At 52.8% G+C, this 115,343-nt stretch carries 98 protein-coding genes, 1 tRNA gene, 1 other RNA gene and 1 pseudogene (2 of these 101 only partly in view); 56 read left to right on the top strand and 45 right to left on the bottom strand.

Features of this window, described 5'->3' with window-relative positions; genetic code table 11:
- The 7 genes from FE845_RS05025 to ubiE all read right to left on the bottom strand — a co-directional run.
- A protein-coding gene (locus tag FE845_RS05025; RefSeq protein ID WP_200362105.1) for a GFA family protein crosses the window boundary here: on the bottom strand, positions 1 to 57 show its 5' end (the start). The gene continues 345 nt to the left of window position 1, outside the view; the window shows 57 of its 402 coding nt (coding positions 1-57); the start codon lies at positions 55 to 57; its stop codon lies off the left edge, out of view.
- 100 nt (positions 58 to 157) lie between these two features.
- On the bottom strand, positions 158 to 442 hold the full coding sequence (locus FE845_RS05020) for a hypothetical protein (protein ID WP_200362104.1): 285 nt from the start codon (positions 440 to 442) through the stop codon (positions 158 to 160).
- 91 nt (positions 443 to 533) lie between these two features.
- Positions 534 to 893 carry a VOC family protein gene (locus FE845_RS05015; RefSeq protein WP_200362103.1) on the bottom strand — a complete coding sequence of 120 codons (360 nt, stop codon included), beginning with the start codon at positions 891 to 893 and terminating at the stop codon, positions 534 to 536.
- A 44-nt stretch (positions 894 to 937) separates the two neighbouring features.
- Entirely contained in the window at positions 938 to 1,324 is a 387-nt protein-coding gene (locus FE845_RS05010; protein WP_200362102.1) for a tautomerase family protein, read from the bottom strand.
- A 76-nt stretch (positions 1,325 to 1,400) separates the two neighbouring features.
- Positions 1,401 to 3,044 (bottom strand): ubiquinone biosynthesis regulatory protein kinase UbiB, encoded by a 1,644-nt coding sequence (gene ubiB, locus FE845_RS05005; RefSeq protein ID WP_200362101.1) that lies wholly within the window; start codon positions 3,042 to 3,044, stop codon positions 1,401 to 1,403.
- Positions 3,041 to 3,682: an SCP2 domain-containing protein gene (locus FE845_RS05000; RefSeq protein WP_200362100.1), complete on the bottom strand. Its 642-nt coding sequence runs from the start codon at positions 3,680 to 3,682 to the stop codon at positions 3,041 to 3,043. The genes ubiB and FE845_RS05000 overlap by 4 nt, the downstream gene beginning before the upstream one ends.
- Complete coding sequence (gene ubiE, locus FE845_RS04995; protein ID WP_200362099.1) at positions 3,682 to 4,464, bottom strand: bifunctional demethylmenaquinone methyltransferase/2-methoxy-6-polyprenyl-1,4-benzoquinol methylase UbiE; 783 nt, start codon at positions 4,462 to 4,464, stop codon at positions 3,682 to 3,684. The genes FE845_RS05000 and ubiE overlap by 1 nt, the downstream gene beginning before the upstream one ends.
- A gap of 126 nt (positions 4,465 to 4,590) precedes the next feature.
- Between ubiE and FE845_RS04990 the strand changes: the two genes are divergently transcribed.
- Positions 4,591 to 4,869, top strand: a complete 279-nt coding sequence (locus FE845_RS04990) for a polyhydroxyalkanoic acid system family protein (RefSeq protein WP_200362098.1) — start codon at positions 4,591 to 4,593, stop codon at positions 4,867 to 4,869.
- A gap of 16 nt (positions 4,870 to 4,885) precedes the next feature.
- On the opposite strand, the gene FE845_RS04985 is transcribed toward FE845_RS04990, so the two are convergent.
- Complete coding sequence (locus tag FE845_RS04985) at positions 4,886 to 5,635, bottom strand: FFLEELY motif protein (protein ID WP_200362097.1); 750 nt, start codon at positions 5,633 to 5,635, stop codon at positions 4,886 to 4,888.
- Positions 5,636 to 5,744: 109 nt separating this feature from the next.
- A complete protein-coding gene (locus tag FE845_RS04980) occupies positions 5,745 to 6,668 on the bottom strand; it encodes an alpha/beta hydrolase (protein ID WP_200362096.1) in 924 nt (307 codons plus the stop codon).
- A 322-nt stretch (positions 6,669 to 6,990) separates the two neighbouring features.
- Between FE845_RS04980 and FE845_RS04975 the strand changes: the two genes are divergently transcribed.
- The 6 genes from FE845_RS04975 (at position 6,991) to FE845_RS04950 (ending at position 14,419) form a co-directional block, all read left to right on the top strand.
- On the top strand, positions 6,991 to 8,385 hold the full coding sequence (locus tag FE845_RS04975; protein ID WP_227714091.1) for a WS/DGAT domain-containing protein: 1,395 nt from the start codon (positions 6,991 to 6,993) through the stop codon (positions 8,383 to 8,385).
- A 117-nt stretch (positions 8,386 to 8,502) separates the two neighbouring features.
- A complete protein-coding gene (locus FE845_RS04970; RefSeq protein ID WP_200362095.1) occupies positions 8,503 to 10,023 on the top strand; it encodes an aldehyde dehydrogenase family protein in 1,521 nt (506 codons plus the stop codon).
- Positions 10,024 to 10,197: 174 nt separating this feature from the next.
- Positions 10,198 to 11,982: a CotH kinase family protein gene (locus FE845_RS04965; RefSeq protein WP_200362094.1), complete on the top strand. Its 1,785-nt coding sequence runs from the start codon at positions 10,198 to 10,200 to the stop codon at positions 11,980 to 11,982.
- Between the two features lie 2 nt (positions 11,983 to 11,984).
- The gene (locus FE845_RS04960; RefSeq protein WP_227714090.1) at positions 11,985 to 12,737 is read left to right on the top strand and encodes a polyphosphate polymerase domain-containing protein; all 753 of its coding nucleotides are present in this window, start codon (positions 11,985 to 11,987) and stop codon (positions 12,735 to 12,737) included.
- Positions 12,721 to 13,302: a DUF4956 domain-containing protein gene (locus FE845_RS04955; RefSeq protein ID WP_200362092.1), complete on the top strand. Its 582-nt coding sequence runs from the start codon at positions 12,721 to 12,723 to the stop codon at positions 13,300 to 13,302. The genes FE845_RS04960 and FE845_RS04955 overlap by 17 nt, the downstream gene beginning before the upstream one ends.
- A complete protein-coding gene (locus FE845_RS04950) occupies positions 13,295 to 14,419 on the top strand; it encodes an OprO/OprP family phosphate-selective porin (RefSeq protein ID WP_200362091.1) in 1,125 nt (374 codons plus the stop codon). Before FE845_RS04955 ends, FE845_RS04950 begins: the two co-directional genes overlap by 8 nt.
- On the opposite strand, the gene FE845_RS04945 is transcribed toward FE845_RS04950, so the two are convergent.
- Genes FE845_RS04945 through FE845_RS04935 form a run of 3 tightly spaced genes read right to left on the bottom strand, consistent with a single transcriptional unit; the run spans position 14,416 to position 17,935 of the window.
- Positions 14,416 to 15,780 carry a sensor histidine kinase gene (locus FE845_RS04945; protein ID WP_200362090.1) on the bottom strand — a complete coding sequence of 455 codons (1,365 nt, stop codon included), beginning with the start codon at positions 15,778 to 15,780 and terminating at the stop codon, positions 14,416 to 14,418. The two genes, FE845_RS04950 and FE845_RS04945, sit on opposite strands and share 4 nt — an antisense overlap.
- On the bottom strand, positions 15,777 to 16,424 hold the full coding sequence (locus tag FE845_RS04940) for a response regulator transcription factor (protein WP_200362089.1): 648 nt from the start codon (positions 16,422 to 16,424) through the stop codon (positions 15,777 to 15,779). Before FE845_RS04940 ends, FE845_RS04945 begins: the two co-directional genes overlap by 4 nt.
- A complete protein-coding gene (locus FE845_RS04935; RefSeq protein ID WP_200362088.1) occupies positions 16,424 to 17,935 on the bottom strand; it encodes a response regulator in 1,512 nt (503 codons plus the stop codon). The genes FE845_RS04940 and FE845_RS04935 overlap by 1 nt, the downstream gene beginning before the upstream one ends.
- Positions 17,936 to 18,162: 227 nt before the next feature.
- Here FE845_RS04935 and FE845_RS04930 point away from each other — a divergent pair, with 227 nt between their 5' ends.
- The 3 genes from FE845_RS04930 (at position 18,163) to msrB (ending at position 20,712) form a co-directional block, all read left to right on the top strand.
- Entirely contained in the window at positions 18,163 to 19,539 is a 1,377-nt protein-coding gene (locus tag FE845_RS04930; protein ID WP_200362087.1) for a class II fumarate hydratase, read from the top strand.
- An 83-nt stretch (positions 19,540 to 19,622) separates the two neighbouring features.
- Positions 19,623 to 20,273 (top strand): peptide-methionine (S)-S-oxide reductase MsrA, encoded by a 651-nt coding sequence (msrA, locus tag FE845_RS04925; RefSeq protein WP_200362086.1) that lies wholly within the window; start codon positions 19,623 to 19,625, stop codon positions 20,271 to 20,273.
- A gap of 13 nt (positions 20,274 to 20,286) precedes the next feature.
- Positions 20,287 to 20,712 carry a peptide-methionine (R)-S-oxide reductase MsrB gene (gene msrB, locus FE845_RS04920; protein WP_200362085.1) on the top strand — a complete coding sequence of 142 codons (426 nt, stop codon included), beginning with the start codon at positions 20,287 to 20,289 and terminating at the stop codon, positions 20,710 to 20,712.
- Between the two features lie 41 nt (positions 20,713 to 20,753).
- On the opposite strand, the gene FE845_RS04915 is transcribed toward msrB, so the two are convergent.
- On the bottom strand, positions 20,754 to 21,737 hold the full coding sequence (locus FE845_RS04915; protein WP_200362084.1) for a calcium/sodium antiporter: 984 nt from the start codon (positions 21,735 to 21,737) through the stop codon (positions 20,754 to 20,756).
- Between the two features lie 486 nt (positions 21,738 to 22,223).
- Between FE845_RS04915 and mqo the strand changes: the two genes are divergently transcribed.
- The 3 genes from mqo (at position 22,224) to FE845_RS04900 (ending at position 27,079) form a co-directional block, all read left to right on the top strand.
- Positions 22,224 to 23,705 (top strand): malate dehydrogenase (quinone), encoded by a 1,482-nt coding sequence (gene mqo / locus FE845_RS04910; protein ID WP_200362083.1) that lies wholly within the window; start codon positions 22,224 to 22,226, stop codon positions 23,703 to 23,705.
- Positions 23,706 to 23,767: 62 nt separating this feature from the next.
- Positions 23,768 to 25,000 carry an ATP-grasp domain-containing protein gene (locus FE845_RS04905; RefSeq protein ID WP_200362082.1) on the top strand — a complete coding sequence of 411 codons (1,233 nt, stop codon included), beginning with the start codon at positions 23,768 to 23,770 and terminating at the stop codon, positions 24,998 to 25,000.
- Positions 25,001 to 25,054: 54 nt separating this feature from the next.
- The gene (locus FE845_RS04900) at positions 25,055 to 27,079 is read left to right on the top strand and encodes a hypothetical protein (protein WP_200362081.1); all 2,025 of its coding nucleotides are present in this window, start codon (positions 25,055 to 25,057) and stop codon (positions 27,077 to 27,079) included.
- Between the two features lie 14 nt (positions 27,080 to 27,093).
- Here FE845_RS04900 and FE845_RS04895 read toward each other — a convergent pair whose 3' ends face one another.
- Both FE845_RS04895 and FE845_RS04890 read right to left on the bottom strand, forming a co-directional pair.
- Positions 27,094 to 27,984, bottom strand: a complete 891-nt coding sequence (locus tag FE845_RS04895) for a chemotaxis protein (RefSeq protein ID WP_200362080.1) — start codon at positions 27,982 to 27,984, stop codon at positions 27,094 to 27,096.
- 320 nt (positions 27,985 to 28,304) lie between these two features.
- Complete coding sequence (locus FE845_RS04890) at positions 28,305 to 29,864, bottom strand: BCCT family transporter (RefSeq protein WP_200362079.1); 1,560 nt, start codon at positions 29,862 to 29,864, stop codon at positions 28,305 to 28,307.
- Between the two features lie 315 nt (positions 29,865 to 30,179).
- On the opposite strand from FE845_RS04890, the gene FE845_RS04885 reads away from it, so the two are divergent.
- Positions 30,180 to 30,797 carry an AraC family transcriptional regulator gene (locus FE845_RS04885; RefSeq protein WP_320159671.1) on the top strand — a complete coding sequence of 206 codons (618 nt, stop codon included), beginning with the start codon at positions 30,180 to 30,182 and terminating at the stop codon, positions 30,795 to 30,797.
- 86 nt (positions 30,798 to 30,883) lie between these two features.
- Complete coding sequence (locus FE845_RS04880; protein ID WP_200362077.1) at positions 30,884 to 31,789, top strand: DMT family transporter; 906 nt, start codon at positions 30,884 to 30,886, stop codon at positions 31,787 to 31,789.
- A 5-nt stretch (positions 31,790 to 31,794) separates the two neighbouring features.
- Here the strand turns inward: FE845_RS04880 and FE845_RS18955 are convergent.
- From FE845_RS18955 to smpB, 7 genes and pseudogenes are all read right to left on the bottom strand, one after another.
- Positions 31,795 to 32,312 (bottom strand): annotated as a pseudogene (locus tag FE845_RS18955) (phytanoyl-CoA dioxygenase family protein).
- 835 nt (positions 32,313 to 33,147) lie between these two features.
- Positions 33,148 to 34,086, bottom strand: coding sequence for an ADP-ribosylglycohydrolase family protein (locus FE845_RS04870; RefSeq protein ID WP_200362076.1), 939 nt, complete (start codon positions 34,084 to 34,086; stop codon positions 33,148 to 33,150).
- Positions 34,077 to 35,525 carry a 5-methylcytosine restriction system specificity protein McrC gene (locus FE845_RS04865; protein WP_200362075.1) on the bottom strand — a complete coding sequence of 483 codons (1,449 nt, stop codon included), beginning with the start codon at positions 35,523 to 35,525 and terminating at the stop codon, positions 34,077 to 34,079. The genes FE845_RS04870 and FE845_RS04865 overlap by 10 nt, the downstream gene beginning before the upstream one ends.
- Before the next feature lie 3 nt (positions 35,526 to 35,528).
- Positions 35,529 to 37,172, bottom strand: a complete 1,644-nt coding sequence (locus FE845_RS04860; protein WP_200362074.1) for an McrB family protein — start codon at positions 37,170 to 37,172, stop codon at positions 35,529 to 35,531.
- Positions 37,173 to 37,441: 269 nt separating this feature from the next.
- Positions 37,442 to 37,804: a transfer-messenger RNA gene (ssrA, locus tag FE845_RS04855) on the bottom strand.
- A 100-nt stretch (positions 37,805 to 37,904) separates the two neighbouring features.
- A complete protein-coding gene (locus FE845_RS04850) occupies positions 37,905 to 39,323 on the bottom strand; it encodes a WS/DGAT/MGAT family O-acyltransferase (protein ID WP_200362073.1) in 1,419 nt (472 codons plus the stop codon).
- 134 nt (positions 39,324 to 39,457) lie between these two features.
- Positions 39,458 to 39,937, bottom strand: coding sequence for an SsrA-binding protein SmpB (gene smpB / locus FE845_RS04845; RefSeq protein WP_200362072.1), 480 nt, complete (start codon positions 39,935 to 39,937; stop codon positions 39,458 to 39,460).
- A gap of 178 nt (positions 39,938 to 40,115) precedes the next feature.
- Here smpB and FE845_RS04840 point away from each other — a divergent pair, with 178 nt between their 5' ends.
- The 3 genes from FE845_RS04840 (at position 40,116) to FE845_RS04830 (ending at position 42,540) form a co-directional block, all read left to right on the top strand.
- A complete protein-coding gene (locus tag FE845_RS04840; RefSeq protein ID WP_200362071.1) occupies positions 40,116 to 41,741 on the top strand; it encodes a sodium-dependent transporter in 1,626 nt (541 codons plus the stop codon).
- A gap of 74 nt (positions 41,742 to 41,815) precedes the next feature.
- Positions 41,816 to 42,259 carry a type II toxin-antitoxin system RatA family toxin gene (locus tag FE845_RS04835; protein ID WP_200362070.1) on the top strand — a complete coding sequence of 148 codons (444 nt, stop codon included), beginning with the start codon at positions 41,816 to 41,818 and terminating at the stop codon, positions 42,257 to 42,259.
- Positions 42,259 to 42,540 carry an RnfH family protein gene (locus FE845_RS04830; RefSeq protein ID WP_200362069.1) on the top strand — a complete coding sequence of 94 codons (282 nt, stop codon included), beginning with the start codon at positions 42,259 to 42,261 and terminating at the stop codon, positions 42,538 to 42,540. Before FE845_RS04835 ends, FE845_RS04830 begins: the two co-directional genes overlap by 1 nt.
- A 5-nt stretch (positions 42,541 to 42,545) precedes the next feature.
- Here the strand turns inward: FE845_RS04830 and FE845_RS04825 are convergent, their stop codons facing one another.
- A complete protein-coding gene (locus FE845_RS04825) occupies positions 42,546 to 42,872 on the bottom strand; it encodes an outer membrane protein assembly factor BamE (RefSeq protein ID WP_200362068.1) in 327 nt (108 codons plus the stop codon).
- 122 nt (positions 42,873 to 42,994) lie between these two features.
- Between FE845_RS04825 and fur the strand changes: the two genes are divergently transcribed.
- Positions 42,995 to 43,402 carry a ferric iron uptake transcriptional regulator gene (gene fur / locus FE845_RS04820; RefSeq protein ID WP_200362067.1) on the top strand — a complete coding sequence of 136 codons (408 nt, stop codon included), beginning with the start codon at positions 42,995 to 42,997 and terminating at the stop codon, positions 43,400 to 43,402.
- Between the two features lie 109 nt (positions 43,403 to 43,511).
- Here the strand turns inward: fur and recN are convergent, their stop codons facing one another.
- Positions 43,512 to 45,191 (bottom strand): DNA repair protein RecN, encoded by a 1,680-nt coding sequence (gene recN, locus FE845_RS04815; RefSeq protein ID WP_200362066.1) that lies wholly within the window; start codon positions 45,189 to 45,191, stop codon positions 43,512 to 43,514.
- A 246-nt stretch (positions 45,192 to 45,437) separates the two neighbouring features.
- Here recN and grpE point away from each other — a divergent pair, with 246 nt between their 5' ends.
- The 7 genes from grpE (at position 45,438) to greA (ending at position 55,377) form a co-directional block, all read left to right on the top strand.
- Positions 45,438 to 46,037 (top strand): nucleotide exchange factor GrpE, encoded by a 600-nt coding sequence (gene grpE / locus FE845_RS04810; RefSeq protein ID WP_200362065.1) that lies wholly within the window; start codon positions 45,438 to 45,440, stop codon positions 46,035 to 46,037.
- 103 nt (positions 46,038 to 46,140) lie between these two features.
- Positions 46,141 to 48,060 (top strand): molecular chaperone DnaK, encoded by a 1,920-nt coding sequence (gene dnaK / locus FE845_RS04805; protein ID WP_200362064.1) that lies wholly within the window; start codon positions 46,141 to 46,143, stop codon positions 48,058 to 48,060.
- A gap of 77 nt (positions 48,061 to 48,137) precedes the next feature.
- Positions 48,138 to 49,268: a molecular chaperone DnaJ gene (gene dnaJ / locus FE845_RS04800; RefSeq protein ID WP_200362063.1), complete on the top strand. Its 1,131-nt coding sequence runs from the start codon at positions 48,138 to 48,140 to the stop codon at positions 49,266 to 49,268.
- Positions 49,269 to 49,292: 24 nt separating this feature from the next.
- Positions 49,293 to 50,093, top strand: a complete 801-nt coding sequence (dapB, locus tag FE845_RS04795) for a 4-hydroxy-tetrahydrodipicolinate reductase (RefSeq protein ID WP_200362062.1) — start codon at positions 49,293 to 49,295, stop codon at positions 50,091 to 50,093.
- Between the two features lie 361 nt (positions 50,094 to 50,454).
- Positions 50,455 to 51,585, top strand: coding sequence for a glutamine-hydrolyzing carbamoyl-phosphate synthase small subunit (gene carA, locus FE845_RS04790; RefSeq protein WP_227714088.1), 1,131 nt, complete (start codon positions 50,455 to 50,457; stop codon positions 51,583 to 51,585).
- An 89-nt stretch (positions 51,586 to 51,674) separates the two neighbouring features.
- Positions 51,675 to 54,893: a carbamoyl-phosphate synthase large subunit gene (carB, locus tag FE845_RS04785; RefSeq protein WP_200362060.1), complete on the top strand. Its 3,219-nt coding sequence runs from the start codon at positions 51,675 to 51,677 to the stop codon at positions 54,891 to 54,893.
- A 4-nt stretch (positions 54,894 to 54,897) separates the two neighbouring features.
- A complete protein-coding gene (gene greA, locus FE845_RS04780) occupies positions 54,898 to 55,377 on the top strand; it encodes a transcription elongation factor GreA (protein ID WP_200362059.1) in 480 nt (159 codons plus the stop codon).
- Between the two features lie 92 nt (positions 55,378 to 55,469).
- On the opposite strand, the gene yhbY is transcribed toward greA, so the two are convergent.
- Positions 55,470 to 55,781, bottom strand: a complete 312-nt coding sequence (gene yhbY / locus FE845_RS04775) for a ribosome assembly RNA-binding protein YhbY (protein WP_200362058.1) — start codon at positions 55,779 to 55,781, stop codon at positions 55,470 to 55,472.
- A gap of 320 nt (positions 55,782 to 56,101) precedes the next feature.
- Between yhbY and ftsH the strand changes: the two genes are divergently transcribed.
- From ftsH to pnp, 13 genes are all read left to right on the top strand, one after another.
- Entirely contained in the window at positions 56,102 to 58,045 is a 1,944-nt protein-coding gene (ftsH, locus tag FE845_RS04770) for an ATP-dependent zinc metalloprotease FtsH (RefSeq protein ID WP_265091980.1), read from the top strand.
- A 113-nt stretch (positions 58,046 to 58,158) separates the two neighbouring features.
- Entirely contained in the window at positions 58,159 to 58,989 is an 831-nt protein-coding gene (gene folP, locus FE845_RS04765) for a dihydropteroate synthase (RefSeq protein WP_200362057.1), read from the top strand.
- The gene (gene glmM, locus FE845_RS04760) at positions 58,989 to 60,332 is read left to right on the top strand and encodes a phosphoglucosamine mutase (protein ID WP_200362056.1); all 1,344 of its coding nucleotides are present in this window, start codon (positions 58,989 to 58,991) and stop codon (positions 60,330 to 60,332) included. The genes folP and glmM overlap by 1 nt, the downstream gene beginning before the upstream one ends.
- 76 nt (positions 60,333 to 60,408) lie before the next feature.
- Positions 60,409 to 61,167: a triose-phosphate isomerase gene (gene tpiA / locus FE845_RS04755; RefSeq protein ID WP_200362055.1), complete on the top strand. Its 759-nt coding sequence runs from the start codon at positions 60,409 to 60,411 to the stop codon at positions 61,165 to 61,167.
- Between the two features lie 24 nt (positions 61,168 to 61,191).
- Entirely contained in the window at positions 61,192 to 61,566 is a 375-nt protein-coding gene (gene secG / locus FE845_RS04750) for a preprotein translocase subunit SecG (RefSeq protein ID WP_200362054.1), read from the top strand.
- Between the two features lie 6 nt (positions 61,567 to 61,572).
- Positions 61,573 to 61,657 (top strand) — tRNA-Leu (locus FE845_RS04745).
- A 319-nt stretch (positions 61,658 to 61,976) separates the two neighbouring features.
- Positions 61,977 to 62,438, top strand: coding sequence for a ribosome maturation factor RimP (gene rimP / locus FE845_RS04740; RefSeq protein ID WP_200362053.1), 462 nt, complete (start codon positions 61,977 to 61,979; stop codon positions 62,436 to 62,438).
- 54 nt (positions 62,439 to 62,492) lie between these two features.
- Positions 62,493 to 63,986, top strand: a complete 1,494-nt coding sequence (gene nusA, locus FE845_RS04735) for a transcription termination factor NusA (RefSeq protein ID WP_200362052.1) — start codon at positions 62,493 to 62,495, stop codon at positions 63,984 to 63,986.
- A gap of 17 nt (positions 63,987 to 64,003) precedes the next feature.
- Positions 64,004 to 66,559, top strand: coding sequence for a translation initiation factor IF-2 (gene infB, locus FE845_RS04730; RefSeq protein ID WP_200362051.1), 2,556 nt, complete (start codon positions 64,004 to 64,006; stop codon positions 66,557 to 66,559).
- Entirely contained in the window at positions 66,559 to 66,993 is a 435-nt protein-coding gene (gene rbfA / locus FE845_RS04725; RefSeq protein ID WP_200362050.1) for a 30S ribosome-binding factor RbfA, read from the top strand. The genes infB and rbfA overlap by 1 nt, the downstream gene beginning before the upstream one ends.
- Positions 66,990 to 67,919 carry a tRNA pseudouridine(55) synthase TruB gene (truB, locus tag FE845_RS04720; protein WP_200362049.1) on the top strand — a complete coding sequence of 310 codons (930 nt, stop codon included), beginning with the start codon at positions 66,990 to 66,992 and terminating at the stop codon, positions 67,917 to 67,919. Before rbfA ends, truB begins: the two co-directional genes overlap by 4 nt.
- 78 nt (positions 67,920 to 67,997) lie before the next feature.
- Entirely contained in the window at positions 67,998 to 68,267 is a 270-nt protein-coding gene (rpsO, locus tag FE845_RS04715; protein ID WP_200362048.1) for a 30S ribosomal protein S15, read from the top strand.
- Between the two features lie 307 nt (positions 68,268 to 68,574).
- Positions 68,575 to 70,689, top strand: a complete 2,115-nt coding sequence (pnp, locus tag FE845_RS04710; protein WP_227714139.1) for a polyribonucleotide nucleotidyltransferase — start codon at positions 68,575 to 68,577, stop codon at positions 70,687 to 70,689.
- 252 nt (positions 70,690 to 70,941) lie between these two features.
- Here the strand turns inward: pnp and FE845_RS04705 are convergent, their stop codons facing one another.
- The 8 genes from FE845_RS04705 to FE845_RS04670 form a co-directional block, all read right to left on the bottom strand.
- Positions 70,942 to 71,820: an alpha/beta hydrolase gene (locus tag FE845_RS04705; protein WP_200362046.1), complete on the bottom strand. Its 879-nt coding sequence runs from the start codon at positions 71,818 to 71,820 to the stop codon at positions 70,942 to 70,944.
- Positions 71,790 to 73,655 carry a DUF4105 domain-containing protein gene (locus FE845_RS04700; protein WP_200362045.1) on the bottom strand — a complete coding sequence of 622 codons (1,866 nt, stop codon included), beginning with the start codon at positions 73,653 to 73,655 and terminating at the stop codon, positions 71,790 to 71,792. Before FE845_RS04700 ends, FE845_RS04705 begins: the two co-directional genes overlap by 31 nt.
- An 85-nt stretch (positions 73,656 to 73,740) precedes the next feature.
- Positions 73,741 to 74,205: a DUF3015 domain-containing protein gene (locus tag FE845_RS04695; RefSeq protein ID WP_200362044.1), complete on the bottom strand. Its 465-nt coding sequence runs from the start codon at positions 74,203 to 74,205 to the stop codon at positions 73,741 to 73,743.
- 267 nt (positions 74,206 to 74,472) lie between these two features.
- The gene (locus FE845_RS04690; protein WP_200362795.1) at positions 74,473 to 75,174 is read right to left on the bottom strand and encodes an ABC transporter ATP-binding protein; all 702 of its coding nucleotides are present in this window, start codon (positions 75,172 to 75,174) and stop codon (positions 74,473 to 74,475) included.
- A gap of 8 nt (positions 75,175 to 75,182) precedes the next feature.
- Positions 75,183 to 75,938 carry a high-affinity branched-chain amino acid ABC transporter ATP-binding protein LivG gene (livG, locus tag FE845_RS04685; protein WP_200362043.1) on the bottom strand — a complete coding sequence of 252 codons (756 nt, stop codon included), beginning with the start codon at positions 75,936 to 75,938 and terminating at the stop codon, positions 75,183 to 75,185.
- 6 nt (positions 75,939 to 75,944) lie between these two features.
- On the bottom strand, positions 75,945 to 77,216 hold the full coding sequence (gene livM, locus FE845_RS04680) for a high-affinity branched-chain amino acid ABC transporter permease LivM (protein ID WP_200362042.1): 1,272 nt from the start codon (positions 77,214 to 77,216) through the stop codon (positions 75,945 to 75,947).
- Positions 77,216 to 78,139 carry a high-affinity branched-chain amino acid ABC transporter permease LivH gene (gene livH / locus FE845_RS04675; protein ID WP_200362041.1) on the bottom strand — a complete coding sequence of 308 codons (924 nt, stop codon included), beginning with the start codon at positions 78,137 to 78,139 and terminating at the stop codon, positions 77,216 to 77,218. The genes livM and livH overlap by 1 nt, the downstream gene beginning before the upstream one ends.
- Positions 78,140 to 78,298: 159 nt before the next feature.
- Positions 78,299 to 79,411, bottom strand: coding sequence for a branched-chain amino acid ABC transporter substrate-binding protein (locus tag FE845_RS04670; protein WP_200362040.1), 1,113 nt, complete (start codon positions 79,409 to 79,411; stop codon positions 78,299 to 78,301).
- Positions 79,412 to 79,746: 335 nt separating this feature from the next.
- Here FE845_RS04670 and FE845_RS04665 point away from each other — a divergent pair, with 335 nt between their 5' ends.
- A complete protein-coding gene (locus tag FE845_RS04665; protein ID WP_200362039.1) occupies positions 79,747 to 80,241 on the top strand; it encodes a MarR family winged helix-turn-helix transcriptional regulator in 495 nt (164 codons plus the stop codon).
- A 19-nt stretch (positions 80,242 to 80,260) separates the two neighbouring features.
- Here FE845_RS04665 and lon read toward each other — a convergent pair whose 3' ends face one another.
- Positions 80,261 to 82,711: an endopeptidase La gene (gene lon, locus FE845_RS04660; RefSeq protein ID WP_200362038.1), complete on the bottom strand. Its 2,451-nt coding sequence runs from the start codon at positions 82,709 to 82,711 to the stop codon at positions 80,261 to 80,263.
- Positions 82,712 to 82,875: 164 nt separating this feature from the next.
- Here lon and trxA point away from each other — a divergent pair, with 164 nt between their 5' ends.
- Complete coding sequence (gene trxA, locus FE845_RS04655; RefSeq protein WP_200362037.1) at positions 82,876 to 83,739, top strand: thioredoxin; 864 nt, start codon at positions 82,876 to 82,878, stop codon at positions 83,737 to 83,739.
- 79 nt (positions 83,740 to 83,818) lie between these two features.
- Here the strand turns inward: trxA and FE845_RS04650 are convergent, their stop codons facing one another.
- The 3 genes from FE845_RS04650 to FE845_RS04640 form a co-directional block, all read right to left on the bottom strand.
- A complete protein-coding gene (locus FE845_RS04650; protein ID WP_200362036.1) occupies positions 83,819 to 83,980 on the bottom strand; it encodes a hypothetical protein in 162 nt (53 codons plus the stop codon).
- A gap of 560 nt (positions 83,981 to 84,540) precedes the next feature.
- Positions 84,541 to 85,203 (bottom strand): hypothetical protein, encoded by a 663-nt coding sequence (locus FE845_RS04645; protein WP_200362035.1) that lies wholly within the window; start codon positions 85,201 to 85,203, stop codon positions 84,541 to 84,543.
- Between the two features lie 216 nt (positions 85,204 to 85,419).
- A complete protein-coding gene (locus FE845_RS04640) occupies positions 85,420 to 86,784 on the bottom strand; it encodes a KamA family radical SAM protein (RefSeq protein WP_200362034.1) in 1,365 nt (454 codons plus the stop codon).
- 680 nt (positions 86,785 to 87,464) lie between these two features.
- On the opposite strand from FE845_RS04640, the gene aceE reads away from it, so the two are divergent.
- From aceE to astB, 9 genes are all read left to right on the top strand, one after another.
- Positions 87,465 to 90,128: a pyruvate dehydrogenase (acetyl-transferring), homodimeric type gene (gene aceE, locus FE845_RS04635; protein WP_200362033.1), complete on the top strand. Its 2,664-nt coding sequence runs from the start codon at positions 87,465 to 87,467 to the stop codon at positions 90,126 to 90,128.
- A gap of 10 nt (positions 90,129 to 90,138) precedes the next feature.
- Positions 90,139 to 91,806 (top strand): dihydrolipoyllysine-residue acetyltransferase, encoded by a 1,668-nt coding sequence (gene aceF / locus FE845_RS04630; protein WP_200362032.1) that lies wholly within the window; start codon positions 90,139 to 90,141, stop codon positions 91,804 to 91,806.
- Positions 91,807 to 92,103: 297 nt separating this feature from the next.
- Positions 92,104 to 92,622 carry a DUF2478 domain-containing protein gene (locus FE845_RS04625; protein WP_200362031.1) on the top strand — a complete coding sequence of 173 codons (519 nt, stop codon included), beginning with the start codon at positions 92,104 to 92,106 and terminating at the stop codon, positions 92,620 to 92,622.
- Between the two features lie 61 nt (positions 92,623 to 92,683).
- The gene (locus FE845_RS04620; protein ID WP_200362030.1) at positions 92,684 to 94,147 is read left to right on the top strand and encodes an exonuclease domain-containing protein; all 1,464 of its coding nucleotides are present in this window, start codon (positions 92,684 to 92,686) and stop codon (positions 94,145 to 94,147) included.
- 99 nt (positions 94,148 to 94,246) lie between these two features.
- Positions 94,247 to 95,461 (top strand): aspartate aminotransferase family protein, encoded by a 1,215-nt coding sequence (locus FE845_RS04615; RefSeq protein ID WP_200362029.1) that lies wholly within the window; start codon positions 94,247 to 94,249, stop codon positions 95,459 to 95,461.
- 8 nt (positions 95,462 to 95,469) lie between these two features.
- Positions 95,470 to 96,522 carry an arginine N-succinyltransferase gene (locus tag FE845_RS04610; protein ID WP_200362028.1) on the top strand — a complete coding sequence of 351 codons (1,053 nt, stop codon included), beginning with the start codon at positions 95,470 to 95,472 and terminating at the stop codon, positions 96,520 to 96,522.
- Positions 96,516 to 97,580 (top strand): arginine N-succinyltransferase, encoded by a 1,065-nt coding sequence (gene astA / locus FE845_RS04605; protein ID WP_200362027.1) that lies wholly within the window; start codon positions 96,516 to 96,518, stop codon positions 97,578 to 97,580. Before FE845_RS04610 ends, astA begins: the two co-directional genes overlap by 7 nt.
- A gap of 36 nt (positions 97,581 to 97,616) precedes the next feature.
- On the top strand, positions 97,617 to 99,095 hold the full coding sequence (astD, locus tag FE845_RS04600) for a succinylglutamate-semialdehyde dehydrogenase (protein ID WP_200362026.1): 1,479 nt from the start codon (positions 97,617 to 97,619) through the stop codon (positions 99,093 to 99,095).
- Between the two features lie 52 nt (positions 99,096 to 99,147).
- Positions 99,148 to 100,488: an N-succinylarginine dihydrolase gene (gene astB / locus FE845_RS04595; RefSeq protein WP_200362025.1), complete on the top strand. Its 1,341-nt coding sequence runs from the start codon at positions 99,148 to 99,150 to the stop codon at positions 100,486 to 100,488.
- Between the two features lie 15 nt (positions 100,489 to 100,503).
- On the opposite strand, the gene FE845_RS04590 is transcribed toward astB, so the two are convergent.
- Complete coding sequence (locus tag FE845_RS04590) at positions 100,504 to 101,145, bottom strand: TetR/AcrR family transcriptional regulator (RefSeq protein ID WP_200362024.1); 642 nt, start codon at positions 101,143 to 101,145, stop codon at positions 100,504 to 100,506.
- 181 nt (positions 101,146 to 101,326) lie between these two features.
- On the opposite strand from FE845_RS04590, the gene FE845_RS04585 reads away from it, so the two are divergent.
- The 4 genes from FE845_RS04585 to FE845_RS04570 all read left to right on the top strand — a co-directional run bounded on the left by FE845_RS04585 (position 101,327) and on the right by FE845_RS04570 (position 107,100).
- Positions 101,327 to 102,415 (top strand): efflux RND transporter periplasmic adaptor subunit, encoded by a 1,089-nt coding sequence (locus FE845_RS04585; RefSeq protein WP_200362023.1) that lies wholly within the window; start codon positions 101,327 to 101,329, stop codon positions 102,413 to 102,415.
- A complete protein-coding gene (locus FE845_RS04580; protein WP_200362022.1) occupies positions 102,412 to 105,438 on the top strand; it encodes an efflux RND transporter permease subunit in 3,027 nt (1,008 codons plus the stop codon). Before FE845_RS04585 ends, FE845_RS04580 begins: the two co-directional genes overlap by 4 nt.
- A gap of 170 nt (positions 105,439 to 105,608) precedes the next feature.
- Positions 105,609 to 106,319: a glycoside hydrolase family 19 protein gene (locus tag FE845_RS04575; RefSeq protein WP_200362021.1), complete on the top strand. Its 711-nt coding sequence runs from the start codon at positions 105,609 to 105,611 to the stop codon at positions 106,317 to 106,319.
- Entirely contained in the window at positions 106,309 to 107,100 is a 792-nt protein-coding gene (locus FE845_RS04570) for a hypothetical protein (RefSeq protein ID WP_200362020.1), read from the top strand. Before FE845_RS04575 ends, FE845_RS04570 begins: the two co-directional genes overlap by 11 nt.
- 23 nt (positions 107,101 to 107,123) lie before the next feature.
- Here FE845_RS04570 and astE read toward each other — a convergent pair whose 3' ends face one another.
- The 5 genes from astE to FE845_RS04545 form a co-directional block, all read right to left on the bottom strand.
- A complete protein-coding gene (gene astE / locus FE845_RS04565; protein WP_200362019.1) occupies positions 107,124 to 108,161 on the bottom strand; it encodes a succinylglutamate desuccinylase in 1,038 nt (345 codons plus the stop codon).
- A 47-nt stretch (positions 108,162 to 108,208) separates the two neighbouring features.
- Positions 108,209 to 108,934: an ABC transporter permease gene (locus tag FE845_RS04560; RefSeq protein WP_200362018.1), complete on the bottom strand. Its 726-nt coding sequence runs from the start codon at positions 108,932 to 108,934 to the stop codon at positions 108,209 to 108,211.
- A gap of 2 nt (positions 108,935 to 108,936) precedes the next feature.
- On the bottom strand, positions 108,937 to 109,641 hold the full coding sequence (locus FE845_RS04555) for an ABC transporter permease (RefSeq protein ID WP_200362017.1): 705 nt from the start codon (positions 109,639 to 109,641) through the stop codon (positions 108,937 to 108,939).
- A gap of 54 nt (positions 109,642 to 109,695) precedes the next feature.
- The gene (locus FE845_RS04550) at positions 109,696 to 110,367 is read right to left on the bottom strand and encodes a transporter substrate-binding domain-containing protein (protein WP_413785074.1); all 672 of its coding nucleotides are present in this window, start codon (positions 110,365 to 110,367) and stop codon (positions 109,696 to 109,698) included.
- A gap of 165 nt (positions 110,368 to 110,532) precedes the next feature.
- A complete protein-coding gene (locus FE845_RS04545) occupies positions 110,533 to 111,303 on the bottom strand; it encodes an ABC transporter ATP-binding protein (RefSeq protein ID WP_200362015.1) in 771 nt (256 codons plus the stop codon).
- Positions 111,304 to 111,532: 229 nt separating this feature from the next.
- On the opposite strand from FE845_RS04545, the gene FE845_RS04540 reads away from it, so the two are divergent.
- Positions 111,533 to 111,976 (top strand): DUF4124 domain-containing protein, encoded by a 444-nt coding sequence (locus tag FE845_RS04540; RefSeq protein WP_200362014.1) that lies wholly within the window; start codon positions 111,533 to 111,535, stop codon positions 111,974 to 111,976.
- Positions 111,977 to 112,059: 83 nt separating this feature from the next.
- Positions 112,060 to 113,277, top strand: a complete 1,218-nt coding sequence (locus FE845_RS04535) for a multidrug effflux MFS transporter (protein ID WP_227714087.1) — start codon at positions 112,060 to 112,062, stop codon at positions 113,275 to 113,277.
- 22 nt (positions 113,278 to 113,299) lie between these two features.
- Here FE845_RS04535 and FE845_RS04530 read toward each other — a convergent pair whose 3' ends face one another.
- Entirely contained in the window at positions 113,300 to 115,045 is a 1,746-nt protein-coding gene (locus tag FE845_RS04530; RefSeq protein ID WP_200362013.1) for a SulP family inorganic anion transporter, read from the bottom strand.
- 80 nt (positions 115,046 to 115,125) lie between these two features.
- Positions 115,126 to 115,343, bottom strand: the 3' portion of a protein-coding gene (locus FE845_RS04525) for a globin (protein WP_200362012.1). It continues 175 nt past the right edge of the window; the window shows 218 of its 393 coding nt (coding positions 176-393); its start codon lies beyond the right edge, outside the window — the gene reads right to left on this strand; it ends in the stop codon at positions 115,126 to 115,128.

The raw sequence follows: 115,343 nt of genomic DNA, 5'->3' as shown, positions 1-115,343 counted from the left end.
CACAGAGTCTATTTCGTAACTTATCTCGCCACACAAACAGCTTCCCTTTAGCCCCATGGGGATCTCCTTCTTTATATATGCATAGGCAACCAGCACCGGAGCGCCCTCGAAGGGAACCAATAAGCGGTATGGCTTTGTTGATTGGTTAGCCGCCTGACTATGTATTGCTCACCAACCAGGCTGCAAAAAACAGTGCTCCACTGGTGGCGAATGTGAGTACCGCTAACCCTTTAGGTATCTTTATCTTATCTCTTGCCACCCCTCTGATGGTGCCATGCAACAGAACTAAAATGAAAAAAGATACGATGACCCATGTGCCCAGAGAGATCAAACGATCGAAAGGGTCAGTGTTTTTTATAAAAATCGTCACTGTCATTGCGGCCATGATCAGCACAAAGCCAGTCATCATAATGGCGTCAAACGCAGAGTATCTATTTTTCATATCGGTGAGACACAATGATCCTGTAGGAAAGCCCTATACAGAGCCCGGACCAAAGCCGCAATTAAAAAAGACTGCGTTGGGCCTGCGATGGTTATGCACTTGACTCTGACCAGACGGCATATTCATTGCCATTTGGATCACTGAAATGAAAACGGCGACCACCCGGGAATGGGAAAATATCCTTGACGATTTTTCCGCCACACAACTTTACCTTCTCGAGAGTTGCTTCCAAGTCAGTGCTGAAAAGGACGACCAGTACACTTCCAATACCCGTTGTGGCTACACTGTCTGACTTGAAAAACCCACCATCCAGTCCCGCGTTCTCGATCGCTACGTAATCGGGGCCGTAGTCCACAAACGTCCATCCAAATGCATCACCAAAGAACCTTTTAGTGGCTGCAATGTCCCTGGCTGGAACCTCAACATAATTGATCTTTCCGGTTTCTTTCACTGCTTCCTCCTTGGTGCATGGCCTGAACCTACTTAAGCGACTTGCTACACATTCACCGAGTACTTGAGGTCACGCGCCTCATCACCTGTCATGCCTCGAAAGCCCCAACAGTGAGCAGGTTGCTCCTTAATTGTCACTTCGACATCGACTGGTGATATACCGACCACCGTTTCGATCTTGTTGAAGAGCTCCTTGATCAAAGCCTTTTGGGTCTCCGGAGCTCGCCCCTGCATCATGTTGATCTCTATGACGGTATAAGCTGGCGTCCTGCCGCCCGGATAATAGAAGTCCTCGGCATCTAGTGGGATGAAGCGGTGTGCCCGCTTGTCTTCCGGCATGCCGAGTACGGACTGCATGCACCCGTGAATGACCTCGGAGAGTTGAGCTTTGATCGGGTTCAGGTGTTCCTTAATACCATAAATGATAATCACGATGCCTCCTGCAATGTGTAAGGTTTGGAGTTTGGTTGATCAATCCTAAAAAGGTACCGGAAGCCACCTTTCTCTTTTAGCGACTACCTCGCATAACCAGTACGCCCGCTCCAGCAAGCAGCGCCCATGTCCAGATTGGCGCATTCTCTGCCCATTCACTAGCTTCTGGTTGGGTTCCGATAATGGCTGCTGCGATAAGGGCTACGGCGGCGATGCCCCGGCGCCAGCGACGGTCGGTTCTGCGCTGTTGTTCCCGAAGCAAGGCTAGGGTGTCTTGATTTTGTTTTTCGGTGGGGCCGGCGCCGCGTAATTGTAGCAGTGCGTCGTGAACCAGTTGCGGCATTTCTGGTGATTGTTCTAGCCATGCGGGTAAGTGGGTTTGTAGGGATTTGATCAGGCCCGAGGGGCCAATCCGCTTGCGCATCCATTTTTCTAAAAATGGCTGGGCGGTGCTCCACAGGTCAAGTTCCGGGTACAGCTGGCGGCCTAGGCCTTCTACGTTAAGAAGGGTTTTTTGCAGCAGAACCAGTTGCGGCTGCACTTCCATATCAAACCGCCGAGCGGTCTGGAACAGGCGTAGCAGAAAGTGGCCGAAGGAAATGTCCTTCAGTGGCTTTTCGAATATCGGTTCGCACACAGTACGAATGGCGGCTTCGAATTCATTCACTCGTGTCTCTGGCGGAACCCAACCAGACTGGATGTGAAGCTGCGCCACTTGCCGGTAATCCCGGCGGAAGAAGGCCAGCAGGTTACGCGCTAGGTAGCTTTGGTCATCGGGCGCCAAGGTGCCCACAATGCCAAAGTCGATGGCGATGTATTTCGGGTCGGCTGGGTTGGAAACGTCTACAAAAATATTGCCGGGGTGCATGTCAGCGTGGAAAAAGCTGTCCCGGAATACTTGGGTAAAGAAAATCTCGACGCCTTTTTCTGCCAGCACTTTGAGATCCACACCCGCAGCCTTTAAGGCCGGAACATCGGCAATGGGGATGCCGTGGATACGTTCCATTACCATGACAGTTTTGCGGGTGTAATCCCAGTCTATAAAGGGGATGTAGATCAGCGAAGAGTTGTCGAAGTTACGGCGCAACTGGCTCGCGTTGGCGGCTTCCCGCTGTAAATCCAGCTCGTCGTGAATGGTGGAGTCGTAATCCGCTACCACCTCGACCGGGTGCAAGCGCTTGCCTTCTGTCCAGTACTTTTCCAGCAGGTTGGCCATGAGGTACATCAGGGCGAGGTCTTGTCGAATCACTTTTTCGATACCGGGGCGTAGCACTTTCACCACAACTTCTTGGCCATTCATCAGCGTGGCGGCATGCACTTGTGCCACTGAAGCGGAGGCTAGCGGATCTGCACCGAACTCTTTGAACAGTTCCTCTACCGGGGCTCCGAGGGAGGTTTCAATAATGTTGCGGGCCACATCGCTGGGGAACGGCGGCACGCGGTCCTGAAGGGTTTTGAGTGATGCTGCCATGTCGTCTGGTAACAGATCACGGCGGGTCGACAGTATTTGGCCGAACTTTACGAATACCGGCCCAAGTTCTTCCAGCGCCAAGCGCAGGCGATCACCACGGCTAAGCTTGGGTTGCGGAAATAGATGCCAGGGGGCCAGTAAAAAAAACACTTTCAGTGGTGCGGGAAGCTCTGACATGGGCAAAAATGTGTCTAGCCGATAGCGGCAGAATACCCAGGAAATGCGAATCAGGCGTTGCAGGCGGGTCACGGAGTCTCCGGTTTGTCAGTATGGCTACGGCTTTCGATCTGGCTTACGCGTGCTTCAAGGCGCTCAAGGTGTAGGCTGAGGGAGTCAATGTCCTCAAATGTGGCCTCCAGTTCGCGGCGGCCGGGCAGGGCTCGGCTTTCTTCGTGCACGTATTCCTCGATGTTGGCGTTCAGTGTTGTGAATGCCTGACGGCTCCAGGCCACTGCGTTGCGAATACGTTTGCCGATAAAATGGGCTGGTACATCACCGATGTGCTTCGCCATGGCTGCTTCCCAGTCTGGGTTAAGCTGGTCCAGAGCACGTTGAAACTGGTGCGCCAGTGCGGTATCGCCGGTGACATGGAGGCGATTATCCGAGAATACACGGCTGTCCCCTGTGGCCAGTGCCGCGAAAGCCAATGGCTTGCCGCTGATGTCCAGAGCCGGGTTATCGGTTGGCTGTCCGTGTACCTGCACTCGACTGCCAACTCTGTGCAGTGAGCAGGTTAGGGCAAGTGGGTCGGTGATGCGGAACTGTACCGGCCCTTCAAGGGCATCCAATAGCGATTTCTGGCCGGCGGGGTCCAGTTCAAGCGCGTGGTTCAGTGCCCGCTCGATTATGGCGGTTATCGCCGTAAGCAGGGTCGGGCCGGGGAACATCAGGGTTTAATCCCCACGTGCAGGGCAACAATGCCGCCGGTCATGTTGTAGTACTTGCAGTTCACCAAGCCTGCGTCTTCCATCATGCTTTTTAGGGTGTCTTGATCCGGATGCATGCGGATGGACTCGGCTAGGTACTTGTAGCTTTCACTGTCGCCGGCAATAAGTTGGCCCATTAGGGGCAGAGCGGTAAACGAGTATGTATCGTAGGCTTTACTGAGCAGTGGATTGGTGGGTTTGGAGAACTCCAACACCATCAGTTTTCCGCCGGGCTTGAGTACGCGGGTCATATCCCGCAGAGCCTGATCCTTGTCAGTTACATTGCGCAGGCCAAAGGCAATGGATACGGCGTTGAAGTTGTTGTCCGGAAAGGGCAGATGTTCCGCATCGGCTTGCACATACTCAATGTTGCCAGCGTAACCCCGGTCGGTTAGGCGGCTGCGCCCAACTTGCAGCATGGAGGCGTTTATGTCGGCAAGTACTACTTTGCCGTCGCGGCCTACCAAATCAGAGAACTTCATGGTCAGATCACCGGTACCGCCCGCAATATCCAGCACTTGATGGCCGGGGCGCACGCCGGAGAGCTCAATGGTAAAACGCTTCCATAGCCGGTGTACGCCCATAGACATTAGATCGTTCATCAGGTCGTATTTGCCCGCGACGCTGTGAAATACTTCGGCTACCTGGCTGGCTTTTTGGCTTTTGGCCACATTGCGAAAACCAAAATGGGTAACGTCGTCTTGGCCATTACCGGGAGTGGTCGGCGTTTGTTGCTCGCTCATTGGGCATGTCCTGTCAGAAACTGAATCTCGTATTCTAACGCTTGATGGGGTTGCTACAAGGGTGGCTACAGGTTAAATACCGCCTTACACTGTAAAACCGTTTAAATTTGAAGAGAAAACTGACTCATGTCTGTAATTGATGTACATCGCGCCCACACTCTTGATAAAGAACATGCCCGCGAGGCGGCCGAATCGCTTGCTGAGGACCTCTCCAGCAAGTTCGAGCTTAACTACCAGTGGGAAGGGGATCAGCTCAAGTTCAAACGCTCGGGAGTTAAAGGCCATCTGAATATTACCAACGACGACCTACACGTGCATTTGGAGCTGGGCATGCTGCTGCGCCCCTTCAAATCACGAATTGAGCAAGAGATTCACAGCCAGTTGGATCAAATTTTAAAAGCCTAAAGCGCCTGCTGTTGATTTATAGGTCGCCCGGGAGCGTAAAGGGCTGCGGGTGACCGCTTAGGATATTGTTCATAACCTGCTGCTCCCGGGTTACCAGTCGATCAATCAGTACGTCCACTTTATCCATTTTCCGGAATGCTGAATAACCCCGGTGAAGGAAGTTGTGCAGATCACTCAGGTCGGCCATTTCCGCTGGCGTTCGGCTTATTGAAAGGAGCCAGCCCAGCGTTCGGTTACGCACGTAGCGGTCAAGCTTTTGCCCCACCTCACCGACCAGCATCACTTGTTTTTTGCGCTGTTCCAGCTTTTGGCTGGCGCGATATGCCTCGCAGTAGTGTTCTGTAGTGACAGATCTTGCGGGGATATTGCGTTCTTCAAACAATTCCGCCAATTCGAGATCCAGCTGCTGGGTAATTAAGTTGAGTTCTACCAGCCCGGCAAGCACTTCGAGCTGTTGGTCTGGCAGCCACTTGACCATTTTGGGGAACACCCGGTCTATATTGTCGTCACGGCGGGTCATGCTGGCGGGTGCGTAAAGATCAGTGAGTAGAAATTCCAGCCCTTCGTGGTAGCCGGGGTGCTGATACAAATCCAGATGGGTGGATTTCAGGCGTTCGGCTTGCCAAGCGGCAACCACGAAGGTGGTGTCGAGCAACCGATGGTTTGCTTTATGTTTCCGGAAATCGTGATATTCCAATAAAAGCTGCTGTAGGCGATGGGCGCTTTCTGAGCGCACGTCTGTGCCAACAAGGCGCTCACGGTACATGGTGCCAACTCCGGTCGTTCTGCGTAAAGGCGCATAGTTTACCGGAGGCAGTGAGGGTGTGCAGCAGCCCGGTCATTGCCGGGCGCTGATTTTGGAGGCTTGCTTGGTTTTAGCCTTGAGCGGCAGCGGGCAAGGACTCAAAACCCGGTAACCATTCTTTGCTGTCGAGGGTTACAAAATGGCTAGGTGCCTGTGTTTCGATTATGCGCATAGTGGTTGGGCTTTGCCGTGCACTGGCTAGCATGGCCGGCCGATCCAGAATCCGATCTACGCCTGGTATCAAAAAGGTACCGTGACGCACATGCTTGTATACGTCGGTATCGGTGCGCTGCATCCAATCAAGTATATTCTCAATGTTGCGCACAATCGTAAGATGGTCGCGAGTTGAATAAAACAGCTTGCCCAATAGCTGTCTTTTGCGCGGATTCATTTTTCCGAAGAACGTTTGGCCGTAAGCAGACGAGGGTGCGCTGTTGATCAGGCGGATCAACCAAGGCCACATGCCGTGGCTTACGGGTTCCAAAAGAGCTGATACCAGTGGGTGAATTTTGCCCTGAGGCAGGGCTGGTGCTTCAAGAACTACTTCTAAGTCTTCGTACAGTTCCGGGCGCTGCTTTATCGCTTCAAGAATCACGGCACCGCCTCGCGAATGGCCGTGAATACGCACGTTTTGAGTACTTGGAAGGTTAGTCAGGGCCTGATTTAGAATGCAAGCATCGTACTCAATAGTGCCTTCCAGGCGCTTGATCGGCACTTCCCATTCGGGCGTTTCCGGCGTCACACCGTTTACCGGGATATGGTAGTTGCTACAGGTGAGCAGGATTAGCTCGGTTGTGGGTGCGTCGTAGGTTTGCGTGAAATAGCAATGGTTTTCAAGAAAGCCATGCACACCAATAACTGTGTGCTTTGCCTCGCCGCTGTGATTGCGAACAGAAACCGCACCTTCGCCAACACGGTATACGCGCCCTGAAAACATCTCTGAATAGGCGCTATCGATCGGTCTGATCAGCTTGCGAATATGGCTTGCTTTCATACTGCCTCTCCTCCCAGCACGGCGGTTGCCTGTTTTTAGAGTTAGGTCTTTTGACCTTGATTGTGCTGGTGATCTAAGTTGTACCCTCATTCGGCCCGATCGTTATTGGCGCTGGCAACGCAGCATTTGCTGTTCCATGGCCAACCGAGACCGGCTTGGGTTGTGTAATAACTATTACATCAAGTCTTATAACCAGTATAGGGATAAGGCATATCTAAGTGTAAAATTTTGTAATATTGCGCGTTGTGGAGCCGCTGGAGTATGTCTGGCACAATGCCTGACTCTGTACTTTTCACTTCACCACTTCCGGGGATGTTTGGGTTTGAGTCACGAGCAAACGCACCTCATGCTTCCTACGGATTCAGCCTGGCTGGCGCTGGAAAACCCTCGTAACCCCATGACTATTACGGTCATGATGCGGGTCGATGGTCTGACCGCGCCCCGGATGCGAGAGTTTTTACGGGTTTACTGGATGGCCTGGGAGCGCTTTCGGTGCATGCCGGTTAAACGGGCGCCTAGTTGGTGGTGGGAGCAAGATCCGGTTTTTGATCTTGGGCATCATCTCGATGTGGTACTTGACCGCTTCACAGAATCCGAACTCCAAGACTGGGTTTCTGCCAGAATAAATCAGCCTTTACCTGCGTATCGCCCCCTTTGGAAATTCTGGTTGGCGCCTAATGCGGAGGGCGGCTCTGCGCTCTTGCTTCGAATACATCACTGCTATGCCGACGGAGTGTCATTAACAGGCATTTTTGACAGCCTTTGCCCAGCATCGCCGCAACAGCACCCAGCCCTATACGGAGCGCATCAAACTGAGGGATTTGCCCCTTGGGTGGCCGCAGCAAAAGGCCGACTCGAAGGCATGGTAACGGCCGATACGAGCCCAGACTCTGTCGCCGAAGAGCGGACTGGCGCAGACGGTAATCGTCAGGAGCACACTGGTCGTTGGTTGGACCAGCTGACTCGCACTGGTTTGAAGCTGGTTAACGAGTTCACGGATTTTTTAGCGGAACCCGAGGATACGCCATCCGACCTCAAACGCCCGTTATTGGGACAGCGTCATTGCCGGTGGTCGGTGCCGGTTCCACTCGATCGGTTTCGGTCCATCGCCAAAGCGATGAATGTCACTATCAACGATGTGCTCCTCAGTTGTGTGGCGGCTGCGGTGCGGCCTCGGCTTGGGGTTTCCGGCAAGACGCTGGATGATGCTGTGATGCACGCCGCCGTTCCCATCGATATTCGCAGCCGCTTACCCGATGACCTACAGCCAGAGCCCTGCGCTCTTGGTAATTATTTCGGCACGGTGTTTGTGCCTCTGCCGGTGGATGGCGAAAGTGCTCCGGAACGGGTGTATCGCATTAAGCAGGAAACCCGTCGGCTTAAGAAAAGTTGGCAGCCCGGGATAGCTTGGGGCGTTGCTGCTTGTGCCTCGTTGATTCCCGAACCCCTGCGCCAGCCGTTATCTGATGTTTTCTACCGCAAGGCCAGCGCCGTGGTGTCAAACGTTCCCGGCACGCCTGAATCACGCTATATAGCCGGTTGTCGCATTAAAGAGCAGATGTTCTGGGTGCCACAAGCTGGTGATATCGGGCTGGGGGTCAGCATTGTGAGCTATGCCGGGCAGGTTCAGTTTGGCGTTGTGGCAGACGAAGCGGTATTGAACGATCCTCAAGAGTTTTTGAAAGACTGTTTGCGAGAATTGTCGGAGCTTTCATAGCCTCCTTAATGCTCATAGCTCCCAAGTGGTTCACCTATTGTTGTTTGAGGTCTACAGTGATTGGGTAAACGCGTACTACCGCGTAGTCATTCATAAGCACAACAAGAGGTGGCGACCATGATTTATGCACAACCTGGAAAAGACGGTTCCGTTGTTTCTTTCAAGTCCCGTTACGAGAATTACATCGGTGGTGAATGGGTGGCTCCGGTTAAGGGCCAGTACTTTGAAAACATAACCCCGGTTACCGGCGCTGTTATTTGCGATATCCCCCGCTCCTCCGCTGAAGATATTGATCTTGCTCTTGATGCGGCGCACAAAGCCGCACCGGCTTGGGGTAGAACCTCTCCGGCAGAGCGCTCAAATATTCTGCTTAAAATTGCTGACCGAATTGAAGCGAATCTCGAAAAATTGGCAGTTGCGGAAACTTGGGATAATGGCAAGGCAGTTCGTGAAACCCTAAATGCGGATATACCTCTGGCGGCAGACCACTTCCGCTATTTTGCCGGTTGTATTCGGGCACAAGAAGGGCACATGGGTGAGATTGACCATAACACGGTGGCCTATCATTTCCATGAACCCCTTGGTGTGGTTGGGCAGATTATTCCGTGGAATTTCCCGATACTGATGGCGGCGTGGAAGCTTGGCCCTTGTTTGGCGGCCGGTAACTGCACCGTACTCAAACCAGCAGAGCAGACACCAGCCAGTATTCTGGTATTGATGGAGATCATTGGTGACCTATTGCCACCGGGCGTTATCAACATTGTTAACGGCTATGGCATCGAAGCGGGTGAGGCGCTGGCGACCAGCAAGCGCATCGCCAAAATTGCCTTTACTGGCTCTACGCCCGTGGGTTCGCACATTCTCAAATGCGCTGCAGAAAACATTATCCCTTCAACAGTCGAGTTGGGTGGCAAGTCTCCCAATATCTATTTCTCGGATGTTATGAAGGCCGAGCCTGAATTTGTGAACAAGTGTGTAGAAGGTCTGGTGCTGGCTTTCTTCAATCAGGGTGAGGTGTGCACCTGCCCATCTCGGGCGCTGGTGCAGGAGGATATGTTCGAAGAGTTTATGCAGAAGGTGGTTGAGCGCACCAAGACCATCAAGCGTGGTAACCCGCTGGATACCGATGTGCAGGTGGGTGCTCAGGCCAGTAAAGAGCAGTACGACAAGATCATGTCTTACCTTGAAATTGGCAAGCAGGAAGGCGCCGTTGTACTTACTGGGGGGGCCAAGGAAGAAATGGGCGCCGAGTTCAAAGACGGGTTCTACATCCAGCCCACCCTGTTTAAGGGTGATAACAAGATGCGGGTCTTCCAAGAAGAGATCTTTGGCCCGGTGGTCGGTGTAACCACGTTCAAAACCGAAGAAGAGGCGGTGGCTATTGCCAACGACACAGACTTCGGCCTGGGTGCCGGTGTTTGGACCCGCGACACCAACCGCGCCTATCGTGTGGGCCGCAACATTCAGGCTGGCCGCGTATGGATGAACTGCTATCACGCCTATCCCGCGCACGCAGCCTTTGGCGGTTATAAGAAGTCCGGCGTAGGCCGTGAAACCCACAAAATGGCGTTGGACCACTATCAGCAAACCAAGTGCATGCTAACCAGTTACGACATTAACCCTCTGGGTTTTTTCTAAACCTGCCCTAGCAAACAGGCCCATGCACGTGCGTGGGCCTTTCATTGATCTGACCTCCCTTTCTTGAAGCCCTCGCGTAAGACGTTCTTACAGACAATGGCACCTCCTCCCCGGAATACTGCTCTCAGCTGGTTCTAATACCGGTCTGGTTTCAAGCATCTGCGGGAGTAACGGATGAAAACAAAAATCAATGTGTGTGGCAGTGGCGGAAAAACGGTCAAGCTCGGGGCATTAGCCCTGCTGTTGCTTTTTGCTGGGTGTGGTGGTGATGGTGCCACAGAGGTGTCTGATCCGGCCGATTTGGAGGCTCCGAGAGAGCCTGTGAATTTGGGGGGCGAGGGTGATCTGTACGCGCCGAACCGGCTGTTGGAGGTCAGTGTCTCCATGGATGCAGGCGAGTTCAACCAGCTTCGCTCGGAAGGCCGAACATTGGCCAGCACCGCACGCGAGTGCCTTACGGACTACGAGTACACGGAGTTTACAGCCAGCGTGACCATTGATGGCGTTGCCATGGAGGACGTGGTTGTCCGCAAGAAAGGTTATATAGGTTCGTTGAGCCCCAGTATTCCCTCCCTCAAGCTGGATTTCAACGACCTATGGGACGGAAGAACCTACCAGAACAACAAAGGTTTGACCCTGAACAACAATCGTCAGGATCCGTCTAACGCACGCCAGTGTTTGGCCTATGAGCAGTTTCGGCAAGCAGGCATTGCCGCTCCCCGATGTAACTACGCCAGAGTTCGCGTGAATGGCGAGGATCTTGGCATCTTCACCAATGTAGAGCCCATCAAAAAGCCGTTTCTCGCACGTGCATTCGGTGACGATGAAGGCAATCAATACGAAGCACAAACAGCGGACTTTGGCACGTGGTTGAGCCAGAGGTTCGAGAAAAAAACTAATGAGAGAGAGAACGACCGCAGTGATTTGCAATCGGTTACCGATGCGCTGGCGCTGCCGGATGAACAGTTCATGAATGTGCTGCCACAACTGGTGGATGTGGATGAATTTATTCGCTTCTGGGCTGTTGAAACACTCATTGGCGCTTGGGACTCTGCTACCGGCAATGCTAATAACTTTCACATTTATCGCGCTCCTGATACCGGTCGTTTCCATTTCATTCCCTGGGGTGCCGACACGGCTTTTCGCGGAGAGCATCCGCTCAAACCGGGTACCGGCGTGTTTTACCGAAACTTTTCTCTAGCCGATCGCCTGTTCAATCTTCCGCAATACCGAGCCCAATACCAAGCTGAGCTAGAGAGCTTGCTGGCCACTCAATGGAACGAAAGTCAGCTGTTGCAGAATCTTGAGCAAATTCGCGAACTAACGGGTACCTCTGAAGCAGGCGTGGCCAGCCTCAAAGCGTTTATCGAAGGCAGGGGTGCACCCACGGACACCGACTACCGCTTGTCGCGCAGAGCCGCTCTAGAGCAGGCGTTGGAGGAAGAGACAGCCTCCGGCACGGTATACCGCCTCGCAGATGTCCAGCCAGATTGCAGCGCACCGGTTACCACCCCATTAACAGGAAGTGTGTCTGCCGTGAACGGCACCGATAGCGGGGCCTTCCGGTTCACTCTTCCAGATGGGCGGCCGGTGGCTGCCAGCCTAACGTTCGCAGCTTTTGAGGTGGATAGTCTGGTGTACTCGATTGACACCGAATCGTCTCCGGAAGTGGTTAGTCTGTTGATGATTGGTGTGGATGCGAGTAACAGCTTTAAGCCTTACGTTCTGCAACTGTTCATTGAAGCATCGGACTATGTGCCTGGCACCCATGAATTTCACGGCTTTGCCACCAATGCCTTGTTGTTCGAGGTGGATGAAAACCTGCCGGGTGATGTGCGCACGTTGGCGCTTGGTGCGACGGGCAGTGTGATTCTTACCAATGTAGGCACAGGGCCCAGCGCGGGTGATGTGGAGCTGACTCTGGATGCCACTCTTGAATACGGGCCTGGCTTGCAATGAACATGGCAGTTCTTAGCCCCTTGACCAGCTTTTGTGGGCACGGTCTGGCTGATCAAATGCGGGTTGCCTTGATGAATCGGGTCGATGCCAAGTTTGTAGTGCGGCCCGAGCTGTTGAATGCTTGTCTGTCTACTCTTGGCGATGCGTACACGGTTCTGGATATGGGTGGGTGTCGGCGCTTTGGCTACGACACCCTGTACTTTGATAGTCCCGACCGGCGTCTGTTTTTGGATCACCATAACGGCAAACTTAACCGGTTCAAGGTTCGGTTACGGCACTACCGACATAGTGAAATCATGTTTTTTGAGGTCAAGAAAAAAACCAACCGGCAGCGCACTGTGAAAACCCGGATGCCGGTAACGTTTGAGTCCTTTGTGGATGGTTCCACCGCAAAGTTTCTGAAAGAGCAATCAGGCCTGCCGGCAGCAGGGATGCAGCCGGCTCTTTTTGTCTCCTATCAACGGACAACGCTGATTGACCCGCAGGGCGCCGAGCGCATCACTCTGGATACCCAGCTTGCTTTTCATACTCCCGACCGGAACCGCTCTGTAGAGCTGCCGGGCATGGCGATTGTAGAAGTAAAGCATGAGCGCCACTCGGGTTTTTCACCCATATTGCAAGCCTTGGCCAGACTGGGCGCGCGCCCCGTGTCCTTTAGTAAATACTGTGTGGGCAGCAGCCTACTCTTTGAGCCTTACCTGAAAACCAACCGTTTTAAACCGTTGTTAAGGAGTCTGTATGGAATCCGCAGTTGATCTCCATTTTCTTATTCGGCTAATTATAAATACCGCCTCTGTTTTTATTCTTATTCGCTGCTACTACGCGTTTTCTCGCCACAGGGAGAATGCAGCCTCGTTCATTCTCTTCGGAGTTGGTGTCTTTTTAGTAACGTCATTGCTGCACTCGGTCACTGTCACTATGGGATTCGCGTTCGGCCTGTTCGCAGTATTTTCTATGTTGCGATACCGAACTGAAGCTCTTGGTATCAAAGAGATGACCTACCTATTTCTAGTGATCGCCATGGCACTGCTGGCCGCAGTGGGTAGCATGCAACACTATGAGCTAGCAGGCTTGAACCTTCTAGTCATTGCTTTGGCTTTGGTTCTTGAAACCCGGGTGATACTGCCTCGACATGGAGAAAAAGAGGTCGAGTACGAACTCATTGAGAACATACACGCCCAACAGCAGGACGTGCTGATTGCAGATCTGCGCCAGCGAACCGGCCTAGATGTGTTTCGAGTTGACGTAGTGTCTATCAGTTATTTGCGCGATACCGCTATGCTTCGGATGCACTTCCGTCTGGGCGGACACCATGCGTGATGAATTTCGCTGGGCTGGTTTGGTCGTATGGCTGACGCTGCTTTTTTTGCTGCAACCGCTGATGCTGCAGGCTGAGCCACTTGAGCTGGACCTTGGCGGATATATTGCGACGGGTGTTGATCACTATGGCGCTTTTTACGATGAAAAGGGCGAACCCCACACCACTCGGGGCGTGCTGCGGAATGCCAAGCTTGAGCTTGAGCTGGACTGGGGGCGGTCTTGGTCGGCGGAAATCGATGGTAGCTATGAGGTTCGTGATGACAAACGGGAGGCTGAGCTGGGTGACGCCTATGTGCAGTATGAGACTAGCGATCGCTACAGAATTACACTCGGGCGGTTCAAAGAGCCCTTCGGTTTTGAACGCTTAAGCAGCTACTCCACTATTAATACAAGTGAGCGCTCGCTCGTGACTTCGGCTTTTGCGCCGGGCCGCTCGCAAGGTTTGACGGTCGGACGGTTTAGAAAGTCCACTACCTGGGTTTTGGGCGTATTTACGAACGAACCAGAGGGCGAATCAACCCGCGCTGTGACAGGGCGCTATACCCTTGCCCCTATTCGAGCCGATGGGCGCGTACTGCACCTAGGCATTGCGGCATCCTGGCGTGATTTGGGAGGTGAACGATTTCAGATTAAAGATAGAGGCGAGGTATTCAGTGCCGACAACGTTATACGTAGCCCGCGCTTCGATGCCCGGGAAAGCGCCTTACTTGGGTTGGAAGGCGCATGGTCGTCGGGCCGGTTATCGTTGGTAGCCGAGACTATGGCGCAGCAGGTGACGCGCGTTAATGGAGAGCATTGGTGGTTCACTGGGGCCTATCTACAAGCAGGCGTTTTTCTCACAAACGACCACCGGCGTTATAGTCGCGGCGAATTCAAGCGGCCTGAGCCGACAAGCCGGACGGGTGCCATTGAATTGGTAGCCCGTTATAGCGCTATCGACCTGCAGGATCAAAAGCTGGGTGCACGGGCAGACGTTGCTCTGCTTGGTGCAAACTATTATTGGGATGACAGGCTACAGCTTCGACTGAACTGGTTAATGCCTCAAATAGAAGGCAATGTTATGACGCCAAAGCCAGAGGGTAACGCGGTCACATTGCGCGTGCTCTTTCGGTATTAAGCTGTAGGTGAGGGCAGTCTAAGAACGACCTGAGTCCACTCGCCCAGCTTGCTGCGAATGTCCATATGGCCTTGATGGTGCCGAATGATGGTCTGACAAATACTGAGCCCGAGGCCTAAATTATCTGGTGTTCTGCTAGTTGAGTAGAAGGGGTCGGTCAGCCTTTTAATGTCCTCTGGGGCTATGCCATGACCATTGTCTTGAATAGATACCTCTAAGCTGCCGTTTTCAGAGACAGCTCGAATATCGATACGCTTTGATGTTTGGCTTTTGTCTTTCCCCAGTGCCGATGCAGCGTTTAAAAGTAGGTTAACAAAAACCTGAGTCAGCGCTGACGGATAACAGGGCACGGACACATTGGCCGGAAGAGAGAGATGCACATCCGTGCCGCGGAGCTGGTGCTTGCAGAAGCGCAATGCTGTATCGATAAGGGAGCCCAAGTCGGCTTTATCTATGCTGTGATCCGGCTCTGGACGTGAGAAATCGATCAGATCCGACACAATGTCTGCGATGCGCTTTTGATGAAGCGTTGCGTCATCCAGTGCCTCTGTGAGCTCGCTGTCGCGATTTATGGCTCTGGCGTAGTCCACTGCCTGACTTGCGCAATTGAGAGGGTTCATAATTTCATGCAGAAGGCCTTTGGCCATATGGCTTAGAGCTTGATGTTTTTGCTCTAGGGCTAAACGCCCTTCTGTGACCTTCAAGGTGTGTAAAGTTCGCGATAATGCGCGGTTTCGGTCCTTCAGTAAAAATTGCAGTGCCAGTAAATTTCGTAAAAACACACGAAAAAAATAGGCGGATATAGGCGCAATGAGTATGCACATGAGAACCAGCCAGTTGGTTAGAGTGGCGGTGAGTGTGCTTGCGAAGCTGGCAGCCGGAACGGCCAATGCTGTTGCGGCGACCAACAGGATCAGGTTCATCAGTAGTATGGTGATTGTATGAGCCATCGAGAGGGTGATGATTCCAACGGAGCTCATGAAAAGAAGCAAGCCTACAATCGGTGCCAGCGTTGCTCCGGCGAGGATATAGCCCAGATAGCTGAACAGCGCCATGTGAAAAAAGACCAGATACACAATGAGAGGCGACATCTGCCTTAGTCGGGTAAAGCGATGGGCGGCAATCAGTGCTGCAAGAACAGCGGTGTAGAGCAGATGAGTGCCGGTGACGCCCGGTTCTGCCGGAGACAATGCGAGCCCTAACAAGAAAATGAGGGTTCCGATGAACGTAATACCCAGAGACACATCAGCAAAGACCGGCAATACTCGGAGCCGCGACTGGCTGCGGTAGAAGCGTTCGTAGCCCTGTTTTTGGTCGACCGATAACTGACGAACCTGATCTATACCAGAGAGCCACGTCATGCGGCGGCTCCGTTATGGTGGCGCTTCATGAATAAAATTAGCTCTGGCAACCGTTCGAATCCGAGTTTGATGAAGATTCTATCTTTGTAGGAGTGAACCGTCTTGCAGGAGACGCCTAACTGCGCGGCAATTTCTTTAATAGGCGTGCGGCTTGCTATCAGCTGTGCGACCTCCCGTTCCCGGCCAGACAGCGCATGATAAGCATTAACCACCCCTTGCGAAGGTTTGTCTGGCTTGTTCCAAGCGCCAACATACACTTGCCCGTTGCGGATGTAGAACAAGGTTTTAACGAGCTCTTGAATGGGCTGATGTTTCGATACGACCGCCTTGATACCTGCCTCCAGATAAATCGCCAGCCGGCTTGCGCTAACAGGGGTATCAGAAATCAGCAGAACTGAGAGAGTAGGGTGCAGGCTGAGAGCGTTTTCGGCAATGGTTAAACCATCGTTATCCTGCAAGTTTTCTTCAATGATTAAGACCCCGGGCTTGGATGACTCAAGCCGGTTTAATGTGTCGATTCCGGATTCAGATTCGCCTACCAGATCAATATCACTGTGCAGCAATAGCTGGAACAGTAAACTGTCCCGGAACAGGCGTTGGCTAATGGTCACGTAGAGTCGCAGTTTGCGGTTGCTTGGCGACATCAGGCCTCCGGCGAGTTAGCCAGCGGTAGTGCCAGCACCAGATTGTAGGACTGCGCAGCGCCGCTTATCTGTAACTCACCTCCCAGCCGGTACGTAGTTATGAAAAGCAAAAGAAGTGCTACTTGTTGGTCCAAAAACGGACGGGAAAGCCTTGTGAGTGGCGCCAGCAGATGAGCGTAAAGCTTCAGCGGAGCTTCGCAGGATAGTATCAGGCTGTGTCCGGAGGCTTGGCTCAAGTTCAGGCTGCGCCAGCTCAGCCCGGAAGCTGTTAGGAGGGTCGTGAGCGACTCACAGAGCATGAGCAGTATCGAGGGGGCTGGTGCGTTACTACGATGTTCATACTCGGGCTCTTCAGAGCGCTGCAGTGCAGCACGAATAGACGCCTGATCAACCTTGGTGTGCATGGATGCGGCTGCCTGCAAGCGCGTTAGTTGCTGGTGCACCTGTTCGCCAAACTGTTGGATAAGATCGTTTTCGAGGCTGGTCTCCAAGCTTGCTCTAAGGTGTGATGTGTTGGCAAACAAGCATGGAATGGTGTCCAGAGCTTGTATAAAAAGAGTCATTACCGGTGCACCAGCGGCTGTGTCTACAGGTCCTGAAAGGTTCTTCAAAAGCAACTCTCGGCGTTGGTCGCGCAACCCGTTGAACTGCTGTTCCAGCTGAGAGAGCCTGCTTTCCCGTGCAGACGCCAGAGCACAGTGTCGAGCGATGGCCTCTTGAAAGAGCGACATCAGCTCCGTTGCTCGCCAAGGTTTTTTCTGATATCGAAAAATCCCGCCCTCGTTAACGGCGTCAAGCGCAACATTTACCTCGCCGTAAGCCGAAGTCAGGATGCGAACGGTTGCCGGGTGGGACTGTTTAAGTTCATCAAGAAGCTCTTTGCCCTGCATGCCCGGCATGCGCTGGTCCGTCATTATCACGGCGAGCGTTCCGGGCATTGACTGAATTATCTCGAGGGCCTGCTCAGCGCTGTCGGCGCACAGCACATGAAAGTCATTCTGCATCCGTTCCAGTTGGCGGGCGAGGTACTTGGTGGCTGCGGGCTCATCGTCGACTATTAAAACCGTAGGCACTTCGTCGGAGGCATCTTTAGGCTTTGCCTCTGGCATAACGTTTTCATGGCTCTTGCGGGCTAGTGCTGACGTTAGAACATGCGAGCGGACTAGGTCCGGGTCCAGTGGCTGTTCGAAACAGCGATCGATCAATCGCTTCTCCAGTAAAGACACCAACACGTCCAACGGAACCGCATCGCTAATGAGAATTTTCAGTAGGCCTGGGTGTGCATCGCGGGCGTGGGTTAATAGTGGGGAGTTGCCCTGACTCGACGGTTGGCTTGCTAGGATGAACAGTGCATGCGGCGGTGCGGAGCACTCTTTAAGGGCTGCTATAGCAGCTTGATCGGATTCGAATGCGTCAATATTGAGGTTGTTGCCAAACTCTTCTTCAAACGCCGTGAGAGCCCGTTTGCTGTCGTAGCGAAGGAAAATCTGTGGTTCTTCCGTAATGGCCATGCTGGATGCAGTCCTGATAATCCGCTTAATAAGGAGATTAGCAACGTGCGCCAGATTTGTTGTAAGAATTTCCTACAAATGTGCCGAAAGTCCGAATTACTAATGGACTATGGGAGCCTATTAGCGCTTTCGCCCTAAGATAATGTTCAGGCTCTGGTTGATACAAAATCTATGTCGTGTCATACAGATGGGTGGTTTGATGTATAAACGGATGAATAGGAGGGAATATGAGCGAATTCAGAACAGAAACCGACAGCCTAGGCGACGTACAGGTGCCTGCTGGCGCGCTCTGGGGCGCCCAAACCCAACGCGCCGTTGATAACTTTCCGGTAAGCGGTCTACCAATGCCACCAGCGTTTATCTCGGCAGTCGCCCGAGTCAAGCAGGCCGCCGCAGAGGCTAACGCTAGTTTGGGGCTTTTGGATAACCGCTTGTGCGATGCCATTACTGATGCCTGTCAGACGCTTATTCGTGGAGACTATGCAGATCAATTTCCTATTGATCGCTACCAGACCGGCTCGGGCACTAGCACTAATATGAACGTCAATGAGGTGGTTTCTGCTATAGCCGCCAGCAACGGGGTGCAAGTGCACCCTAATGATGACGTCAATATGAGCCAGAGCTCCAATGATGTGATCCCCACCGCCATTCATGTAAGTTCTGTGATCGGCGTGAGAGAGCGGCTACTGCCGGCGTTGACGCATTTGCGAGGAGTTATTTACGAGCGTGAGGCCCTATTCTCTGAGCAGGTCAAAACCGGGCGCACTCATCTTATGGACGCCATGCCGATTACCCTTGGCCAAGAGTTGCGTACCTGGCGTGAGCAGATACTTGCAGTGGAGCGGCGTTTAGATACTGCTGTAGAGGAATTACTCGCAGTGCCACAGGGCGGCACTGCTGTAGGCACCGGCGTAAATGCGCTGCCTGAGTTTTCTAGCCAGTTTGTGAAGTTTCTGAAAGCCAATACCGGTTACCCATTCCGCCCAATGGAACATAAGTTTGTAGGACTGAGCGGACAAGATGGGCCTGTAGCGCTCTCTTCCCAGTTGCGTGGGCTGGGTATTGTGCTTACAAAAATAGCTAACGATTTGCGCTGGATGAACAGTGGCCCGATTCATGGGCTTGCGGAGATCAGCCTGCCAGCCTTGCAACCGGGCAGCAGTATTATGCCGGGCAAGGTAAACCCTGTTATTCCCGAGTCAGTGGCGATGGTGGGTGCTCAGGTTATGGGGCTCGATAGTGCCAACGCTATTGCTGGGCAGTCGGGCAACTTTCAGCTAAACGTAATGTTGCCACTCATTGGCGGCAATCTACTCGATATGATCGACTTACTCAGCAATGCAACCGGCATGCTGGCGGACAAGGCCATCCGGGAATTTACCGTTCACACAGACACTTTGAATGCGAGCGTTGGCCGCAACCCGGTGCTGGTGACGGCACTGAATCCTGAAATCGGTTACAGCCGGGCCGCGGAGATTGCCAAAGAAGCCTATAAAACCGGCCGTCCGGTTATAGATGTTGCAGAGGAACGGAGCGGTCTTAGCCGCGGGCGTCTGGAAGAACTTATGGACCCGCTAAAGCTGACTCGAGGCGGCGACTCCTGATGGCCGTCTGCCGATTGGAAAACTGATCTGTTTGCGCCCACAATCTGTAGATTGTAGACATTCAACTCACAGAAGAGGTCACTATGACATCATCTTGCAGCATACCCGGCTTGAACGTTCCCCGGAGTCGCTTTCCGCAGCCGCAGCAGGACTTACCGACGGAAGAAGGTGAGCAGCGGGTGGTGCTCGCTGGCGGCTGCTTCTGGTGCGTGGAGGCAGTGATTCTGGCAATGGATGGTGTAACCCGTGTGGAGTCTGGTTACGCAGGGGGCGCATCGGAAACCGCCAATTACGAAGCTGTGTGCACAGGGACGACAGGCCATGCCGAAGTGATCGACGTGCACTATGACCCCGCCAAGGTGAGCTTCGGAGAGCTACTGCGTGTATTTTTCTCCGTAGCTCACGATCCAACCCAGTTGAATCGGCAGGGTAATGATCGGGGTACCCAGTATCGTTCGGCCGTGTTTTATGAAACCGCCGAGCAGAAACAAGTTGTAGAATCCTATATCCGCCAACTTGATGAAGCCGGGGTATACTCAGACCCCATAGTCACAACGCTAGAGCCGCTGGACGCTTTTTATCCAGCCGAAGCGCACCACCAGAACTTTGCAGCGCGAAATCCATACCAGCCCTACATCATGGCCGTCGCTGCCCCGAAAATGGAAAAACTGATAGATGGATTCAGTGACCGGCTAAAGCCGGAATATACTGACTCCAACGACAATTTAGCCTGAGGAGAGATAGTGTATGACCCAATCCGCTGCAGGTTATGACCTGACGCCCCTAACGGACGCACAGATTCAAGAGAAGGCAGCCAGCCTGACCCCGGAAGAGCGCGAAGTGCTTTTGGACCACGGAACCGAGCACCCGTTCTGCGGCACTTTGTTGGATAACAAGTTGTCGGGTGCTTATCATTGCAGGCTTTGCGACCTACCGCTGTTTAGTTCAAACGCGAAGTTTGATTCTGGCACTGGCTGGCCGAGTTTCTTTCAGCCCTTCGATAAAGACCACATCCGCTACATTGAAGATACGAGCTTGGGGATGGCTCGTACAGAGATACGCTGCATCCGCTGTGATAGCCACCTGGGGCACGTGTTTCCAGACGGCCCGCCTCCAACCGGTCAGCGTTATTGCCTGAACTCCATTGCCATGGTGTTTCAGGAAAACAGTTAAAAACTGCTAGCAGCGTTAGCTGGAGAGTGAACGTGTCGCTGTCAGCTTGTGCTGGCAGCGACCACTGTAGAAAGCAAGTAACCGGTATAGGCCACGTAAACCAATAGCAGAATTGAACCGTCGAATCGGCTTATCACTTTTCGCCAGCCAGTCAGCCCAAACCCCATCACCAGCAAGCCAACCGTCAGCGCCAGCATGAGCGTCCAGTCACGGTATAGCACCTCTGCATCCACCGATAGCGGCTGTATAACCGCTGCAAGCCCGACCACAGCCAGTGTGTTAAAAATGCCCGAGCCAAGGATGTTGCCTAGAATAAGGTCGTGCTCGTTTTTTCGCACGGCAGCCAGAGCTGATGCCAGTTCCGGCAGTGACGTACCGATGGCTACGATAGTCAGGCCGATGACCAAATCGCTGACGCCAAGACTCTGGGCAATAGTCACCGCCCCCCACACCAGAAGCCGGGAGCTGACAACCAGAAGAATAAGACCGACAACCAGCCACATGATGGCGGTTTTCATCGGCATAAGATCCGGGCCCATCTGAGCGTCGGTTTCACCCGCCAGAGAATCGCCTTTCCCTCGCATGCCCTGAAAAATCGACCAGCCCATCACTACCGTAAACACACCCAACAACACCCAGCCGTCCAGCCGCGTTAACTCGCCATCCAGTAATTGCGCCCCGGCAATCAGGGTAAGAATAACCAACAGTGGGAGCTCTTTACGGATAACCTGAGAATGCACCGCGATGGGCGCGATCACCGCAGTAAGGCCCACAATGAGCGCAATGTTGGTGATGTTGGAGCCATAGCCATTGCCCAGTGCAAGCCCGGGGTTGCCATCGGCAGCGGCCATAGCGGAAACAGCCAGCTCCGGCGCGGAAGTGCCGAACCCTATGATGACCATGCCAATCAACAGCGTGGGCATGCCCAGATGTTTGGCGGTCGCAGCTGCGCCTTCCACAAATTTGTCTGCACTCCAGACCAGCAATATAAGGCCGGCGATGATAGCGCCAATAGCCATTCCCATAAATTAGCCTCAGTCATGTTGCATCTGCCGGGCGCACGAAAACCTCGCGAATCCCGAGGTACAAGCACCAGAAAGGTGTGCAAGATACCGCATAAGGGCAGCTAAGGTCAGCCCCTTTCGAATCAAGTGGCGCTCTTGCGGTTGTATCGAAGCGTGAGACTAAAGTTGCGGTGATATTCTGTGCCAAAGAAGAGAGAATTTAGAAAAGAGTTTTCTGCGCGCATCAGGATTATTACCTATAACTCCGGGCAAGCCACTGTTCGTATGCTAACAATACAACCGCTAGACTTAGATGCAGATCATGCTCCGATGCGTCTCCATTGATAATCGCAATGTATATTTCTGCGAAAATCCGGATAATTGCTCTCATATTCAGAACGGACGCACAAGGCAGCGCCATTTACCATGCGACTTGCCCGCATCCGATACACCTCTTCGCTGATCGTGGAGGGGAGACAGGCTCAAAACTAGCTAGGATGAAAACCAATGGCCGTTAAACAGGCAGATGTAGTATTGGTCGGTGGTGGCGTCATGAGCGCTACCCTCGGCGTGATGCTAAGACAGCTGGACCCGTCGATGAACATTGTCATGCTGGAGCGTTTAGACCACGTTGCCCATGAGAGTACGGATGGCTGGAACAACGCAGGAACCGGCCACGCTGGCTACTGTGAACTTAACTACACGCCCGAAACTGACGATGGCGATGTTGCTATCGAGCGTGCACTTCAGATCAATGCGCAATATGAGGTGTCGTTGCAGCTCTGGTCGCATTTGGTAGAGCAGGGCGTGTTGCCCGAGCCCTCAAAGTTTATAAATCGCACGCCGCATCAGAGCTTCGTTTGGGGCGAAAAAGACGTAGCGTTTCTCAAGCGTCGATTCGAGCGCTTGAGTGCTCATCACCTGTTTAGCGAAATGGAATACACCGAATCCCCGCGGGAGCTGGAAAGCTGGATGCCTCTGGTTGTCGAGGGCCGCGACCCGATGCAGCGTGTTGCCGCAACCCGAATTAGCCATGGCTCGGACGTGGATTTTGGCTCCTTGACCCGCAGTATGGTTGAGTACCTGCAGAGCCAGCCCAATTTCGAGTTGATGCTCGGTTGCCCGGTGCATTACATAGACCAGCGTGACAACGGCCGCTGGAAAGTCCGGGTTAAAAACCAGCATACCGGCGAGTTGACCAAGCTGGAAACCGCATTTGTATTCCTCGGTGCTGGCGGTGGCGCTTTGCCCCTGCTGCAAAAATCCGGAATTGCAGAAGCTCGTGGCTATGGGGGCTTTCCTGTTAGCGGTCAATGGCTGGTGTGCCGCAAACCTGAGGTTGTAAAACAGCACCACGCGAAGGTTTACGGTAAGGCGCCAATCGGGGCGCCGCCCATGTCGGTACCGCATTTGGACACCCGAATTATCAATGGCGAGCCAGCTTTGCTGTTCGGCCCGTTTGCCGGCTTCACGACTCGCTTCCTTAAACAGGGCTCTATCTTCGATTTATTTGGCTCGGTACGCACCTCCAATCTCAAGCCCATGTTGTCTGTGAGTAAGAGCAACATGGACCTTACCCGCTACTTGATCGGGGAGGTGTTCCAGTCCCACAGCGATCGCGTAGAAGCATTGCGCAATTTCTTCCCGGAAGCTGAAGAAGACAACTGGGAACTGCGTAATGCAGGCCAGCGCGTGCAGATTATCAAGCAAGCTGAAGGTGGCGGCGGCAAGCTGGAGTTCGGGACTGAGATTGTGGCCTCTAAAGACGGTACCTTGGCCGCGCTACTCGGGGCATCGCCGGGCGCGTCTACCGCTGCAAATGCGATGATCAATGTCATTGAACGCTGCTTCCCGACCAAGATCCAGACACCGGAGTGGCAAGAGCGCATGAAGGTTATGGTGCCCTCTTACGGCCAGTCGCTGGTTAACGACGAGGCATTGTTGAAAAAGGTACGGGAAAGAACCCTTGCTACCCTGAAATTGGGCTAATATTTGCGATTCTCACACATCGGCGTAGGGTAAAAGGACATTCGAAAGCAAGGAGAGAGCCGATGAGCGAGCACAAATATAACCCGGATAAGGGCTATGTCGCACTGCTAGGCTGGAGCCTCAATGCTGTAGGAGCCGCTGATAAGTTTGACCGCCGTTATGTGGTGGTGGCGCCGGATTGGGCCGAGCCTTACTGCAAAGAGCACAATATTCCCTACGTGCCTTGGAACTTCGAGCGCCTGAACGACCGCTCTGTGGAAATAGCCCAAACTCTCAAAGACATGGGCGTGGACGTTGCCATTCCTTTGTTTGAAGAAACCGTTGAATGGGCGGGCGCGATTAACTCAGTGCTAATGGACAAACCACGATTGTTTGGCCAAGCCATGCTGTTGCGTGACAAAGCTCTGATGAAGCGCCGTGCCCAGCTCGGTGGTATCCGTGTGGGTATTTTTGAAGAGGCCCACGACAAGGGCGACGTTATCCGCTTTCTCAAGCGAGTTAATCAAACCCTGCTTAAGCTTGATGGCGACCCCAACGACCCGATCCACCTGAAAGCTTTTGATAAAGCTGGCTGCCTCGGCCATAGGGTTATTCGTACTCCGGACGAAGTGGACTCAATCCCGGATGAAGAATTCCCTGTGCTCATGGAGTCCCATCTCGACGGCTGGGAATTTGCCGTGGAGGCGTGGGTCCACAATGGCAAAATTGCCTTCCTGAACATCTCCGAATACGTCACGCTGGGTTACTCGGTATTCGTGCCTGCAACCCCGGATCTTGAAAAGTACCGTGACCAGATTCGCGGCGAGATCGAAAAGCTGATCAAGACGTTCGATATTGATTTCGGCTTTGTGCACCCCGAATACTTCGTGACAAGCGACGGCACCATGTACTTCGGTGAAGTCGCCTATCGTCCGCCTGGGTTCAAAGTGTTCGAGTTACTTGAGAATGCCTACGGGTTCAACGCTTATCAGGGTCTTATACTATCTTTTGACCCCAAAACTACGGATGAGGAAATCAAAGCTTTCTTCCCGAAAGAAGTGGTGGATGCCAAAGGCTACGCCGGATGCTTTGGCGTATACCCGCGCCGCCGGGTTGTCAGCAAACTCGAAATTCCCGAGGAAACCGAGAACCACGAGTACTTTGAGTCCCACGAATTGACGCCGCCATTGGAAGAAACCGTTACCAAGCGGACGGCATTTGGTACCCATTGGGGCTTAGTGTATTTCTTTGGTGAAGACCCTTATGTAATGCGGGACTTACTGAAGCATCAGGAAGACCTGGATTTCTATGTATAATCGGGCGATGCATTAACAATTATAGGGCCTGATGCAGGCCCTGAGGAACATCGTTTGAACGATCATAAATCGGGCAATGTGGTTCCGGCTGTGAACTTGGAAAAGCTGGCGCAAAGACTGGATGAGGCGACTCGTGTTCTGGATGAAAGCCGGGCTTTTGCCAAAGTTGGCAAACTTCCTCGGGTTTTTGATCTTGTGCGCCGTATCCTGATGCAGCCGGAAGGCTGCGCAGTGATTGAGGCGCGTGCAGAGCAGTTAGAAATAGCAGGTGTGTTTGAGGGTACAGATTGGGCGGAGCCCGCTACCCTGCTACCCTCCTTAACAACGCACTCGCTGCAAAGCCCTAATGCAGATACGGTCGTTATCGAGGCGCTTAGTGAGCTCCGCTTGCTGGCGGTTGTTCGCGGCACCTATCTGCATCCCTCTGTGTCCGCCGAACAAGCCCATCACTACCTGACTCAAGTTTTGGCAATCAACCTCGGGCTACTGTTCGGCATGACGGGTGAAGCCGAACGGGAGCAGGGCAAGCTGGCCCTTATCAGCCAGCATGTCATGCAGCATGTAGCTCAGCATATTGGCTACGAGCATGTAATCGACAGCCTGATTGAAGAGATTTGGCGAATTTTGCAGCAGCGCCCAATTCAAGTGGGCGATGTGCGTAAGATGATTACCCAGATCGCCATTTGCCGGGCTGAGCCGAATGCCGATCTCGGTAGCGCAGGGCGTGGCGCGGATCGGCTGATTTCGAGCTTATACGGGCCAACTCGCGGGTGCAGTGAAGATCCGGGCACCGTTGTATACCAGCAACGGCTCGAATCTATGGACGCCCAGACGCTACAAAATGAAGCCACCGGCTTTGCGCGTTCCATGCACGACACCGGGTTGGTCTCTCCTTATCACGCGTGTTTTGTGCGTTACATTTTGGAAGGTCAGGATAATTTGCTCAGCGAAGCCTTAGGGCTATCAAGCACCGGCCGGGATTGCCTTATGTGCTATCGGGAGCTGGTGCATATGCTGATCACCGAGGGTATTTTCCCCGAGACAGCGCAGGGTCTCTATGGTCTCGCACTGATGCTTGAGCGGGGCATTCTTTACCAGCCACCGGTGGCGCCAGCACTCTGGCGTCAAGCTCGGCTTAATCTCTGTCCACAAGCCCGTGAGCGTCTTCAGTTGGCCTATGGCTACCAACCGCAGGCAGGTGCTTGGTTGATTCAGGGTGTGCTCAATATGCTGGGGCAACCTTTAGGTGTTGGTCAGGGGAACAACCCGACCTGTCAGTCTGCGCGTGCATTGTCTATGTGGGCCTATAACGATCCTGACTACCTATTGCAGATGGTTGCCTGGGCAGCCAGAGATAATGAAATCGTTATGCATTTCGAGGGGCAACCGGTCTCCTCGGTGCAAAGTCTTGGCGGCGTTGCATCGGAGGTCACTCTGGACCTTGATCCGGTTTCGCTGGTTGTCGTGCCCCATCTCGATAGAATTTACGGTGAAATGGGCCGCATGTGCATAGGCCGCGAAGGCGATCCACACCGCTGGGTGAACCCGGAATTTCACGGATGGTCTGCCGGGCGAGGGTTTGCAATCAACGTGGATGTAGCCACAGGTAACCTGGAAGACTTAGAAGGATTTATTCGCCACTTCTATGCCAGCTATCACCCTTATTACAACGGCAACCAACCACTGATACACCCCCAGCCCGCAGGTATTGCGGTAACCGACAGGGCTGCGCGGTTCATTGGCTGGCATGCGATTACCATATTGCGGGTGGCTTTAGACCCTGAAGGTGAAATGCGCGCGTATTTCTACAACCCAAACAACGATAGCGGTCAAAGTTGGGGTGATGACGTAAACGTGAGCACGGACGGCAAAGGTGAAAGGTTTGGCGAGGCATCGCTGCCCTTTGAGCAGTTTGCGTCCCGACTCTACATCTTCCACTTCGACCCGCTTGAACGAGGCGAGCCCGCAGATGTCGGTGAGGAAGAGCTTCAGCGGGTCGTGGCGCGGGTGTATCGAAGCTGGGGCGAAAACCGCGTGCCAGCGACAGAGTTACAGGCCGAACCGCCACAGGCTGAGTAGCCCTCTCGTGTTGCCTATTGGTCAGCGTGGCGGGCGCCTCTGAGCATTGCGTGTAGCAATTCATCTGCATCAAACTTTGTCAGAGCCTCGTTTGCGCCAACTTGATTGGCGTAACTCAGGCTCATTTCGCTGTTCAGGGAAGTGTGCAGAATAATGTAAGGCTGCTTCAGAGCGCTATTATCCCGCACGTTAAAAGCCAACTCGTAGCCATCCAGACCTGGCATCTCAATATCGCTCACTAGAATATCAATCGGCTTCCCAAGTTCATTGCTATTAAGCAGGATCTGCTGGGCTTCATCGCCGTTGGTGGTCACTTGATATGAAATATCCTTGGCATCCAACACGTCGCATAGCTGTTTGCGGGCAACCCTTGAGTCATCCACCAAAAGGATGTTTAAGGCTTTCAGGGCTTCGCTCTGTACGTCGGTAAGCACCACATCCCGGGTATCCAATGAGTCTGGGTATACGTTAGCCAGCAGCAGCTCAACATCCAGTAGTTGAATAAGCTCGCCGTTCATATCCAACAAGCCGGTTATAAACGCTTTGTCTCCCAGCGCTGGGGGTGGCGACTTGACTTTTTTCCAATCCGTTTCGATGATTTTCTGTACATCGCGCACCAGAAAACCCGTTTCCTGACGCTGAACATCGGTAATAATAATAGACGCTGTTTTTCGCTCCTCCGTAGTTAAGGGCGGATAGCCAACAGCCGCGGCCATATCAATCACCGGCACAGCTGACCCTCGGAAGTTCATGGTGCCAATAACCGCGTAATGGCTATGGGGCATTTTAATGAGAGGCTTGAACGGCAGTATTTCACGAATTTTCAGCGTGCCAATCCCGAACAGACGAGAGCCTGACAGGCTGAACAATAATAGCTTTTGAGTTTGCTTGGCTTTGCTGCTCATAACACCGGATCCTTACAAATAGCCCTACCATCATATCGCTATATAGCTTACAGGGGGCAAATTCGGACACAATAATGTCTCCTGCGTTTCGGATTAGCCAGTGTCTACTTCGCTACCATCAATGAGTGATCGTTCATGCCCGCCTAGCTAGCTGGTCAAGTTATGCACTCGTTTGTACTGGAGAGGTTGCAGTACGACGTGGTGTAACGGGGCAGGGTTTGGATGCTCTTGCCCCTCCCGCAAAGCAGGGCGCTTGTTGGGAGGAGCAAGAATTATCACAGCTTCAGAGCGACGCTCCCGAGGCTGCTGATTGGTATTGTTTACTCAGGGATCAGCTTCTGTTCCCGCGCCATGGCGTAAGCTGCTTTGGGGCCGAGCCACAGAGAGGGCAGCAAGATCAGCGATACCGGAATGGCCGTGATCACAATGAACTGCTGAAGCACACTGATCTGCCCCGCACCCATGTACAGTAGAATGCCTGCCATACCTGCCATTGCCAAACCCCAGAATGCGCGCACAAAGGTGTTCGGCTGATCGTGACCCGTGCTCACAACCGCAATGGAGTAACTCATGGAGTCACCGGTGGTGGCAACAAAAACCGTGGTCAGCACCAGAATGGCCAGCGCCATGAAGCTACCACCCGGCAGAGACTGCGCAACTGTTAGAGTCGCCACATCAAAGCGGAAACTGTTCAGCGCTTCAGTCAGATCAATCACGCCGGTCATTTGGTAGTAAATGCCAGAGCCGCCCAACAGGGTAAACCAGATGGTAGTGGCAATGGGAGCCATAACCGCTACGGCCAAAATCATTTCACGAATGCTTCTACCGCGAGAGATACGAGCCACAAAAATGGCCATCAGCGGTGCATAACCAATAAACCAGGCAAAGAAGAACACCGTCCACCACTGCATCCACCAGTCAGGAGATGTATCCGCAGTCATGGTTGCCATAGCCATAAAGGAAGAAACATATTGACCCATGCTTTGGAAATAGGTGTTGGTCAGGAACAGGGTGGGGCCGAAGACGAAAATAATGGCTCCGATGGCCAGCGCCAGAAACACGTTCATCCGGCTCAAAAACTGAATGCCACGGTGAACACCGGTCGCTGCTGAGGTCACGTAGATCATAGCCAAGGCAATCAGGATGGCCATTTGTGTTATCAGGCCGTCAGTCAGGCCAAACAGTTCGCTCAGACCAAAACTCATCTGGGTTGCAAGAAACCCGATGGGGCCAACAGTACCGGCCACAATGGCAATGACGCAGCAGGCGTCTACAACACTGCCTAACCAGCCGCTCATGATGCGTTCACCGAACACCGGGTAAAGCAGTGTACGTGGTTGCAGAGGCTTGCCCTGCACATAGTGGGCGTGCGCCAGAATGATCGCAGCCAAGGTGCCCAGAACAGCCCAAGCCAGAAAGCCCCAGTGCATGAACGATTGGGCCATAGCATTGGAAACGGCTGCAGCGGTGCCGGGTTCCGATGTGAACGCCGGTGGCGTCACAACAAAGTGATAGATGGGCTCACCAGCGGCAAAGAACACGCCACCTCCGGCCAGCAATGTGCACATAATGATAGAGAGCCAGCGGAAAGTGCTCATCTCGGGCGTGGCCAGATTGCCAATTTTGGCTTTGGCAGCAGGTGTACAAGCCAAACCAATAGCGATAAAGAATGTAGCTAGCAACAACATCTGGAAGTAGGTGCCAAACACTTTGGCCGTCCAGGCAAAACCGTTGCCAATCAACTCGGCTACGCCTTTGATATCAAACAGAGAGAAGCCAACAAACAACGCAATAAAGCCGACGCTGAGAGTGAGCACTACCGGGTCGCCAAGCTGAGCTATGGAGTAGTCTCCGCCTGATTTATCGTTACCCTTAATCATAAACTAAACCTTTTTTAATAATCGCAGGCGCGCGACAGTGCCATAAAGTGCCTGTTAATACCAATGTACAAGGGGATTTTTTGCCGACATCCGAAGTGAACGTCAGTGCTTGCAGTCTGTTCTCTTCCACCGGCACAAACTCAGCCCGAGAGAGGCAAAAGAGGCAATCAGTATTGGCGCTGTTGCGTTTATACTGTTGGCATGACGCATCCAGACATTAACTTACACCTGCGAACCTACGATGGTGAGGGAAGAAGTCACTCCCACGATCACCATCAACTTGTATTGCCTCTCGTTGGGACGCTGTGTTTGTCTGTGGATGCAGTGGAAGGAAAGGTGGTTAATCAGCGGGCCGCGATCATTCCATCCGGACGTGATCACGGGTTTCTGGCGACGGAAGAAAACCAGTTTCTGGTGGCAGATATTCCTGAAGGCCTGGCACCATCGCTGGACAGGTTGCCTTGTTTTGTTGAACTGGATTCAGCGCTGCTTCACTACGTAAAGTTCCTGTACAGTCAGATTCGCGAAGGGAACGGATCAGCTTACACTCAGCACCAAATGCTACTCCTGCTTATCCAGCTTCTTCAGGAACGGCACGGCAGCGAGTTGAGCCTGGATCGCCGGGTTATTGTTGCCAAGCAGTATCTGGACGATCGTTATCGCCAGTCGATATCAGCATCGCAGTTGTCCGGCATCGCTCACCTGAGCACCCGGCAATTGAATGAACTTTTTCGCAAGCAGATAGGCATGACACCGCACCAATACCTCACGGAATTGCGAATGAAGGAAGCCTGGCGACTGTTGGAGCAGTCGGATCTCAGTGTCCAGCGGGTTGCAGATGCGGTTGGTTATACCTCTCTTTCATCGTTCAGTGATCGCTTCAGGGGCCACTTTGGACATGCCCCCAGTTACTTCCGCCGAAAATCGAAATAATCCCGCCACAACCCGAAAGCTATCCCTGAGGCCGAAGCATAGTCTGCCATGATTATTTAACCGTTGAGACTTGTGGGAGAAATACCATGGCATCTGTTAACGGAGCCACCTGGATAGGATCGGTTTCTATCCTGCTCTGGGGCACTCTGGCGCTCTTGACGAAGTTGTCTGGCGGCGAGATTCCGGAGTTCCAGTTAATGGCGATGACTTTCGGCATTGCCTTTGTGTTGATGTGCGTTCGCTGGTTCCGGGCTGGGCACGCGGGCGTAAAATACCTGCGACAGTCACCGCTGGCTTGGGCCATTGGGGTTGTCGGCTTGTTCGGTTACCACTTTGCCTACTTCAAAGCCATGACGCTGGCACCAGCGGTGGAGGTCAGTCTATTAGCCTACCTTTGGCCGTTGTTGATTGTGTTGCTGTCTGCGCTTTTGCCCGGTGAATCCCTTCGTGCACAGCACATTATTGGAGCCCTATTGGCATTGGCGGGTTGCTGGCTGCTGATTGGCAAAAATGCCGATGGGTTTGTTTGGGCAAATCTGCCGGGCTATTTGGTGGCATTGCTCTGTGCCCTGATCTGGTCCTGCTATTCGGTGCTCAGTCGGTTGGTCCGATCGGTACCGACAGATGCGGTGGGGTGGTTTTGCGGTGTCACCGCCATTTTGGCCCTGATCTGCCATCTTCTGTGGGAGCAAACCGTATGGCCTCAGGAACTGGTTCAATGGGTTGGTGTGATAGGGCTGGGATTGGGGCCAGTGGGGATCGCCTTTTTTACTTGGGATTACGGTGTGAAACACGGCAACATTCAGCTGTTGGGAACGCTGGCCTACGGCGCACCGTTGATTTCGGTGATCCTGCTGGTCCTCGCCGGATACGGTGAGGCCACGGTTGCGGTTATTGGTGCCAGTATTTTGATTGTGATTGGCTCTCTGGTTGCGAGCAGGGCCAGAAATGGACCAGGGGCAACGCCCCATGCAAAAAAGCCCCAATCTTGATTGGTCTATGTTGATGGCATCACTCCTCCAGCAAGCGAAGCGGGTGCATACCCTCGACCATGCCCATAAACGGCGGGCATGGTTTCGGCTCGTTTTGCGTACCGATCGTTTCCCCATGTGTGACTCTCAGGCACGATGACGGTAGCGCCATTATCTTTGTTGAAGTCATCAATCGCCCATACGGTTGCGGCGCCCAGTGGCTGACGGGGGCGGGCAGGCGATAGAAGGCATCATCGTGATGCAGCCCCTGTGGAGCCTCGCCGGGAAGAATGTTGATGATTTGGCTCTGGGACAACAGAAAGCCGGGCTCGAACAGCCGATCCATCAGCCCTAGAATTCGCTGGTGTACGGCGAGTTGGTCGGTTGCTCTGGTCTTGGACAAAACGTTGTAGACCCGTTGCGTCTGGTGGCCCTCGAACGGGTTTCGTCCGGTCTGGCCGAGCAACGCAAGGCCTTCTTCCTTGATCGCAGTGCAGGTTTCAAGGGGGATCAATTTTTCGATGATGACATAGCCGTCACGCATCAGCTTCTCGAAGTCTTGCTCCACTTCCACGGTGTTACGCTCGGGCCCCGGTTTCAGGCGCCGGTGGGTTTTTGCGTGATCGCCTTTTTTGTAGCGCTGTGCATCGAGTGATTCAGACATTGGGCATTCCTCGTTTTGGTCATTAAAGTTGTTTTCGACCTGCCATGTGTAAACCAATAGCCGTAACGGCCCGTAACGGCCCGTAACGGCCCGTGACGGGTTGTTGCTGTCGTTCATCTGGCTAAGACGATAGAGGAGATGGATCGGGAAGATAAGGTTGGTTTTGTAACCACCCCCTACAATCGGGAGCTCCATACCACCTTCGCTCAGCTGAGAGAAACTGAGTCCATCCACTGAACTCCATTTCAAGGGCCACAGAAGACTGTGCTATATGAAGAGGTAAGCCTTTATTCCCAAATAACTTTTGTGTTTTTTTGGGTTATTTCGAATGCAGACGGGGAAAGCTTGGAGCCATCTAAATTTGAGGTGCTCATAGGTGGCTCCTATGTAGGGGGGCACTGTAAACGCATGTAGCCAGTGATGTGCAGATGTTTGTGTTAACGATTCGCCTAAAAGCACTGCTTTAGAAACGAAAAAAGCCCCTGAAGTCAGGAGCTTTTTTCGGTTAAGTTGGTGGAGGACACGGAGCCTTACCCCAATTCGTTCTCCAAACCAAAATACATCCGCAAATCCTGTTTATTCAATAACTTATCACACATCAAATCCCTTCATGCTGCCGGCCACCGAGAGAAATTTAATTCTCTACATTTTCCCAAAACAGAGAACGGACGTGGGTTCGATTCCCGATTGAATACCCGGCGGTGTGTTTTACAACTCATGTCTTAACCAATCCTTCAGCTAGCTCCAGAACATCCACCGGCCAGAAGCATTCCGGGCGTGGATGGCGTACTCGGGGATGTCCGGCCTCTGGACGGCAGTTTTGCAGGCAGTCGAGCCACTGGGCCGGAATAGCCTCCCGACCGCACACAGCGCCTAACAGCGCCCCAGAAATAGCCGCGTTGGTATCAGTGTCACCGCCGCGCATGATGGTATCGACAACACCGGCTTCGAGGCTCGGCGCGTGGAGCAGCTGGTACAGGGCATTCTGAAAAGCGATCATTACCCAGCCCTGCTGGTGGACATAGTCCCCTGGCGGCTCATTGGCAGCCTTGTCGATGGTATCCAGCAAAGCGGGTTCAACGGGCATGTCTGCAGCCCACTGCCGGATGTGTTGGTATAGTTCTTTGCCGTCGCAGCCTGATTGAATGGCGTGAGCAATCCCCATGGCAAACAGCGCATTGGCCTGCTGGCAAATCAGGTTCGGATGTGTGAGTGCCGCATCCCGCATGGCCCATTTAGCCACCTGATTCAGTTCAAATCCGGCTCCGAAAATCCCGAGCGGGCTGATCCGCATCATGGCTCCGTTGGCCTGACTGTCGGGGTTTGGATTACCACGCAATCCGGCTGAAATGGTCATGCCGCAATCAAAGGGTTCGGAGCTCAGCCAATATTGGTATTCCTTGCGTGCTGCCTCAGGATCATACGAACCGGTTTTCACCAGCAGCCGGGAAAGGAGTAGAGCCATCTCAGAATCATCGGTTGGCTGACCGGCAATGGTATTCCATGTGCCGCCATCCGCCAGCTCCCGGACGCCATCAGGATAGCTGCGCCGGATCTCATCCGGGGACTGAAACTCAACCATACTCCCCAGCGCATCACCGGCAAGCTGGCCAAGCAGGCATCCTTGGGCTCTGGATGTTCTGTCTATGCCCATGCAGCAATCTTCTCCTTAATCAGTATTTTCGAATGAATAGTATCAATGAACATACGACACTGTTCGCTCATGAGCCTGTTAAAATCAAGAGATGTATTGTCAGGGATTTTCAGAAAAAGGACATGAAACGGGATATCTTGCCCCTGCTGGCGAATAACATCTGAAATCAGCCCCTGCGTTTTATCCAAATTGAGTGAAGCCCATCGTTCTTCGGATATCGGATAAACAAAGCCGCACCCCTTTATCGAGGCTCCATTTCCATACTGTCCTATGTATGTGTGCAGCTGGAAAAGATCCTCACGCTTGACCCCGAATTGTGGGTCAAAGGCTTTATACTTCACATCAAAGACGTACAGGCCGCCATCACTCTCAAAAACAAGGTCCGGTTCAAGTTTACGCATATAGCTGCCGAGAGCACCGGCCGGTATTTCATAGCGTTGCTCGAACTTGCTAAGCAGCCGAACCCCATCTCGCTTGATGAGCTTCCGAATGAAATATTCGAAAAGCATCGATATATCGAAAAAGAATGCGCTCGAATCATGCTGGGAGTCAAAATCAGAACCTTGCTGGCTAATGACTTGCTTCGATAGATCTATCAGTACGTTATAGTCGTTGTAGAAGGGATTGGTGAAATACGGCGTTCTCAAGATTTCCTGACGGGATCTTTTCACACCCTGATTAGCGGTAAGAAACGCGTTGTAGACATTCCTTGTTCGCTGGCAAAAAGAATAATGCTCAACCGCCTCATAGGCTTTGATGAAAAGTGAGGTCGCGGGGCTGTCGTAGCTGTGTTCACGGTAGGAGCATAAATACTTTCCGGAGGTTTTGTTCCGGAAGTAGTCAACCGCATCAATTGTTCCCCGGACGCGTGAAATCCGATCATTCTTTGTAATGTAGGTCTTGGGCAGCCCCAGCCGGTAAGCTCTCTTGAACTTGATATTCCAAAGATATGCAAGGAGCCACTCGTAACCATCGGCGTGATTTTCACCGCCAATGTTTTCCAGTTCAAGAAACCCGTCGGCATCGGCAATGATGTACTGAAGGAAAGCATCACCAAAACGTGAGCTGATCTTCAGGGAATAATCCCCACGTTTGACAAACCCGATCAGATTGCCGGTGTTGAGATTGAAATTTCTGGCATCCGTACCGGTTACACCGATAAAGCCGCCGTCGGTATTGTGTTCGTAATCTTCATCATTGAAGAGGATGAGGGCATCGGCAATGTTGTCATTCAGCGTTTTTTCAACATCACGAGAAACCGAATTCAAAAAATGCCAAATAGCAGACTCGTCGTTATGAGGATAGGTCCACTGGCCTTTTGATTTGGTGCTGAGCGTAATCGATTCACCCAAACGCCTATTGGTCAAGATGCCTTGGTTGACCAAATAAGACTGGTTATCGACCAGAGTCCCATTCTTTATGATATCGAACAGCCACACGACTTAAACCCCGAATGCCTTTCCGAAAGAACCGATGAGCTCAGCCTCCTTGCCGGTACCGCGTAGGTATTCCTGCAGCAAAGGCCGGATACAATCATCCCAGACACGCTCTCTTACTTCCGCAACCGTAAGGCTGGTGGCATACTTCAAGTTCATCAAATAGGCATGACCGATTTGGTAATCATGGCCCAGCAGAGGTTCCTTGGCTATTTGGGTGTTCAACCGTTCAAGGTTATCCGCCAGAGGTACCCAGGTTTTGCAGAACTGGTTCAGATGGTATCTCAACAGCCCTGTATCCGGCGTCACTTCTTCCCAGCGGAATCTGCGTCGGAGAGCAAAGTCAAAGCTTTCCACACTCCGGTCAATGGTATTCATCGTTCCGATCAGATAGATGTTTGTCGGGATGAAAAACAGGTATCCTTGATCGGTCTGAAGCATGCCGGTGTGTTCGTTATTCAGGTTCGCATATTGGGTTTTGACGCTGCCTTTAATCCCTCGATATTCCAAGCAATACATCAGCTCACCAAAAACCCGAGACAACTCAGCCCGGTTCACTTCATCAATTATAAAGAAGAATGGAGGCACAGCATCTGATACCAGCTTGGATAAGTCTGATATTTCGAAGATGTACTGCCAATGATCACCTGATAATTTTTCTCTATGGGGACGAAGCTCATCAATCGTAATTGATTCCCAGTTCCGATCGAGACCAAGACCGCAAACATCAATTTCCCACTTACCGGCGTTTCGGCAGAATTCCTTAAAAACACCATTCTGCAACGTCAGTTGCGCGGCTCCATTTCCATCCAAAACCGGGCGCAAGCCTTCCATGAAATCCTCATAGCTGAAAGACGGATGAAATTGCACCAGCTCAATCTGGCTTGCATGTGTGAGACTGCTGTTCGGAGCAAACTCTTCTTTCCAGATATCAAGCAACAGAGAGGTCTGCTGGCGAGCTTGGTATGTTTTCCCTGTTCCGGGAGCACCGTATTTGACGATCTGCTTTTTCAGGCTGAATGGATTGGACAGATTCTCGTAGAGCACCCAAACAAACTGACTCAGATAAAACTCGTCCGTTTTATTGTCCCGAAGCTCATCGCTGAACTCATCTTTGATGATCTTCAGCAGGAAAATGTTTTTTGAATACCAATCTTGATCCTCTTCGGCCGGATATGCCGGTATAATTCCTTCACGAATAAGCCAGCTGAAGACCTGATTAAACTTACCGGAATCAACAGTAGTGGAGACTTCGAGCGTGCAGGCTGCCGCCACACGATTGACAAGAACCGGATTGTTGGACTTGCCTTGGGCAGACCACGCATCGTCAAATTTCCGGAAGTTCTCTTTGTTGGGAGTCTGGATGAATTCTCCCAGCGCGGATATGAAATCCTTGTTTTTGATGAAAGCCTGGAAGTTTTCGTTGCTTAATACAGACTGCCCGCGAGAAGCGATCCCGTTACTTTTTTCATAGAGGAGCTGCTTCAGGAAAGCCTCATCAGTTTGAGATAAGCCTTCTCCTGATTTGATACGTTCACGGATCTGTCCGACCTGACCGTAAAACTCACGATAGGCGTCATGCCAGCCTTTGACTTCGTGTTTCCGGTTTTCAATCAGGTATTTGTAAAGATTTTTCAGTCTGCTTTTCATTTCAGCCCCTTATTTTCTAAATCGTTCTCTTGTTCAGCGATCGGCAGTTCCTCCAGCTCGAAAAGGTCGCGTGTCGGACCCTGTCCGAACAAAACAGAGAATACCGCCCCAAACAGAGAATGAACGTGGGGAGAATGGATAGAATCTGGTGGCTGGAGAGAGGTTCCGGAAAGATGTCAAAACAGCCGAAACCCTTTGAATACAACGGGAAAAAGAAAACCCGCCTGCCCAGAGAATCACTCTGGAGAGACGGGTTGTCATTTTCAAAATGGTGGAGACGGCGGGAATTGAACCCGCGTCCGCCAGCACTATGCCTTGAGATCTACATGTTTATGTCCTTCAATTGATTTAACCTCAAGCGACCCGAAGGCCAGGGTGCAAGAGGCGAGTTCTTTAAATCTTAGCCGTTAGCCAGTGAACTCTGGATAACGGAGCATCCCGTAAGCGATGACGTCCTGAGATGTAGCTCTGGGCTACGGGCGACCCAGTCAGGACGACTAGCAGCTTACGCTGCTAGTGCGTAGTTTTCGTCGTTTGCGACTATTGCATTGCAGCTTTGGATTAACGAGATTCGCTGCCATCTCGACATGCACCCAAGGGTTCGCCACCAGCGTCGAAGCCATGTCGTCCCCTTACTCACAGTATATGTGGGCGCCTTGCCTGACTTCAAGGCTTCTTTGTTGTTGTTTTGCACGGTCGGCGTTCATGCCGTTCTAATTCCCGTTTTAATTCCTATGAGGCCTCGCGTGTCTTGCTTTGCTGGCGGCCTGCCAGAGCCGCGTGGCTCAGTGCTTTGAAGCTTTCGTGGAAGTAGTTCATTACGGCGTTGGGGTCTGTATGGATGGCTTTGTCCACCGTAATGCCGAACTGTACCGTACCCGCGTAGCTGAAAATACTCATGCCTATGCCGATATTGCCGCTTTGTGGTACCCAGAACATGGGTTGCACCAACTTGCTGCCTGCCAGGTAAACCGGTTCTCTGGGGCCGGGTACGTTGGTAAGCACTGCGGAGGCCTTGTTGCTGAGCAAATCCAACGCACGTCGTTCGAGAATGTCCGGGCCGCGGCCGAACAGGTCCAGCAAGCTGTAGGTAACTTGTGCTTGATAGGACTGTTTGAGGCGGTTCATGTTTTCCTGTACCTGCCGGAAGCACATGATCGGATCTGCGATTTCAACCGGTAGGCAAACCAGCACCAGACCAAACTGGTTTCCAAGTGTTTCGATCGGTTGATTAAGCGGCCGCAGATTAAAAGGCACTGCCACACGAATGCCGCAGTCGGGAATAATTTCTTTGCTCGCTTGGAAGTGCCTGTGCAGCGCGCCCGTGGTTGCGCACAACAATATATCGTTGACGGTGCCGCCCAGCGCTTTGGCACAGGCTTTCACTTCCGCCAGATCTAGCGGTTCGGCCCAAGCAACGTGTTTACGCCCAGAAAGCGGGCTTTTAAGGCAGGTTTTGGGCTCGAAGGGCGAAAGACCCAGTTTGAGCAAATCCGTTGCCACACCGGTGGCGGCAGTGGCGAGTTTCAGAGGGTAGTTTGGTTCCGCTCGAATCGATTGCATGAATAAGCGGGCTTGATCTGTTGCTGCTTCGGTTGTGTCGAGGGTGCGGTGCAGAAGTCGGCTCACTACTGAGGATGCCGTTTGCTCTCGTGCCTTAAGCGGAGCAACCCGTCTACCTGTGGGCTCCGGCGTTTTGTCAGTGAGTGAAAGCAGTACCCTCACCAGAGAAATGCCATCGGCAATACAATGATGGATGCGTATTAAAAGTGCGCAGCCGCCTTGGTAGTTGTCTATATAGTGAATTTGCCAGAGGGGGTGGCGCAGATCCAGAGAGGTGCTGTTCAGGTCACTGGTGAGTGCTTGGAGTTCGGCTTTGCCTGCCTTTCCCGGTAGCGCTATCCGATGCAGATGGTTGTCGATATCAAACAGCGGGTCGTCTTGCCAATATACCTTGTCACCCTCATCAACAATGCGCTGGCGGAACCTCTGAAAACGCAAAAAGCGCTCATTGAGGATGAGCTTTAGACGGTTGATGGCGATCGGCTTGTCAAATACCAGAACGGCCGAGATCATCATTGGATTGCTTGGTGTGTCCATGCGCAGCCATGAGCAATCCACCGAGGTCATTCGGGTTTTTTTCGGTGACATAAGCCCTCCCTTTGCGCTACACCGGTACCGAAGTATAGGCAGGATAAAGATGGGTGCATAGGGTGCGAACCGGCGACACAAAGCGTGTGTCGCCATAGGTGTGAGGCAGGAACAGCGCCCGATTATTTAGGCGGTCAGGCGTTGCCGTCACGCAAAATGCGCTGTTTCTGGCGATTCCAATCCCGCTCTTTCTCTGTGGCGCGCTTGTCGAATAGTTTTTTGCCTTTCACCAAAGCAATCTCACACTTCACTTTATTCTTTTTCCAATACAGAGCCAGAGGCACACAGGTTTGGCCCGCCTGGCTCGTTTCCCCAATCAGCTTGGCCAGCTCTTTGGCGTGAAGCAGTAGCTTGCGAGTGCGAGTGGGGTCGGCAATTACGTGAGTGGAGGCAGCCGTAAGTGGCTGGAAGTGGCTTCCAAAAAGGAACGCCTCGCCATCTTTTAGCAACACATAGGCATCAGTAATCTGGGCCTTGCCAGCTCTTAGTGATTTCACTTCCCAGCCGAGTAGTACAAGCCCCGCCTCAAAGCGTTCCTCTATGTGGTATTCGTGTTTCGCCTTTTTGTTAAGGGCGATGGTACTGCTCGGCGTACCGGGTTTTTTCTTGCTCATGAATCAATTATCCGGATGCGGACGAATGAACGGGCCGATCTTACGCAGACCGGCAAAACGGGCATTGTAGCTCAGGAGTGCCAGACTGGTCACGAAATGGCCTTCAAAGGTGCTGGCAGGTCGTGCCTAAAGGAGCCCTTCGGCTACAATAGGGTGTCCAATACTTTCTGAGGCGAAAATGCCGACGCCATACCAGACACATATCGGGTCCTTTACCCGAAAAACAACCTTCTTCTGGGCTGCAGTGGGCGCAACTGTGGGTCTGGCCAATCTTTGGCAGTTTCCCTATTTGGCCAGCCTGCACGGCGGCGGACTGTTTATTTTGTTGTATCTCAGTTGTCTGTTGCTGGTCACTTTACCTCTGATGGTGACTGAAGCCGCCATAGGCCGCCACGCCCGGCATGGCATTGTGCTGGCAATGGACGGCCTGATTCGCAGTGCAAAGCGCTCGCGACTTTGGATGGCCGTGGGCAGGCTCAGCGTGTTGAGTGCCTTTTTGGTGCTATCGTTCACTGCAGTGTTTGGCGCTATTGCGCTGGCCTATGTTTTTTTCGGCGCCACAAGCAAGTTTTCCGGGGTAGACCACGTCAGCGCTACCGGCATTCTTGCCGGGTTGGTGTCCGACCCGCGAGAGTTTCGGGTGTTCATCGGCTGGCATGCCTTTTTCTTGATTATGGTGTTGTGGGTGTCTGGCCAAGGGGTTGTCGGAGGGCTTGAGCGTGCCTATAGAATCGTAGTGCCAGCCACGTTGGTGCTGTTACTGGCACTGTTCGGGCTTGCTGCGTGGTACGGAAGAATTGATGCTGCAATCAGCCAAATTATTGAAATGCACCCACAGGACCTTACTTGGGGAAGCCTGAGTGCTGCGCTGTTTCATGCGTTCTACACCTTGGGGTTAGGTATGGGGGTGTGGGCGATTTTGGGCGCGTACACCACGCCGCACACCCAGCTTAAACGTTCCATTTTGGCCGTTGTTTTGATGGATACCTTGGTTGCGATCTTGGCTGGGTTGATGATTTTTGCGATGGCTTCGCAAAGCAATGTGTTTGACGGTGAGCGCGGTTTTAGCCTTTTGTTTATTTCGCTTCCGGTAACGCTTTCTGAATTGCCCTTAAGCCAGTTCGTTATTACTGCTGTGTTTCTGATGGTTGTGATGATTGTGTGGTCAACCTCTTTGGCTTTGCTCGAGCCGGTAGTTGGTTGGTTTCGTGAGTGGACGGCGGCACCCCGGGGCCTGTCAGTATTTTTGGTGGGGGTTGTCGTTTGGCTTGCGGGGCTGGCGTCCCTGTTTTCGTTCAACGTTTGGGCGGAGTACCGGGTAGGTGGAGCGACGGTTTTTCGTTGGCTGGAGCTGTTAACGGGCGGGTTGATGATTCCGCTGGTGGCCGTTCTTATCGCGCTTTTTACCGGCTGGGGGCTAACACGAAATCTATCTAAAACCATGCTGGGGAAAACGCCCGGAATTTTTGGCGCAATTTGGTTTTGGGTGATGCGCTTGGTGCTGCCTCTGGTTGTTGTCTATATCGGCATCCATTACACCGCGAGTTCGCTCGGTAGCCTATGCGACAATGGCAGTGAAGCGTTTTGGTGCGAGCCAACGCCAAACATGGTTGAGCGGGAAGGCGGTGGAGAAGCTTCTGATCCGGTGGATGCCAGCGAGAGTGGTGTAAACTCGGATAGATCCACAGACGAGACGGGAGAGCTGCTCCCGGCAGAGCAAGCACCTGAAAATAAGCCCGCTCAGCCGCAACTGCACCCTGAAAGTGCCCCTAAAGACGACGATATCCTTTATCATAGCGTTTGATTGCAGCTAGTTTTCGTTTTCTAGAGGCTGCGGTCGGTCTTAACGTGTATTTGTAAGCAGGACAACCGGTTCCGATGCCCCATCAGATTGATAAAACAGCTCTGGTTATGCACTCTGCTGAGCGCATGTTTCACTTGGTAAATGATATTGCCCGTTATCCCGAGTTCTTGCCGTGGTGCTCAGGTGCCGAAATTCACCAGCAAAACTCGGATCAGATAATGGCATCGCTGGAAATTGCCAAAGGTGGGGTGCGGCACAAGCTCACTACGCGCAACCAGTTACTGGTGCCGGAGGCCATTGAAATGAATCTTGTGGATGGCCCGTTTCGCAATCTCACAGGGCGTTGGCACTTCAAGGCATTGGATGACAATGCGTGCAAAGTGATTTTGACTCTGGAGTTTGAGTTTTCCGGCTCCCTGTCGCGAATGACCTTTGGGCCGGTGTTTAATCAGGCAGCCACAACAATGGTGGATGCGTTCTGCCGTCGTGCTGACGACCTCTACAAGGGGGGCGCATAATGCCGCAGGTTGAAGTGGCCTATGCCCGGCCAGACAAGCAGGAAATCGTGAAGATTCAGGTGCCGGAAGGTACGTCGGCGATTGAGGCCGTGAAGTTGTCTGGCATCGCCGCTATTTTCCCGGAGATCGATGCGGACTCCATCGATATGGGGATCTTTGGCAAGGTAATCAAAAAGCCAGCGGAGCATGAGTTAAGGGATGGAGATCGGGTAGAGCTGTATCGTCCGCTCAAGATCGACCCGAAGCAGGCGCGGCTGAATCGGGCCAAAAAGAAGTCTTGATCGGCTCAGTAAGCGGGTGTTTCGTCCAAAAGTTGTGCTTCGTAATGGGAGTAACGGTCAGCGTCGTAATAGACGATGATGCGCTGCTCTTGGATATCGCCGCCGCGACGTTGGAAGGTGTAAACGTAGTACTCCCGTGAGCTATCGACGGGGTTGAGCATTAAAGGGCTCCCGAGCAAAGCTTGAACCTGATTGCGAGGCATGCCTTCGTTGAGTTTGGACAGCTCTTCAGCAGTTACAATGTTGCCTTGTTGGACGTTGATCTTATAAACGCCCGGAAAAGCGCAACCGGATAGAATCAGAGTGAGAATGAGAGCTGTGAGCTTTTGCATCGCCGGAGGAAATCCTCTATCTTGAAATCGCCTGCCAAGGGCAGGTGTGGCACGGGTTAACCGTTAAATGGCGGCTTCATCATACCGGAAGCCGTGAGGCACACCAAAGAGTGAATAGTAACATGTCATCTGAAAACGCCGAACTACGAAAAGTCGGTCTTAAAGTAACTCTACCGAGAGTGAAGATATTCAACATTCTGGAAAACGCCAAGGATCACCACCTCAGCGCCGAGGATGTGTATAAGCGGCTTCTGGATCAGGGTGACGATGTGGGTCTGGCCACTGTGTACCGCGTACTTACCCAGTTTGAGACCGCAGGGCTGGTGCTACGCCACAACTTTGAAGGCGGCCATGCGGTATTCGAGATGGCTGGAGAAGACCATCACGACCACATGGTTTGTACTCAAACAGGGCAAGTGATTGAGTTTGTTGATGACATAATTGAAGAGCGTCAACAAAAGATAGCGAAAGAACATGGCTATGAAATTGTCGAACACAGCCTGATCCTTTACGTTAAGCCCCTAAAGTAACCATCCAGTTCTAAAAAAACATAAAAAAGGGGCAGGCCGTTAAACCTGCCCCAACAGCTCTCAAAGTTGAGAGGGGGAACTGGGAGGGAGTCTCGCCTGTGCCACCTGATCAGTGGTGGGTGGCCTGCCCCTTGGAAAACATTTCTGTTGCGTGGGCAAGGGTGTGTTCAGTCATATCCACGCCGCCTAGCATTCTTGCAACTTCACTAATCCTTCCTTGATCGTCCAGAGATTCGATTTTCGAGAAAGTCGCGTCTTGCTGTGTGAATTTGCTAACAAATAAGTGTTGGTGACACTGGGCTGCAACCTGTGGCAAGTGGGTCACGCAGATTACTTGGCCGCTGGCTCCCAATGAGCGCAATAGCTTTCCAACCACCTCAGCTGTGCCGCCACCAATACCGACATCCACTTCGTCAAAGATCAGGGTTGGTGTTGTCGATGTTTGAGCAACAACCACCTGAATCGCGAGGCTGATGCGCGACAGTTCGCCGCCGGACGCCACTTTGGCAAGAGGTCTTGCGGGTTGCCCCGGGTTGGCACTCACTAAGAACTCTATTTCTTCAAGTCCGTGCGGTGCCGGTTCGTCCTGATTATTGCGGCTTAAGTGAGTAACAAATTGAACTGACGGCATGCTTAGCTGAGCCAGTTCGCCAGCAATGCGTTGGTCCAGCTCGCCCGCTGCCTTGGCTCGCATTTCTGAAAGCTTGCACGCCAGTTGATTGAAGCGGTCGCGATGGCTTTCCAGTTCCTCTTCCAGCTTTTCTAGGCTGCCTTCACCACCGTCCAGTTGGGCAAGCTCCGCGCTTTGTCGTTTATGGAACTCCGGAAGCTCCTCGGGGTTAATTCGGTGCTTGCGGGCCATCTGGTATATCGCACTGAGTCTGTCTTCAACTTCACTCAGGCGTGCGGGGTCTGCCTCGTAGTCATCCACAAAATGACGGAGGTTGTCGCCCGCCTCGCTGATCTGTATTTGAGCTTCGTTGAGCATCTGAATGGTGTCGGCTAACGCGGGCACCTCGACCGGTAACTGCTCCAGTTGCTGCAGCGCCTGGCGAACCAAACCTGCTGCGCTGGTTTCATCTTCGGTGCACAGCAGTGCTGCCTGATGACTGTTGTGAAGAATGGCGTCAGCTTGGCTAAGGTGTGCCTGTTCCTGCTCTAGCTGCTCCTGCTCGCCGCTTTCCAGCGCGAGCCGGTCAAGTTCTTCCACTTGATAGCGCAGAAGTTGCAGCTTGGCTTCAGACTCTTCTGCATTTTGCTGCCGTTCGGTCAACTTCGTGCGGATTTGGTTCCAGGCTTTCCAGGCTTCGCGAGTCTGGATGGCAAGCGTTTCCGCGCCTGCGAACTCGTCAATTAGCTTGCGGTGTGTTTCTTTGCGCAGGAGTGATTGATGTTGGTGTTGGCTATGAATATCCATCAGTAGCCCGCCCAGATCTTTCAGGTGCGCAAGCGGGCAGGGTTGGCCGTTAATGTAAGCCCTTGAGCGCCCATCTTTACTGATTACCCGCCGTAAAATGCAGTCGCTGTCGTCATCCAGTTCATGGCGTTCAAGCCATTGGAGAGCCTCGGGGATGCCCGCAACGTCAAATGTGGCGGTAATATCTGCACGCTTTGCGCCATGCCTCACGGCTCCTGCGTCAGCGCGGCCCCCCATGGCTAGCCCTAGAGCGTCCAGAACGATGGACTTGCCTGCACCAGTTTCGCCGGTGAGGGCTGTCATCCCTTTGTTGAATTGCAGTTCGACCCGCTCTGCAATCGCGTAGTTGGAAACGGTGAGCTGTGTGAGCATGCAGATAACCTCCGCTCTTCAAAATATACTGTTCTTTCATACAGTGACTGTGAATATATACAGGTGATTTTGTGTTTGCAAACTCATCAGTGAGATTTTCTTCAGGAATGCGACCTGTGGTGGTTGAAACCTGCACGGCAAACCCCATATTCGTTCGCAATAACATTCTTCCGGCTCTGCGACGCCGGAGCCTATGTTCAATGGGCCGCGTTTTAGCCGGCCACCGAAGATCTGGCAGGAGTAGTCATGAACAGCGACGAAAACCGCAACGAGCAAGTTGAAGAATTGAATGAGGCCGCAGACGCGGCGGCAGAAGAAATGCAGGCAGAAGGAGAAGTTCAGCAGGAAGAGGTTTCTGAGCTGGATGCACTAAAAGAGCAGCTGCAGGATTCTCAGGAGCAGATGCTGCGGTTGCAAGCTGAGATGCAGAATGTGCGTCGTCGGGCTGAGATGGACGTCCAGAAAGCGCATAAGTTTGCGCTGGAGAAGTTTGTTAAAGAGCTGCTCCCTGTAGCTGATAGCCTCGAGAAAGCGGTAGAGAGTACCGAGGGTCAGGAAGCTGCGGGTGAGTTGGTGGCCTCTATCCGTCAAGGCGTGGAGATGACGCTCAGTTTGTTTGTTTCGAGTTTGAAGAAGTTCAACGTTGAGCCGCTGAACCCCGTAGGCGAACCGTTCGATCCCCAGCAGCACGAAGCTATGTCAATGGTGCCAGCACCGGATGCTGAGCCGAACAGCGTGGTAGCTGTTGTGCAGAAAGGCTATCTACTTAACGGTCGTGTGGTTCGTCCAGCAATGGTGATGGTGGCCAAAGCTCAAGACGCACCAAAAATTGATGAGCAGGCTTGAAAAACCAGCTAAAGCGCCAATATAGCCATTAAACAGAATCAGCCGGAATTAGTGTTTCCGGGCAACCATTAAGTACAGCATTCAGAAGAACTGGAGTGAATCAATGAGCAAGATTATCGGTATCGACCTTGGAACCACCAACTCGTGTGTGGCCATCATGGATGGCGACAAAGTCCGGGTTATTGAAAACGCTGAAGGTGATCGCACCACCCCGTCTATCATCGCGTACACCGATGATAATGAAATTCTGGTAGGTCAGTCAGCCAAGCGTCAGGCAGTGACTAATCCCCAAAACACCATCTATGCCATCAAGCGTCTGATCGGTCGTCGGTTCAAAGACGACGTTGTTCAGAAAGATATTAAAATGGTGCCTTACAAGATTTCCGAGGCAGACAACGGTGATGCGTGGGTAGAAGTTAAAGGCCAGAAAATGGCACCGCCTCAGGTGTCTGCAGAAATTCTGAAAAAGATGAAGAAGACTGCAGAAGATTATCTGGGCGAGAAAGTAACCGAAGCGGTTATCACCGTTCCGGCTTACTTTAACGACAGCCAGCGTCAGGCTACTAAAGACGCTGGGCGCATTGCCGGTCTGGAAGTAAAGCGTATTATCAACGAGCCTACTGCGGCTGCGCTGGCTTATGGTCTGGACAAGAAGAGCGGCGATCGCACCGTAGCGGTTTACGACTTGGGTGGTGGTACCTTCGACCTCTCCATCATCGAAATTGCAGATGTGGATGGCGAGCACCAGTTTGAGGTGTTGGCCACCAACGGCGACACTTTCTTGGGTGGTGAAGACTTCGATATGAAAATTATCGAATTCCTCGCTGACCAATTCAAGAAAGATAGTGGTATTGATCTGCGCGGCGACTCTCTGGCCATGCAGCGTCTGAAAGAAGCTGGTGAGAAGGCCAAGATCGAGCTTTCCAGCAGCCAGCAGACCGACGTAAACCTGCCGTACATCACTGCAGATGCCAGCGGCCCCAAGCATATGAATGTGAAGCTGACCCGTGCCAAGCTTGAGTCTCTGGTTGAAGACTTGGTCCAGCGTAGTCTCGAGCCTTGTAAGGTTGCTTTGAAGGACTCAGGCTTGAGCGTTGGTGAAGTTGACGAAGTGATTTTGGTTGGTGGTCAGACACGTATGCCACTGGTTCAGGAAAAGGTGAAAGAGTTCTTTGGTAAAGAAGCCCGTAAGGACGTAAACCCGGACGAAGCTGTTGCCATGGGTGCTGCAATTCAGGCAGCGGTACTTTCTGGAGATGTAAAAGACGTTCTGCTTCTGGACGTAACGCCACTAACCTTGGGTATTGAGACCATGGGTGGTGTGGCCACGCCGGTAATCGACAAGAACACAACGATTCCGACCAAGAAGTCGCAAACCTTCTCTACGGCAGAGGATAACCAAACAGCAGTGACTATTCACGTTGTTCAGGGTGAGCGTAAGCAGGCGACACAGAACAAGTCCTTGGGTCGATTCGATCTGGCCGACATTCCACCGGCTTCCCGTGGTGTGCCGCAGATCGAAGTTACCTTCGATATCGATGCCAACGGTATTCTGAACGTGTCTGCGAAAGACAAGGCGACCGGCAAAGAACAGTCAATCGTGATCAAGGCCTCTTCTGGTCTGAACGATGATGAAATCGAGAAGATGGTGCAGGATGCCGAGGCGAATGCCGAGGAAGATCGCAAGTTCGAAGAGCTGGTTCAGGCCCGTAACCAAGGCGATGCCATGGTGCACGCTGTACGCAAGACCCTAACTGATGCCGCTGACAAAGTTAGCGACAGCGAAAAGGAGTCTATCGAGACGGCGATTAAGGAGCTGGAAGAAGCATTGACCGGTTCCGACAAGGACGACATTGAAGCCAAGACACAGAAGCTGACCGAAGTTTCAGGTGAGCTGGCTCAGAAGATGTACGCAGATCAGGATGGTCAGGCGCAGCAGGCAGGCGGACAGGAACAAGCTCAGCCAGCTGACGATGCGGTGGACGCCGAGTTCGAAGAAGTCAAAGACGACGAAAAGAAGTAATTCTGACGTACATCAGGTAGTTGGAAAACGCGGAGTTGATCCGCGTTTTCCGCGTTTAAAAAACAGGGTTTTAAAGCATGGCCAAGCGCGATTATTACGACATTCTCGGAGTTTCCCGGGACGCGGACGAGAAAGACATCAAGCGAGCTTATCGAAAGCTTGCGATGAAATACCATCCCGACCGTAATCCGGAAGATAAAGACGCCGAGAACAAGTTCAAAGAGGCCAGCGAAGCCTACGAAATACTGGCAGACCAGTCCAAGCGCGCGGCCTATGATCAGTACGGCCATGCTGGTGTGGATGGTCAGGCTGGTGGCGGATTTGGTGGCGGCAACGGTAACTTCTCCGACATCTTTGGTGATGTGTTTGGCGACATTTTTGGTGGTGGCGGCCGAGGCGGCCGTAACACCCGTGGTTCAGACCTGCGCTATACCTTGGAGTTGGATCTTGAAGAGGCGGTAAAAGGTAAAACCGTCAAGATTACAATCCCCGGACACCGCGAATGCGATACCTGTGAGGGTAGTGGCGCCGAAAAAGGCTCCCGCCCCGAAACCTGTGGTACCTGTAAAGGTATGGGCCAAGTGCGCATGCAGCAAGGCTTCTTTGCGGTGCAGCAGGCTTGCCCCACATGCCGCGGCTCCGGCCAGATTATTAAGAACCCTTGTAAGACTTGCCATGGTCAGGGCAGGGTACGGGAAGAGAAAACACTCTCCGTTAAAGTGCCACCTGGCGTAGATACCGGTGACCGTATACGGCTCTCTGGCGAAGGCGAAATGGGTATCGATGGCGGCCCCTCAGGCGATCTGTATGTGCAGATGTCCGTTCGGGAGCATTCTATCTTCACCCGCGACGGCCGCAATCTCTATTGCGAAGTGCCTATCAGCATTATCGACGCCACGCTCGGTGGCGAGCTGGAAGTGCCGACACTGGACGGTCGCGTGAAACTAAGAATCCCGGCAGAAACCCAAACGGGTAAGCTCTTCCGCCTACGTAATAAAGGCGTTAGCCCCGTTCGTGGAGGCCCGTCGGGTGATCTGTTGTGCCGAGTGATTGTTGAAACACCGGTTAACCTGACCAAGCGACAGAAAGAATTGCTTGAAGAGTTCCAGGTAACCCTCGACGGAAGCAACAACGGAACAAACCACGCGCCCAAGAAAACCTCGTGGTTTGAAGGTGTTAAGAGCTTCTTCGACGAAATGAAATTCTGATCCGCTGCATATAAGGATAAAGTCATGAGGGTAGCAATCATCGGCGCCGCCGGGCGCATGGGAAAAGTGCTGATTGAAGCGGTTGACGGCACAGAAGGTCTCGAACTTGGTGCGGCCATCGTAGAGCCGGACAGCAGCCTCATTGGAGCCGATGCTGGTGAGATGAGCAGTATTGGCAAAACCGGCGTAAAGATGGCTGGTACCCTTGCTGATGTAAAAGATGATTTTGACGTGCTCGTCGATTTCACCTTTCCGGATCTTACTCTGGAAAATGCGGAGTTCTGTAAAGCCAACGGCAAAATGCTGATCATCGGAACTACCGGCCTGACCGATGCCGAAAAACAGCAACTGGCCTTGGCTGCAGAATCTACCCCGATTGTATTCGCGCCCAACATGAGTGTGGGGGTAAACGTAGTGCTCAACCTCCTGCGCACGGCGGCAGCCACGCTGGGGGATGACTACGACGTCGAAATCATCGAAGCCCACCACCGCCACAAAAAAGACGCACCTTCCGGTACAGCCCTGCGCATGGGCGAAGTAGTTGCTGATGCACTCGATCGCGACCTCAAAGAATGTGCGGTCTATGGCCGTGAAGGCTTCACTGGCGAACGCACTCGCAAGGAAATCGGTTTCGAAACCATTCGCGCCGGTGACGTAGTGGGAGACCACACAGTACTCTTCGCCACCGAAGGCGAACGCATCGAAATCACCCACAAGGCAAGCAGTCGGATGACCTTCGCAAAAGGTGCCATGCGCGCGGCTTTGTGGCTGAAAGATAAGCCTGCAGGCTTGTATGACATGCAGGATGTTTTGAGCTTGAGGTAAGTCAAAGGCAGCTCTGAGGTGGCGGGCTGGGATCATCGTCCGGGAATGTCGGAGGCCATGGACGGCCGGAGACAAGCGCACAGGGAAGTGCTTGTAGCGTTTCCCGGACGATGATCCCAGTGCGCCACCGGTGCAGGAGTCATGTGACATTTTACATGGACACAAAACCGCAATTTTTATATAATAAGGCGGTTTAACTGCACCAAGCGTAGGCTTTTAAAAGCCCAAGGGACAAATAAAGTCCCTGGATAACAAAAAGCGGGACGGAGTTTTTACTCCCTCTCGCTTTTTTGCGACCTGAATTTGCGCTTGCGTTCCTGCACGTGACGAACCGAAACGCCACCCGATGAGGATACAAGCCTTGAGCACACCCGCAATCCTTGCACTCGCAGACGGAAGCCTGTTTTACGGCACCGCTATTGGCGCTGACGGCGAAACCAGCGGCGAAGTGGTGTTCAACACCGCCATGACCGGCTACCAAGAAATATTGACCGATCCGTCCTACGCCCGCCAGCTCGTTACCCTGACCTATCCTCACATCGGTAACACCGGCGTGAACGAAGAAGATGTAGAGTCAGATCGCATTCAAGCCGCTGGCCTGATCATCCGAGACCTGCCCCTAGTCGCCAGCAACTGGCGCAGCACCGGATCGTTGGACGAATACCTGCGAAGCAACAACATTGTCGGAATCGCCGATATTGACACCCGCCGCCTTACGCGCATCCTCCGCGACAAAGGCTCACAGAGTGGTGCTATTGTAGCCGGAGCAAATGCCACGGCAGAGCGGGCACTGGAACTTGCCAACGCGTTTCCCGGGCTTGAAGGCATGGATTTAGCCAAAGTTGTTACCTGCGAAAAGCCCTACAAGTGGACTCAAGGCGAATGGACACTCGGTGAAGGCTACGCAGAAAATAACGAACAAAAGTTCAAAGTTGTAGCTTGGGATTACGGCGTAAAGTTCAACATATTGCGTATGCTCGCAGCTCGCGGCTGCGAAGTAACCGTCGTACCTGCTCAAACACCAGCGTCAGAAGTGTTGGCTATGAATCCTGACGGCATCTTCCTATCCAACGGCCCCGGCGACCCAGAGCCTTGTGACTACGCAATCAAGGCCATTCAAGACGTGCTTGAAACCGATATTCCCGTATTTGGCATCTGTTTGGGGCACCAGCTTCTGGCCATTGCCAGTGGTGCGAAAAGCATGAAGATGAAGCATGGCCATCACGGCGCCAACCATCCGGTTCAGCGCCTCGAGAACGGCACCGTCATGATTACCAGCCAGAACCACGGGTTTGCGGTGGACGAAGCTTCATTGCCCTCCGTGCTGGAAGTTACCCATAAATCGCTGTTCGACGGCACTTTGCAAGGCCTTCGCCGCACCGATAAGCCAGCATTCAGCTTTCAGGGACACCCAGAGGCGAGCCCGGGGCCCGGTGATGTGGCGCCCTTGTTTGATGAGTTTATTCGGCTGATGGAAGCCCGTACGGCCTGAGGCCGGACCAAAGACACAAGCGTCACCTAGACACGCGCCGCGTTTTTGCGCTGCAAGAATTTAAATGTTGCTGACAGGTTTACCAAGACATGCCAAAACGGACCGATATTAAAAGCATCCTGATTCTGGGCGCAGGCCCGATTGTAATCGGGCAGGCGTGCGAATTTGACTACTCCGGAGCTCAGGCCTGTAAAGCCCTGCGCGAGGAAGGCTACCGCGTCATCCTGGTTAACTCGAACCCGGCCACCATCATGACCGACCCGGTGATGGCGGATGCCACCTACATCGAGCCGATTACCTGGAAAACCGTAGCCAAAATCATCGAAAAAGAGAAGCCCGATGCCGTGCTGCCTACCATGGGTGGCCAGACTGCACTGAATTGTGCGTTGGAGTTAGAGAAGCACGGGGTTCTGGCTGAGCACGGCGTTGAAATGATTGGCGCCAATGCCGACACCATCGATAAGGCCGAAGACCGGAGTCGTTTTGATAAGGCCATGAAGGCCATTGGTCTTGAGTGCCCGCGGGCCTCCATCGCACACACCATGGAAGAAGCTTGGAAAGTTGCTGAAGACATCGGCTTCCCATGTATTATCCGCCCGTCGTTCACCATGGGCGGCTCTGGTGGTGGTATCGCCTACAACCGGGACGAGTTTGAAGAGATTTGTACCCGCGGCCTCGACCTTTCCCCCACCAACGAGCTGCTTATCGATGAGTCGTTGATCGGTTGGAAAGAGTACGAAATGGAAGTTGTGCGCGACAAAGCGGACAACTGCATTATCGTGTGTTCCATTGAGAACTTTGACGCCATGGGCGTCCACACCGGCGATTCCATTACCGTCGCGCCAGCTCAGACGCTGACCGACAAGGAATACCAGATTATGCGCGATGCCTCACTGGCAGTGCTGCGCGAAATAGGTGTGGAAACTGGCGGTTCCAACGTGCAGTTTGGTATCCATCCGGACACCGGTCGTATGGTTGTTATCGAGATGAACCCGAGGGTGTCCAGATCGTCGGCTCTGGCCTCCAAGGCAACGGGCTTCCCGATTGCAAAGGTTGCTGCCAAGCTCGCAGTGGGCTACACGCTGGACGAGCTGCGTAACGAGATAACCGGCGGCGTAACACCGGCATCTTTCGAGCCTAGTATCGATTACGTGGTAACGAAAATTCCTCGGTTTACCTTTGAAAAATTCCCACAGGCCGACGCCCGCCTGACCACTCAGATGAAATCGGTTGGCGAAGTCATGGCCATTGGCCGCACCTTCCAAGAGTCTCTGCAGAAAGCCCTGCGAGGGTTGGAAGTAGGCTCCGACGGGTTTGATGAGAAGCTCGAAGAGTTCACCTCCGAAAGCTCCCGCGAAACCCTTACCCGCGAACTTAGCGTTCCCGGGGCTGATCGTATTTGGTACATCGGTGATGCTTTCCGCGCCGGGCTGAGCGTGGAAGACGTGTTTGAGTACACCAAGGTGGACCCCTGGTATCTGGTGCAGATCGAAGATCTCATCCGCGAAGAACAGGCCTTGAAGTCTGCTGGCAAAGCCGATATCGATCATGCCACCCTGTTCCGTCTCAAGCGTAAAGGCTTCTCCGATGCCCGTCTGGCCAAACTGCTGGGTATTACGGATGTGAGCCTGCGCAAGTTGCGGCACGATTTGAACATTCGCCCGGTATACAAGCGTGTGGACAGCTGTGCCGCCGAGTTTGCCTCGGCTACAGCCTACATGTACTCCACCTACGAGGAAGAGTGCGAAGCGGCGCCCAGTGATCGCGAGAAAATTGTTGTTATTGGCGGTGGCCCTAACCGCATTGGGCAGGGCATCGAGTTTGACTATTGCTGCGTGCACGCAGCCTTTGCCATGCGCGAAGATGGCTACGAAACCATCATGATCAACTGCAACCCGGAAACCGTCTCCACCGATTACGACACCTCTGACCGGCTGTATTTTGAGCCGATTACGCTGGAAGATGTGCTGGAAATCATCAACATCGAGAAGCCCAAGGGTGTGATCGTCCAGTACGGCGGCCAGACCCCGCTGAAACTGGCACGTGGTCTGGAAGCGGCAGGTGTGCCTATTATCGGCACCAGCCCGGACGCCATTGACCGGGCGGAAGATCGTGAGCGGTTCCAGCAGATGATTCAGCGTCTGGGTCTAAAGCAGCCGGAAAACGCTACTGTGCGCAGCCTTGAAGAAGGCATAGTTGCTGCCAGTGAAATTGGCTATCCGCTGGTGGTGCGTCCATCCTACGTGTTGGGCGGCCGTGCGATGGAAATCGTTTACGGCGAAGATGAGCTGGTGCGTTACATGCGCAGTGCTGTTCTTGTATCTAACGACAGCCCCGTATTGCTGGACCACTTCCTGAATGCCGCCATTGAGGTTGATATTGACGCCATCTGTGACGGCAAGGACGTGGTTATTGGCGGCATCATGCAGCATATTGAACAGGCGGGCATCCACTCCGGTGACTCTGCTTGCTCCCTGCCGCCCTATACGCTGTCTGCCGATGTTCAAGACGCTATGCGCGAGGCGGTCAGAAAAATGGCCATCGAATTAGAAGTGGTCGGCTTGATGAATGTGCAGTTGGCTTGGCAGGATGGCGAGATCTACGTGATCGAAGTTAACCCTCGTGCCTCAAGAACCGTGCCGTTCGTATCAAAGGCCATTGGTGTGTCTCTGGCGAAAGTGGCGGCGCGAGTAATGGCCGGCACCTCCCTTGCGGAACAAGGCTTTACTAAAGAAGTTGTGCCTAGTTACTACGCGGTAAAAGAGTCCGTTTTCCCCTTCAATAAGTTCCCCTCGGTGGATCCGATTCTTGGGCCGGAAATGAAGTCGACGGGCGAAGTAATGGGGCTTGGTGATAGCTTCGATGAGGCCTTTGCTAAGGCGTCGCTAGCCATTGGAGAGCGCTTACCCTCCAGTGGTACGGTGTTCATGTCGGTTCGTGATGTGGACAAGGCGGGTGCCATTCAGGTTGCCCGGGATCTGGTTGATATAGGCTTCCAGCTTGTTGCTACAACTGGCACGGCGAAAGCACTTCGCGAGCAAGGCATTGAGGTGGCTCGGGTTAATAAAGTGGGAGAGGGGCGACCGCACATTGTAGACGCCATCAAGAATGGTCAGGTACAGCTCATTATTAACACCACTGAGGGCCGTAAGGCCGTGTCTGATTCGGCGCAGATTCGCCAGTCGGCTCTGCAGACCAAAGTAGCTTACACAACAACATTGGCTGGCGGCGAAGCCTTCTGTCGGGCTATCAAGTTCGGCCCGGAGCGCACAGTACGCCGCCTGCAAGACCTTCACGCAGGGAAGTAAGATTATGAGTGAAAGAGTACCTATGACCAAAGCGGGCGAAGCCCGCCTACGTGAGGAGCTTCAGCAGCTGAAATCCAAGGATCGCCCTCGGGTTATTGCGGCGATTTCAGATGCCCGTGAGCACGGTGACCTCAAAGAAAATGCCGAATACCACGCTGCCCGTGAACAGCAGAGCTTTATTGAAGGCCGGATTCAGGAAATAGAAGGCAAGCTTTCTGCAGCTCAGGTGATTGATGTTACGGAAATGGAAAATACCGGCAGGGTCATTTTCGGCACCACAGTTCACTTGCTGAATGTGGATACAGACGAGGAAGTTGTCTACAAAATCGTCGGTGAGGATGAAGCGGATATCAAGGAAGGCAAGTTGTCGATATCTTCACCCATTGCCCGTGCATTAGTGGGCAAGAATGAAGACGACGTTGTCGCTATCCGCGTGCCTTCTGGCACAGTGGAATACGAAATCGAAAAGGTGGAGTACATCTGATTCGATAGACTCTGGTCTGGCTCCGCTCGGAAAACAAAAAAACCGGCTGTATTTATGCAGCCGGTTTTTTGTTTTTACAGCTTTCGCAAGTGTCAGTTTTTGTGGCGTAGCAGGTTAGATAATTTAGGGTTGGGCTTTTTGGCTCTGCGCATCAGAACGGCAATTTTCCCGATAGTCTGCACCACTTCGGCACCGCTGGCTTCGCATAGGGCGTTGATTGCTTCCTGACGAGCTTCTCGATCCTGACTTGCCACTTTTATCTTGATGAGTTCGTGGTCGTTCAGAGCGCGATCCAGCTCTTCCTGAAGGTTCTCGGTGAGGCCCTTGTCGCCCACAATGATGACGGGCTTCAGGTTGTGGGCGATGGCCCGGTATTCCCGGCGCTGTTCCGCTGAAAGGCTCATGATGTAATCTCTTTATCGGTGCAATTAACAAAAGGTCAGCGGCATATTCGCTGGCAACGTCGTATAATTGGCGGATTGTAACAGACAACCTTGTATACAGATCACCCTGCAGGCGTTGTAATTTCCGAGATGAAGCCCACATACAAGGTATATGGGGATTTATCCGGCGCATAAAGTGCATTCAGGTTGATCCGCAGCTGCGTTTTTCTGTGGCCGTTACGGATGGGCCGTTTCTGGTGGATAGACGTACAATTGGTGTAAGGTGTCGGTAAAGAGTGGTTCCTTCGAAGGCCCGCTCTTCAATTCACAGGTGATGATCCTTGAGCGATATGGCAAAAAATCTGGTTCTCTGGCTAATCATAGCCGCTGTTCTGTTGATGGTGTTTCAGAATTTTTCTCCCACCACCAGCGGTCAGCAAGTCAATTATTCCCAATTCGTTGAGATGGTTCAGCAGGGCCAAGTCAACAGAGTCACCATTGATGGTCTGGAAATTCAGGGCACCCGTGGCGATGGATCCCAGTTTGAGACGATTCGTCCTCAGGTGGCGGACAACAAGCTGATGGACGATCTGCTTGCAAATCAGGTTGAGGTGATCGGCAAACAGCCCGAACGCCAGAGCCTGTGGACGCAGCTTTTAGTCGCAGCATTCCCGATACTGATCATTATTGCGCTGTTTGTATTTTTCATGCGCCAGATGCAAGGCGGCGGTGGCGGCAAAGGCCCCATGTCGTTTGGTAAGAGTAAAGCGCGCTTGATGAGCGAAGATCAGATCAAGACCACGTTTGCAGATGTGGCTGGTGTGGATGAAGCCAAAGAAGACGTTAAAGAACTGGTGGACTTCCTTCGGGATCCCAGTAAGTTTCAGCGTCTGGGTGGCAGCATCCCCAAAGGTGTTTTGATGGTGGGGCAGCCGGGTACCGGTAAAACCCTTCTTGCCAAGGCCATCGCGGGCGAGGCTAAAGTTCCCTTTTTCTCGATTTCCGGTTCCGACTTCGTGGAAATGTTCGTAGGTGTTGGCGCATCCCGTGTGCGGGATATGTTCGAGCAAGCCAAAAAGCAGAGCCCCTGCATCATCTTTATTGATGAAATCGACGCTGTCGGTCGTCACCGTGGTGCTGGTATGGGTGGAGGCCACGACGAGCGTGAGCAAACCCTAAATCAGCTTCTTGTCGAAATGGACGGCTTTGAGGGCAACGAAGGCGTTATCGTTATCGCCGCAACCAACCGCCCGGATGTTCTGGACCCTGCGCTTCTGCGTCCAGGTCGTTTTGACCGTCAGGTGGTTGTTGGATTGCCAGATATTATTGGTCGTGAGCAGATTCTTAAGGTTCACATGAAAAAAGTACCCTTGGACGAGAACGTTGAGCCCGCTCTAATCGCGCGCGGCACTCCAGGGTTCTCCGGTGCTGATCTCGCAAACCTGGTGAATGAGGCTGCGCTTTTTGCTGCCCGCCGGAACCAGCGTTTGGTGTCCATGGAAGAGTTTGAGCTCGCGAAAGATAAAATCATGATGGGCGCGGAGCGCAAGTCCATGGTGATGAGCGAGAAGGAAAAGCTCAATACTGCCTATCACGAGGCTGGTCACGCTATTGTTGGTCGCCTGATGCCAGAGCACGACCCTGTATACAAGGTGAGTATTATTCCCCGCGGCCGCGCTTTGGGTGTCACCATGTTCCTTCCGGAAGAGGACAAATACAGCCATAGCAAGCGCTTCCTGATCAGCTCTATTTGCAGCTTGTTTGGTGGGCGTATCGCGGAAGAGTTGACTCTGGGCTTCGATGGAGTCACCACTGGCGCGTCTAACGACATCGAACGGGCTACGAGCCTGGCGCGCAATATGGTTACCCGTTGGGGGCTGTCAGAGAAGCTTGGGCCGCTGCAGTACGACACAGATAGCGAAGAACCGTTTCTGGGTCGCTCTGCTGGACAGTCGCAAACGGTCTACTCTCCGGAAACCGCTCAGCGGATTGACGAAGAAGTGCGCAACATCATTGATACCTGCTACGAGAAGGCGCGGCAGATTCTGGTTGATAATCGTGAAAAGCTCGACGCCATGGCTCAGGCTTTGATGAAGTACGAAACCATCGACCGTCACCAGATTGATGACATCATGGAAGGTCGTACTCCTCGCCCACCTAAGGGTTGGGACGACCGAGGCTCTGCAGGTGGTGTCAAAGCTGATGATGCGGACAAAGCTCCAGAGGCCAAGCCTGCTGACGGCAGCCAGAGGCCGGACGTCGGTCGCCCGGCTGGAGAGCATTGAAGCTTCGAGTTAGATCGAGCTTGAGATAACTTGCGCCGCCCCGTTGATGGGCGGCGTTTGTTTTTGATGGATACTGCTTTCTGGTTCTGGGGCCTATTCTTAAAAGGTTTGCTATGGAAATAGATTTCGCCGGGCGGGTGCTGGATATGTCCCGCTGCCATGTCATGGGTGTGCTCAATGTAACGCCAGATTCTTTCTCTGACGGTGGTCGATTCAACCAGCTGGATGTGGCCTTGGCAAAGGCGCGACAAATGGTGGCTGATGGTGCTGCGTTTATTGACGTAGGAGGCGAATCTACTCGGCCTGGCGCTGCTAGCGTGTCGGTTCAAGAAGAGCTGGATCGGGTTTGTCCAGTGGTTGAAGCTATTTCTCGGGAGTTGGATGTTATCGTTTCGGTGGACACCAGTACCCCTGAGGTGATGTCTCAGACGACCGGGCTTGGAGCCGGGCTGATTAATGATGTACGTGCGCTACAGAGAGAAGGCGCTTTAACCGCGGCTGCGAAGGCCCGCGTGCCGGTTTGCGTCATGCATATTCAGGGTGAGCCGGAAACCATGCAGGAGCGCCCCGAATACCGTAACGTCTTGCGGGAAGTAGGGGGGTTTTTAGCTGAACGTGTAAGGGAGGCTGTACAAGCCGGCATTGCGACAAGCGATATAATTCTGGATCCGGGTTTCGGTTTTGGAAAAAACCTAGAGCACAATCTTCGGTTATTGGCTGCACTGGAGCAGCTTCACGCTCTGGGGCATCCGGTGTTGGTGGGCATGTCCAGAAAATCCATGCTGGGGCAGATCACCGGCCGTGAAGTTGATGAAAGGTTGTCAGCCAGTCTTGCGGCCGCGACAATATCGGCAATGAAGGGTGCGAGTATCATCCGCGTGCATGATGTTAGGGAAACTGTAGATGCCGTCAAGGTTGCGACGGCCGTGAAGGGGGTAGTTTGATGGCCGGAAGAAAGTATTTTGGTACCGATGGCATACGTGGAAAGGTGGGTGAGCACCCGATTACACCCGAGTTTATGTTGCATCTGGGCTGGGCAGCCGGGCAAGCGTTCAAACGGGCGGGTCAGCGCAATAGCGTGTTAATCGGCAAGGACACTAGGTTGTCCGGCTATATGTTCGAGTCAGCTTTGGAGGCCGGATTGTCAGCTGCAGGGGTGGATGTAAAGCTACTAGGCCCCATGCCGACGCCTGCCATTGCTTATCTAACCCGTACTTTCCGCGCATCGGCGGGTATCGTTATTAGTGCCTCCCACAACCCCCATCAGGACAACGGTATCAAATTTTTCTCTGCGGACGGCACCAAACTAGATGATGCTTTGGAGGCGGAAATTGAGCGTTGGCTGGATAAGCCGATTGAGGTTTGCGAGCCGGGCGAGCTGGGTAAGGCGTCGCGGATAGAAGATGCGCCGGGGCGTTATGTGGAGTTCTGCAAGAGTACCGTACCAAACGAGTTTACACTGGATAACTTGAAGATAGTGCTGGACTGCGCTCACGGAGCTACTTATCACGTTGCCCCAAAAGTATTCCGCGAGCTGGGGGCGCGGGTTTCTGTTATTGGTGCGGAGCCTGACGGGCTCAACATCAATTTAGATGTAGGCTCCACCCACCTTGATGCGCTGAAGCGGGCTGTTATTGATAAAGGCGCAGACTTGGGTATCGCCTTCGACGGTGATGGTGACCGGGTGCTGATGGTTGATCGCGATGGATCGGAGGTAGACGGCGATGAGCTGCTTTATGTGATCGCCTCCCAGAGGTTCGCAGAGGATCGCCTCAAAGGCGGTGTGGTTGGCACGCTGATGACCAATCTGGGTGTGGAGCTGGCGTTGACGGAAATGGGCATATCTTTCGAGCGCGCCAATGTTGGCGACCGGTATGTGATGGAACGTCTGATTGCCAACAACTGGGTGCTCGGTGGTGAGGGCTCAGGGCACATGGTTATACGTGATTGCACAAGCACCGGTGATGGTATTATCTCAGCGCTTCAGGTGTTATTAGCTGTTGGCAAGTCAGGAAAAACACTGGCTGAGCTGCGCCAAGAGATGAGCAAGCTGCCTCAAACAATGATTAATGTTCGAGTCGAAACTCGCTTTGACCCGTTCAGTCGCGATGATATCGTGGCTGCGGTACAGTTGGCCGAAGAGGAACTTGGAGGCTCAGGCAGAATTCTGTTGCGAGCGTCAGGAACAGAGCCTTTGATCCGGGTAATGGCAGAGGGTCAAAATGCCGACGATATAAGGCGTGTGGTAAAAAGGCTGGCCCAAGTTGTGGAAAACTCAACGCCCTAGTTTTGTCGATTTCAAGCTGTTGTCTGTTCTGAGGGACTGCTGTATAGTGCGCCCTCCCTAACATTCGGGAAGTGTTATGCGTCGCAAGATAGTAGCCGGAAACTGGAAGATGAATGGGTCGAAAGACCTTTCAGAAAAGCTGGTAGGTTATGTTCAGGCTGAAGCTGGCTCACTTGATAATGGCGTGGAGGTTGTTATTATTCCTCCCGCAATTTATATCAGGGACGTACTGAGGCAGGCCGAGGGTGCGGTTTCAGTTGGTGTTCAGAATGTAGGGCAGTGGCAGTCGGGTGCATATACCGGCGAAATTTCCTCGGAAATGGCCAAAGACGCAGGCTGCGATTACGTACTTGTCGGGCACTCAGAGCGCAGGCAGATTTTCGGTGAGACCGATGAATTGGTTGCCGAGAAGGTGGCGTTGGTAGTTGCGAGTGGTTTAACGGCCATAGTGTGTGTTGGCGAGACGCTTGAAGAGCGTGAGTCGGGTTTGGCTGAGTCGGTAGTTGCGAGTCAGGTGCGGCTGGGGTTGTCGGCTGTGTCGCCAGGTGACTGGAAGAATATCGTGTTAGCCTACGAGCCTGTTTGGGCAATTGGTACCGGTAAAACGGCTACCGCAGAAGACGCTCAGGCCATGCATGCCTCGATACGCAGTGTGTTAAAAGAGATGGGCGCGCCAGCTGAAGAGATTTCTCTACTTTACGGCGGCAGCGTAAAAGCGGATAATGCAGCGGCTCTTTTTTCAGAGTCGGATATAGATGGCGGTTTAATCGGCGGTGCATCGCTGGACGCAAAAGAATTTATCAGTATTTGCCGTTATTTTCCGGCAAGTTCTTAAAGCTAAAAGCTCGCGAGAATTGATATGGATTGGATGGAAACACTGGTAGTCGTTGTGCACGTGGTGATCGCGGTGGCACTGGTGGGTCTGGTGTTAATCCAGCAGGGCAAGGGTGCGGACGCAGGTGCGGCCTTCGGCGGTGGTGCTTCGCAGACCGTATTCGGTAGTCAGGGCAGTGGCAGTTTCCTGACGCGCATGACGACCATGCTTGCAATCGTATTTTTTGTAACAAGTTTTTCGCTGGCAGTGTTTGCCAAGCAGCGCGCAGAAGTTGCAGGCGAGGCAGGGATTCCAACCGTTCAGGAATCTCGTCAGGCGCCTGCAGAGGGTGCTGTTGATGGTGGCGCTGGTGAAGGCGAAACCGAGAGTGGGGAGACTGGCCTCCCTGAGCTCGAGTGAGGTGTTGCCCAAGTGGTGGAACTGGTAGACACGCTATCTTGAGGGGGTAGTGGCGAAAGCCGTGCCGGTTCGAGTCCGGCCTTGGGCACCAATTAGTAAGAAAAACGGCTTGGTATATCCAGGCCGTTTTTTTGAGCAGTCCTTGACCAGTTCGCTCGGCGTCTTTATACTCCGGCGAATATTGGAGTCCGGCATCTTTTGTTGTCGGGTTTCTGGCAGGCCAGGTGTCTGTCAGCAGGAAGCGGTTTACCGGTTTGCTTCCTGCGAGTTCTTGCAACAAAAGGCCCCAGTTATCGGGGCTTTTTGATTAAGGGGCCTGGCGCAACGGGCCCTGGTGCGTAAAAAGGGCTGGCTAACAGCCCTTTTTTTGTTTTTGGGGCCGGTAAATTACATAACGGAGACCGCCTAACTTGTCAGGCAAGCTTAAACAACTGGAAGACATACTTCGCCCTGTGGTGGAAGGTTTGGGTTACGAGTTCTGGGGTATTGAGTATCGCTCGAAGGGCTACCAATCCATGCTGCGGGTCTTTATAGACGATGCCGAGAAGGGTATAGGCATTGACGATTGCGAAAAAGTCAGCCGCCAAATCAGTGGTGTAATGGATGTGGAAGATCCCATCCAAACAGAATATACGCTTGAAGTTTCGTCCCCAGGAATGGATAGGCCGCTATTCCGGCCTGAGCAATATCAGGCGTTTGTGGGGCACCAGGTGCAAATTCGCTTGCGTATGGCGTTTGAAGGCCGTCGCAAGTTTCAGGGGTTAATAAAGGGTGTGGAAGGTGATGATGTAGTCGTGGTTGTTGATGATCACGAGTATCTACTGCCTTTCGACAGCATTGAAAAAGCCCAAATCATTCCGGTATTCGAGTGAGCTATTTGAACAACTCAGTAGATGCACAGTTTATTTTCAGGGCAGGGCAATCCAATGAGTAAAGAGATCTTGCTGGTGGTTGAAGCCGTCTCGAACGAAAAAGGCGTCGAGAAGGATGTGATTTTCGAGGCAATCGAGCTGGCCCTCGCCACCGCTGCGAAAAAACGTTACGAAGATGAAGAGTCGGATGTGCGTGTGTCGATTGACCGCCGCACCGGTGAATATGAGACTTTCCGCCGTTGGCTGGTGGTTGACAACGATGCGGTGCCTGCACTGGGTACTGAGCTTACCCTACAGGAAGCCGAGGAAATTGACCCTGCGCTGAAACCTGGCGATACCTATGAAGAGAAAGCAGAATCTGTTGCCTTCGGCCGTATCGGAGCTCAGGCTGCAAAGCAGATTATCTTCCAAAAGGTTCGTGAAGCTGAACGCAGTAAAATCGTTGACAGCTATCGCGATCGGGTTGGCGAACTGGTTTCAGGTACCGTTAAGAAGGTCACCCGCGATAACGTTATCGTTGACCTTGGCGCCAACGCCGAAGCTTTGCTGCCTAGAGAACATCTGATTCCGCGGGAAACTTTCCGTATGGGCGACAGGGTTCGTTCTTTACTGTTGGAGATTCGTACAGATCATCGTGGCCCACAACTCATCCTGAGCCGCTCTGCGCCGCAGATGCTGGTAGAGCTGTTCCGCATTGAAGTTCCGGAAATTGCCGAGGAGTTGATCGAAATCCGTGGCGCTGCCCGGGACCCTGGTTCCCGCGCTAAAATCGCGGTTAAAACCAACGACCGCCGCATTGATCCGGTTGGTGCCTGCGTAGGCATGCGAGGGTCCCGTGTTCAAGCTGTTTCCAATGAGTTGGGCGGCGAACGCGTCGATATTGTGCTTTGGGATGATAACCCTGCGCAGCTAGTTATAAACGCCATGGCGCCTGCAGAAGTTGCCTCGATCGTGATGGACGAAGACCGCCACACTATGGAAGTGGCTGTGGCCGAAGACAATTTGGCTCAGGCCATTGGCCGAAATGGACAGAACGTTCGTTTGGCTACAGATTTGACCGGCTGGACTCTAAACGTGATGACGGAAGAGGAAGCCGGTGAGCGTCAGGAACAAGAGTACAATACGCTGGTTGAGCACTTTACCGCCCACCTTGACGTGGACGAAGAGTTTGCTGGTGTGATGATTGACGAAGGCTTTACCTCCATTGAAGAGGTTGCTTACGTACCTATGGAAGAGATGCTGGCTATTGACGGTTTCGACGAAGACACAGTCACTGAGCTACGCCGTCGCGCTAAGGATGCCCTGCTAAACCAGGCTCTGGCTAGCGAAGAAGCCCTCGATGGCGCAGAGCCTTCAGAGGATCTTCTGGGTATGGACGAAATGGATCGTGGTCTGGCGTTTAAGCTCGCCGGCATGGGTGTACGCACCATGGAAGATCTGGCGGAGCAGTCGGTTGACGATTTGCTCGATATCGAAGGTATGGATGAAGAGCGTGCAGGAAAGTTGATTATGATTGCACGCGCCCCCTGGTTTGAAGACCAGGCTTAATTCGGGAGGAGACCAGTATGGCTGAAGTAACGGTAAAACAACTGGCCGATGATGTAGGCGCTCCCGTGGATCGTTTGCTGAAGCAGATTGTGGAGGCTGGCCTGAAAGCCCGCTCTGAAAACGACGCTGTTTCCAGTGATGAGAAGCAGCAGTTGCTGGCTTATCTGAGAAAGACCCACGGTGAAGCAGGCGCTGAGCCGAACAAGATTACACTTAAGCGCAAAACCACAACTACGCTCAAGGCGGGTAAAGCCAAGACCGTGAACGTGGAAGTGCGCAAGCGCCGCACCTATGTAAAACGTGCGGAATTACAGCCGGAGCCGGAAGCGGCAACGCCAGCAGCTGAAGAGTTGCCGGAAGAGCAGAAAGTGGAGCAACCGCAGGTTGAGCAGGTTGAGAATGTTACTGCTCCGCAGGTAGAAGCAGAGGCTCCTGTTGAAGAGTCTAAAGAAGAGGCGCCAGTTGTTGAAGAGCAGGCACCTGCTGCCAAGGCTGAGCCTAAAAAGTCGGCAGAATCGGAGCCTGTAATTGCGCCGGAAGATATGCCTATGCCGCCGCCAGAGGGTGAAGGCAAAGACCGTAAGCCCAAGAAGAAGAAAGACAAAGTTCGTGAGCGTGGCGACGAAACTGAAGAAGGCAAGCCGAAAAAGAAACAGGCTGGCCATCGCGGACCACGCAATCGCCCTGCAGACGCTCCAGTGGTAATCTCGGATGACGATGATGACTCCACATTGCGCAAGCCGTTGCGGGCCAAAAAGAAACCCAAAGAGAAGCGTCATGGCTTCGAGAGGCCGACCAAACCAATGGTCAGAGAAGTAGAAGTTCCTGAAGTAATTACCGTTGGCGATCTCGCTCAACGTATGGCCGTTAAGTCCGGTGATGTCATCAAGGTGTTGATGGGCATGGGCGTGATGGCAACCATTAATCAGCCTCTGGATCAGGAGACATCAACACTGGTTGTTGAGGAATTGGGCCATAAAGCTAAGCCTATTAGTGATGATGCGTTTGAGCATGACGTGCTCAGCGAATTCAAAGTGGAAGGCAAGGTGAAAGCCAAGCGTGCTCCGGTTGTGAGTGTGATGGGTCACGTTGACCACGGTAAGACATCGCTATTGGACTACATTCGCCGTACCAAAGTTGCTTCCGGTGAATCTGGTGGTATTACCCAGCATATTGGTGCCTACCATGTAGAAACCGATCAGGGCATGATTTCTTTCTTGGATACACCAGGTCACGCTGCGTTCACCGCAATGCGTGCTCGCGGTGCTCAATGTACTGATATCGTTATTCTGGTTGTTGCATCCGACGACGGTGTAATGCCGCAGACCAAAGAAGCCGTGCAACATGCCCGCTCTGCTGGTGTTCCTATCGTGGTTGCAATCACCAAGATGGATAAAGAGCAGGCAGATCCGGATCGCGTGAAGAACGAACTGGCCGCGATCGAAGTTATCCCGGAAGACTGGGGTGGTGACGTTCAGTTTGTGCCCATCTCTGCACACTCTGGTGAGGGCGTTGATACATTGCTTGAGGCGGTTCTGCTGCAAGCCGAGATTCTTGAGCTTCAGGCCTCGCCTGATGCGCCAGCTAATGGTGTAGTGGTTGAGTCCAGTCTTGAGCGTGGTCGTGGCTCTGTTGCCACTGTACTGGTTCAGAACGGTACTCTGCGTCAGGGCGATATGGTTGTTGCCGGCTCCTTCTTCGGTAAAGTTCGTGCAATGACCGATGAGGCTGGCAAGCAGGTTAAAGAAGCTGGCCCGTCTATTCCGGTCGAGATTCTTGGCTTGAATGGAACGCCAAACGCTGGCGACGAGTTCTTTGCGGTAGCCGATGAGCGCAAGGCCAAAGAGCTAGCAGAATTCCGCCACATTCGCGAGCGTGAACAGCGTTTGCAGCGTGCGCAAGCAGCCAAGCTTGAGAACCTGTTTGAGAATATGGGCAAAGATGAGGTTAAGACCCTCAACGTTGTTCTGAAAACCGACGTTCGCGGCTCTCTGGAAGCAATTACCAAGTCGCTGCAAGACTTGGGTAACGACGAAGTTCAGGTGAAAATCGTGTCTTCCGGCGTTGGCGGTATTGCCGAGACAGATGTGAGCCTTGCAATGGCAACCAATGCCGTTATTTTCGGCTTCAACGTGCGTGCGGATACCGCATCCAAGCGCCTTGTTGAGCAAGAAGGTCTCGACTTACGCTACTACAGCATCATCTATAATCTACTTGATGATGTGAAAGGTGCGTTGACAGGCATGCTGGCACCGGAGTTCCGCGAAGATATCGTTGGTATCGCCGATGTTCGCGATGTGTTCCGTTCACCGAAGTTTGGTCAGGTAGCTGGCTGTATGGTGACCGAAGGTAACGTATACCGGAACAAGCCGATTCGTGTATTGCGGGACAACGTGGTTATCTTTGAAGGCGAGCTGGAGTCACTGCGTCGCTTCAAGGATGACGTAGCCGAAGTTCGCAACGGTATGGAATGTGGTATCGGTGTTAAAGGCTACGACGTGAAGGTCGGTGACCAGATCGAAGTCTTTGACCGGATCAGAGTCGAGCGTAAACTCGAATCTACGGGGGCCTAATGCCTAGAGAGTTCAGTCGTATTGATCGCATTGGCGATCAGATGCAGCGTGAGCTTGCGCAGCTGATTCAACGCGAAGTCAAGGATCCGCGGCTGGGCATGGTAACGGTGAACGCAGTCAAGGTCAGTCGTGACCTTGGCTACGCCGATATCTATGTCTCTCTGTTGACCACCGAGGAGCTCACTGCTGATTCTCCCGAGGTAAAAGATTCGATTTCGGTATTGAATCGAGCGGCCGGGTTCCTTCGAGGCCAGGTAGGAAGAGCGATGAAGCTGCGGGTTATACCGCAGCTACGATTCCACTTTGATGCGCTTCAAGGCTACAGCCGCAGAATGGACAGTCTGATCCGCGAAGCGGTTGGTGATAAACCCGCCGTCGAACGGAACGATGATAGCCCGAATGATGATGGAAATGATCCGGAGTCAAACGCTTGAGCCGCAGACGTAAAGGCCGTGATGTTAATGGCATTCTGGTCATTGATAAGCCGTTGGGTATTACCTCCAACGGCATTTTGCAGGAGGTCAAGCGCCTCTATGGCGCAGCCAAGGCTGGCCATACCGGTGCTCTCGACCCCTTAGCAACCGGAGTGCTTCCGCTTTGTTTCGGCGAAGCTACAAAATTCTCGCAAATGATGCTGGATAGCGATAAGGCCTACATCGCCACTGCGCGACTCGGTGAACGCACCGAAACCGGTGACAGTGAGGGCGCTGTGGTTGCTACAAAGCCAGTACCTGATGGTCTTACAGCAGACGTGCTTGAGCCAGTTCTCGAACAGTTCCGTGGCAATATCCAACAAGTTCCCTCCATGTATTCCGCGCTCAAGCACAATGGACGCCCGCTTTATGAATATGCTCGTGAAGGCATAGAAGTGGAGCGACCGGCGCGTCCGGTAACTATCTACGAGCTTCAGCTTCTGGATGTACGTGAAAATGAGTTGGATATCGCCGTAAAATGCACCAAAGGTACGTACATTCGCTCACTCGTTGAGGATATTGGCGAGATGCTTGGGTGTGGTGCTCATGTGGTCGAGCTTCGGCGCACACTGGCTGCCGGGTTTACCTTGGCGGATGTGCATGCAGTGCCTGATCTCGAGGCAATGCGTGAGCGCGGTGAAAGTCTCGATGGCCTTTTGGTGGCACCCGATGCGGCGCTTTCCATGTTCCCGGAACACCGCTTGTCGGGCCAGTCTCTGGTGTCGATATTGAACGGACAACCGGTTAGAATACCGGGCCGAGCTTATGATGGCTTCGTTCGAGTTTATGGCAACGAAGGCTTTGTAGGTTTGGCAGAAGCATTGCCAGAAGGCGAGGAAACCAAATTGGTTCCCCGTCGATTGGTGAGTGACAGCGGTAAGCGTTAGGTAACCCGCTGTCTAGCCGGGCTGTAGAGATGCGCGGTTCGGCCGGATTTGACAGCATCGCAAACATTGAGGTGAGTTATGGCATTGTCTGCCAATGAAAAAGCACAGATCGTTAAGGACTACCAGCAAGCTGAAGGTGATACCGGCTCCCCGGAAGTGCAAGTTGCACTGCTGAGCGCCAACATCAACAAGCTGCAGGATCACTTCAAGGCCAACAAGCAGGATCACCATTCCCGCCGTGGTCTTATTCGGATGGTAAACCAGCGTCGTAAGCTGCTGGACTACCTTCGTAAGAAGAATGGCGATCGTTATCTAGAGCTGATCAAGCGTCTGGGTCTGCGTCGCTAAATCTGGTCTTACGACCTGAGGGCTACACCGGTGATTTCGGCTGTAGCCAACAGCCGGTGGGTTCCTTACGGGGCCTGCCGGTTGTGCTTTTCATAACTACCATGAATATATTAGTGAATCTGGGCTTTTCTGTCGTATTGGAAAGCTGAAATTGATAGCAGGTTGTTGAAAGCCCGGGCGTTACGCACTAGCAGCGTATCTGTTATTTGGCCGGGGTTTTACAACAGCCTGTTAGCTTTCAGGCAGAGTGTCTTCAGAATCACGTTACAATCATTCTGAACAGATAACGCAGGAGTTCGTTGTGGATCTGCAACCGCGTAAAAAATCATTTGAGCTGGGCGGCGAAACCGTCACTCTGGAAACGGGCCGTATTGCCCGTCAGGCTACGGGTTCCGTTCTTGTCACTATTGGTGATATTTCGGTTCTAGGCACCGTTGTTGGTGCCAAAGAAGCCAAGCCGGGTCAGCCGTTTTTCCCGCTGACCGTTAACTATTTCGAAAAAACCTATGCCGTGGGCAAAATCCCCGGCGGTTTCTTTAAGCGTGAAGGTCGCCCTTCCGAGAAAGAAACCCTGACATCCCGTTTGATTGACCGTCCGATTCGTCCACTCTTCCCGAATGGCTACATGAACGAGACGCAGGTTATCTGTACGGTTATGTCTTCAAGCAAGCAGCAGGATCCGGATATCGCCGCTATGCTGGCTGCTTCAGCCGCTTTGTCAATTTCCGGAATTCCTTTCGCTGGCCCAATCGGCGCGAGCCGTGTTGGTTACACCAACGAAAGAGGCTACTTCCTTAACCCGAGCTTTGAAGATCTGGAAACCTCCTTGCTAGATATGGTGGTCGCCGGCACTGAAGACGCGGTTCTGATGGTTGAATCCGAAGCTAAAGGCCTGAGCGAAGATCAGATGCTTGGTGGCGTTCTGTACGCGCATCAGGAAATGCAGGCTGCTGTAACAGCTATCAAAGAGTTTGCTGCCGAGCATGGCAAGCCCCGTTGGGACTGGCAGCCAGCTGCTGAAAACACCGAGCTGCTGGATGCGATCAAGGCTGAGTTTGCTGGCGCCATTGGTGAGGCCTATGGCATTCACGACAAGATGGCTCGTTACGAGCGCCTTGGTGAAATCAAAACGGCTGCCGTTGAGAAGCTTGCAGGCGAAGAGGAAGGTCAGCCTTCTGCAGACGATGTTAAAAAGTACTTTGGAAAAGTCGAAAAGACCGTTGTTCGCCAACAGGTAATCGAAGGCAAGCCGCGTATTGATGGCCGTGATAACAAGACGGTTCGTCCGATCGAGATCGAAGTGGGTATCCTGCCAAGTGTGCACGGTTCTGCACTGTTCACCCGTGGTGAAACTCAGGCGATTGTTACCACTACTCTGGGTACCTCCCGCGACGTGCAGACGATCGATGCGCTAGAAGGCGAGCGTAAGGATCCGTTCCTGTTCCATTACAACTTCCCTCCGTATTCCGTAGGTGAAGCTGGCCGTGTTGGTACGCCTGGTCGTCGTGAAGTGGGTCACGGGCGTTTGGCTAAGCGCGGTGTGATGGCTGTTATGCCGACTATGGAAGAGTTCCCGTATGCTATTCGTGCGGTATCCGAGATTACGGAATCCAATGGCTCCAGCTCTATGGCGTCTGTTTGTGGTTCTAGTCTGGCGCTGATGGATGCGGGTGTTCCCTTGAAGGCTCCAGTTGCTGGTATTGCCATGGGTCTGGTTAAGGAAGGCGACAAGTTTGCCATCTTGACTGACATTCTGGGTGACGAGGATCATCTGGGTGATATGGACTTCAAGGTTGCCGGTACTAAAGACGGTATTACTGCTCTGCAGATGGATATTAAGATCCAAGGTATTACTGATGAAATCATGGAGCTTGCGCTTGAGCAGGCTCACGGTGCTCGTCAGCACATCTTGGTTGAGATGAACAAGGTTATCTCCGAGTCGCGCACCGAGCTGTCTCCGCGGGCTCCGAGCATTACGGCGATCAAGATCAACCCTGAGAAGATCCGTGACGTGATCGGTAAGGGCGGTTCTATGATCCGTTCTATCTGTGAAGAGACTGGCGCTTCTATTGATCTGGATGATGACGGTAACGTGAAGATCTATGCAGATAATCAGGAAGCGGCCCAAGCGGCGGTTAACCGGGTTAAGGAGATCACTGCGGAGATCGAGGTTAATGCTATCTACAAGGGGCGCGTTGAGCGCATTGTAGACTTTGGTGCTTTTGTTAACATTCTGCCTGGCAAGGATGGTCTGGTGCATATTTCCCAGATCTCTGATCGCCGGATCGAGAACGTGACTGACGAGTTGAGCGAAGGTCAAGAAGTTCTGGTTAAGGTTTTGGATGTGGACAATCGTGGCCGTGTGAAGCTGTCTATGAAGGAAGTTAAGGAAGGCGAGCAGCCGACTGACTTTTCTGATTGATAGTTAGCAGCTAGTAAAAACCCGCCTTTCTTCTGGATTGGCGGGTTTTTTGGTTTTTAGCCTCTGGTTTTAAGGTGGCTTTTGTCGGGCGGGACTTTTCAAAACACGCTGTGAATACTTCCCTGTACGCTTGGCTACGCCATCCATGGCTTCGCACAGTTTTGAAAAGGCCCGCCCGACAAACGCTCGTACATCTGAGTGGCATGCAGGAAAAAAGGCCAGAAGTCTTGCCGAGACGGGTTAACGAGCCTTTCAACTCTCTTCCAAAAATTCCAGTACCGCATTCTTGTAGGCCGGAATGATGAACGTCGCTGCGTGGCCTGTGTCCGTCTGCAGGAATCGCTTTGGCTCATCGGCGGCTTCGTAGAGGTCTTGGCCGTGGTGGAAGGGGATGATGCCGTCGCGAACGCTGTGGATGACCATAACTGGTACGGGGCTGATGTTGGCTATCTGGTCTACGCCTTCGTATTCGTTCGGGATGGTCCAGCTGAGAGGTATCTGAAACGGCCAAGTTAGCCAGAAGTTGGAGAGTTTTTCTCTGGCTATGCCACGGAAGCCGGAGAAGGTGCCGTCGAGGATGAGGCCGTTGAGTTCCGGGGTTTCGTTGCGTTGTACCCATTCGCTGGCGAGGGTGAGGCCAAGGGCGCCGCCTAGGCTTTGGCCGAGAAGAAAGGTTGGTATGTTATGGGTGTCGGGTCTGGTTGCGAGCCAGCGTAGCCCGATTTCGGAGTCGTGGAGGGCGCCTTCTATGTCGGGTGCGCCGGTGGATTTGCCGTAGCCCCGGTAGTCGATGGTGAAGACGTTGTAGCCCTCTGCGGGGAGCCAGGCGATGTTGAGGAGGTGGCTGCTGATGTTCTGGGCATTTCCATGCAGAAAGTAAACCGTGCCTTTGGGGTTGCCTCGGGCGGGCAGCCACCAGCCGTGCAGGGTTTCTTCATCGGCTGTTTCTAGGAAGATGTTTTCGTAGGTTAGGTTGAGGCGGTCGGGGGTTATGTAGGTGTTCCTGTCCGGAAAGAAGAACAGGCTGCTGCAGCCGCTTTGCAGGAGGGCTGCGGCTGAGAGTAGCAGGGCCAGAAAGGGTGTTTTCATTCGGTCTGATTTTAGAAGTACGCGTGCAATCCGGCTTGCCATGTGCTCTGGTACCTGTCGTAGTGTTCTTCGCGGGTAAATTCGGCGAATAAGCTGAATTCTCGACCGATGTGCCAGTTGCCTTTGGCGTACACCTGATCCTGACGATGTTGGCTGCTGACGATCCAGGCTTTGGTTTTAGCCCCGGCGGTTAGGCTGAAGTCATCGTTTTGGTGGAGTAAACCGATGTCTGCTCCGGGAGCTGCGTCGTAGCCGCGACGTAGGTCATCGTCGATTTCCAAGTCTGCAGTGGCAATGGCGAAGGCTTGTGTTTGCTTGCCTAAACTCCAGCTTCCGCCGGTTCCGCCTTCCAGATAGGGCGTAAGAACCCTTTTGTAGCCGGTGTCAGTGCGTCGACCGCCAAAGCCAACCTGCCATGATAACGGCGAGAAAAATGCGTTTCTGGGGCTTAGGGAGCGAATCTCTACGCCGATGAGTTGTTCGATTTGTAGTTCGTCGTTGTCGGTGTAATAGCGCGCATCCATACGAAGAAATTGCAATTGGGCCCCGCTTCGATACCCAGCGGGTGGGTCGAGGACGTCGTGATAAGCCGGCCGGAAGGTGAGTTGGGTAAACTCGCGGTGAGCAAGTTGCCCGGCGCTTGAGCTTATACGGAATGTATCATGGCCCTGATCATCTCTAACCTCCGGTTCCGCCGGTTGTTCTAACGGGGCAACACCGTCAATTTTGCTGCGCTCACGCAACAGGCTGTGGGAGAGTGGTGCAGCGAATTCTCTTGGCCAATTGTCTGCCTCGCTCTTGTAGCGTACGTAATCGTATGTGGCATCAAGCAAGTGGGCCCGTTCCTGTGGCGGTAAGGCAAGCACCTCGTTGCTGTTTGGCGCCACGTAGCCATTTGCGATGGCGGCAGCCAGAGTTTGATTGGGCTTTGGTAGTGCAGATAGGCTATGGGCTACATTCGTTGCTGCCGAAGGGCGATAGTGCACGTCAGCAACAAGATCTTTGTCGATTACCCAGCGTACGGTATCCGACGGTATGGCATGGGTGCTGACTTCGCCCAGAAGGTCAGTGCCAGGGCGAGCAATGTCGATGAGTGCGAGCAGGCGGTAGGCGCAGTTTTCGTCAAAAAAATAGTAATCAAAATTGCGGTCTCGGATTTCCCAGGCGTGAGCCAGCATGAAGTCGACCTCTTGCTGGTTCAGGTTCAGTTTGTATTCCCAGAGGTCTCGATGCTCGATGTCGGAATAGAGGCGAATTTTTTCGTAATAAGGCTGCACCGTTGTGATGCCGGGATAGCCGCCAAAAATGCCGCGGTACGCGAACATTATCTCGCTGTCGTGGGCGGCGGCATCGGCAGCATAGGAAATCGTATTTGCTAGCAGCAAGTTGGTTTTCTCGTCTTCCTGTGGCGGGTCCAGCCTAAGGAAGGTATGCCCGAACATGGATGAGGGGCTGTTCAGATAGGAAGCAGCAAACACTAGAGTAACGCTTTCTGTGTTTAGAGTGTTCTTCCATTCTTGATAATCCGGGCACTCGATAGCTGCGGCTGGTAAGTCAAGGTGTTTACGAATCCAAACGTCCCGTGCGGGAAAGCGGCAACGGGCGTGGTCTGCGCCTCCGCCGGGTTTTTGTATGGCGTCCAGCGTCGCTTCAAGTTCTGCCTTTGGGGAAGTTTTGCCATTCTCGCTAAGAAAAAACTCGGAATCGTCGGCTTGGCTGGTGTGGCCGTTCCCGAACTTGTCAGGCTGATAGTGAATAAGCGTGAGCCAGGCCGGGTCCAGATGAAGTGGCTCGTCCATGGCTTGAGTTTGTGCCTGCAGAGGTAAACTGATGATGAGCCAAAGCATCATTGGCCCAATGCGAAGCGTGTTGCCCATGGGTAAATGCGAGTTCCGGTCGGGAATGATTAAACGGGGAAAGCGCGCCATCCTTGGCGCTCGGTGCATCCCTGCTGTACAGCTATTAGGCCGCTACGTATTTGCTCAGCGACTCATTCTTTTCCAGCAGAGCGACAATTGCGTCAACTGCTTCACCAGAGGAGGTGTCGGAGCTTGGGAAGATTGCAGCGAAGTTGTCCTGCAGAAGCTGGCGGAAATCGCCGCGGTCTGCCGCTTCAACGCCCAGAAGAACCGCTAGGGTTTCCAGGTTTTCGCCAGTGCCGCGAGACATATCGCGAGCTACTTTATCGATGTTGCTGTCCATGTACATGGCCATCGACTGAACAGACTCATTAGTCTGGCAGCCAAGTGTGCCGGTGGTCATACCGAATGTTTGGTTGCCTAGCGTACCGTTAGTGGTTGCTGCCAATACGTGGGGGGCAATACCTGATTGTCCTTTCCAAATCATCGAGCCAACACCGCAGCCCGGCTGAGCAAAAGCCATGGAAGAAGCACCCAGAAGAATTGCACCTGCGATCAGTTTTTTCATTATCCACTCCTTTGTATATTTACAGTCGTCGCAAAATCCACATAACCAGCCCTGATGCTGATTGTGGGGAACGGCCCTGACGGGCTCCTGTGGAGACAAGCATAAAGACCGTTGCCTTGAGTATAGTGCAGATTTGATTACGGCAAGTCTATACTTCTGTGACTATTTGATTTCGCCAGACTATTTCTTTTTTCGATGGTATTCATGTAAGGCTGTGGTACAAAAAACCGGAGCATGCTCCGGTTTTCAGGTTAAACGAACGCGGGGTTAGCCTCCCAAATACGCATTTTGTACATCAGGATTGGCGAGCAAGTTTTTCCCGGTGTCGTGCAAACGTATTTTGCCGGTTTCCAACACGTAGCCGCGATCTGCAAGGTGTAGTGCCTGATGAGCGTTCTGCTCCACCAGAAACACGGTAATGCCCTCGTCCCGCAGGTGTCCGATAATCTCGAAGATTTGCTGGATGATCAGTGGTGCCAGCCCAAGCGATGGCTCATCTAAGATGATCATGTTGGGGCGGCTCATCAGTGCCCGGCCTATCGCCAGCATCTGTTGTTCGCCACCAGACATGGTGCCCGCACGTTGGTGCTCACGCTCTTTCAGGCGAGGGAACAGCTCGTAAACGTGGGCTTGGCTTTTGCGGATCTCGGTTTTGTTGTTGAAGAACCCCCCCATGTGCAGGTTTTCTTCTACCGTTAGGCCAGAGAATATGCGCCGACCTTCAGGCACTATCGCCAACCCTGAGCGCATGATCTGCGCTGTGGGCTCATTGGTGATGTCCCGACCCTCCAGAAAGATACGGCCCGAGCTGGCCTGAGGCATTCCGCATACAGTCATTAGCAGGGTAGTTTTGCCAGCGCCGTTAGCCCCGATCAGCGAGACTATTTCGCCTTTGTTTACCTCAACAGAGACTCCATGCAGGGCCTCAATCTTGCCGTAATGGGTGTGGACGTCTTCTAGTACAAGCATGCTCATGGTTAGGCCTCGCCCAGATAGGCTTTGATCACATCGTCGTTATGGCGAATTTCTTCCGGAGTGCCACTGGCCAGAGGGCGGCCCTGATTGATCACGTTTATCCGGTCGGAAATGTCCATTACTAGACTCATGTCGTGCTCAATGAGCACCACGGAAACGTTGTAGTCCTCTTTCAAGCTAACTATCAGCTGATTGAGCTCTTTGGTTTCCGCTGGGTTGAGGCCTGCTGCGGGCTCGTCGAGCATTAGCAGCTTAGGCTCGGTGACCATGCAGCGTGCTATTTCTAGCCGCCGTTGCTGGCCGTAGGCCAAGTTGCCTGCATCCCGGTTAGCAAGATCAAGAAGACCGACGCGCTCAAGCCAGTAAGCGGCGCGATCCAAGGCACTTTGCTCGCGCTCTTTGTAGTTGGGGGTTCCTAAAAGCCCCGCAAGCATATTGGTATTGAGGTGGCGGTGCTGGGCAACAAGCAGGTTTTCCACAACGGTCATCTGAGTGAACAGGCGAACGTGCTGGAAGGTTCTCACCATACCCAGCCGGGAAATCTTGTAGTCTGGTATACCCTGAACTTCCTTGCCTTCAAAAATGATTTTGCCGCCAGAAGGCTTGTAAAAACCACTCATGCAGTTGAATACAGTGGTTTTCCCTGCGCCGTTGGGGCCGATAATGGAAACGATTTCCCGTTCTTGAACGTCCAGAGAAACGCCGTCTACCGCCAACAGACCACCAAAGCGCATGGACAGATTTTTTACTTCAAGCATTGTCTGTCACCCCTGCTTATTCAGTGTGATGTGGATACGACGCATGGGTAGCAGACCCTGTGGTCGCCAAACCATCATCAGAACCATGGCAGCGCCGAAGATCAGCATGCGGTATTCGGAAAACTCCCGCGCCAACTCTGGCAAGATGGTGACCGCAATAGCTGCCAATATGACGCCAAGCTGCGACCCCATGCCCCCTAGAACGACAATCGCCAGAATGATGGCGGATTCTAGGAACACAAAGGATTCGGGGCTAATAAAGCCTTGCTTGGAGGCAAACACAGTGCCAGCAAAGCCAGCAAAGAACGCACCGATGGTGAATGCAGAGAGCTTGACGGCCGTGCGGCTGAGGCCGAGAGAGCGAGCTGCGATTTCATCTTCGCGCAGGGCTTCCCAGGCACGGCCTACGGGCATGCGCATAAAGCGCCGGATAATCAATGCAGTGATAACGGCGAGCACCAAAGCAATCAGGTACAAAAAGATAACTTTATGTTCACCGCTGTAGGCAATGCCAAAGGTTTCGTGGAAGGAGGTGTTGCCTTCTTCCTTAATGCGCCGGCCAAACTCCATGCCAAACAACGTCGGCTCCGGAATGCCACCGATGCCGTTAGGGCCACCGGTGAGGGTTGTCCAGTTGTTGAGCAGGATGCGGATAATCTCGCCGAAGCCCAGCGTAACAATCGCTAGATAATCCCCCCTGAGGCGCAAAACCGGGAAGCCCAGAATCATGCCGGTTAGCCCTGCCAGTAACGCACCTATCGGTAATGCCATCCAGAACGAAATGCCGGTGTATTGTGACAACAGGGCGAAGGTGTAAGCACCCACTGCATAGAAGGCGACATAGCCCAGATCGAGCAAGCCGGCGAGGCCGACAACGACGTTGAGGCCGAGCGCGAGCATGATGTAAATCAGAACCAAAGTAGCCAGATCCACTGAGCCCCGCGACACAACAAAGGGCCAGAACAGGGCCAGAACCACAATACCGGTGAGTACCCAGGATTCGAGCTTAACTCGCTTGGACTGCTCCATGGGCTCTCTACCGGCCAAAGGATTGAGCTTTGGCAGTTTGCCCAGTAGGCCCATGAACGAGTCACGGTAAGCCTGAAATACAAAGACCGCCACAGCCGCCAGAATAACGGCAACGATCGTTGAGGTTTTGGCTCCGGTGAGCTCGATATTGACGCCCTTGGCTTCCAAATTGAAGCCAAGGATAGGGAACGAAATAATCAGCGTGACAATGGCGCAAAAAAGCGCATGTCTGTAGTTGTTAGCAGCCATCAGATCTTCTCAACCTCCGGTTTGCCAAGCAGGCCCGTGGGTTTGAACAGCAGAATGAGGATCAGTAAGCCGAAGGACACGACGTCTTTATACTCACCGCTGAGATAACCCGACGTCATGCTTTCGGAGACGCCTAGAATCAAGCCGCCGAGCATGGCGCCAGGGATGCTGCCGATGCCACCGAGCACGGCTGCCGTGAAGGCTTTGAGCCCTGCGATAAAGCCGAACAACGGATCGATTGAGCCGTAATACATACCAAGAAGCAGGCCTGCAACCGCCGCCAATGAGGCCCCGATGATAAAGGTTGCAGAGATAATGCGATTGGTATCAATGCCCAACAGGCTTGCCATGCCGAGATCTTGCGACACTGCCCGGCAGGCGCGGCCCGTGCGGGATCGCGAGATGAATAGCGAAAGCGCAGTCATACAAACCAATGTGGTCACGAAAATCGTGATCTGCATGTATGACAGCGACATTTCGAACGCGCCATCAGCACTAAAGTTGAAACCACCTTCAATTAACGCAGGAAAACCAATGTTGCGGGAGCCCTGTGCCAAATGAACATAGTTCTGTAAGAAGATAGACATGCCGATTGCGGAAATTAGCGGAATCAGGCGGTGCCTGCCACGCACGGGGCGATAGGCAACACGTTCCACGGCCCAGCCCATAGAGCTGGATACGATCATGGCGCACAACAGCGCAACAATCAGAATCAAGGGTAACCAGGCAAGCCCAAGGGCGGTAAGGCCGGTAATAGCGATAAGCGCAGTGTATGCGCCAATCATATAGATCTCACCATGGGCAAAGTTAATCATGCCGATGATGCCGTATACCATCGTATAACCGATGGCGATCAGGGCATAAGCGCTCCCGATCGTAAGCCCATTAATGAGCTGTTGAGAGAAGTATAGGAGGTCTTGCATTATTGTTTGACTCCGGAGGCCTGCCCCCTCCTCTGCAAACGCCAAACACAGGATAACTGTGAAGAACGAGTGACAGACTCAGCAGGGGCCTAGAAAAACACCTTCTCCCGGATCGCGGTGAGAAGGTGCTCTCATGATTACCGTTTATTAACGATTGGCTTAGTTTATCGGAGTTTTGCTGCCATCTGAATGCCATTCGTACACAACAAACTCAAATGACTTCATGTCGCCAGCCTTGTCATATTGCACATTGCCGATAGGCGTTTCAAAGCTGCCGCTGCGAAGGGCTGCAGCAACGTCGAACGGGTCTTTGGAATCCGCGGCCTCAATACCTTGGGCAATCAGCTGGACTGCAGCGTAGGAGGTCAGTACGAACGGGCCGGAAGGGTCTTCGCCTTTGTCTTCGAAGGCTTTAACCAGGCTCTTATTTTCGGCTTTTTGGTCAAAGCTTGGTGGCAAGGTTACCAAAAGGCCTTCTGATGCTTCACCAGCAATGGTGTTGATATCTTTGTTGCCAACACCTTCTGGGCCCATGAACTTCGCATCAAGGTCTGCTTGACGTGCTTGGCGAAGAATTAGCCCTAGCTCTGGGTGATAGCCGCCAAAATACACGTAATCCACATCAGCTTGCTTGAGCTTGGTGACTAGCGAGGAAAAATCCTTGTCGCCAGCAGTAACACCTTCAAACATAGCAATTTCAACGCCTTTGTCTTTTAGCGTGTCGCGCACTGCGGTGGCGATACCTTCGCCGTACTGTTGTTTGTCGTGGACAACTGCAACTCGTTTAGGGTTTTGGCTCGCAATGTAGTTACCAGCCACGGGCCCTTGCATGCTATCTAGGCCAATGGTGCGGAAGACCAGCTCATAACCGCGCTCTGTGATTTCAGGGCTGGTCGATGCAGGCGTAACCATCAGAATGCCTTCGTCCTCATAAATATCGGACGCGGGCTGGGTAGAGCTTGAGCAAAGATGGCCTATAACATACTGAACGCCATCGTTTACCAGTCGGTTTGCCACAGTAACCGCTTGCTTGGGATCGCACACGTCGTCGTATTCGACTGCGACGAGCTTCTCGCCCATCACGCCGCCATTGGCGTTGATCTGCTGGATAGCCATGCGCGCACCGGAGAACTGCATGTCACCATATTGGGCAACGGGGCCAGTCATTGGGCCTGCAATACCGATCTGGATATCCGCTGCGGCGTGGCCGACACCCATAAGGGCGACAGAGGTGCTGATGGCGGTTACGATTTTTTTCAGTGAAGTTGTCATTGAGTCTGTCCTGTTAGGTTCAGGGTTATTCTTATGTTCTCAGAAAGCTAAACAAACACTACACATCCAGCCTTGTCAAGCTAGCCCGAGGTTTCTTTGATCATTTAACATTGTCGACACAATCGTCGCAGATGTCGGGATGATCTATGGGGGTTAGTGTGCGGAAGCTTTTGTTGGCGTGCAACTGTTCAAGAGCCTGAACGAAAAAATGTAACCTGAGTGATTCGCTACTAGGGAATACCGCTATTCGCATCTGCTTGCATTCGCGGGTGCGAAGACCTCTAATAGTTAGAGGTGTAAATACGGGGCGGTGACCCCATTGGAGTAGTCGTACAGTGAACAATTATGAGCATGTTCTGGTAGCACTTCGTCGCGTTATCCGGGCAACAGATCTTCATTCCAAGCGTCTTAGCAAAAATGCCGGACTTACCGGTCCGCAGCTTTTGATTATGCGAACAATTCGGGAGTTGGGCGAAGTTACTATCGGCACCATCGCTGACAAAGTAAGTTTAAGTCAGGCCACTGTGACCACTATTCTCGATCGTCTTGAGCACCGGCAGCTGGTTTATCGTGTTCGCAGCACGCAAGACAAGCGCAAGGTTCATGCGCACTTAACCGAGAGCGGTGCAGACATTCTTTCCCGTGCGCCGAACCCCCTACAAGAAGACTTTATCAAGAAGTTCCAAAGCCTTCATGAATGGGAGCAGAACATGATTCTGGCCTCGCTTCAGCGTGTCGCCAATATGATGGACGCTGACGATATTGATGCCTCACCCGTTTTGGATGTAGGGCCGGTTTTGAAGGACGACGGCTGGAAAGAAAAGGCCTGAGCCTTTTCTTTCCTCCGTTTTAGTGCACAGACGATCCAGTTTTGGGTTTGTTGCCGAAGCACACCTGAAACACATCGTTATAGTGCCGGGCGAAGTTAACTGTAAGGCCCTCTTTGAGATAATCTGGCAGCTCTTCATAGTCCCCGCGGTTTGCTTCCGGAAGAATTAGGTTGCTGATTTTTTGCCGACGGGCTGCTATGACCTTTTCCCGTATGCCTCCCACTGGTAGCACCTGCCCTGTAAGGGTTAGCTCTCCGGTCATCGCGGTATTCTGCTGAGGCGCCTCTCGACGAGCAATTGAGAGCAGTGCCGTTGCCATGGTAACGCCAGCGCTAGGGCCGTCTTTTGGAGTGGCGCCTTCTGGCACATGGAGGTGCACAAACGACTTGTCGAAAAATCCGGGGTCGCCCTTGAACCGTTTCAGGTTTGAGGAAACGTAGCTGTGCGCAATCTCTGCCGACTCTTTCATCACATCGCCAAGCTGGCCGGTTAACTTGAAGCCGCGCTGGCTTGAATGGATGCGTGAGGCCTCTATACTCAGGGTTGCGCCGCCCATGGAGGTCCATGCAAGTCCGGTTACTACCCCCACGCCTTTGAGAGACTTCTCTTTGCGGAATGCTGGTTGGCCCAGATATTCCTGCAAGTCAGATACGCCCACTTTTACTGGCTCGTCTGGGGATTCCAGCAGTTTTACAATGCCTTTGCGCATGACCTTGTGAAGCATCTTTTCCAGATTTCGCACGCCCGCTTCCCGAGCATAGCCTTCGATAATCTGGCGAATAGCGGCATCGGTAATATTGAACTGCTTTTTAAGTAGCCCGGCTCGTTTCAATAGGCGTGGCAATAGATGGTGCTTTGCAATGGCCAGCTTTTCCTCGCCGATATAACCCGATAGGCGGATGACGTCCATCCGATCAAGTAGGGGGCGGGGAATGGTGTCGAGTTGGTTGGCCGTGCAAATGAACAACACCTTGGACAAATCCATGCGCACGTCAAGGTAGTGATCCAGAAACTCTTTGTTCTGCTCCGGGTCTAGAGTTTCGAGAAGTGCTGAGGCTGGATCGCCCTGATAGGAGGCGCCGATCTTGTCGATTTCATCCAGCATGATCACTGGGTTTGCCACCTTGGTATCTTTAAGGGCTTGCACGAACTTGCCCGGCATGGCGCCAATATAAGTGCGCCTGTGGCCTTTTATTTCTGCCTCATCGCGCATGCCGCCAACGCTAAAGCGATAGAACTTCCGCCCTAGTGCGTCCGCAACTGAGTGGCCAATAGACGTTTTACCCACGCCCGGCGGGCCTACCAGCAGTAAGATCGAGCCGCTGACTTCGCCTTTAAAAGTACCTTCGGCGAGAAACTCAATAATGCGGTCTTTAACATCATCAAGGCCATCGTGGTCACGGTTCAGAATGTTGCGGGCTTTTGCCAGATCAAACTGGTCCTCTGAATGCTGACCCCAGGGCACCTGTGTTAGCCAATCCAAATAATTGCGAGTGACGCCGTATTCAGGTGAACCCTGCTCCAGAATCTGTAATTTCTGTAGCTCGTCTTCAAAGCGTTCCTGCACGGCCTCGGGCGGGCTGAGCTCCGCCATGCGCGCTTCAAAACGCTCGGCATCCGCCGTTTTATCGTCTTTCGACATACCCAGCTCGCGCTGGATAACTTTCAGTTGTTCTTTCAGGAAGAAGTCACGCTGATGCTTCTGTACCTTCTCATTCACTTCTTCGCTGATCTCGGATTGCAGTCGCGCAACCTCGAGTTCTTTGCGCATCAACAGCAGCACCTTTTCCATACGGCGGAGCAGGGGCACCGTGTCCAGAACACCTTGCAGCTCCTGGCCGGGGGCGCTGGTCATGGACGCGCCGAAATCCGTCAGCGGGGAGCTATCTTCGGGGCCGAAACGTGAAAGGTACTGCTTTACCTCCTCGCCATATAGAGGGTTGGTGCGCAACAGCTCTTTTATGGCGCTGATGATAGCGAGTGTGTACGCCTTGGTTTCATCCGCGTCTTCTTCGGGCTCCTGCGGGTACTCCACCTCGACCAAATAGGGTGGCCTCCGGCGTAGCCATTGCACAATGCGGAAACGTTGCAGGCCTTGGGCTATAAACTGGACATTGCCGTCTTTATTCTGGGCATGGTGCACCCGCACGGCACAGCCTACAGTTGCCAGCTCATCGCTCTCGGGTATGCTCTGGCCGGGCTCATGGCCATCGACAAAACAGATGCCGAGCATCTTGTGGCCAGTCTCACCAACGCGCTTGAGCGTTTCCTGCCATGGGTTCTGGTTGACCACAACAGGCTGCACCTGTGCCGGGAAGAATGGCCGGTTTGAAACGGGCAACACGTACATTTGCTTGGGTCGAGCCTGCTCCGGTAGAGCCAGCTCTTTGCTGTGTTCGTTTTTGCCAATGTACTCGGTGATGTCTTCCTCGAACTCTTCCAGCGAGTCTTTGCCGTTGTCGTGATTCATGCCGTATCTGTTTCCTGATAGGAGGTGTGTCTCATCCCTACCTAGAGTCTAAAGTTGTATTTTCAAGCGTGAGGAGCATTAAAGCCCTGAAGAGCCACTCTTGAATTTCAGAGCTGGGACCCCATCTACGCTTCAACCCATTACGAACATTTCAGGTGCCCAACATGAGCAGCTCTCCCCATATTTTCGAAGCCACCATGGAAAACTTCCAGCAGGAGGTGATGGATGCCTCGTCGTCCGCGCCCGTGCTTGTCGACGTGTGGGCAGAATGGTGCGCGCCCTGCAAACAGCTTATGCCTTTACTGGAAAAACTGGCGAACGAGTATCAGGGTGCGTTTCGCCTTGCGAAAGTCAATGCGGATGAGCAGGAGCAGCTTACTGCCAGTCTAGGCGTGCGTAGCTTGCCAACCGTTATTTTGGTGAAGGATGGCCAAGCGGTAGATGGCTTTAACGGCGCCTTGCCTGAGAGCGAAATCCGCAAAGTGCTGGAGAAGCATGTGCAGCTACCGGAGGAAGACCCATACGAAAAAGCACACCGCATTTGGGATGAGGGTGATATCGACGGTGCGCTGGAAATTCTTTCGGACATGAACCAGAAAGACCCCGAGAACCTGAAAGTGCTGATTGATCTTGCCCAGTTGAAGGCTGAAAATGGCGATATCGAAACCGCGGAGCAGGTGCTCGAGAGCCTGCCGCCGGAGGAAAAGCTGCAACATCAGGCGAAACAGCTGGCCGCCAGAATCAAGTTCCTGAAACAGTCCGCAGAGCTCCCTCCCGTGAAGGATTTAGAAATGGCTCTGGAGCAGGACCCGAAGGACCCTAACGCTTTGCACCTATTGGCGCTTCACAACGTTTTGCAGGAAAAAAACGCGGAAGCGATGGCGTTGCTGATTCGACTTATGCAAGTCGATAGCAAATACAAAGACGAAGTCGCGAAAACCACTTTTGTAGAGTTGTTTGAGAAGCTGGGTAATAACAACCCGGATGTGCGTACCTATCGGCGCAAGCTTTATACGCTGATGCATTGATTGGGGCGGATTCTTGTGAGTGTTCCGCCCTCTTACGGGGCGCTCATGAAGAAGAGGGCTTGTTGGATGCTTTAGGTTTCTATTCCAAGCCCTTCTGGTGAGTTGCCAGACTCTGTTTGTGCATGCCCTGAGAAATAAACGTTTCGGCGTTAGACCTGAATGTGCTGCATAACGCGCCAGAGTATTGACGCTCTGGGTGCTCTGATAGCTCATCGAACACTACGACCATTGCTGATGGCATGGCTTCGTTGCTCCAGTTGGACGATTTGATGGTTTCTAGAAGTCTCCCAGAGATTGTTTGATATGTTTCGGCTTTGTCGCTGGCGCCATGCGAGGCCGCAAAATTTGAGCAAAGTGATAAGCCGATGAAGGTTCTTGCTACTGGAAGTATTCGCCGATCAAATTCAAGGTGCTCATTTCCAAATGAGCATGGGGGAGTTAGCGCAGCTACACTGGCCAAGACAAGCGATGATGGTTTTAAGCGGTGGTTTCTATATCTCATTATGAGTTTCCGGTGCTGTAACATCTGGCCGTTTGGCCACTCGAAGCGCTACCAGATAACCCGCATGAAGAGCGGGTGTGAATATAAGCCACAAGCAAAGTGTTAACAAATAGCTTAGCTCAGCGTGAAAATATTGAGCAATCATCGTGGCACTGATAGATAACAAAAAGGCATTAGCCCCAACGCAACGCGCCCAGTAAAATCGAGTTTTCGGAAGCTCTCTGGTGGCCAGTCCAAGCAAAAGGCTGTAGTACACAAAGACGCCAGAAAGCCCTGTCGCAATCATAATAATCAACATGCTAGAGCTCGCTATAAGCTAGCAGCCCTCGAGCGGCAAGCTCTTTCTTTGCCGTGGCAGATTCATTTTTGGCCATAATGTTGAGGCCAGAAATAACAATAATTGCTGGAACGCTGAGAGCTCCTAGAGTTCCCGAAAGTTGACTACCTACACCGAGTTTTCTGGCAACGACTTTAATAAGTTCACTCTCTTTAAGGGCTTGTAGTTGGGCGCTCACATATGCTCTTGGCCCCTTTTGCGACATCAAAAATATTCCAGTAGCAACGGATCCAACCGTAAAGTCAGGAAGAGCTAGAGGGTTAAATTGATTAGTTGTTTTTTCTTTATTGCGAGAGAATCTGAAAAACTCAATTAGCTCTTCATCTGACAGTGACCACATGTACCAGCGGTTCTGCACGCTGAGTTCGCCTATCAACCCCATAAGTTTCGTTGTGAGGCTGCCGTACGGAACGTTGTTAATGATTGCACTGTTCACCTGTCGGCGTTCCGTTGAAGGAAGGTGGCGGTAGAGTGCTATGCCGTTGAGGATGGGGGCGTACACTTCAGGATTTTTGGCTATCTGAGACTGAAATGCTCCCAAGCCCATAAGATCCGCCAAAGCGACCAGGGGCGCACTTCTGAAATCGGCGGTAACATATCTTTCTGCAGCAACAATATTACTCATCAAACACTCCTTGTTTAATTTAAAATCTTTTCATCCTTGTTTCCGTCGATAATCGTCGCTAAACCAGCTTTACCTGTCAACCCTGCGCCACCAAAACTGTTCTTTCCCAGAAAAAATGTCGTCTTTTTAATCCCAACTTGTCTAGGAGGTGGCGCAAGGTCTGGTTTCATCTATTCGGTTGTAGCGGAATCCTTGGGGCTGCTGACATGATCAGGGTCAGCCATTGCCCTTTTTCATTTCTTCAAACTCATCCTCAAAGAAGAATTTCTCCTCTCCGAAGGCGGGCTCTAGTTCATGCAGCCAAGTGGCTGTTTCGCTGTATTTGGCGAAGAACGGGCGTTGTACCCAGTCTGGGTTTCGGCCTTGCAAAAAGCGCAGCACGAAAACCTTTTCGCCATTCACTTCCGTAATGCCCTGAACTTCTACCTTGCCGGGGCCGGCGCTCATGCTGGGGCCGCGAGCGGTGCGGGCCAGGCCGCTGACTTTTTTCATGGCTTCGCGGTAAATGGTAAAGGCTTCTGCCAAGGGTACTTCAAAGTAGTTCTTGGCGCCGGTGTCCCGCTCTACAAACATGTAGTAGGGGATGATGCCGAGCTGAACTTCCTTCTTCCATAGTTTGGCCCAGGCGTCGGCATCGTCGTTCACGTGTTTGATCAGTGGGCCTTGTGCGCGGATTTCGGCGCCGGTTGACCGGATGCGTCGGATGGCTTCTTCGGCAATATCGGTAGTGATTTCTTGCCAGTGGTTGTAGTGGGCCATGATCGCAATGTGTTTGCCTGCATCCACAAGCTTGGCGAACAGATCAATCAGTTCATCGGCATCTTTGTCGGTTACAAAGCGGTATGGCCAGAAGGTGAGGGCCTTGGTGCCTATGCGGATGGTTTGAATGTGGTCGAACTCTGGCTGCAATAAGGGTTCGAGATACTGAGCCAAGCTCTTGGTTTTCATTACCATGGGGTCGCCACCGGTCACCAGTAAGTCGGTTACTTCGGTGTGTTCCTGCAGGTAGCCATGTAGTTTGTCTGCTTCGGTGCTCGACATTTTTAAGTCTTTGTCGCCGACAAACTGCGCCCAGCGGAAGCAAAAAGTGCAATAAGAGTGACAGGTTTGCCCTTGTGCCGGGAAGAACAATACCGTCTCGCGGTATTTATGCTGCACGCCATCCAGCACTTCACCTTCAAGCTTCGGCATGTTCATTTCCATCTGGCCAGCCGGATGGGGATTCAGTTCATCGCGGATTTCTTTGGCGACGGCTTGAATCTCCTTTTTCTCGGCACCGTCCCGATGCATTTGGGCCATGCGCTCAAAGTGTTCGTCCTTGAGCATGCCTTTTTGCGGAAAAACCAACTGATAGATGGGGTCGTTGGGCACTTTGTCCCAGTTGATCAGTTCGTTGATCACATACTCGTTCACTCGAAAGGGCAGCACGCTGGCCACTACCTTCATTTCAAACAGAGTCTCTTCGGGGAGGTTCTGAATGATCTCGATTTTGTCTAGCTGGCGGTCTGTATAAACCTTGAAGCGTCGTTCCTCGAATTCGGTGGTGGGAATCCGGTTGGGAAAGGTGACGATAGAGTTCATGGTTCGCCCTCTGTAGTTGAAAGACTGAAATGGCAGGAGGGTGTTATTAACGCCGCTCCGATGGTCAAAAAATGGGCAGGCGAGTATACATAAATAATTGTTTAGTTTCAGGTCTAATTAAAAAAGAGCGACAGAAAGCGAAGGAGATATTCTGTAATTTTGGTAAGTGATTGAAAAGTTGAATCAATTTGGTTTTTTGTCCTGTGGTGTTTTGAAGAGGGATCGTTTAGCGCGGTAACAAAAAGCGATTTTTTTGTGACTAAGACGTTGGTCGGAGTCTAGTTGTTTGGTGTTCTGAAAAAAGGCACTATTGCGTAACTAATCGTAAATATTTTTGTGTTTTACTAGGTTGCTTCACATTTTGATCCGTTTTTCTCGTCGATATGTAGTAAAAATCCTACGAGTTTTTGTTCTGAGCATAAGAGGTTTGACGGAGCTGAGGCGGCAAGCTGGCTGCACCATGGCGGCAGGCAGTAAAAGTGCAAAAGCTGTTCTATGCTTGGTGAATAAGGTTTGGTTAATACAGCGTTGTGAACAAGTGAAGGTGTCTTTGGCTAGCCGGCTGTAGGTAAGGCTGCCCACATTAAAGAAGCTGTCGTTGTCGCAGCTTTATGTTTACCGCATGCGCAGATGCCAAGATCGGTACCTGCTGCATTTTTGGATGCGAAGGGGGAGGTTTGATGTACCAGGATGATGATCCCATTGAAACGAGCGAATGGCTTGATGCACTTGAGTCACTCATAGAGAACGAGGGTATAGATCGGGTTAAGTACATTCTGGAGCGCCTGTCTGAGCGCGCTAGCCGGGATGGAACCGAGTTGCCTTACTCCATTACTACACCGTTCCGAAACACCATTCCGGCTACTCAGGAAGCTCGGATGCCGGGTGACCTCTTTATGGAGCGCCGGATTCGTTCGCTGATTCGTTGGAACGCCATGGCCATGGTTGTGCGCGCTAACAAGCGCCCGGGCGATCTGGGCGGTCACATTTCCACCTTTTCGTCTGCCGCCACACTCTATGATGTAGGCTTCAACTACTTTTTTCATGGTGGTGATGAAAAGCGCGAATCAGATCTGGTTTATTTTCAGGGCCATGCTTCGCCGGGTAATTATGCTCGATCTTTTCTTGAAGGCCGGTTTACCGAAGAACAGCTTGATAAATACCGTGAGGAAGTGGATGGCGATGGCCTTTCCTCCTATCCGCATCCCTGGTTGATGCCAGACTACTGGCAGTTCCCTACCGTATCTATGGGGCTTGGGCCGATTCAGGCCATTTATCAGGCCCACGTAATGAAGTACCTCGACAGCCGCGAACTTGTTGAAATGGGTGACCGTAAGGTTTGGTGTTTTGTCGGTGACGGCGAGACCGACGAGCCCGAAACTCTTGGCTGTATATCAAAAGCCGGCCGGGAAAATCTGGATAATTTGGTGTTCGTGGTTAACTGCAATCTGCAGCGTTTGGATGGACCGGTTCGGGGTAATGGCAAGATTATTCAGGAGTTGGAAGGCTCGTTCCGTGGTTCTGGCTGGAATGTTATCAAGGTCGTTTGGGGGCGCGTATGGGACACCCTGTTTGATCAGGACGAAAACGGCGTTATGCAGCGCACCATGGACGAGATCTGTGATGGTGACTTGCAAAACTTCACGCACAACGGTCCAGCGTACACTCGCAAGCATTTTTTCGGGAAGTACCCCCAGTTGGCCAAGTTGGTAGAAGACTGGACTGACGAGGATATCAACAAGCTCAACCGGGGTGGTCACGACCCGTACAAAGTGTACGCCGCTTATAAAAAGGCGATGACGGAGTCGAACGGAAAGCCAACGGTGATTCTTGCCCATACCATTAAAGGCTATGGTTTTGGCGCGGCGGGCGAGTCCCAGAACACGGCCCACTCATTGAAGAAGCTGGATATTGAAACCCTCAAGGCGTTCCGTGACCGCTTTGCGATCCCACTGAAAGACGAAGAGCTCGAAGACGTTCCTTATTACCGCCCTGCGCCAGACAGCCCCGAGTTGGTGTATATGAACAAGCGCCGACAGGAACTCGGCGGCTTCTATCCCCGGCGCCGCAAGGATTGTCAGCCACTCAAGATACCCGAGTTGGATATTTTCAAGCAGGTTCTGGAAGGTTCAAATGGTCGGGAAATTTCCACAACCATGGCCTTTGTGAGGGTGTTGGGTGCACTGGTCAAAGACAAGCGTATTGGCAAGCGCATAGTGCCAATAGTGCCAGACGAAGCTCGCACCTTCGGTATGGAAGGTATGTTCCGCCAGTTGGGTATCTACACCTCCGAGGGCCAGAAATATGTGCCTCAGGATCGTGAGCAGATCATGTATTACCGTGAGGACAAAAAAGGCCAGATTCTTCAGGAAGGCATCAACGAAGGGGGTGCCATGGCCGCGTGGATGGCTGCCGCTACCTCCTATAGCAACAACAACTTCCCGCTGATCCCCTTCTACGCCTTCTACTCTATGTTTGGTTTCCAGCGGGTAGGAGACTTGGCCTGGGCTTCAGGCGACATGCAAGCTCGCGGTTTCCTGATTGGTGGTACGGCAGGGCGTACTACGCTGAATGGTGAAGGCTTGCAGCATCAGGATGGGCACAGCCATGTTCTGGCGAACACCATTCCCAACTGTAAGGCTTACGATCCGGCCTACGGCTATGAGATGGCCGTGATAATCCACCATGGTATGAAGGAGATGTTTGAAGCGAATAAAAACGTTTTCTATTACATCACCATGGAAAACGAGAACTATGAACAGCCAGCCATGCCCAAGGGCAGTGAAGATTCCATTATCAAGGGCATGTACAAGTTCGAGTCTGTGGAAGTAAAAGGTGGCAAGAAAAAGCTGCGCGTTCAGTTGCTGGGCGCTGGTGCAATTCTTAATGAAGTGCGAGCCGCAGCTCAGATGCTGAAAGATGACTGGGGCGTTGCCTCGGATGTGTGGAGTGTAACCAGCTTTAACGAACTTGCCCGCGATGGCCAGCACGTTGAGCGCTGGAACCTGCTGCATCCAGATGACAAGCCCCGCAAAGCCTTCGTCACTCAGTGCTTGGAAAAACAAACGGGGCCGGTGGTTTCTTCTACGGATTACATCAAACTGCACTCCGAGCAGTTGCGGGCGTTTATCCCGAAAACGTTCTTGACTCTGGGAACCGATGGCTTTGGCCGCAGTGATACCCGGGAGAAACTGCGGAGTTTCTTCGAGATAGACCGCTATTACGTAACGGTAGCCGCCCTGTCGGCCTTGGCCAAAGATGGTGAAGTTAAGGAAGAGCAGGTTCTTGAAGCCATGCGCAAGTACGGTATCGATCGCAATAAAACGAACCCGGCGCACTGCTAAGGAGACCGTCATGAGTGAACAGGAAATCAAGGTTCCCGATCTTGGCGGGGCAGATGAAGTTGAGATAATTGATGTTCTGGTAAGTGTTGGCGACTCGGTTGAAGCGGAGGATTCGATCCTGACGGTTGAAACCGACAAAGCCTCCGTAGACTTGCCTTCCCCCGGTGCTGGCAAAATCACCAAACTCAGTGTGAAGGTGGGGGATAAAGTTAAAGAAGGTGATGTGGTGGCGATGATGGACGCTGGCGGAGCCTCGGATGATGACACCGGCGATGAGCCGGAAGATAAAGCGGAGAGCGAGGCCAGCTCTGAAGCACAGCCTGAACCTGAAGAGAGCAAACCTGCACCGAAGAAAAAAACCGGCGGCTCGCGTAAGGAGACTGTTCTGGTGCCGCCTCTGGATGGAATGGAAGACGTACCGGTTATCGAGATCAACGTGGCCGAGGGCGACACTATTGAGGTTGATGGGCCCCTGGTGACTGTTGAATCCGATAAAGCGTCTATGGAAATTCCGTCGCCCTACGCTGGCAAGGTGGTCAAGATTCTGGTAGCTGAGGGCGACAAGTTGTCTGAAGGCGACAAGCTTTTGGAATTAACCGTTGCGGACGATGGCAATGAGGAAGACGAGGACGGTGAGGTAGAAAGTGAAGCGCCTGCTGCTGACTCTGGCGAAGATTCAAAGCCTGAGCCCAAGGCAGAAAAACAGTCGCAGAAAGAGCCAGAAGCACAGTCTCAAAGTTCGACTTATGAGCCGCCTTCACCGGGCGCCAAAGTTCACGCTGGCCCTGCCGTGCGCAAGCTGGCCCGTGAGCTGGGTGCAGACATGACTCGCATTAAAGGGTCGGGCCCTAAAAGCCGGATTCTGAAAGACGATGTGAACAATTATGTAAAACATCAATTGCAACAGACTCAGCAAGGCAGCATGGGAACGGCTTCTGGCTCCGGAATACCGGCGGTTAAGCTGCCGGACTTCAGCAAGTTCGGAGACATTGAAAAAGAGCCAATGTCGCGGATGATGGCGGTTACAGCCACCAATATGCAGCGCAGCTGGCTGAATGTGCCTCACGTTACCCAGTTTGAGGATGCGGATATCACCGACATGGAGGCGTTCCGCAAATCCCAGAAAACGGCAGGTGAGAAAAAAGGCGTGAAGATGACGCCTCTGCCATTCATCCTGAAGGCTTGTGCAACTGCGCTGGCTGAGCTTCCGCAGTTCAATGTGTCTCTGGATCTGGAGCGCAAAGAGGTGGTTCGCAAGAAGTACATTCATATTGGTATTGCCGTGGATACGCCGAACGGGCTGATGGTTCCGGTGATTCGCGATGTGGATCAGAAGGGGCTGTGGGATTTGGCGGCAGAAAGTGCCGAGCTTGCCCAGAAAGCGCGGGACAGGGAGCTGAAGCCGGCAGAAATGCAGGGTGCCTGTTTTACTATTACCAGTCTCGGTGGTATTGGGGGTACGGCATTTACGCCGATTGTGAATACACCGGAGGTGGCGATTCTCGGAGTTTCCAGGGCGGCCATGAAGCCGGTGTGGGATGGGGGTGAGTTTCAGCCTAGGCTGATGCTGCCTTTGTCTTTATCCTACGATCACCGGGCGGTGAACGGTGCTGATGCGGCGAGGTTTACCTCTTTGCTTAGTCAACTGCTGGGGGATATTCGTACCCTTTTATTATGATGGCCGTTAAACGCGCTCCCAGTCTTTGATGTTTGGGAGGTGGCGAGAGGCGGGCAAGACGATTCAGGACACGCTACGAGCCCCCTGTGGGGCCCGGCCAGCAATCGCAGATTGCAGGCGTTCGGCTGCGCATGAAGCTTCGCTTCATAAACGCTTGCCTCACCCATGTGCGCTTGTTTCGGGCCATCTTTGGCCCTATACAGTCCTGAATCGTCTTGCCCGCCTCTCGCGTTCTGGCCCCTCCGTTTTCGCTGTGTTTTACTGCGTTTCAACCTCAGGTTTTCAGGTATCGAACGGATGAGTAAAGAACTGAATCTCGCAGCTATTATTTATGACAACGATGAGCAGCCCGTGGACAAATTGCTGCACAAGGTAGCGGCAACACTGAATCAGCGCGGTGAGAGAGCAGCCGGGCTGACGATGGCATTGAATGAGCAGGGCTTGCGGCGAGAGCCTATGGCGCTTCAGGATCTGGAAACTGGCAAGGAGTATTCCATAGCGCAGAATCTAGGGAAGGAGTCGCAATCCTGTTGCCTCGATCCTCGCGGGCTGGCAGATGCCACCAACGTGCTGCGCGCTTTGGTAGAGCGGCCACCTAAGCTGGCGGTTGTGAACCGATTTGGACAGCAGGAAATTGCCGGTAAAGGATTCCGCACGGAATTTGTTCAGTTACTGGATGCAGGTATTCCGGTTTTAACGGTGGTGAAGCGTAAGTTCCTTGCGCAATGGCACGAGTTTGGTGGTGAGGATGCAGTCGACCTACCCTTTTCAGAAGACGAAGTGTTGCAGTGGTGCGACGAGCTTTTGAGCGTATAGAACTCCTTAGAATTTCCTAGAGCAGACGCTCCGGGGTGCGTAGTTGGATCGAATCAAGAGCATGACGGCCGAAAACACCTACTTAAAACACACTACATTTGCCTTTCTCGATATTGAGACCACGGGCGGTAACTCATCGCACGATCGCATTACCGAAATCGGAATTCGTTTCTGGCGTTCGGGCGAGGTGGTCGGGGAGTGGCAAACTCTTCTTAACCCGGGCACTCGTATCTCGCCGTTCATAGAGCAGTTAACGGGCATTTCGAATGAAATGGTGTCGGATGCGCCACCGTTTGAAGCCATAGCCGATGAACTTGAAGAAAAGCTACGAGATACGGTATTCGTGGCCCATAACGCGCGCTTTGATTACGGATTTATCAAATCGGAATACCGCAGGCTTGGTCGACTATTTTCTGCGCGGGTATTGTGCACTGTGAAGCTCTCTCGGCGGCTGTACCCTGAGTTTCGCAGGCATAATATGGATGCACTGATTGAACGCCATGGGTTGAAACAGGTGCAGCGTCACCGGGCTATGGGAGATGTATCCGCCATGCTTGAGTTTTTTACTCATGCTTTGGCAGACAAAGGTAATGAAGCGTTAGAAGGAGCGGTCGGTGCACTTTTACAGCGGCCGAGCATTCCATCTCACCTGCCGCTGGATACCTTGAAGGATTTGCCGAGAGGGCCCGGAGTGTACCGGTTTTATGGCGAGAACGATGCGCTGTTGTATGTGGGGAAAAGCACCAATATTGCCCAGCGCGTAGCGTCGCATTTTTCGGGAGACCATAACACCAGCAAAGGGGTGCGTATTTCTGAAAGCCTGCGCCGCGTGGAGTGCACAGAAACCGCTGGCGAACTTGGGGCTTTGTTGCTGGAGCTTCGTCAGATCAAAACTCTGAACCCTCTTTTTAATCGTCGCTCCCGAGCGGCCAAAAATTTAGTGAGTATTGAGCTTGCCCCAAACGAGTCTGGCTATTTGCAGGCACGACTCGTGAGGGAGATAGAGCCGCACCGGCTTGCCAGCTATTACGGGTTGTTTCGTAGCAAGCGTGATGCAGAGCGAGCGCTGAGTGGTATTGCGGCTAAGAACGAGCTTTGCAACCAACTGCTAGGTCTTGAGCCAGCGCACGGCGGTCCTTGTTTTCAGCGTGCTCTGGGGCGCTGCAAAGGTGCTTGTGAGGGTACTGAAGATGTTGCCCGTTACAATCTTCGAGTGCAGATTGCATTCCACGAACTGCGCTTGCGAACTTGGCCGTGGAAGGGGCCGGTTGCAATTGTGGAACGGCGTGCAGACTGGGTGCGGCCGGATATTCTGGTGATCTACAATTGGATGCACGTCGCCACCTTGCACGATGAGCAGGAGCTTCAGGATTTGTCTCTGCGTGGCCAGTCTGTCACCTTCGATCTAGACTCCTACAAGCTGTTGATAAAGGCGCTGATGGCTTCGCATAGAGGCGGGAGCCATCAGGAGCATTCCGTGTTAGAGCTGCCCGCAGTGGGTGAGCCGGATGTGCTTATGCCCTGAGTGGCGTAGTATGGGTTATTAGTCCGCACACATACGTACTTGCCTACGGCGGCAACTCTACTATTTTTGTAGGCTTAACTGCTTTCCTGAGAGAGATCTATGCACAAAGAACCTGTGAGTCGCGAACTGTTTGATGAAGTCATGGTGCCCAACTATTCTCCCGGTGCCATTATTCCGGTGCGAGGCGAGGGTTCCCGTATATGGGATCAAGACGACCGCGAGTTTATAGATCTTCAGGGTGGCATTGCGGTGAATTGTCTGGGGCATTCGCATCCTGGTTTGGTAGGGGCCTTGCAAGAGCAGGCAGAAAAAATCTGGCACCTCTCCAATGTCATGACCAACGAGCCAGCTCTGCGCTTGGCCAAAACCCTTTGCGACCTTACGTTCGCTGAGCGGGTGTTTTTTGCCAACTCCGGAGGTGAAGCTAACGAAGCCGCTTTCAAGCTCGCGCGGCGTTATGGCTGGGAGCACACCGGGCCAGAGAAGCATGAGATCATCTCTTTCAAAAACGCCTTCCATGGGCGCACGCTATTCACCGTAAGCGTTGGTGGCCAAGCAAAATACCTTGAAGGCTTTGAGCCAGCCCCGGGTGGCATCCACCATGCAGACTTCAACGACTTGGAATCGGTTAAGAAGTTGATATCCAAAGCCAAGACCTGTGCTGTGGTTGTTGAGCCCATTCAAGGTGAGAGCGGCGTTGTACCCGGAACCCCGGAATTTCTTGAGGGTCTGCGTAAGCTCTGTGATGACAACGACGCTTTGTTGATTTTTGATGAGGTTCAATCGGGCGTAGGCCGCACAGGCCATCTCTATGCCTACCAGATGTACGGCGTAGTGCCCGACATTCTTACCAGTGCGAAAGGTTTGGGTGGCGGCTTTCCGGTAGCAGCCATGTTGACCACGGCAAAGGTTGCCGCGAGTCTCGGTATTGGTACCCACGGCAGCACCTATGGTGGCAACGCGCTGGCCTGTGCCGTTGCTCAGAAGGTTATCGATACCGTGAGCCAGCCAGAAATTCTTAAAGGTGTGAAAGCCCGTTCTGATCACCTGCGTAAAGGCATGATGGATATTGGCAAGCGTTATGAGATCTTTAGTGAAGTTCGCGGTGAAGGGCTTTTATTGGGGTGCGTACTGACCGAAAAATGGAAAGGTAAAGCGAAGGAGTTCCTGAACGCTGGCTTGGATGAAGGTGTGATGGTGTTGATTGCAGGTGCCGATGTGATTCGGTTGGCACCTTCGCTGATCATTCCGGATACGGATATCGATGAGGCGCTGGAGCGCTTTGAAGCTGCCGTTAAAAAACTGACTGCTTAGGAGCTTTTATGTGGCTGGTACGTCCGGCCTTGCCGAGTGATGTGAATCAGGTACTTGAGATTGCGGGTACGGTCGATTCCGAGACTGCCCGCCTTTCTTCCACGCTGCCAAGACAGCGGGAAGCTCTTGCGGAAAAAATACAGCACTCACAGGTGTCTCTTGCCGGAACGGCCTCTGGCGACAGCCAACCGCCAAGAATGCTTTTTGTACTGGAAGATACAGCCACGGGGAGAATTCATGGTACGGCCGGCATTGATGCGCGCGCGGGGAATGGCCAGCCGTTTTACAATTACCGCCGCGATGCGCTTATCCATGCCTCCCATGAACTTGGCATCTCCAGCCGGGTAGACGTTCTTTACCCCAGCCATGGGTTAACCGACCATACTCTGCTTTGCTCGTTTTCCATCACGCCCGAGTTACGCAATACAGACGCCTTTGAGCTCTTATCCAGAGCGCGAATACTGTTCATGGCGGGTCACCGAGACTGGTTTACCCATAGGGTTGCGGTGGAGATTCAGGGCGTTCAGTTAGCCGACGGTAGCGTACCCTTCTGGGACAGCTTGGGGCGTCATTTTTTTAACATGGACTTTGATACGGCTGATCAGCATTCCGGCCTGCTTAGCAAAACCTTTATTGCCGAGTTAATGCCGCCCAACCCTGTGTATGTCACCCTGCTTTCTGAACCGGCTCAAGCGGCCCTTGGGCAGCCTCATGAACTGACTGTACCGAACCTTGAACTGCTTCAGCGCGAAGGATTTCAGGCGGGCTGCTATCTGGATATTTTTGATGGTGGGCCGGTTCTGGAGGCGCGCACGGATGCATTGCACACACTGGTGATCAGTCAGTCTAAAGCGCTTCACGGTGCCGTTGCGAGTGAGGTTGAGGCCGCCGGTGGCGACGGTGGTGATTTATGCCTGATTGCTGCGGGAGAGGGCGCAGGATTCCGCTGTACTCTGGCCAAAGCGGCTGGCACGCTTGAGGGAACACTCAAGGTACCTGTGAAAGTATGGGAGGTGCTGGGAAAAAACGCCGGCGATCAGGTGAGGGTAGCGCCATGCTAGTCATTCGCCCGTTACAGGAAACCGACCTTGAAGATCTCTACGCTATGGCCCAAAAGGCCGGTAAGGGATTGACGACACTGCCCGCAGATCGGGGCCTTTTGCAGCGCAAGATCGCTCACGCTCAGCAAACGTTCAATCAACGTTGTGCGCCAGAGGCGGGCTTGTATTTGTTTGCGCTGGAAGACACCGAAGCAGGCAAGGCTGTTGGTATCAGCGGCATTCAGGCACGGGTAGGTTTGGATGAGGTGTTTTATAACTACAGGCTCAGCGTTACCGTAAATGCCTCCAAAGAACTGGGCGTTCATGTGCGCACACCAACGCTCCACCTCTCAAACGATATGACAGATACCAGCGAGATATGCTCGTTGCTGCTTTCTGATGACTATCATGGTGGTGGTAACGGGCTGTTGCTATCACGTTGCCGCTTTATGTATCTGGACGAGTTTCGTAAACACTTCTCTGAAAAAGTATTCGCAGAAATGCGTGGCGTGTCTGATGAGCAGGGCCTGAGCCCGCTATGGGATGCGCTGGGCAGCAAGTTTTTTGATATGGAATTTACCCAAGCGGATATGCTGTCAGGCCTTGGTAATAAATCCTTTATTGCAGAGTTGATGCCTAAGTATCCCATCTATTTGCCCATGCTGCCGGATTCGGCGCGTGCGGTGATTGGCCGCGTTCACGGCAACACGGCCCCGGCGCTCAAGATGTTGCAGGCCGAGGGGTTCAACTTTAATGGCATGGTGGATATTTTTGACGGGGGACCGGTGGTCGAGGCGTTTGTTAACACCATTCGCACGGTGCGCGACAGTATTAATCGCCATGCCATGATCGCCAAAAAGCCCATCAACCTTGACGTTCCGGCCTCAGAGCGAGTAATGGTTTCCAATCGTTCGTTCCGTAATTTCCGGGTAACCACGGTGCCAGCCAGCTGCATCAGTACCGACGCCGTCAGCTTACCCCCCGCTGTCGCGGAAGCGTTGCAGATTGAGTCGGGCGATCCGGTTCGCTTGGCGCCTCTGAAAGAAAAAACAAAGGCAGCAGTACACGCATTGGGCTGAATGCCCTACACATCCAGCAACGGGAGAATGAGTGATATGTCAAATCTGACAGGCGAGCTGTTTATCGGTGGGCTTTGGCTTCAAGGCCACGGACCCGCGTTTGAGTCGATTCAGCCCGTTACCGGCGAGAACGTTTGGGAAGGTTCGGGTGCCAGCCTTGCAGATGTGGATGCAGCCGTGCGCAGTGCCCGGGATGCTTTTCTGAAGTGGCGCCGCAAGAGCTTCGCCGAACGTTTGGCGGTTATTGAGGCTTTTGGTGAGCTGTTGGAGTCCAGCAAAGAAGAGCTTGCGCATCAGATTGGTTTGGAAACCGGCAAACCCCTTTGGGAGTCGCGTACGGAAGTGGCAGCCATGGTTGGTAAGATAGGTATTTCGGTGAAAGCCTATAACGAACGTACCGGCCATACTGAATCCGATGTGGCGGCTGGCCATGCCGTACTTCGTCATCGGCCCCACGGCGTTGTTGCCGTGTTTGGTCCCTATAATTTCCCCGGCCACCTCCCGAATGGCCACATTGTGCCTGCGCTGCTTGCGGGCAACACAGTTGTGTTTAAGCCCAGTGAGCTTACTCCCGGTGTGGCAGAACTCACGGTTAAGCTTTGGGAGAAAGCGGGCTTGCCCGATGGCGTTATCAATCTGGTTCAGGGAGCAGCGGATACCGGAAAGTCGCTTGCAGGCCACCCGATGATTGACGGCCTTTTCTTCACAGGCAGTTCAACGGTAGGCCATAAGTTGCACGAACAGCTTGGCGGCCAGCCTGACAAAATTCTTGCCTTGGAGATGGGCGGCAACAACCCTCTGATTGTTCAGGATGTTGCAGATATCGATGGTGCGGTACACCACGCGCTGCAATCTGCATTTTTGTCGGCGGGACAGCGTTGTACATGCGCCCGCAGATTGCTGGTTCCCAAGGGCAAAAAAGGCGATGAATTTCTGGATCGTTTAGTTGCTGTGTCTGCGCGTATTCAGGTGGGAGAGTTTGATAATAAGCCGCAGCCGTTTATGGGATCGCTTATTTCTGCGCAAGCAGCAGAAAAGCTGTTGACCGCACAGGCGAGCATGCTGGAGCAGGGCGCAACGTCTTTATTGGAAATGAAGCAGATCAAACCAAACACTGGCCTTCTTTCTCCCGGTATCGTCGACGTAACGGGGTTGGAGCTGCCTGATGAAGAGTTCTTCGGGCCTCTGCTAACAGTCTATCGGTACAAGAGTTTTGACGATGCTTTGGAGTTGGCTAACAACACCCGCTACGGGCTTTCCGCAGGCTTGCTTTCTGATGACAGAAAGCTATACGAGCGATTGCTGGAAGAGGCGCGTGCAGGCATTGTCAATTGGAACCGACCTTTAACGGGCGCCAGCAGCGCTGCGCCGTTTGGTGGCGTGGGAGCCAGTGGAAACCATCGCGCCAGCGCCTACTACGCAGCGGACTACTGCGCTTGGCCTATGGCCTCTCTTGAGGCTGGCAAAAGCGAAGTACCAGACAGTCTGGCACCCGGCCTTAATTTTGATTCCTAAAAATCAGTTTTGAGCCTTATTTTCTGCATCCGGATGGACGGAACTCTAAACCATGGTTAAGCATGCGGTAGAAGCAAATTTTGATGGTCTGGTTGGCCCAACCCACAATTACGCAGGTCTGTCCTGGGGCAATGTGGCATCAAAAACGAATGTAAATGCGGTATCCAACCCTCGCGAGGCTGCTCTCCAAGGGCTAGCAAAAATGAAGCGTTTGGCGGACCGTGGTTATGTTCAGGGTATTCTTCCACCCCATGAGCGGCCTCATATTCCGTCCCTCAAAGCACTTGGTTTTAGCGGTACAGATGCACAGGTTCTGGAGCAAGTCGCAACTACTAGTCCGTCGATTCTGGCCGCGGTGTCTTCAGCTTCTTCCATGTGGACGGCGAATGCTGCCACTGTGTCGCCGAGTGCTGATACCGGTGACCACCGAGTGCATTTCACGCCAGCGAACCTGAGCGCCAAGTTTCATCGCTCCATCGAACATACCGTGACCGGACGCACTCTGAAGTCTATCTTTGCGGATGAAGGGTATTTCGCCCATCACCCCGCGCTGCCTTCGGTCAGCCATTTTGGCGATGAAGGCGCAGCCAACCATACTCGGCTTTGTGGCCACTACGGTGAGCCGGGAGTAGAGTTATTCGTGTATGGTCAGGTGGCTTTCAACGAGCAGGCGCCTGCGCCGCAAAAATACCCGGCTCGACAAACCCTCGAAGCCTCGCAGGCCATTGCCCGGCTGCACGGTTTGAAAGATAGCAATTTGGTGTTTGCCCAGCAGAACCCGGCGGCCATAGATGCCGGTGTATTCCACAACGATGTTATCGCGGTGGGCAATGGCAACACTCTGTTTTATCACAGCATGGCTTTTCTTAATGAAGAGCAGGTGCTGGCAGATATCCGTGCTCGACTTACAGGCGCTGAACTTGAGGCTGTTCGTGTTAGTAATGCGGACGTACCCCTTGAGGATGCGGTGGCCTCATACCTGTTCAACAGTCAATTGCTGAATACACCAGATGGCATGCTATTGGCTGTGCCGGGCGAGTGTCGGGAAGTTGCATCTGTTAGCAAGTATTTGGATAAATTGCTGGATGCTGGCGGCCCTATAACGGCGGTGGAAGTGTTTGATGTGAAACAGTCCATGCGCAATGGCGGCGGCCCCGCCTGCCTGCGTTTGCGTGTGGTTCTGAATGATGACGAACTTCAAGCGATGCATCGTGGGGTGCTTCTGACCGATGCGCTGTACGAGCGCTTGACTACTTGGGTCGAAACTCACTACCGCAGCGAGCTTACCCGTGGAGATCTGGCCGACCCTATGTTGCTGGATGAGGTGCGCAAAGCACTGGATGAATTAACCGGAATTCTGGGGTTGGGGTCTATCTACGACTTCCAGATGTAGCCGCGCTTCAAGGTCTCACGAGGAGGCGGCTATGGAAGAGGTCAGCATGTCCATGGTGTGCCGGATAAGGCTCTCGGCAGGAAAGTTGCCGTTGCTCTCGTTGGCCTCCGACTGGCACAGCAAAATAGCACCGTGCAAAGCGCCCCTTAGATAGAGAGCGGTTTGTTCAGGGCTATGAATGCGCTGGCGGTTCATGGTTCCGTCTTTCAGGCCCAGTTCGATGGCCTCTGTCATCAATCCCATCAGTTCAGATTTAGAGCAAAGCATTTCCTCTGCCTGAGCTTCGTCGGCCTCAGCCATGGCGGTTGAGGCTTTGGTAAGCGCTGAGAAGTAATCCGGCTCTTCCAAATAAAAGCGGTAGTAAGACTCTCCCATAGCTCGGATCTGTTCCAGCCCCGTATCAGCCGTTTGCCTAGCTTTTCGGAAACGGTCAGACAGGCTGTGCCCCGCCCGCAACATAATCCCGCGCTGAATGGCGGCCTTGTCCTTGAAGTACACATACAACAATGCCCGGCTTAGGCTTGCCGTGCGCGCAATATCGTCCATAGATGTGCGCTCATACCCCTTCTCCGAAAAGACCCGCTCTGCGGCATCCAGAATAGTGTCATAACGGGCTTGCTTCTCCCGTTCCCGGCGTGTCTTAAGCTGTTCAGTCATTCGGTTCTCTCGTTGGAGTCTTCTACAGGCCAAATGGCCCAGTTGAAATGGCAATGCGTTTAACGGATGAAAGCTGATTATTGACATAATGTCAAAGAATGACATTATGTCGCAACCAGAAACCGGATTTCCGCAGGAAGCGGTATCGACACCAACTTGAGCACGGACGAAAGGATACCTTATGACCCTATTTCGCACCCCTGTTGTCCTTATTTTTCTCGCAGCCTGTGGCTTATTACTTCTCTCCGGTTGCAAAGCTGATGATATGCCGTCTGAGTCATCTGGTAAGCATGTTGTATCGGTGCGTGTTTCAGAGGTTACCGGGGGCGAGGCTCAGGAAATAACCCTGCGTTTTTCAGGCATTGTACGCTCAACCCAGCGAGCAACACTGACGTTTCAGGTTAGCGGTACCCTGAAAGAGCGTGCAGTGGAATTGGGCCAAACGGTTGCGGCGGGTGATGTGCTGGCCCGGGCTTACAACCCTGCGCTGGAGCCAGCGCGCGATTCGGCGCAAGCGAAATTGGATGAGTTGAACACCCGTTACGATCAGGCCAAGCGTGAATGGGAGCGCTCCAGCCGTTTGCATGAACGCGGTGTGGTTTCCGAGCAGAACCTTGAACAAATTGCTGCCCGCCGGGACTCCCTAAAAGCCAGCGTAGCCACTGCTCAGGCAGCACTGGCTGAAGCCACGCAACTGTTGCAGGAAAGCACCTTGCGAGCACCGTTTGCGGGGCGTGTTGAAGCGCTGTTGGTACAGCGGGATGAGTTTGTGGCAGCGGGTCAGCCGGTTATGCGCTTGTCCTCACCCGAGGGGGCGGAAGTAGAAGTGCGGGTGCCTGCCTATCTGTTGGCCCATGTGTCACTCGATCAGGAGTTGCCTGTTTGGTCTGTGCAGAATCGCAGTGCAGCGCCGGTGACCGGGTCTGTTGTTGAAATTGCCCAAGCCGGAGCCATCCGTGGTGAGCTGCATCCGGTTTTGGTCAGCCTGCCGATTAACACGCTGGATACCGGTGAGCCGGTTGAGGTGGGCATTACACCGCTTCGGGAGTCTGCGATCACGGTTCCGCTATTATCAGTCGTTCGTAGTGCGGATGGTATGACGGTGTTCCGCGTGCGCGATGGCGTGGCCCGGCGTGTGCCTATTCAGGTTGAGCGTGTAGTCGGTGAGCGCGTTGTGGTGCGCACCGGAGAGTTGGAGCCCGGAGATCAAGTGGTATACGCAGGTATGACCCGCCTCGCCGACGGTGATGCCGTGGAGGTGCGCGAATGACGCGCCGACTACTTAATTTTCAACGCCTGTTGGGCATGGTGGTTACCATGCTTTGCCTTCTGGGCATTGCGGCATACAGCACCATGCCGCGCCAGGAAGATCCTTCTTTTCCCTACCGTGCGGGTCTGGTGTCAGTGAGCTACCCCGGTGCTAGCGCCGATGCAGTTGAGCGGTTGGTTTTAAGGCCGCTCACTGATGAGCTCCGGCAAGTGGAAGAGGTGGATGTTTCCCAAGGTACCGCCCGTACCGGCGTAGCGCTTGTACGGCTGCGCCTTAATGATGATATTTATGACACAGACCCGGCGTGGGATCGTGTCCGCCAAGCGATGGAGCGTGCAAAGCAAGATTTCCCAGACGACGTTGGCCAGATGGCTCTGGACGACCGGTTGATCGACAACCCTGCCATCGTGCTTGCCATTGGTGGTGCGCCTTCGGTGAGTGAACTCTCAGATGTCGCCGAACGGCTTAAACAGAACCTATCCGATCTCAGCGGCGTTTCTCGCATAGAGCTGGAGGGGGACGCCGATGAACAGATTACGCTGGCACTGGACGATGCCGCGCTTTATCGGCTGGGTATTTCGCCCGCCCGAATTCTAGAAACCCTAGCTCAACGTAATCAAACAACCCCTGGTGGTTTTGTCGTTGTAGACGGTCGTCGCTTATCCGTGCTGCCCAACACTGAATTTGCCGACATTGATGCCATTCGTGCAACGCCAATTGAGCTTCCCGACGGTTCGCAGGTGCCATTGGCCGCCGCTGCTGATGTATGGCGTGGCCCCGCGGAACCGCGCCAGCCTGAAACCTGGTTTGATGGTGAGCGCGTTGTATTGTTGTCGTTGATTATGGAGGAGGGCACCACCGATGCGATTCGGTTTGGTGAAAGAGTGCGAGAGCGGCTAGCCGAGGTAAGGTCCGAATTTGAACCTTATGAAATCCGCGAGATGTTTTTCCAGCCAGACAAAGTTTCGGAGCGCTTGGATAATCTTGCATGGAGCCTGGTGCTTTCGGTGTTGATTATCGTGGCGGTGGTGTTTACCGGCATGGGCATTCGCATGGGGCTGTTGGTAGCGTCTATTCTACCGATGGTGGCGCTGATCAGTGTTGGACTCTACGATCTCGGCGGGGGTGTTCTGCACCAAATCGCGGTGATCGGCATGGTGATCTCCTTAGGCATTCTGATCGACAACGCCATAGTGATTGTCGAAAACATTCAAGGGCATCTGGACGAAGGTATGCGTCGTTTGGACGCTCTTCGCAAAGCCGTCAGCGAGCTTGCTGGCCCGCTCGGAGCTTCCACGGGCACTACGCTTGCGGCCTTTGCGCCTCTACTGCTTGCCAAAGGCGGAGCGGCAGACTTCACCCGAGGTGTGCCGGTGATGATCATGCTTACACTCTCTGTTAGTTATTTGCTGGCGATTTCTGTGGTCCCGTTGCTGGCGGCAAGATTCCTCAAGCCCCGCCGTAATGCCGAGGCTGATCGCTTGATTGGTTTGGCGCGTTTTCTTGGCGGTCTGGTTTATCGGCACCCAAAACGGCTGATTGCCGCTGGTGCTTTGTTGGTTGTGATCAGCCTGACTATGACCACATTTATGGCCCAGCAGTTCTTTCCCAATGCCGACCGGCCTCAGGTGATTGTTGAGTTGTTTATGCCAGAAGGCACAGATCAGCAACGCACAGCTGAAGCCGCTGCTAATCTAGAACATGCCATACGAACACAACCTAAAGCGCTACAAATCCATCGATTTGTTGGCTTTACTGGCCCGGCCTTCTATTACAACCTTCAGCGTGCACCTCAGGCACCAAACAGAGGGCGACTCGTAGTAGCGACCCCAGCACTGGAAGACACGACAGAAATGATTCGTTGGATTCGTGCCCATGTGGATGAACAAATGCCCGAGTTAGACGTAAGCGTTGGTGTGCTCGGCCAAGGCCCTCCAAGTATTGCCCCGGTAGAAGTGCGCGTATATCACGCCGATGACAGGGAGCGCACCCACGCGGTTGAGCAGCTGTTTAGTGCGCTACGTCAGGTGGAGGGAACCGTAGATGTTCGCCATGACTTGGATATTGGCGTGCCCAGCATTGCCATCAACGTAGACGACGCCACCGCAGCCAGATACGGGCTCACTCGCGCCGACGTTGCTCAAAGCCTCTATGGCCAGAGCTTTGGAGTTGTTGCCGAGCGTTACCGTCAGGAAAAAGACCCGATACCGCTGGTGCTGCGGTCGCAGGAAGGTACCTCACTGCCATTGGCAAGGCTTCTGTCTGTAAACATCTACAATAGCCGCGGTGAAGCAGTTCCCCTGTCGGCCATTGCCAGTGTTGAAACCACTTGGGAGCCCGCTGCACGCTATTCGCGTAACGGAACCCGGCTAAATACAGTAACGGCTAACCTACTCACCGGTTACAGTTTTAGTCAGGCGCTGAGTGGTCTGGAGCTTGCGCTGGAGGATAATCCGTTGCCTAAAGGTACCCGCTTGGAAATGGGCGGCGATGCGGAAGGCTCCGGCGATGCCAACGGCGCGCTGTTAACCGCGGCGCCAATCGGCGTACTCTTACTGCTGTTCTTCTTGCTGCTGCAGTTCAACTCATTCCGTCGGGTTGGCATCATCTTGCTGACCGTGCCCTTGGCCACCGTGGGCATATTCCCTGGCCTCGTACTCTCCGGCTCACCCTTCGGGTTCCAGTCGCTGTTGGGTGTTATCGCACTGGTGGGCATTGTGGTGAACAACGCCATAGTACTGCTTGATGTGATGGACAGAGAGCTGGAAAACGGCGAGAACATCCACGAAGCCATGCGCAAAGCGGTCGTACAAAGAACCCGCCCCATCCTGCTGACCACGGCAACCACAGTAGCTGGTCTACTTCCGCTGGCCTTCTCTAGCTCCACACTCTGGCCCCCGATGGCATGGGCCATTATCTCCGGACTACTGGCTTCGACGGTGCTGACACTGCTGGTGATACCCGCAGTGTGTACGCAGTTGATCAAAGTGAAAGTTGCTGAACCGGAAAATGCTCCGGCTTAGGCAGATGGGACACTAGCTGCTCAGGCCTACTTACAAAGTTGCTCTGATGTTTTATCTATGCTGATGGCGAACACAGGTAATAAACTCGACTGAAACCCGCACCGATCTTTAAGTAATGGAAGGTGCGGTCGAGATAGTGTATTGTCCCAAAAAATCAAATGGAGTTGACTATGAATACCCAAGGAAGTGGGATCATTGCTTTATCGCATCTAAGAAAGATTTGGCCATCATCGAAAGTTAACGATGCAATACTCAAACACGTCGCACTTGAATGCACGTCGGCTTTGTCTTCGTGCTCCATTGATACAGAGTTACGCGCAGCTCATTTTTTTGCCCAAGTTAGGCAAGAAGTTGGAGCTAACTTTCGGTTGGAGGAAGACCTTTACTATCATTCAAACGCTCTAAAGCAGCTTTTTAGATATTATAGAAATAATCCAAATGAAGCTGATTTGCATGGGTACGATAAATCAAAAGGTAAAAAAGCAGATGAAAAAGCCATATCCAATAGAGTGTATGCTAATCGTATAGGGAATGGGGGTGTAGCATCGGGTGATGGCTGGCGTTATCGAGGAAGAGGTATCATCCAATTAACTGGGCGTTCGAACTATCTGCAAGCGCAGACAATTCACAATAAGCTTTGGTCTACACCTGTAGACTTTGTTTCAAATCCTGACTTACTTCTCCAGCCAAAGTATGCTGTAAGAGCGTCGCTAGCTTTCTGGGTTGAACATAAGCTATACCTGCTTGCAGATAAAGGCAGGTCGCGACTAGCAACAGATTCGATCACCGCGGTTGTTAATAAACATACTACGACTTATGCCCAAAGACATCATCAATTGGAGCGCATCTTGCTGACAGGGGTGTTTAAAGGTGTCTTCTAAATTTAAAAAGGCATTGCTTGTTTTGTTTTGCTGTCTCGTTGTTAGTCTGCCAGCGAAAAGTAATACTATGCGAGCTGTTTTTTTGGTAGTGGAAGGAGAGCCTCAACTCACTATTCTACGGCTGCCTAGTTATCGGATAATTTCGTACACTCTCCCGTTAGAGGATAAGGTGTTTCTGTTTTCGGAGGAGCCATCAATAGTTGATTGCAAGGCAACTTCACATAGCGTATTTCAGTTGCAGGGCTTCAAAGAATCAGACGGTAACTATATTAGGTTCGATCATTTTATAGTGCTTTCGAAAAACGATGAAAGTTATGTGAGGCATTTGAAGTTTGATCAGAGTGATTTAAATAGGTACAGCATTTTGAATGAGAATGGAAAAGTTGCTGAGAAGTTATGTGATTTTTTTACTCCTTACTCTAAATATAACTCCACTATAGCAGAAATAGATACATCAAATGATTTGTATTTGGCGGACCTCCTTCATATAGGTGGGCGAGAATATTTACTTTATTTTCCAAATTTTAAGAATATAAAGATCAGTATAGACGCTGACGGTGGGGCAGAGGTTACGCTATTGAAAAAGCAACAGTTTACGTGCTCTGGTGAAAGCAGGTTAGCTGTTCCTATACAGTTTGCGTTCACTTCAGCGGAAGGCAAACGGCTGTACCAATACTATTTCTTCGACACTCAGGCAGCGTCTCTGGCTTCGCTAGGTGTTAGTACCAGCCCAGATCAACTCTTTTCTGAGCAGCTATGCGAAGAGATAAGCAAGTTGTAGCTTACGTCGATGCTAGTAGTAGCCTACCGAGGCTTGATAAGAAGCCCCACCCGCTGACCCACGGGCACATTCCGATTTGGAAAAACAATTGCCTCTGGTGTAGCTCCAACTCTGTAGCAAGTATCGTCATCCTCCCAGATCACGGTGCCTGATGCGTACTCGGTAAAGTTGGCCACATCGTCAGGAACATGGAACCGGAAGTTCTTCCCGGTATTCAGAATCTCGTGTACCACTTCGAAAACCGTGAGATGGTCAAAAGGTGACTGTTTGGCTGGGGCAGGGTTGCCACAAAAACGCCGCCGAAGCGCCTTCTTGATCCCTTCAAAACGGGGCAGGTCATTCATTCCGAACGGATGAACCTTACCCAGCTCCACCGTAAAGCTCTCAGCGTTCAGCACGGATGAAGAGAACGACGAAAACGTAGAGCCCACCTTATGCTGCAACAACAAAGTTTCTACCTCTGCCTCAAGCAGAAAATCACACTGACTCTCTGGCACCTGCCGACCCTCAACAAACGGATAAAGCGCAAACTTCTCCCGCTGGGATGGCCTTATAGCGGTGTGTAAATCGTAGTGGGAAAGCGCTTGTGGGTGCGCCATCGCAAACTGACGGCACATCTCCTCAAGAAACTGCGCCCGCGCTGCTTCTGGCAGACCTTTATACTCAGGCTTGCTATGGGCACCGTTGAACAACCGATTAAGATTCGCATCCAGAAACCGCTCCCCAGCCAACATGGCCGGCGGGTTCCCCAAAATCAATAACAGCGGACAAGCCAACAGCCACTCGCCATTCAACAGTTCGCTGACTAGCGCGTTTAGAACCTCAATAGGAGCGGTTTCGTTGCCGTGAATACCGGCTGAGATAATCATTGCCTCCTGATTCGGATTGGCACGATCGGGGGGCGGCGTGATCTGCAAAACACCAACGGCTTTACGAGTTACGCGGGTGCCATCTGAGAGGGTGGTTTTGATTTCGGGAAGATCAGCTGTGGCGTTGGCAAGTGTGTGGACTAGCCAATCAGGGTTGGCATCAAATAAGTGTATTTGTGCAGTTGCTGTCATGAGGGCTCCCCAAGCACATTGTTTCAGGCAGTGCTTTTAATCATTGATCACGAACCCACAGGCCGCTGATGCCGCAATAAACGATTCTCAATCTTGCGGAATACGAACACCAAAATAAACGTTAACACCATGTAGCAAAGCGCCACAAAGATAAACGCATCAAACGGCGCATAAAACCGCGAGTAAATATTCCGCGCCGCCCCCGTAAGATCCACAATCGTTACCACACTCGCAATCGCACTCGAGTGCAGCATGAAAATAACCTCATTGGAATACGCCTGAACAGCCCGCCGCGCCGCGCTGGGTAACACAATACGCCGCATCCGCATAAACCAATTCATGCCGTAAGCCTTCGCCGCCTCGATCTCACCATGGGGAGTCGAAATAATCGCACCACGAATAATCTCAGTGGTATAGGCACAGGTGTTCAACGTAAACGCCAGCAGGGCAGGGTAAAACGGCTCCCTGAAAATCTCCCACCAGAATGTTTCCTGAATTCCGGGAATCTGAGCAACGCCATAGTAAATAATATAAAGCTGAATCAGCAGCGGGGTGCCGCGGAAAATATAGGTGTAAAGCCAAACAGGGCCAGACACAAACGGATTTTTAACCGTGCGAAGAATCGCCAGCGGAACCGCAAACGCAAGCCCTATAATCAGACACAGAAACACCAGTTGAACGGTCGTAACCATTCCGTCCCAGTATTCCATGATGGTCATGGCTGTAAAAATCTCGTTCCTGTTAAGCCAGGCAGCGATAAAATCGGGTGGCATTATCAGCTCTCCTGAATCACGCCGGCGTTAGCTCGTTTATCGAGCCACTTGATGAAAAGCTCCGAGCCTGCCGTGAGGGCGAGGTACACAAACGCCACAGGAATAAAAAAGTGGAACGGCATACGCTCTGCTTTTGCTGCTTCCTCTGCCACACGCACCATATCTGTGAGGCCGATAATAGAAACCAGCGCCGTGGTTTTCAGCAATACCTGCCAGTTGTTGCCAATACCGGGAAGTGCATGACGCAGCATTTGCGGAACCATCACCCGGCGAAACGTGTGCCAGGTACTGAATCCGTAGGCGCGGGCGGCTTCAATCTGCCCGGTTTCAACCGCCAGAAAGGCACCGCGAAAGGTCTCAGTCATATAGGCACCAAAAATGAGCCCGATGGTAATGACGCCAGAAATGAATGGATTGAACTGGAAGAAAAAGTCGACTTCGTAGGTGTCCCAAATGTAGTCGGAGAGCATGTTCACACACACCTGTCCGCCATAGTAAAACAGCAGCATCATAACCAGATCGGGAACGCCGCGAATCAAGGTGGTATAGGTTGTGGCAATACCAACTGCTACACGGCTATTTGACAGCTTTGCAGCCGCGCCAATGAGCCCGAGAACCAATGCGAGAGCAAGGGAAAGGAAAGCGAGTTCTACGGTAACAACTGCCCCGTTCAAAAGGGCCGGACCATAGCCTTTCAAATCAAACATGGGAATGTCCGGTAGGCAGGGGCAGCCGAAATGGCTACCCCTGAAGCTGGTTTTTTAGACCTTCACGTCATAGGCGAAGTACTTCTTCATGATGGCGTCGTAGGTGCCATCTTCCTTCAGCTTGCGCAAAGCTTTGTTCACTTCTTCAGCAACGTCTTTGTCACGCTTACGCATAGCAACGCCTACACCTTCACCCAGCTTTACGGCTTCGCCGACTTCCTTGAAGCCGTCTTTGGATAGAACGGTTTGCTCGCCAACCGGGTAATCGACAAACACGACATCCAAACGCTGGCCTTCAAGATCAAGAACCATGTCATCGGCAGTGGTGTAACGCTTAATGGTTACTACGCCACTCATTTCTTCAGTAACAAAGGTGTCCATAGTAGTGCCGCGCTGAACACCAACGGTTTTACCCTTCATGGCGCTCATATCAGTCACGTCAGCGTTAAAGCTATCCGGGCCAAACCATCCGCCTGGGGTGTTGTAGTATGGCTCGGAGAACAGAACACGTTCTGCACGCTCTGGAGTGATCGACATAGATGACATAATCAGGTCGAATTTGCGGGCCAGCAGGCCAGGGATCATACCGTCCCAGGCTTGAATAACGAATTCGCAGTCTGCCTTCATTTCTTCACACATGGCGGCAGCCAGATCTACTTCAAAACCGGTCAAGTCACCATTTTCATCTTTGTATTCGAACGGCTCGTAAGGTACGTCGAAAGCAATGCGCAGGTTACGCTCGTCTGCATGGGCACCGCTGGTAAGCATTGCCAGTGCGCAACTCGCTGCAATCATCAGTTTTTTCATGTGTCACTTCTCCAGTATGTCGCCTTGTGGGCGTTATTTTTTTGGAATTTAACTTTCCAACAGCGATAAAGATAGCACCGCATGTTAGAACTTGGGAGCCAGAAACTGTTTCATGCGTTCCGAGTCTGGGTTATCAAACACCTTTTGGGGTGTACCCTGTTCCTCGATAACGCCCTGATGTAGAAACAGCACCTGAGTCGACACATCCTTTGCAAATGCCATTTCGTGAGTTACTACGATCATGGTTCGGCCTTCCTCGGCCAGACTTTGCATAACCTTCAATACTTCTCCGACCAACTCGGGGTCTAACGCTGAGGTTGGCTCGTCAAAAAGCATTACCTCCGGCTCCATAGCCAAGGCCCGGGCAATGGCAGCGCGTTGCTGCTGGCCACCGGACATTTGAGCCGGATAATAGTCTTTGCGCTCGTATATGCCGACCTTGTTGAGATAGGCTTCTGCGCGCTCGATGGCTTCTTTTTTAGGAACCTTGAGTACATTGATTGGCGCTTCAATAATATTCTCCAGCACAGTCATATGTGACCAGAGGTTGAAGCCTTGAAATACCATGGAGAGCTTGGCTCGAATCAGCTCCACCTGTTTGTTGTCTGCCGGAATCCGCTCCCCCTTGCGGTTTGTGGTAAACCGTATAGGGTCGCCGTGAACAATAATATCGCCGGAGGTTGGGGTTTCCAAAAGGTTGATGCAGCGCAAGAAGGTGCTTTTGCCGGAACCGGAACTGCCGATCAGGGACACCACATCACCTTTTCGGGTCTCAAGTGAAATACCTTTGAGCACTTCGAGCTCGGCAAAAGTCTTGTGTATGTCCTTGCAGATCAAAGGCGCTTGGTCCGCCATGGATGGCTCCTGAGGCTGTCATTCAAAGGCGTTTGTTTTACGGACTGTTGCAGTGGAAATCAATACCTTCCACACACAGCTTTACGATTTTTAGCGACGTTTTTTTTGCGACTTATTGTGGCGCAATGAGTGTTTAATGCAAGCATTTAAATCAGGGCCCGCCATACACTATCAGCGGTAAGCGTTATACTGCGAAGACATTGGATGACACCACAGGGAGTGGACTATTATGCCAAGGATATTGGCTTTCGCGATTTTGATCGTTATTTTTTCGCCACCAACAGTTGCCGAAATCTATAGATGGACAGACGCCAGTGGTGCTGTTCATTTCACCGACACTCCGCCATCAAACAAAAAACACCAATCCGTTGATGTGACTGAACCAGTCACCGTGCCCATGTCGGAAAACCTTGGGCAGCATCGACGTATCTCGGGTATTCGTAAGCAAGTGCGAGGAATGCTCTCGTCTGATCGCAAAGGGAGCTCAGGGCGCGCCAAGTCGAGCGCCAAAGCGATTGCCAAGCAGGAGAAAGCTTGTGCCAGCTACCGGCGCAAGCTGGCGAAGGTGCAATCGCAGCTTCGGGCAGGCTATGGTATCAATAAAGGTAACAGCCTGCGCCGCAAGCGTCGTAGTTTGAATCGATCGCTTAGTTGGGAGTGTATCTTGCGTTGATGCTGTAGACTGCCCCTTAGTAAGCACGCTAACAATACAAGGTTTTCTATGTACCGTTTGGCTATGACGTTTGGGGGGCAGATTTGAAGACGACACCCTTATCTCATCTTCAACTAGCGATTTTGTTGGGGATGACCGTTGCATTAGGGCCATTGGCGCTCGATGCCTACCTGCCCGCTTTTCCGGAAATCGCTGATGAGCTTGGTATTGGGCATGGCGGAGTCGGGTTAACACTGAGTGCCTATGTGGGTGCTCTGGGCCTTGCGCAATTGCTGGGTGGTCCGCTTTCCGACCGCTATGGACGGCAGCAAATTTTGTTTTCTGGGCTTACGATTTTTGCCTTTGCGGCGTTTATGGTGGCTCAGTCAGAAACGCTACCGAACATGCTGGGCTGGAGGATTGTGCAGGGTATTGGTGGTGCTTTTTGTGCGGTGTCTGTTCCGGCCATTGTCCGCGACCAAACCAGCGGGCAGGATGCTGCTCGCCTGTTTGGCTTAATAGGCTTGGTTATGTTTGTTGCGCCTGCCGCAGCACCGTCTATCGGTTCTGCACTGCTGTATTTGAGCGAATGGCATGTGATCTTCCTAATGCTTGCAGGTTATGCCGCGCTGTTGGCGATTGTTCTGCATTTTGTTCTGTTTCGGCGTCTGCCTCCTCGACAAATGGAGCACACACCTGTTTCCACATTACTTACCAACTATGGGCTGGTGCTTCGCCATACGGTTACCATGCGGTTTGTTGGCTTACAAGCCTTATGCTTCAGTTCCATGCTTGTGTTTATCACGCACGCATCGTTCATTTACCAAGAGTGGTTTGGGCTTTCAAACTCGATGTTCTCGGCGTTGTTCGCTGCCAACATTGTGGCTATGGCAAGCCTGAACTTGCTTAACCGGCGCCTGCTTAATAAGTATCAATCGGTGCGGATTTTACGGGTGTGCGTATTTTTGCAGGCCATTGCCGTTAGCGCGCTGGTAATCTGCGCTTGGGCTGGTGCGCCATACTGGGTTATAGCTGCCTGCATCATTGTCGCGGTTGGGTTTATGGGGGCTATTATTCCCAACAACATGGCCAATGCGTTGGAGTTCTTTCCCCACCTTGGGGGAACGGCTGCGGCAATGCTGGGGGCCGCACAATTCACAATTGCGGGGGGTATAAGCGCGCTTTCTGCGACTCTTGCAGGCGGCACCTTGTTACCTATCGTGTTGGTTATGGCTTTCTGTGTGTTCGGCGCAGCCATCCTTGCGGCTGGCGGGCCAGCTGCGATTGAACGGCAGACACGGCTTAGTTCGGGGCAAGCTTAACTCTTCTCCTAACTACTAACTCCTAGCCCTTAGAGCGGCGAGTTTTTGCTGCATTGCTCTGTTTTGCGATGGACGCGCGCGAGCTAATGCCCTGATCGATGTAAAGCACTGCGTCGGTTATCTGGGGGAACATGTGCTCGTCCAGCACATACTCACGCAGCGCCGCAGAATGCGTGAGAGTGTCGCGCACAGGGCCTATCAGGCTAACCATATAGAACTGAATGCCTTGTTCCCGCAGGTTTTCGATCACGCTTTCCAACATAATCAGGGAGGTGCTGTCGATACTGTTTACGGATTGGGCGTCCAGTATCACCGCCTTCAGCGCACCCTCGGGCCGCTGCTTGATAAGGCTGTATAGGCGTGTTTTAAAATAGTCCTTATTGGCAAAATACAGTGGCGCGTCAAAGCGGAAAATCAGCAAGTCTTTGCGCACACTAATGCTTTCGAATCGATGAATGTTTCGGTATAGGTCTTCGCCGTCGAGCTTTCCTAGCTCGGTCATGTGTGGCGTTGTGCTGTTGTAAATTACCAGCATCAGCGATACTGCAACGCCCACCAGTAACCCCTGCTGAACGCCTAGTAACAGCGTGATCACAAAGGTGACCAGCAGTATCAGAAATTCCTTTCTGTCTTGCTTAAAAAGAACCTTCATTTCCTTATATTTAAACAACCCTAATACAGACATAACGATAATCGCTGCCAGAACGGCCTTCGGTAAGGGGTAGTCAGTGAACAAAGGTGTAAGAAATAGCACGGTAACGGCAATTAGGCCGGAGGAAATGATCGCTGCCACTTGGGTGAGTGCGCCCGCTTCTCGCAGCGCGGCACTGCGAGAAAAGCTGGCGGAGACCGGAAAGCTGCGGAACATGGCACCCAGAGCATTCGCTAAACCGAGGGCAATCAACTCCTGATTCGGCTGAACACTGCGTTTGTCTTTGGGGGACTCCTGAGATTTACAGATCGACATGGTGCCCACAAAGCCCATCAAGGCTACGGTAAACGCCACCGGCAGCAGCTCGCCAAATTTGTCAAAGTCCAGATTAGGGAACTGAAAAGCGGGGAAGCCACTGGGCACGGAATTGATCACTTCTACACCTGCCTGCCCGGCATGGAACAGCCCTGAAAGCATCATGGTGCCAACCAGCAAAATCAGAGCGTTGGGCACCTTTGGCATACGGCGTTTACAAGTAAAGATAAACAAAAGGCTTGCTACTGAGATTCCTACCGTAATGCCGTGCCAGCTGCTGATGTTGAGTAAAAGCTGATAGCAGAGGTCCAGTACATTGGCGCTATCTACGTGAACGCCTGTTAGGTTCTGGAGTTGGCTGCCGATGATGATAACGGCAGCAGCGGAGGTATAACCAACCACAACGGGGTAGGAGAGGAAGTTGACGATAAAGCCAAACCTCAGCAGCCCGAATAAAAACTGAATCAAGCCAACCAGTAGCGTGAGCTCAATCGCAAGCTGAAGATACTGGTCTGAACCTGGCTCCGCGAGCACGCTGAGACCGGAAAGAATAAGAATGGCATCCAATGCCACCGGGCCAATCGATATCTTGTTGGAGGTTCCCAGTAACGCGTACAGCAGCGGTGGGAAGATTGAAGCATACAGCCCGAACTCTGGTGGTAGGCCAGCTAGAACTGCGTAGCCCATGCTTTGTGGAATCAGCATAACGCCAATAGCTAAGCCAGATACCACGTCTCGCTTTAACGTGTGGGTGGTATATCCCTGCAACCAGAGCAAACCAGGCAGTAATTTGTAGAGCATAAACGCAGTTTATCGCTTGGGGGCTGGGCTTCAAGTGTGTGGAAATCAACAGACCGAATCAAGAAGTATCCGTTAGGCTTCTAGTAGGCTCCTCGGATAAGATCAATTCCCGGTGTCAGTACGCCTCGCCAGGCTCTATCAAGCGCAGGGGTGTACTCAGGATCATGAAGGCGCACGGTCTTCATCAGGGCATCCAGCCAGAGTGAATACCATTCCGGGTTGATGTTGTAATGGTTTCGGTTGTGGCTCTCGCCAAGTGCTCTTAGTTTACGGTCTGGCATGCCCCGTGCGGTGAGAA

Source organism: Marinobacter sp. 1-4A (genome assembly GCF_016597725.1).
Taxonomy (GTDB): Bacteria; Pseudomonadota; Gammaproteobacteria; order Pseudomonadales; family Oleiphilaceae; genus Marinobacter.
The sequence above is the reverse complement of the archived record's forward strand: the minus strand, read 5'-3'. Positions and strand labels throughout refer to the sequence as shown.

Coding starts and splice junctions, on each gene's coding strand:
- FE845_RS04620 (WP_200362030.1), top strand. CDS start 92,684: ATGACGGCCGAAAACACCTACTTAAAACACACTACATTTGCCTTTCTC.
- FE845_RS04880 (WP_200362077.1), top strand. CDS start 30,884: ATGGCATCTGTTAACGGAGCCACCTGGATAGGATCGGTTTCTATCCTG.
- fur (WP_200362067.1), top strand. CDS start 42,995: ATGTCATCTGAAAACGCCGAACTACGAAAAGTCGGTCTTAAAGTAACT.
- FE845_RS04860 (WP_200362074.1), bottom strand. CDS start 37,172: ATGAAAAGCAGACTGAAAAATCTTTACAAATACCTGATTGAAAACCGG.
- infB (WP_200362051.1), top strand. CDS start 64,004: ATGGCTGAAGTAACGGTAAAACAACTGGCCGATGATGTAGGCGCTCCC.
- FE845_RS05020 (WP_200362104.1), bottom strand. CDS start 442: ATGAAAAATAGATACTCTGCGTTTGACGCCATTATGATGACTGGCTTT.
- FE845_RS04965 (WP_200362094.1), top strand. CDS start 10,198: ATGAAAACAAAAATCAATGTGTGTGGCAGTGGCGGAAAAACGGTCAAG.
- FE845_RS04835 (WP_200362070.1), top strand. CDS start 41,816: ATGCCCCATCAGATTGATAAAACAGCTCTGGTTATGCACTCTGCTGAG.
- aceE (WP_200362033.1), top strand. CDS start 87,465: ATGTACCAGGATGATGATCCCATTGAAACGAGCGAATGGCTTGATGCA.
- FE845_RS04980 (WP_200362096.1), bottom strand. CDS start 6,668: ATGAAAGCAAGCCATATTCGCAAGCTGATCAGACCGATCGATAGCGCC.
- astE (WP_200362019.1), bottom strand. CDS start 108,161: ATGACAGCAACTGCACAAATACACTTATTTGATGCCAACCCTGATTGG.
- FE845_RS04640 (WP_200362034.1), bottom strand. CDS start 86,784: ATGAACTCTATCGTCACCTTTCCCAACCGGATTCCCACCACCGAATTC.
- aceF (WP_200362032.1), top strand. CDS start 90,139: ATGAGTGAACAGGAAATCAAGGTTCCCGATCTTGGCGGGGCAGATGAA.
- FE845_RS04575 (WP_200362021.1), top strand. CDS start 105,609: ATGAATACCCAAGGAAGTGGGATCATTGCTTTATCGCATCTAAGAAAG.
- FE845_RS04670 (WP_200362040.1), bottom strand. CDS start 79,411: ATGACAACTTCACTGAAAAAAATCGTAACCGCCATCAGCACCTCTGTC.
- FE845_RS04690 (WP_200362795.1), bottom strand. CDS start 75,174: ATGCTTGTACTAGAAGACGTCCACACCCATTACGGCAAGATTGAGGCC.
- glmM (WP_200362056.1), top strand. CDS start 58,989: ATGGCCGGAAGAAAGTATTTTGGTACCGATGGCATACGTGGAAAGGTG.
- FE845_RS04695 (WP_200362044.1), bottom strand. CDS start 74,205: ATGAAAAAACTGATCGCAGGTGCAATTCTTCTGGGTGCTTCTTCCATG.
- FE845_RS04955 (WP_200362092.1), top strand. CDS start 12,721: ATGGAATCCGCAGTTGATCTCCATTTTCTTATTCGGCTAATTATAAAT.
- FE845_RS04645 (WP_200362035.1), bottom strand. CDS start 85,203: ATGAGTAATATTGTTGCTGCAGAAAGATATGTTACCGCCGATTTCAGA.
- FE845_RS04950 (WP_200362091.1), top strand. CDS start 13,295: ATGCGTGATGAATTTCGCTGGGCTGGTTTGGTCGTATGGCTGACGCTG.
- msrA (WP_200362086.1), top strand. CDS start 19,623: ATGACATCATCTTGCAGCATACCCGGCTTGAACGTTCCCCGGAGTCGC.
- FE845_RS04825 (WP_200362068.1), bottom strand. CDS start 42,872: ATGCAAAAGCTCACAGCTCTCATTCTCACTCTGATTCTATCCGGTTGC.
- FE845_RS04905 (WP_200362082.1), top strand. CDS start 23,768: ATGAGCGAGCACAAATATAACCCGGATAAGGGCTATGTCGCACTGCTA.
- FE845_RS05000 (WP_200362100.1), bottom strand. CDS start 3,682: ATGTTCCCCGGCCCGACCCTGCTTACGGCGATAACCGCCATAATCGAG.
- FE845_RS04930 (WP_200362087.1), top strand. CDS start 18,163: ATGAGCGAATTCAGAACAGAAACCGACAGCCTAGGCGACGTACAGGTG.
- FE845_RS04830 (WP_200362069.1), top strand. CDS start 42,259: ATGCCGCAGGTTGAAGTGGCCTATGCCCGGCCAGACAAGCAGGAAATC.
- FE845_RS04560 (WP_200362018.1), bottom strand. CDS start 108,934: ATGCCACCCGATTTTATCGCTGCCTGGCTTAACAGGAACGAGATTTTT.
- mqo (WP_200362083.1), top strand. CDS start 22,224: ATGGCCGTTAAACAGGCAGATGTAGTATTGGTCGGTGGTGGCGTCATG.
- FE845_RS04840 (WP_200362071.1), top strand. CDS start 40,116: ATGCCGACGCCATACCAGACACATATCGGGTCCTTTACCCGAAAAACA.
- FE845_RS04580 (WP_200362022.1), top strand. CDS start 102,412: ATGACGCGCCGACTACTTAATTTTCAACGCCTGTTGGGCATGGTGGTT.
- dnaK (WP_200362064.1), top strand. CDS start 46,141: ATGAGCAAGATTATCGGTATCGACCTTGGAACCACCAACTCGTGTGTG.
- smpB (WP_200362072.1), bottom strand. CDS start 39,937: ATGAGCAAGAAAAAACCCGGTACGCCGAGCAGTACCATCGCCCTTAAC.
- livG (WP_200362043.1), bottom strand. CDS start 75,938: ATGCTTGAAGTAAAAAATCTGTCCATGCGCTTTGGTGGTCTGTTGGCG.
- yhbY (WP_200362058.1), bottom strand. CDS start 55,781: ATGAGCCTTTCAGCGGAACAGCGCCGGGAATACCGGGCCATCGCCCAC.
- FE845_RS04590 (WP_200362024.1), bottom strand. CDS start 101,145: ATGACTGAACAGCTTAAGACACGCCGGGAACGGGAGAAGCAAGCCCGT.
- FE845_RS04990 (WP_200362098.1), top strand. CDS start 4,591: ATGTCTGTAATTGATGTACATCGCGCCCACACTCTTGATAAAGAACAT.
- livM (WP_200362042.1), bottom strand. CDS start 77,216: ATGGCTGCTAACAACTACAGACATGCGCTTTTTTGCGCCATTGTCACG.
- FE845_RS04540 (WP_200362014.1), top strand. CDS start 111,533: ATGCCAAGGATATTGGCTTTCGCGATTTTGATCGTTATTTTTTCGCCA.
- grpE (WP_200362065.1), top strand. CDS start 45,438: ATGAACAGCGACGAAAACCGCAACGAGCAAGTTGAAGAATTGAATGAG.
- FE845_RS04545 (WP_200362015.1), bottom strand. CDS start 111,303: ATGGCGGACCAAGCGCCTTTGATCTGCAAGGACATACACAAGACTTTT.
- FE845_RS04555 (WP_200362017.1), bottom strand. CDS start 109,641: ATGTTTGATTTGAAAGGCTATGGTCCGGCCCTTTTGAACGGGGCAGTT.
- FE845_RS04700 (WP_200362045.1), bottom strand. CDS start 73,655: ATGGGCAACACGCTTCGCATTGGGCCAATGATGCTTTGGCTCATCATC.
- FE845_RS04960 (WP_227714090.1), top strand. CDS start 11,985: ATGGCAGTTCTTAGCCCCTTGACCAGCTTTTGTGGGCACGGTCTGGCT.
- lon (WP_200362038.1), bottom strand. CDS start 82,711: ATGAATCACGACAACGGCAAAGACTCGCTGGAAGAGTTCGAGGAAGAC.
- FE845_RS04870 (WP_200362076.1), bottom strand. CDS start 34,086: ATGGGCATAGACAGAACATCCAGAGCCCAAGGATGCCTGCTTGGCCAG.
- FE845_RS04940 (WP_200362089.1), bottom strand. CDS start 16,424: ATGTCGCCAAGCAACCGCAAACTGCGACTCTACGTGACCATTAGCCAA.
- FE845_RS04530 (WP_200362013.1), bottom strand. CDS start 115,045: ATGCTCTACAAATTACTGCCTGGTTTGCTCTGGTTGCAGGGATATACC.
- msrB (WP_200362085.1), top strand. CDS start 20,287: ATGACCCAATCCGCTGCAGGTTATGACCTGACGCCCCTAACGGACGCA.
- trxA (WP_200362037.1), top strand. CDS start 82,876: ATGAGCAGCTCTCCCCATATTTTCGAAGCCACCATGGAAAACTTCCAG.
- nusA (WP_200362052.1), top strand. CDS start 62,493: ATGAGTAAAGAGATCTTGCTGGTGGTTGAAGCCGTCTCGAACGAAAAA.
- carB (WP_200362060.1), top strand. CDS start 51,675: ATGCCAAAACGGACCGATATTAAAAGCATCCTGATTCTGGGCGCAGGC.
- FE845_RS04945 (WP_200362090.1), bottom strand. CDS start 15,780: ATGACGTGGCTCTCTGGTATAGATCAGGTTCGTCAGTTATCGGTCGAC.
- FE845_RS04585 (WP_200362023.1), top strand. CDS start 101,327: ATGACCCTATTTCGCACCCCTGTTGTCCTTATTTTTCTCGCAGCCTGT.
- FE845_RS04610 (WP_200362028.1), top strand. CDS start 95,470: ATGTGGCTGGTACGTCCGGCCTTGCCGAGTGATGTGAATCAGGTACTT.
- ubiE (WP_200362099.1), bottom strand. CDS start 4,464: ATGAGCGAGCAACAAACGCCGACCACTCCCGGTAATGGCCAAGACGAC.
- astB (WP_200362025.1), top strand. CDS start 99,148: ATGGTTAAGCATGCGGTAGAAGCAAATTTTGATGGTCTGGTTGGCCCA.
- dnaJ (WP_200362063.1), top strand. CDS start 48,138: ATGGCCAAGCGCGATTATTACGACATTCTCGGAGTTTCCCGGGACGCG.
- recN (WP_200362066.1), bottom strand. CDS start 45,191: ATGCTCACACAGCTCACCGTTTCCAACTACGCGATTGCAGAGCGGGTC.
- secG (WP_200362054.1), top strand. CDS start 61,192: ATGGATTGGATGGAAACACTGGTAGTCGTTGTGCACGTGGTGATCGCG.
- tpiA (WP_200362055.1), top strand. CDS start 60,409: ATGCGTCGCAAGATAGTAGCCGGAAACTGGAAGATGAATGGGTCGAAA.
- astD (WP_200362026.1), top strand. CDS start 97,617: ATGTCAAATCTGACAGGCGAGCTGTTTATCGGTGGGCTTTGGCTTCAA.
- FE845_RS04615 (WP_200362029.1), top strand. CDS start 94,247: ATGCACAAAGAACCTGTGAGTCGCGAACTGTTTGATGAAGTCATGGTG.
- FE845_RS04705 (WP_200362046.1), bottom strand. CDS start 71,820: ATGGCAAGCCGGATTGCACGCGTACTTCTAAAATCAGACCGAATGAAA.
- FE845_RS04970 (WP_200362095.1), top strand. CDS start 8,503: ATGATTTATGCACAACCTGGAAAAGACGGTTCCGTTGTTTCTTTCAAG.
- astA (WP_200362027.1), top strand. CDS start 96,516: ATGCTAGTCATTCGCCCGTTACAGGAAACCGACCTTGAAGATCTCTAC.
- FE845_RS04895 (WP_200362080.1), bottom strand. CDS start 27,984: ATGAGCAGCAAAGCCAAGCAAACTCAAAAGCTATTATTGTTCAGCCTG.
- FE845_RS04985 (WP_200362097.1), bottom strand. CDS start 5,635: ATGTACCGTGAGCGCCTTGTTGGCACAGACGTGCGCTCAGAAAGCGCC.
- FE845_RS04650 (WP_200362036.1), bottom strand. CDS start 83,980: ATGCCATCAGCAATGGTCGTAGTGTTCGATGAGCTATCAGAGCACCCA.
- FE845_RS04935 (WP_200362088.1), bottom strand. CDS start 17,935: ATGGCCATTACGGAAGAACCACAGATTTTCCTTCGCTACGACAGCAAA.
- rpsO (WP_200362048.1), top strand. CDS start 67,998: ATGGCATTGTCTGCCAATGAAAAAGCACAGATCGTTAAGGACTACCAG.
- FE845_RS04890 (WP_200362079.1), bottom strand. CDS start 29,864: ATGATTAAGGGTAACGATAAATCAGGCGGAGACTACTCCATAGCTCAG.
- FE845_RS04625 (WP_200362031.1), top strand. CDS start 92,104: ATGAGTAAAGAACTGAATCTCGCAGCTATTATTTATGACAACGATGAG.
- dapB (WP_200362062.1), top strand. CDS start 49,293: ATGAGGGTAGCAATCATCGGCGCCGCCGGGCGCATGGGAAAAGTGCTG.
- greA (WP_200362059.1), top strand. CDS start 54,898: ATGAGTGAAAGAGTACCTATGACCAAAGCGGGCGAAGCCCGCCTACGT.
- livH (WP_200362041.1), bottom strand. CDS start 78,139: ATGCAAGACCTCCTATACTTCTCTCAACAGCTCATTAATGGGCTTACG.
- FE845_RS04850 (WP_200362073.1), bottom strand. CDS start 39,323: ATGTCACCGAAAAAAACCCGAATGACCTCGGTGGATTGCTCATGGCTG.
- rbfA (WP_200362050.1), top strand. CDS start 66,559: ATGCCTAGAGAGTTCAGTCGTATTGATCGCATTGGCGATCAGATGCAG.
- FE845_RS04915 (WP_200362084.1), bottom strand. CDS start 21,737: ATGGGAATGGCTATTGGCGCTATCATCGCCGGCCTTATATTGCTGGTC.
- folP (WP_200362057.1), top strand. CDS start 58,159: ATGGAAATAGATTTCGCCGGGCGGGTGCTGGATATGTCCCGCTGCCAT.